This window comes from Millisia brevis NBRC 105863 (assembly GCF_001552615.1).
GTDB classification, from domain to species: Bacteria; Actinomycetota; Actinomycetes; order Mycobacteriales; family Mycobacteriaceae; genus Millisia; species Millisia brevis.
On record NZ_BCRN01000012.1, the window covers coordinates 57,672 to 173,014 of the forward strand.

83 protein-coding genes, 1 tRNA gene and 1 riboswitch (2 of these 85 cut by a window edge) are annotated in these 115,343 nt (G+C 69.4%); of the genes, 47 read left to right on the top strand and 37 right to left on the bottom strand.

All coding sequences use genetic code 11. The features are described 5' to 3' along the window. The 6 genes from MB1_RS16615 to MB1_RS16640 all read left to right on the top strand — a co-directional run. Nucleotides 1-87, top strand: the 3' portion of a protein-coding gene (locus tag MB1_RS16615; RefSeq protein WP_066909711.1) for a (2Fe-2S)-binding protein. The gene continues 228 nt to the left of window position 1, outside the view; only the last 87 of its 315 coding nucleotides appear in the window; its start codon lies off the left edge, out of view; its stop codon occupies nucleotides 85-87. After that, nucleotides 84-1,598 carry an FAD-dependent oxidoreductase gene (locus tag MB1_RS16620; protein ID WP_066909713.1) on the top strand — a complete coding sequence of 505 codons (1,515 nt, stop codon included), beginning with the start codon at nucleotides 84-86 and terminating at the stop codon, nucleotides 1,596-1,598. Before MB1_RS16615 ends, MB1_RS16620 begins: the two co-directional genes overlap by 4 nt. A 153-nt stretch (nucleotides 1,599-1,751) precedes the next feature. Further along, nucleotides 1,752-2,363: a TetR/AcrR family transcriptional regulator gene (locus MB1_RS16625; RefSeq protein ID WP_066909716.1), complete on the top strand. Its 612-nt coding sequence runs from the start codon at nucleotides 1,752-1,754 to the stop codon at nucleotides 2,361-2,363. Nucleotides 2,364-2,568: 205 nt separating this feature from the next. Next, nucleotides 2,569-3,102, top strand: coding sequence for a nuclear transport factor 2 family protein (locus MB1_RS26600; protein WP_066909719.1), 534 nt, complete (start codon nucleotides 2,569-2,571; stop codon nucleotides 3,100-3,102). A gap of 5 nt (nucleotides 3,103-3,107) precedes the next feature. After that, nucleotides 3,108-4,457, top strand: a complete 1,350-nt coding sequence (locus tag MB1_RS16635) for a flavin monoamine oxidase family protein (protein WP_066909967.1) — start codon at nucleotides 3,108-3,110, stop codon at nucleotides 4,455-4,457. Between the two features lie 27 nt (nucleotides 4,458-4,484). Then, on the top strand, nucleotides 4,485-5,798 hold the full coding sequence (locus MB1_RS16640) for a flavin monoamine oxidase family protein (protein ID WP_066909722.1): 1,314 nt from the start codon (nucleotides 4,485-4,487) through the stop codon (nucleotides 5,796-5,798). A 90-nt stretch (nucleotides 5,799-5,888) separates the two neighbouring features. Here the strand turns inward: MB1_RS16640 and MB1_RS16645 are convergent, their stop codons facing one another. Both MB1_RS16645 and MB1_RS16650 read right to left on the bottom strand, forming a co-directional pair. Next, complete coding sequence (locus tag MB1_RS16645) at nucleotides 5,889-6,233, bottom strand: iron chaperone (RefSeq protein WP_066909970.1); 345 nt, start codon at nucleotides 6,231-6,233, stop codon at nucleotides 5,889-5,891. An 87-nt stretch (nucleotides 6,234-6,320) separates the two neighbouring features. Beyond that, nucleotides 6,321-6,392: transfer RNA gene (locus MB1_RS16650), tRNA-Thr, on the bottom strand. A gap of 321 nt (nucleotides 6,393-6,713) precedes the next feature. On the opposite strand from MB1_RS16650, the gene MB1_RS16655 reads away from it, so the two are divergent. Next, complete coding sequence (locus MB1_RS16655) at nucleotides 6,714-8,363, top strand: threonine/serine exporter family protein (protein ID WP_066909725.1); 1,650 nt, start codon at nucleotides 6,714-6,716, stop codon at nucleotides 8,361-8,363. A gap of 90 nt (nucleotides 8,364-8,453) precedes the next feature. On the opposite strand, the gene MB1_RS16660 is transcribed toward MB1_RS16655, so the two are convergent. Beyond that, entirely contained in the window at nucleotides 8,454-8,699 is a 246-nt protein-coding gene (locus MB1_RS16660) for an MbtH family protein (RefSeq protein WP_066909728.1), read from the bottom strand. A gap of 163 nt (nucleotides 8,700-8,862) precedes the next feature. Beyond that, complete coding sequence (locus tag MB1_RS16665; protein WP_066909731.1) at nucleotides 8,863-9,678, bottom strand: alpha/beta fold hydrolase; 816 nt, start codon at nucleotides 9,676-9,678, stop codon at nucleotides 8,863-8,865. A gap of 277 nt (nucleotides 9,679-9,955) precedes the next feature. Here MB1_RS16665 and MB1_RS26095 point away from each other — a divergent pair, with 277 nt between their 5' ends. The 4 genes from MB1_RS26095 to MB1_RS26830 all read left to right on the top strand — a co-directional run bounded on the left by MB1_RS26095 (nucleotide 9,956) and on the right by MB1_RS26830 (nucleotide 16,227). After that, nucleotides 9,956-10,126, top strand: a complete 171-nt coding sequence (locus tag MB1_RS26095) for a hypothetical protein (protein WP_169801682.1) — start codon at nucleotides 9,956-9,958, stop codon at nucleotides 10,124-10,126. Between the two features lie 218 nt (nucleotides 10,127-10,344). Continuing rightward, nucleotides 10,345-11,850: an alpha,alpha-trehalose-phosphate synthase (UDP-forming) gene (locus MB1_RS16670; RefSeq protein ID WP_084351998.1), complete on the top strand. Its 1,506-nt coding sequence runs from the start codon at nucleotides 10,345-10,347 to the stop codon at nucleotides 11,848-11,850. A 19-nt stretch (nucleotides 11,851-11,869) separates the two neighbouring features. Beyond that, complete coding sequence (locus MB1_RS16675; RefSeq protein ID WP_084352000.1) at nucleotides 11,870-12,664, top strand: FAD-binding oxidoreductase; 795 nt, start codon at nucleotides 11,870-11,872, stop codon at nucleotides 12,662-12,664. 278 nt (nucleotides 12,665-12,942) lie between these two features. Beyond that, a complete protein-coding gene (locus tag MB1_RS26830) occupies nucleotides 12,943-16,227 on the top strand; it encodes an Hsp70 family protein (RefSeq protein ID WP_169801683.1) in 3,285 nt (1,094 codons plus the stop codon). A 164-nt stretch (nucleotides 16,228-16,391) separates the two neighbouring features. Here MB1_RS26830 and MB1_RS16685 read toward each other — a convergent pair whose 3' ends face one another. Continuing rightward, complete coding sequence (locus MB1_RS16685) at nucleotides 16,392-17,120, bottom strand: TetR/AcrR family transcriptional regulator (RefSeq protein WP_084352042.1); 729 nt, start codon at nucleotides 17,118-17,120, stop codon at nucleotides 16,392-16,394. 109 nt (nucleotides 17,121-17,229) lie between these two features. Between MB1_RS16685 and MB1_RS16690 the strand changes: the two genes are divergently transcribed. Together MB1_RS16690 and MB1_RS16695 are read left to right on the top strand one after the other, a co-directional pair. Further along, nucleotides 17,230-18,696 carry an APC family permease gene (locus MB1_RS16690; RefSeq protein WP_084352004.1) on the top strand — a complete coding sequence of 489 codons (1,467 nt, stop codon included), beginning with the start codon at nucleotides 17,230-17,232 and terminating at the stop codon, nucleotides 18,694-18,696. Beyond that, the gene (locus MB1_RS16695) at nucleotides 18,689-19,324 is read left to right on the top strand and encodes a cysteine hydrolase family protein (RefSeq protein WP_066909743.1); all 636 of its coding nucleotides are present in this window, start codon (nucleotides 18,689-18,691) and stop codon (nucleotides 19,322-19,324) included. Before MB1_RS16690 ends, MB1_RS16695 begins: the two co-directional genes overlap by 8 nt. 80 nt (nucleotides 19,325-19,404) lie before the next feature. Here the strand turns inward: MB1_RS16695 and MB1_RS16700 are convergent, their stop codons facing one another. The 4 genes from MB1_RS16700 to dnaK all read right to left on the bottom strand — a co-directional run bounded on the left by MB1_RS16700 (nucleotide 19,405) and on the right by dnaK (nucleotide 23,855). Then, a complete protein-coding gene (locus MB1_RS16700) occupies nucleotides 19,405-19,830 on the bottom strand; it encodes a heat shock protein transcriptional repressor HspR (protein WP_066909746.1) in 426 nt (141 codons plus the stop codon). 35 nt (nucleotides 19,831-19,865) lie between these two features. Beyond that, nucleotides 19,866-21,062 (bottom strand): molecular chaperone DnaJ, encoded by a 1,197-nt coding sequence (gene dnaJ, locus MB1_RS16705; RefSeq protein WP_066909749.1) that lies wholly within the window; start codon nucleotides 21,060-21,062, stop codon nucleotides 19,866-19,868. 133 nt (nucleotides 21,063-21,195) lie between these two features. Further along, a complete protein-coding gene (gene grpE / locus MB1_RS16710; RefSeq protein WP_369406874.1) occupies nucleotides 21,196-22,014 on the bottom strand; it encodes a nucleotide exchange factor GrpE in 819 nt (272 codons plus the stop codon). Next, the gene (gene dnaK / locus MB1_RS16715; protein WP_066909752.1) at nucleotides 22,011-23,855 is read right to left on the bottom strand and encodes a molecular chaperone DnaK; all 1,845 of its coding nucleotides are present in this window, start codon (nucleotides 23,853-23,855) and stop codon (nucleotides 22,011-22,013) included. Before dnaK ends, grpE begins: the two co-directional genes overlap by 4 nt. A 555-nt stretch (nucleotides 23,856-24,410) precedes the next feature. Between dnaK and MB1_RS16720 the strand changes: the two genes are divergently transcribed. Next, nucleotides 24,411-25,181: a hypothetical protein gene (locus tag MB1_RS16720; protein WP_157084116.1), complete on the top strand. Its 771-nt coding sequence runs from the start codon at nucleotides 24,411-24,413 to the stop codon at nucleotides 25,179-25,181. Between the two features lie 144 nt (nucleotides 25,182-25,325). After that, nucleotides 25,326-27,080 (top strand): Hsp70 family protein, encoded by a 1,755-nt coding sequence (locus MB1_RS16725; RefSeq protein ID WP_066909758.1) that lies wholly within the window; start codon nucleotides 25,326-25,328, stop codon nucleotides 27,078-27,080. 58 nt (nucleotides 27,081-27,138) lie between these two features. On the opposite strand, the gene MB1_RS16730 is transcribed toward MB1_RS16725, so the two are convergent. Then, nucleotides 27,139-28,845, bottom strand: a complete 1,707-nt coding sequence (locus tag MB1_RS16730) for an FAD-dependent oxidoreductase (protein WP_066909761.1) — start codon at nucleotides 28,843-28,845, stop codon at nucleotides 27,139-27,141. A gap of 33 nt (nucleotides 28,846-28,878) precedes the next feature. After that, on the bottom strand, nucleotides 28,879-29,922 hold the full coding sequence (locus MB1_RS16735) for an AurF N-oxygenase family protein (RefSeq protein ID WP_084352006.1): 1,044 nt from the start codon (nucleotides 29,920-29,922) through the stop codon (nucleotides 28,879-28,881). A 440-nt stretch (nucleotides 29,923-30,362) separates the two neighbouring features. Here MB1_RS16735 and MB1_RS16740 point away from each other — a divergent pair, with 440 nt between their 5' ends. Next, nucleotides 30,363-31,883, top strand: coding sequence for an Hsp70 family protein (locus MB1_RS16740; RefSeq protein WP_066909764.1), 1,521 nt, complete (start codon nucleotides 30,363-30,365; stop codon nucleotides 31,881-31,883). Nucleotides 31,884-32,066: 183 nt separating this feature from the next. Next, nucleotides 32,067-33,356 (top strand): S1 family peptidase, encoded by a 1,290-nt coding sequence (locus MB1_RS16745; RefSeq protein WP_245650229.1) that lies wholly within the window; start codon nucleotides 32,067-32,069, stop codon nucleotides 33,354-33,356. 538 nt (nucleotides 33,357-33,894) lie between these two features. Here the strand turns inward: MB1_RS16745 and MB1_RS16750 are convergent. Then, nucleotides 33,895-34,554 carry a DUF8020 domain-containing protein gene (locus MB1_RS16750; protein ID WP_369406875.1) on the bottom strand — a complete coding sequence of 220 codons (660 nt, stop codon included), beginning with the start codon at nucleotides 34,552-34,554 and terminating at the stop codon, nucleotides 33,895-33,897. Nucleotides 34,555-35,649: 1,095 nt separating this feature from the next. Here MB1_RS16750 and MB1_RS16755 point away from each other — a divergent pair. Further along, nucleotides 35,650-39,243, top strand: coding sequence for a (Fe-S)-binding protein (locus MB1_RS16755; RefSeq protein WP_066909771.1), 3,594 nt, complete (start codon nucleotides 35,650-35,652; stop codon nucleotides 39,241-39,243). A 140-nt stretch (nucleotides 39,244-39,383) separates the two neighbouring features. Then, on the top strand, nucleotides 39,384-40,271 hold the full coding sequence (locus MB1_RS16760) for an endo alpha-1,4 polygalactosaminidase (RefSeq protein ID WP_157084118.1): 888 nt from the start codon (nucleotides 39,384-39,386) through the stop codon (nucleotides 40,269-40,271). A gap of 67 nt (nucleotides 40,272-40,338) precedes the next feature. On the opposite strand, the gene MB1_RS16765 is transcribed toward MB1_RS16760, so the two are convergent. After that, nucleotides 40,339-41,043, bottom strand: coding sequence for an SOS response-associated peptidase (locus tag MB1_RS16765; RefSeq protein ID WP_066909777.1), 705 nt, complete (start codon nucleotides 41,041-41,043; stop codon nucleotides 40,339-40,341). A gap of 146 nt (nucleotides 41,044-41,189) precedes the next feature. On the opposite strand from MB1_RS16765, the gene MB1_RS16770 reads away from it, so the two are divergent. The 5 genes from MB1_RS16770 to MB1_RS16790 all read left to right on the top strand — a co-directional run bounded on the left by MB1_RS16770 (nucleotide 41,190) and on the right by MB1_RS16790 (nucleotide 47,745). Next, nucleotides 41,190-42,443, top strand: coding sequence for a pyridoxal phosphate-dependent aminotransferase (locus MB1_RS16770; protein WP_066909780.1), 1,254 nt, complete (start codon nucleotides 41,190-41,192; stop codon nucleotides 42,441-42,443). 1,333 nt (nucleotides 42,444-43,776) lie between these two features. Continuing rightward, nucleotides 43,777-45,042, top strand: coding sequence for a YibE/F family protein (locus MB1_RS16775; RefSeq protein WP_174531975.1), 1,266 nt, complete (start codon nucleotides 43,777-43,779; stop codon nucleotides 45,040-45,042). Nucleotides 45,043-45,361: 319 nt separating this feature from the next. Continuing rightward, entirely contained in the window at nucleotides 45,362-45,604 is a 243-nt protein-coding gene (locus MB1_RS16780) for an acyl carrier protein (RefSeq protein ID WP_066909985.1), read from the top strand. A gap of 3 nt (nucleotides 45,605-45,607) precedes the next feature. Next, nucleotides 45,608-46,783, top strand: coding sequence for an acyl-CoA dehydrogenase family protein (locus MB1_RS16785; protein WP_066909783.1), 1,176 nt, complete (start codon nucleotides 45,608-45,610; stop codon nucleotides 46,781-46,783). Next, nucleotides 46,780-47,745, top strand: a complete 966-nt coding sequence (locus MB1_RS16790) for an amino acid--[acyl-carrier-protein] ligase (RefSeq protein ID WP_066909786.1) — start codon at nucleotides 46,780-46,782, stop codon at nucleotides 47,743-47,745. Before MB1_RS16785 ends, MB1_RS16790 begins: the two co-directional genes overlap by 4 nt. Before the next feature lie 116 nt (nucleotides 47,746-47,861). Here the strand turns inward: MB1_RS16790 and MB1_RS16795 are convergent, their stop codons facing one another. The 3 genes from MB1_RS16795 to MB1_RS16805 are packed head-to-tail and all read right to left on the bottom strand — an operon-like array spanning nucleotide 47,862 to nucleotide 53,994. Next, nucleotides 47,862-50,336, bottom strand: a complete 2,475-nt coding sequence (locus MB1_RS16795) for a glycosyl hydrolase 2 galactose-binding domain-containing protein (RefSeq protein WP_066909789.1) — start codon at nucleotides 50,334-50,336, stop codon at nucleotides 47,862-47,864. Further along, nucleotides 50,333-51,340, bottom strand: a complete 1,008-nt coding sequence (locus tag MB1_RS16800; RefSeq protein WP_066909792.1) for a DUF1839 family protein — start codon at nucleotides 51,338-51,340, stop codon at nucleotides 50,333-50,335. Before MB1_RS16800 ends, MB1_RS16795 begins: the two co-directional genes overlap by 4 nt. 44 nt (nucleotides 51,341-51,384) lie before the next feature. Continuing rightward, entirely contained in the window at nucleotides 51,385-53,994 is a 2,610-nt protein-coding gene (locus MB1_RS16805; protein WP_169801684.1) for an Hsp70 family protein, read from the bottom strand. Nucleotides 53,995-54,485: 491 nt separating this feature from the next. Here MB1_RS16805 and MB1_RS16810 point away from each other — a divergent pair, with 491 nt between their 5' ends. Both MB1_RS16810 and MB1_RS16815 read left to right on the top strand, forming a co-directional pair. After that, nucleotides 54,486-56,306: an alpha/beta hydrolase family protein gene (locus MB1_RS16810; protein ID WP_066909798.1), complete on the top strand. Its 1,821-nt coding sequence runs from the start codon at nucleotides 54,486-54,488 to the stop codon at nucleotides 56,304-56,306. Beyond that, nucleotides 56,303-57,559, top strand: a complete 1,257-nt coding sequence (locus MB1_RS16815; RefSeq protein WP_066909801.1) for an alpha/beta hydrolase family protein — start codon at nucleotides 56,303-56,305, stop codon at nucleotides 57,557-57,559. The genes MB1_RS16810 and MB1_RS16815 overlap by 4 nt, the downstream gene beginning before the upstream one ends. Before the next feature lie 52 nt (nucleotides 57,560-57,611). On the opposite strand, the gene MB1_RS16820 is transcribed toward MB1_RS16815, so the two are convergent. The 7 genes from MB1_RS16820 to MB1_RS16850 all read right to left on the bottom strand — a co-directional run bounded on the left by MB1_RS16820 (nucleotide 57,612) and on the right by MB1_RS16850 (nucleotide 68,457). Then, nucleotides 57,612-59,210: a glycoside hydrolase family 71 protein gene (locus MB1_RS16820; protein ID WP_084352012.1), complete on the bottom strand. Its 1,599-nt coding sequence runs from the start codon at nucleotides 59,208-59,210 to the stop codon at nucleotides 57,612-57,614. A gap of 8 nt (nucleotides 59,211-59,218) precedes the next feature. Beyond that, nucleotides 59,219-61,630 (bottom strand): tyrosine-protein kinase domain-containing protein, encoded by a 2,412-nt coding sequence (locus MB1_RS16825; protein WP_084352014.1) that lies wholly within the window; start codon nucleotides 61,628-61,630, stop codon nucleotides 59,219-59,221. Beyond that, a complete protein-coding gene (locus tag MB1_RS16830; RefSeq protein ID WP_066909810.1) occupies nucleotides 61,627-62,982 on the bottom strand; it encodes a tyrosine-protein kinase domain-containing protein in 1,356 nt (451 codons plus the stop codon). Before MB1_RS16830 ends, MB1_RS16825 begins: the two co-directional genes overlap by 4 nt. Further along, a complete protein-coding gene (locus MB1_RS16835; RefSeq protein WP_066909813.1) occupies nucleotides 62,979-64,064 on the bottom strand; it encodes an SGNH/GDSL hydrolase family protein in 1,086 nt (361 codons plus the stop codon). Before MB1_RS16835 ends, MB1_RS16830 begins: the two co-directional genes overlap by 4 nt. Then, entirely contained in the window at nucleotides 64,061-65,629 is a 1,569-nt protein-coding gene (locus tag MB1_RS16840; RefSeq protein WP_157084121.1) for an O-antigen polymerase, read from the bottom strand. The genes MB1_RS16835 and MB1_RS16840 overlap by 4 nt, the downstream gene beginning before the upstream one ends. Beyond that, complete coding sequence (locus MB1_RS16845; protein WP_157084122.1) at nucleotides 65,626-66,930, bottom strand: MATE family efflux transporter; 1,305 nt, start codon at nucleotides 66,928-66,930, stop codon at nucleotides 65,626-65,628. The genes MB1_RS16840 and MB1_RS16845 overlap by 4 nt, the downstream gene beginning before the upstream one ends. Before the next feature lie 237 nt (nucleotides 66,931-67,167). Then, nucleotides 67,168-68,457, bottom strand: a complete 1,290-nt coding sequence (locus MB1_RS16850; protein ID WP_066909822.1) for a hypothetical protein — start codon at nucleotides 68,455-68,457, stop codon at nucleotides 67,168-67,170. 277 nt (nucleotides 68,458-68,734) lie between these two features. Between MB1_RS16850 and MB1_RS16855 the strand changes: the two genes are divergently transcribed. Genes MB1_RS16855 through MB1_RS16865 form a run of 3 tightly spaced genes read left to right on the top strand, consistent with a single transcriptional unit; the run spans nucleotide 68,735 to nucleotide 70,988 of the window. Next, nucleotides 68,735-69,256, top strand: a complete 522-nt coding sequence (locus tag MB1_RS16855; protein WP_066909988.1) for an LbetaH domain-containing protein — start codon at nucleotides 68,735-68,737, stop codon at nucleotides 69,254-69,256. Then, nucleotides 69,253-70,419, top strand: coding sequence for a glycosyltransferase (locus MB1_RS16860; protein ID WP_218000259.1), 1,167 nt, complete (start codon nucleotides 69,253-69,255; stop codon nucleotides 70,417-70,419). Before MB1_RS16855 ends, MB1_RS16860 begins: the two co-directional genes overlap by 4 nt. Further along, entirely contained in the window at nucleotides 70,416-70,988 is a 573-nt protein-coding gene (locus MB1_RS16865) for a YdcF family protein (protein ID WP_245650230.1), read from the top strand. Before MB1_RS16860 ends, MB1_RS16865 begins: the two co-directional genes overlap by 4 nt. A gap of 82 nt (nucleotides 70,989-71,070) precedes the next feature. On the opposite strand, the gene MB1_RS26835 is transcribed toward MB1_RS16865, so the two are convergent. Beyond that, on the bottom strand, nucleotides 71,071-73,695 hold the full coding sequence (locus MB1_RS26835) for a DUF7159 family protein (protein WP_084352016.1): 2,625 nt from the start codon (nucleotides 73,693-73,695) through the stop codon (nucleotides 71,071-71,073). Between the two features lie 377 nt (nucleotides 73,696-74,072). Between MB1_RS26835 and MB1_RS16875 the strand changes: the two genes are divergently transcribed. The 4 genes from MB1_RS16875 (at nucleotide 74,073) to MB1_RS16890 (ending at nucleotide 76,164) form a co-directional block, all read left to right on the top strand. Further along, nucleotides 74,073-74,594, top strand: coding sequence for an arsenate reductase/protein-tyrosine-phosphatase family protein (locus MB1_RS16875; RefSeq protein ID WP_066909828.1), 522 nt, complete (start codon nucleotides 74,073-74,075; stop codon nucleotides 74,592-74,594). 7 nt (nucleotides 74,595-74,601) lie between these two features. Beyond that, entirely contained in the window at nucleotides 74,602-75,075 is a 474-nt protein-coding gene (locus tag MB1_RS16880) for a hypothetical protein (RefSeq protein WP_066909831.1), read from the top strand. A gap of 64 nt (nucleotides 75,076-75,139) precedes the next feature. Next, nucleotides 75,140-75,736, top strand: coding sequence for a CrcB family protein (locus MB1_RS16885; RefSeq protein ID WP_066909834.1), 597 nt, complete (start codon nucleotides 75,140-75,142; stop codon nucleotides 75,734-75,736). Next, nucleotides 75,733-76,164, top strand: a complete 432-nt coding sequence (locus MB1_RS16890) for a hypothetical protein (protein ID WP_066909838.1) — start codon at nucleotides 75,733-75,735, stop codon at nucleotides 76,162-76,164. The genes MB1_RS16885 and MB1_RS16890 overlap by 4 nt, the downstream gene beginning before the upstream one ends. A 1-nt stretch (nucleotide 76,165) precedes the next feature. Here MB1_RS16890 and MB1_RS16895 read toward each other — a convergent pair whose 3' ends face one another. Both MB1_RS16895 and MB1_RS16900 read right to left on the bottom strand, forming a co-directional pair. After that, the gene (locus MB1_RS16895; RefSeq protein WP_066909841.1) at nucleotides 76,166-76,768 is read right to left on the bottom strand and encodes a YdcF family protein; all 603 of its coding nucleotides are present in this window, start codon (nucleotides 76,766-76,768) and stop codon (nucleotides 76,166-76,168) included. A 9-nt stretch (nucleotides 76,769-76,777) separates the two neighbouring features. Further along, on the bottom strand, nucleotides 76,778-87,208 hold the full coding sequence (locus MB1_RS16900; protein WP_157084123.1) for a non-ribosomal peptide synthetase: 10,431 nt from the start codon (nucleotides 87,206-87,208) through the stop codon (nucleotides 76,778-76,780). On the opposite strand from MB1_RS16900, the gene MB1_RS16905 reads away from it, so the two are divergent. The 3 genes from MB1_RS16905 to MB1_RS16915 all read left to right on the top strand — a co-directional run bounded on the left by MB1_RS16905 (nucleotide 87,198) and on the right by MB1_RS16915 (nucleotide 90,781). Beyond that, nucleotides 87,198-88,919 (top strand): DUF4012 domain-containing protein, encoded by a 1,722-nt coding sequence (locus tag MB1_RS16905; protein WP_245650232.1) that lies wholly within the window; start codon nucleotides 87,198-87,200, stop codon nucleotides 88,917-88,919. The two genes, MB1_RS16900 and MB1_RS16905, sit on opposite strands and share 11 nt — an antisense overlap. Before the next feature lie 38 nt (nucleotides 88,920-88,957). After that, a complete protein-coding gene (locus tag MB1_RS16910) occupies nucleotides 88,958-89,314 on the top strand; it encodes a hemophore-related protein (protein ID WP_066909850.1) in 357 nt (118 codons plus the stop codon). A gap of 243 nt (nucleotides 89,315-89,557) precedes the next feature. Continuing rightward, a complete protein-coding gene (locus MB1_RS16915; RefSeq protein WP_169801687.1) occupies nucleotides 89,558-90,781 on the top strand; it encodes an O-antigen ligase family protein in 1,224 nt (407 codons plus the stop codon). Between the two features lie 43 nt (nucleotides 90,782-90,824). Here MB1_RS16915 and MB1_RS16920 read toward each other — a convergent pair whose 3' ends face one another. The 5 genes from MB1_RS16920 to MB1_RS16940 all read right to left on the bottom strand — a co-directional run bounded on the left by MB1_RS16920 (nucleotide 90,825) and on the right by MB1_RS16940 (nucleotide 95,679). Continuing rightward, nucleotides 90,825-91,985 carry an MATE family efflux transporter gene (locus tag MB1_RS16920; RefSeq protein WP_157084124.1) on the bottom strand — a complete coding sequence of 387 codons (1,161 nt, stop codon included), beginning with the start codon at nucleotides 91,983-91,985 and terminating at the stop codon, nucleotides 90,825-90,827. A gap of 38 nt (nucleotides 91,986-92,023) precedes the next feature. After that, nucleotides 92,024-92,428, bottom strand: coding sequence for a serine O-acetyltransferase (locus tag MB1_RS16925; protein ID WP_245650233.1), 405 nt, complete (start codon nucleotides 92,426-92,428; stop codon nucleotides 92,024-92,026). A gap of 155 nt (nucleotides 92,429-92,583) precedes the next feature. Then, nucleotides 92,584-93,711: a glycosyltransferase family 4 protein gene (locus MB1_RS16930; RefSeq protein WP_066909862.1), complete on the bottom strand. Its 1,128-nt coding sequence runs from the start codon at nucleotides 93,709-93,711 to the stop codon at nucleotides 92,584-92,586. 87 nt (nucleotides 93,712-93,798) lie between these two features. Then, nucleotides 93,799-94,956: a glycosyltransferase family 4 protein gene (locus MB1_RS25215; RefSeq protein WP_084352022.1), complete on the bottom strand. Its 1,158-nt coding sequence runs from the start codon at nucleotides 94,954-94,956 to the stop codon at nucleotides 93,799-93,801. A 6-nt stretch (nucleotides 94,957-94,962) separates the two neighbouring features. Next, nucleotides 94,963-95,679 (bottom strand): WecB/TagA/CpsF family glycosyltransferase, encoded by a 717-nt coding sequence (locus MB1_RS16940; protein ID WP_245650234.1) that lies wholly within the window; start codon nucleotides 95,677-95,679, stop codon nucleotides 94,963-94,965. Between the two features lie 517 nt (nucleotides 95,680-96,196). Between MB1_RS16940 and gmd the strand changes: the two genes are divergently transcribed. The 4 genes from gmd to MB1_RS16960 all read left to right on the top strand — a co-directional run bounded on the left by gmd (nucleotide 96,197) and on the right by MB1_RS16960 (nucleotide 102,015). Then, entirely contained in the window at nucleotides 96,197-97,231 is a 1,035-nt protein-coding gene (gene gmd / locus MB1_RS16945) for a GDP-mannose 4,6-dehydratase (protein WP_066909868.1), read from the top strand. 5 nt (nucleotides 97,232-97,236) lie between these two features. After that, nucleotides 97,237-98,208, top strand: coding sequence for a GDP-L-fucose synthase family protein (locus MB1_RS16950; protein ID WP_066909871.1), 972 nt, complete (start codon nucleotides 97,237-97,239; stop codon nucleotides 98,206-98,208). Nucleotides 98,209-98,458: 250 nt separating this feature from the next. Further along, complete coding sequence (locus MB1_RS16955; RefSeq protein ID WP_157084125.1) at nucleotides 98,459-100,342, top strand: TPR repeat domain-containing protein; 1,884 nt, start codon at nucleotides 98,459-98,461, stop codon at nucleotides 100,340-100,342. After that, a complete protein-coding gene (locus MB1_RS16960) occupies nucleotides 100,318-102,015 on the top strand; it encodes a TPR repeat domain-containing protein (RefSeq protein ID WP_066909877.1) in 1,698 nt (565 codons plus the stop codon). Before MB1_RS16955 ends, MB1_RS16960 begins: the two co-directional genes overlap by 25 nt. A 43-nt stretch (nucleotides 102,016-102,058) precedes the next feature. On the opposite strand, the gene MB1_RS16965 is transcribed toward MB1_RS16960, so the two are convergent. Then, complete coding sequence (locus MB1_RS16965; RefSeq protein ID WP_281190172.1) at nucleotides 102,059-102,874, bottom strand: alpha/beta fold hydrolase; 816 nt, start codon at nucleotides 102,872-102,874, stop codon at nucleotides 102,059-102,061. Between the two features lie 28 nt (nucleotides 102,875-102,902). On the opposite strand from MB1_RS16965, the gene mhuD reads away from it, so the two are divergent. From mhuD to MB1_RS16995, 6 genes are all read left to right on the top strand, one after another. After that, nucleotides 102,903-103,241 carry a mycobilin-forming heme oxygenase MhuD gene (gene mhuD / locus MB1_RS16970; RefSeq protein WP_066909880.1) on the top strand — a complete coding sequence of 113 codons (339 nt, stop codon included), beginning with the start codon at nucleotides 102,903-102,905 and terminating at the stop codon, nucleotides 103,239-103,241. A gap of 79 nt (nucleotides 103,242-103,320) precedes the next feature. Beyond that, a riboswitch (cobalamin riboswitch) is annotated at nucleotides 103,321-103,432 on the top strand. Between the two features lie 42 nt (nucleotides 103,433-103,474). Further along, entirely contained in the window at nucleotides 103,475-103,669 is a 195-nt protein-coding gene (locus tag MB1_RS16975; RefSeq protein ID WP_066910003.1) for a CbtB domain-containing protein, read from the top strand. Continuing rightward, the gene (locus MB1_RS16980) at nucleotides 103,660-104,505 is read left to right on the top strand and encodes a CbtA family protein (protein ID WP_439646954.1); all 846 of its coding nucleotides are present in this window, start codon (nucleotides 103,660-103,662) and stop codon (nucleotides 104,503-104,505) included. The genes MB1_RS16975 and MB1_RS16980 overlap by 10 nt, the downstream gene beginning before the upstream one ends. 94 nt (nucleotides 104,506-104,599) lie before the next feature. After that, nucleotides 104,600-105,262: an SDR family oxidoreductase gene (locus tag MB1_RS16985; protein WP_066909883.1), complete on the top strand. Its 663-nt coding sequence runs from the start codon at nucleotides 104,600-104,602 to the stop codon at nucleotides 105,260-105,262. 187 nt (nucleotides 105,263-105,449) lie between these two features. After that, nucleotides 105,450-108,086 (top strand): bifunctional diguanylate cyclase/phosphodiesterase, encoded by a 2,637-nt coding sequence (locus MB1_RS16990; protein WP_066909886.1) that lies wholly within the window; start codon nucleotides 105,450-105,452, stop codon nucleotides 108,084-108,086. Nucleotides 108,087-108,239: 153 nt separating this feature from the next. Beyond that, entirely contained in the window at nucleotides 108,240-109,034 is a 795-nt protein-coding gene (locus tag MB1_RS16995; RefSeq protein ID WP_084352024.1) for a class I SAM-dependent methyltransferase, read from the top strand. Nucleotides 109,035-109,067: 33 nt separating this feature from the next. Here the strand turns inward: MB1_RS16995 and trxA are convergent, their stop codons facing one another. Next, nucleotides 109,068-109,499: a thioredoxin gene (trxA, locus tag MB1_RS17000; protein WP_066909889.1), complete on the bottom strand. Its 432-nt coding sequence runs from the start codon at nucleotides 109,497-109,499 to the stop codon at nucleotides 109,068-109,070. A 111-nt stretch (nucleotides 109,500-109,610) separates the two neighbouring features. After that, nucleotides 109,611-110,075: a hypothetical protein gene (locus MB1_RS17005; protein ID WP_066909892.1), complete on the bottom strand. Its 465-nt coding sequence runs from the start codon at nucleotides 110,073-110,075 to the stop codon at nucleotides 109,611-109,613. Between the two features lie 805 nt (nucleotides 110,076-110,880). On the opposite strand from MB1_RS17005, the gene MB1_RS17010 reads away from it, so the two are divergent. Further along, nucleotides 110,881-111,180 carry a DUF1540 domain-containing protein gene (locus MB1_RS17010; protein WP_066909895.1) on the top strand — a complete coding sequence of 100 codons (300 nt, stop codon included), beginning with the start codon at nucleotides 110,881-110,883 and terminating at the stop codon, nucleotides 111,178-111,180. 243 nt (nucleotides 111,181-111,423) lie between these two features. Here MB1_RS17010 and MB1_RS17015 read toward each other — a convergent pair whose 3' ends face one another. The 3 genes from MB1_RS17015 to lysS all read right to left on the bottom strand — a co-directional run. Continuing rightward, complete coding sequence (locus tag MB1_RS17015; protein WP_066909898.1) at nucleotides 111,424-113,940, bottom strand: ATP-dependent Clp protease ATP-binding subunit; 2,517 nt, start codon at nucleotides 113,938-113,940, stop codon at nucleotides 111,424-111,426. 434 nt (nucleotides 113,941-114,374) lie between these two features. After that, nucleotides 114,375-114,719, bottom strand: a complete 345-nt coding sequence (locus tag MB1_RS17020) for a histone-like nucleoid-structuring protein Lsr2 (protein ID WP_066909901.1) — start codon at nucleotides 114,717-114,719, stop codon at nucleotides 114,375-114,377. Nucleotides 114,720-114,857: 138 nt separating this feature from the next. Then, nucleotides 114,858-115,343 carry the 3' portion of a lysine--tRNA ligase gene (gene lysS, locus MB1_RS17025; protein WP_066909904.1) on the bottom strand. 1,029 nt of this gene lie beyond the right edge of the window, so only the last 486 of its 1,515 coding nucleotides appear in the window; its start codon lies off the right edge, out of view; it ends in the stop codon at nucleotides 114,858-114,860.

Consider the following 115,343-nt stretch of genomic DNA (forward strand, 5'->3'; position numbering starts at 1 on the left):
GATCAGCGCGCCTGCCTCGCGCCTGCGCGGCCGGGCACGGCGTTGACCAGCACGTCGCCCTCCGCCGAACCGCGGGAGACCTCATGACATCCCCGACGGAGCCCGCCGCGCCGGTCTGCGCCCCGGCTTCGGTGGATCTGGTGGTGGTAGGTGCGGGACCCGCCGGAATGGCCGGGGCCGTCGCTGCGGCGGAAGCGGGCCTTCACGTCGCGGTGGTCGACGCAGCCGGCCAACCGGGCGGACAGTATTGGCGGCATGCGGACGAGCGGACCGGTGATCCGGAGCACCGCCCGCACGGCTGGTCGACCTACCTCGCGCTGCGGGCGCGATTCGACGCGGTCCGAGCGTCCGGCCGGTTGTCCTATCTGCCGGGCCGGCAGGTGTGGTTCATCGACCGAGCCGATAAACCCGCGGCGGGAGGCACGGCCGGGTTTGCCGTGCACACCACCGCGTCCGTCGCCGGCTCCGGTCCCCTCAGCCCCGACACGGAGGGCGCCGAGACGCGGGTCCTGCGCGCGGGCGCGCTGCTGCTGTGCCCGGGCGGATACGACCGACAGCTGCCGATCCCAGGGTGGGATCTGCCGGGCGTGATGGCGGCCGGCGGAGTGCAGGCTATGGTCAAGGGCTCCGGCACCGTGCCCGGTCGGCGGGCGGTCGTCGCGGGCACGGGTCCGTTCCTGCTGCCGGTGGCCACCGGTCTGGCCGAATACGGCGTCAAGGTCGCGGGGATCTTCGAGGCCGGCGCCCTGCGATCGTGGGTCCGCGAGGTCGGCAACGCCGCGCGGGTTCCCGCCAAGGCCGGCGAGGCGGTCGGGTACGTCGCCAAGCTGGCGCGCCATCGCATCCCGTACCGCACGCGACGGGTGATCACCGCGATCCACGGCGATGACCGGGTCGCCGGGGTGACCGTCGCGGCGGTCGACGGGGACGGCCGGGTGCGCCCCGGCACCGAGCGACAGATCGCCTGCGACCTGGTGGCGCTCGGATGGGGGTTCACCCCGTCGCCCGAACTGGTGATCGCCGCGGGCGCCGATACCCGCGTCGACGTCGACGGCTCCCTGGTCGCCGTGGTCGACGATGCCGGGCGCACCAGCGCGGCCGGGGTGTACGCCGCCGGGGAGATCACCGGAGTAGGCGGCGCGACCGTGGCCGTCGACGAGGGGGAACTGGCCGGGTTGTCGGCCGCCGCCGACGCCGGGCTGCGGGTCGACACGACGCGGTGCGCGCGGCTGCGGTCGTCGATCGCACGCGGGCGGGCCTTCGCCGGGGCGATGCACCGCAGCCATCCGGTGCCGCCGCGGTGGTCGGAGTGGCTGACCGACGACACGGTGATCTGCCGCTGCGAGGAGGTCACCCATGCCGATATCCGCTACGCCCGTGAACATCTGGGGGCTCATGATCCGCGGACGGTCAAGATGCTCGCCCGCCCGGGGATGGGCTGGTGTCAGGGGCGGGTCTGCGGATTCGCGACCACCCACCTGTCCGGCGCACCCGACGGCGCCGCTGCCGAGCCCCACCTGCGGGCGACCGCCAAGCGCCCGCTGGCCGCACCGATCACCCTCGACGAACTCGCCGCCCTCGACGACCCGAATCGCTGACGTTTGTGGAAGCTCACCCGCGGCAGGCGCGGGTGGGACTCCACAGTCGTGGACGGGAACCGTGCGAATCGCCGGGTAGTCTGGCTACCTGAACTCATACGGGTGACCGAGAACGATGACGAGGTCCGCCGGCCACGGGTGAGAGGACAACGGATGGCACGCGTCGAAGCAGCGGTACGCAGCCGCCAGTTGATCGCCGCCGCCCGGGACGTGCTCTCCCGCGAAGGGGTCGCCCGCACGCCGCTGCGCGCGGTGGCCGCCGAAGGTGAGGTACCGCTCGGCACGCTGCAGTACGTCTTCCCATCCAGGGAGTTGCTGCTGCGGGCCGTTATCGAAGACATGGTCAACGAGATCGGTGATGTTTTTCCCGACTCGGCCGAGATCGAGGGCGGCCTGGCCAACGCGATCCGAGAGGGCATTCGAGCGTTCTGGAAGCGCTTGGCATCCAACCGGAAGCTGCAGCTCATGCAGTACGAGCTGACCGTCTACGCCCTGCGGACCGAGGGCCAGGAGGATCTCGCCCGCTGGCAGTACGAGTCGTACGCCGCGGTCGTGGCGGCGTGGTGTGCGCAGGCGGCCGAGGCGGCCGGCGAAGAGTCGGCAGTGCCCCTCCCCCAACTCGCCCGCATCATGGTCGCCTGTGTCGACGGGCTGATCCTCCAATACGTCTGCGACCCCGACGACGAGCGCGCCGATCAGGACCTGGAGCGGATCATCGACATGCTGGTGAACCTCGCCGCACCGCGACCGTTGGGCGCCCGGTAGCACCGACCGGCCCCGATCGCCGACGCCCCCGGTCCCACCCCCGGCCCTTGATAGCCGGCTCCTGGTACCCCTGACTCACCGACTCGAGCCGCCCCTTGCGGATGGTGTGGTGCCGACCTATCCTCGAACTCAGTCAGTTGTATGACTGACTTCTCGGAGGGAGTCGCACCCGATTTCCTCCATTCACAGAAGGAAGCCACTCACGATGGCCCATTCGGACAAGGTCGCCACATTCCCTTCACCCGGAGAATTCCTCGCCGCCGCGGAGCGCATCACCAACGACGGCCGCGTCGATGAATTCCTCGCCCTGTTCTCGGAGGACTGCGTCGCGGAGTGGATCCTGGACGGCGCCGTGGACACCCATCGAGGAATCGATGAAATACGCACCGCAGCAGTCGAATTGTTCACCGTCTGCCATGAACTCGGACTGCACGTCGACAAGACGTTGGAATGCGCGGACGGCGACACTCTCGCCTGCACATGGACCGGCGGCTTCAACGGCGGGACACGGCAGTTCGGCACCGAAATCTGGACATTCCGGGACGGGCTGGTGGTCCGCCACAGGATGTACAGCTACCTCGATGTCCGCCCCAGCAGTTCGCCGTGGGCCACACTGCGGCTCGCCTGCACCGCACCGAAGGTCGTCGGGGCACTCCTGCGCTACCGCATCACACACCGCAGGCGCCACACCGCCGGCTCGTCGGCTCGGCCGGCCACGCACCTGCAGCCGGAGGCATGAGCACGATGGAGCACGTCGATGTTGTCGTCATCGGGGCCGGGCTCGCCGGACTGTCGGCCGCCCGCATGCTCACCCGTGCCGGCAAGACCGTGGCCGTGCTCGAAGCCAGGGATCGAGTCGCCGGACGCAACCACGGCGCCGTCTTCGGCAACGGGGTACCGATCGAGATGGGTGGGCAGTGGGTCGGGCCCGGCCAGGACGCCGTCCTGGCACTGATCGACGAGCTCGGCCTGAAGACCTACCCGTCGTACGACAGCGGCGCCGCCCTCACCTACTACGACGGGGCCGCCCACCGATACGACGACGCGAGCTTCGGCCTGCCCGAGCCGGACGCCGTCGAGGCCGGTCGAGTCTGGGAAGCCATCACGGCGCTCGCGGAGCGTGTCGATCTGGAGACGCCGTGGACCACAAGCGGCGCCGAGGATCTCGACCGACAGACATTCGATCAGTGGTTGCTGGGCGAAACCACCAATGCGCTCGTGATCCGGTTCTTCCGGCTCATCGTTCCCGCGCTGTTCTCCGCCGAAGCACACGAGCTGTCGCTGCTGCATTTCCTCTTCTACATGAAATCCGGCAAGAGTCTGGACGTCCTCGTCGCCACCACCGGCGGCGCCCAGGAGAGTCGGGTGATCGGCGGCACCCACCGGATCTCCGAACGGATGGCCGCCGAACTCGGCGACGCGGTCCGCCTCGACACCGCGGCCAGCGGGATCACCCAGTCCGACGCCGGGGTGGTCGTCGACTTCGACGGCGGCACGATCTGCGCCGACCACGTCGTCGTCGCCATTCCGCAAACCCTGGCCGGGCGGCTGCGCTATTCGCCCCCGTTGCCCGCCGCGCGCGACGCGGTCACCCAACAGTTCCCGGCCGGATCGGTCATCAAGTTCAACATCGCCTATCCGACGCCGTTCTGGCGGGAGGATGGACTGAGCGGGTTCGTCATGAGCCTCGATCACGCCTTCAACGTCGTCCTCGACAATTCGCCGCACGACGAATCCTGCGGTGTGCTCGTCGGCTTCCTCGAGGGCAGGCACGCCCGCGCGTCATCCGAGCTCACCGCGGAGCAGCGGCGCGAGCTCGTGCTGGGCGATCTGGTCGACTACTTCGGCGAACGTGCCGCGAAGCCGATCGACGTCCTCGAAAAGGACTGGAACGCCGAGGAATACACCCGGGGCTGCTACGGCGGCCGGTTGGCGGCAGGTGTGTGGACCAACTACGGCAAGGCCGTCGCCACTCCGGTCGGACGTATCCACTGGGCGGGCGCCGAGACCTCCGACGTCTGGAACGGCTACATGGACGGAGCCGTGCGATCGGGATACCGCGCCGCTGCCGCGATTCTCGACGCCACCGCCTGATCTGAGCCGAAACGAAAGGAATCCACCATGCCTTCTGACCCCGCGCACGCCGACGTGGTTGTGGTCGGCGCCGGCATCTCCGGTCTCACCGCCGCATACGAATTGCACCGCAAAGGAATCGACGTCATCGTCCTCGAGGCTGCGGACCGGGTCGGCGGCCGCGTCCTGGTCGAAACAACCGCCCTCGGCTCGGCGGTGGACCTCGGCGGCCAATGGATCGGGAAGGGCCACCATCGGTTCGAAGCTCTCGCTGCGGAGTTGGGCGCCACCCGGTACCGCATGCGCAGCCCGAAGATGCCGCTGCTGGCCGACGACAACGGCACGATCCGATTCGGCTCGCCCTCGACGCCGGCCGCGATCACCACCCTGCTCGGATTCGAATTGGCCTCCCATCTGCCCGGCCGTGACACGCAGAACTCGGTCACCCTGCGGGAATGGCTGCGACGCGTCCCGACGGGTCGCGCGCGCCGCATGCTCGAGGTGATCATCGAGGTGACCTGCTGCGGGGATATCGACGACTTGTCGGTGACCGCGTTCCTGGAGTTCATCCGATATCAGGGTGGCCTGAATACGATGATGAAAAGCGCGGGAGGCGCGCAGGATTCACTGCTGGTCGAGGGGGCCGGGTCCCTCGCCTGCCGACTCGCCGATCGGCTCGGTGAGCGGGTTCATCTCAACCGCGCGGTGGGCGCCATCGACCGGAACGACACCAACCTCGTCGTCACGACGGGAACCACCACGATCACCGCGGACCGGCTCGTCATGACGGTGCCGCCACCGATCGCCGCGCAGATCGAATTCCGGCCCGCACTTCCGGACAGCTATATCCGCCTGCACCGCAATACGTACATGGGTGCGGTGTACAAGGCGCTGGCCGTCTACGACACCCCCTTCTGGAGGTCGCGCGGCGAGGCGGAAATGATCCTCGGGGGTGAAACGGGCTTCGCCGTCTTCGATTCGTCGCCACCGGATGGCCCCGGCCACCTGACCGTTCTCGTCGGCGGCCCCGACGCCCGCCGCGTCGGCGAGCTGTCGGTCGATGCGCGTCGGGTCCTGCTGCTCGAGCACCTCGAACCGCACCTCGGCGCCGATGTCCGCAACCCCGCGAGTTGGCACGACAAGGTCTGGCACCACGACCCGTTCGTCGGCGGTGGATACTGCGCCCTGCCGGCATTGGGCACCCGCGAGGGGTTCTACCCCGTCGCACACGCGCCGGTGGGCACCATCCACTGGGCGGGCACCGAGACCGCATCGGAACACGCGGGCTATATCGAGGGCGCCATCGAATCCGCGCACCGCGTGGTGGACGAGATCGTCCGGTCGGGTCTCGGAACCCGCTGACGTTTGTGGACGTTCACCCGCGGCAGGCGCGGGTAGAACTCCACGATCGGCACGGTCGGGGGTCCGGGGGTTGGGGGTTGGGGGTGGGGGTTAGGGGTCGATCTGGGCGCGGCGGGTGCGGACCAGGGTGCGGATCGCCTCGTCGGAGGGCGGGGACTGCGGTTGGAAGCGGATGGTGCCCTTCGAGGTATCCGGGTCCTCGAGCAGGTCGACCACGGCGAGCACCGCGTCCCCGCTGAACGGGTACATCCCGATGTGTTTGCGTGTGCGCATCACCGACAGCAGCGGTTTGCCCGCATAGGTCAGCGCCGGCATGCCGTAGCCCTTGCCCTGCTCGGCCTCGGGCACCTCGGCGCGCGCGACGTCGTAGATATGCCCGATCACCACAGCGTCGCTCGGCTCGAGACCGCCGAGGTAGTCATCGATCGTTCCCACGTCTGCCATCATCGTCGCCATCACGGCGCCGGGTGGGTGGGACCGGCCATCCTCGGGCGGAGCCGAGGAAGCGGAGGACGGATGCGGAGCCCCCTGTCAGGATTGAACTGACGACCTTTCGCTTACAAGGCGAGTGCTCTACCACTGAGCTAAGGAGGCACTCTCGATCGACCGCGGTCGATCGAGATCGTCGCAAGTGTACCGACCGTCGACGCCGCCGGACGGGGCCCCGGGCAGGGTGAGGACCATCTCCGTGACAGGAGCGCCGTTGTGAGCGATAAAGGCAAGGTACGGCGCTCATTCGAGCGCGACGCACACGACAATTCGGACGAGCGCGACGGATCACCCGGGGGCGCCGACCGAGAGAAATCATCCGCGCGGGTCGCGCACACATTCGGAAAGCTGAGGGAACGTTCGGTGGTCAGGGTTCGTCGATGGCGACGGGTTCCGGGGAGGATCGTACGGGGGGCCGCCGATCGGGTGACCGCGCGCAGGCCGGCGATCAGCGATACCCATCCGTTCACCCCGAGCCCGGTCCGACCGATCCCGCTGGCGGACGAAACCCGGGTGGCGGAGGTCCTCGATCTGGCGGTCCGCATCGGCCAGGTCAACCTCGGATCCGGGATGGGCGCCTCCGATACCGCGTCGATCGTCCGGTGGGTCGCCGCTGCCTACGGCCTGGCCGATCTGCAGGTCGACGTCACGTACAACTCGATCACCGCGACGGTCGACCGGGGCCCGACGAAGTCTCCGGTCTCCGCGATCCGGGTGATCACCTCGCCGGTGATCGACTTCCATCGTCTCGATCTGGCGGACCGGTTGGTGCGGCGCATCCGCCGCGGCTCGCTGACCCCGCAGCAGGCGCGCACCGAACTCGACCACATCGCCGTCGCCGAACATCCGCACCGGGCCTGGGTGGCCACCCTGGGCTGGGCGGTCATGGCCGCCGCGGCCACGATGCTGCTCGGTGGCAACCTGTTGATCGCGGGGATCAGCTTCGTCACCACGATCGCGATCCACCTGTCCCGCACCCGGTTGGATCAAGCCGGACTGCCGGTCTTCTTCCAGCAGGTGGTCGGTGGGGCGCTCGCCGCGATACCCGCGTTGGTGCTCTACAACTTCGAGGACCGCCTGGGGATATCGGTATCGCCGTCGACGATGATCGCCGCCGGTGTCATCGTGCTGCTGGCCGGTTTGTCGCTGGTCGGCGCGGTCCAGGATGCGATCACCCGATATCCGGTCACCGCCGCCGGGCGCACGGTCGAGCTGGTGATCATGACCGGCGGCATCGTCGCCGGCGTGGCGGCGGCGCTGCGCCTGGCCGAGTTCCTGGGGCTGCGGATGCCGATCCTGGCGCAGGTGGCGCCGCCGGACCTGACCGCTCTGCCGGTCAAGGTGGTCTCTGGCGCGATCCTGTCGGCGGCCTTCGCGGTGGCCTGCTACGCGCACCGGCGCAGCCTCGGGGCCGCGGCTGCCGCGGGCGCGATCGGCACCCTGGTGCAGGCGTTGCTGCTGATCGCCGGCCTCGGCACGGTGGCGGCCGCCTCGATCGCGGCCACGCTGGTCGGCTTCATCGGCGGTCTGCTCGCCCGGCGGGCGCTCACCCCGCCGCTGATCATCGCGATCGCCGGCGTCACTCCGCTGCTGCCGGGTCTGGCGATCTACCGGGGCCTGTTCGCCCTGATGACCGAGCAGCACATCCTGGGCATCAGCTCGACGATCTCGGCGATCGGTATCGCCACCGCCCTCGCGGCCGGAGTGACCCTGGGCGAGTGGCTGGCCCGCAAGACCCGCCGGCCGCGCATCCTGCGGCGCGCCTCCGAGGTCGCCGTGGCCGCGGCCCGCAGCCGACTGCGGGAGGTGCCGGTCCCCTACAAGCAGGAGGCTCCGCTGAGCACGGGCACCCCGGCGCCCACGGTCGCGACGCAGTCGACGCCGACGCCCACTCCGTCGACTCCGTCGACCCTGCTGATGGACGAACCGGAGTTGCCCCCGGACTCGGCGGATTCGTCGGGGTCGAAGCTGCCGCCCGGGGCCACCGCGACCGCCTACTCGGAGCACCCGTACATGCGCGAGTTGCAGGCGGCCGACGATCGGCGGGCACGGTCGGGATCGTCGCGGCGACACTGACCCGGTCCGGGGCGATCACCGGACCCGAACAGCCGAAAACCCGGTGACTCCCGTACGGGGGTCACCGGGTCTCACGGTTTCGGGATCCGGTCAGGCGTCCGCCTGGGCCTTGCGGGCCGCGGCGTCGGCCTCCATGGCCTCGCGCAGGCTGCGCGGACGCATGTCGGTCCAATTCTTCTCGACGTACTCCAGGCAGGCGGCCCGGCTGTCCTCGCCGAACACGACCCGCCAGCCCTCCGGCACGTCCGCAAACGTCGGCCACAGGGAGTGCTGGTCCTCGTCATTGATCAGCACGAAGAAGCGGCCGTCCTCGTCATCGAATGGGTTGGTACTCACGTAGCCTTCTTTCGCGGGCCGACGGCCCTTCGTTACGCCCGGCCCCGACGGCCGGCGAGTCGCACGATCGGTTCTGCAGTCTTCGGGCGTGGTGTCACGGCGCCGAACCCGGATCACCCTACCAATCGGGTTCCGCGCGCCGGAGCGCCACGGTTGGCGGCGATCAGACCCCGGACGCGAGGAACCGCAGGATCTCCTGGTTGACCTTCTGCGGCTGCTCGAGATAGCCCCAGTGACCGACATCCGGAATCTCGACATACCGGGCGCCGGGAACCACCTCGGCGACCTCGCGGCCCAGATAGGCCGGAATCATGCGGTCGTCGGCGAAACCGATCGACAGCAGCGGCACCCGGATGGCGGCGTACGCCGCGCGTCGGTCGAAGGCGTCGTCGAGGTCCATCTGGGCCCGCACCCCCGGCGGGGTGGGTCCGGTGGAGAACTCGAGCAGGTCCAGCCAATCGCGCGCGGTCACCGGGTCGCGCAGCGACGCGGGCGAGAGGTTCAGCACCGCACCGATCGCGGCCGAGTACTCGGGCGGCAGTTTGATGCCCGCGTCGTAGACGGCGCGTTCACCGACACTCAGTGTTTTCTGCAACTCGTCGAGCCGGGCATGACCAGCCAAAAGTATGGCTTTCGACACCACATCCGGTCGACTCAACGCCAATTCCTGGACGACGCGAGCTCCCATGGAGGTGCCGATCAACACCGCCTTTTCGTCCCCCTCGCGCAGCAACTGAATCAATGCGGCGGTATCGGCGACCAGATCGTCGATAACCATTCCGCCGGCGGATTCGTCGCTCGGCGCGATACCCCGGTTATCGAAGGTCAGTACCCGAAAACCGGCTCCCACCAGGGCGGGAACCTGGTGTAGGTGCCATACGCGGCCGGGGCTGCCGGTGCCCATGACCAGCACGACCAGCGGTCCTCGGCCGGAGATTTGGTAGTTGATACGGATTCCATTGACATCGGCCATCGGCATGGGGGCGAGCGCTCCTCAACAATCGTGTTCTCGTCGTCCGGAGCAGCGCCGCGACACACGAGACCGCCCGGCTCCCCGGCTCATACGTCAGCCCCGTCGGACCTGGATCGCACGACGGAATTGGCGTAGCGGGCGGCAACTCCTAGAGTTGAAGAGTTACCCTACGCGACGCGCAGCGGGCGTGTGACCTCCCGAAAGGCCGGTTTCTCGTCCCCGCGACGACACAGGGACCCCCATCGTCGACAATCGATGCTCGCACCGAAGCGAAAGGACTCGAATGAGCCAGGCAACCCACGACAACGACCTCACCGACGACGACCTCGAACCGGTCACCGACGAGACCGCCTACCGGGCACAGCGCGTCGTCGCCGCCTACGCGCAGGATGCCGACGAGTGCCGCGTCCTGCTGTCGATGCTCGGCATCGGCGCACCCACCACGGCGGTCTGACCGACCGCCCGCAATGCCGTCCGCAGGACCGGCCGCGCCCTCGAGCTAACCTCGTTACGTCGGAAACCGGACGTCAGGGGGCACGAAGCGTGGCCGAGTCGGAAGGTTCAGCAATCGTGGGGGGTTCCGGGCGACCGGGAGGGTCGGCGCAGCCGGCGGTTCCCGACGGTGCGGCGGGATCGGATTTTGTCGTCGTCGCCAATCGACTTCCGGTCGATATGCAGAAGACGGCCGACGGAATCGAATGGCGGCGCAGCCCGGGTGGTCTGGTGACCGCCCTCGAACCCATTCTGCGCAGCGGCCAGGGCGCCTGGGTCGGTTGGCCGGGCGTCGCCGATGCGGACGTCGAGCCCTTCGAGGACGACGGTCTTCGTCTCGTTCCGGTACCGCTGAGCGCCGAAGAGGTCGAGAACTACTACGAGGGCTTCTCCAACGCCACCCTGTGGCCGCTCTACCACGACGTGATCGTGCGCCCGATCTATCACCGACACTGGTGGAACGCGTACGTCGAGGTCAATCGGCGGTTCGCCGAGAAGGCGGCGCAGGTCGCCGCCCCGGGCGCCACGGTCTGGATCCAGGACTACCAGCTGCAGTTGGTGCCCAAGATGTTGCGGAAGCTGCGCAAGGACCTGACGATCGGGTTCTTCCTGCATATCCCGCTGCCGCCGGTCGAGCTGTTCATGCAGCTGCCGTGGCGCAGCGAGATCGTCGAGGGCCTGCTCGGCGCCGATCTGGTCGGCTTCCACCTGCCGGGCGGCGCGCAGAACTTCCTGATCCTGGCCAAGCGGCTCGGCGGGTACACCGTGTCCAAGAGCGCGATCACCCGATCCAAGCCGGGCATCGTGCAGGTCGGCTTCCGCTTCGTCCACGTCGGCGCGTTCCCGATCTCGATCGATTCCGGGTCGATGGACGAGGTCTCCCGGTCCCGCTCGATCCGCGAACGCGCGAAGCAGATCCGCAAGGAGCTGGGCAATCCGAGGAAGATCCTGCTCGGAATCGACCGCCTGGACTACACCAAGGGCATCGACGTGCGCCTGGCCGCCTTCCAGGAGTTGCTCGAGGAGGGTGAGCTCGACCCCGCGGATACCGTGATGCTGCAGGTCGCCACGCCCAGCCGCGAGCGGGTGGAGAGCTACCGGGTTCTGCGCGGCGAGATCGAAGGGCGCATCGGCCGGATCAACGGCGACTTCGGGGAGATCGGTCGGCCCGCGGTGCACTACATCCACCGCCCGATTCCGCGGGACGAGCTGATCGCCTTCTTCCTCGCCGCGGACGTCATGGTGGTGACCCCCTTGCGCGACGGCATGAACCTGGTGGCCAAGGAATACGTCGCCTGCCGCAGCGACCTTGGCGGCGCGCTGGTGCTCAGCGAGTTCACCGGGGCGGCGGCCGAACTGCGCCAGGCCTATCTGTGCAATCCGCACGACCTCAACAGCGTCAAGGATGCGCTGGTCCGCGCGGTTCGCCAGGACCGCGAATTCGGCCGGCGCACGATGCGCGCGATGCGCCGACAGGTGCTCACCCACGACGTCGATCTGTGGGCCCGAAGCTTCCTGAGCGCGCTCGCCCGTTCCCGCGGGCAGGGAACCGAGGCCCATCTGACCGCGCAGCCGGCGGACCCGAGCCTGCCCGCCGGGATCGAACACGCCGCGGTGACCGAACTGGTGGAGTACGTCGACGAGCCGGCAACGGTCGGACCGGGCTCGGAAGCCGGTGAACGGTAGGGCTGTGAACGGGGGGCGGGTGAACGCGGGATCAGGGGCGACGTCGCCGGATCCCCGAGTCGACGCGCAGGTGGTGGAGGTCCATCGACTGCGCTGGGATACCACGGTGATCCGATTGATCAGCACCCTGCCGGTACCGTTCTACGCCGGTCAGGCCCTCGAGGTGGAGACGCCGCACTTCCCCGGCGTCGTTCGCCGCTACTACTGCGCATTGCCCCCGTCGCTGGACGGCAAGCTGGAATTCCACGTTCGAACGGTCCCCGGCGGCTTGACCTCGGAGACCATCGTCAACGACGTGCGACCGAACGAGATCTGGCGGATCGGCGCGGCCGGAGGTGCGCTGCACGTCGATTCGTCCGACCGACCGGCGGTGATGGCCGCCGTCGGTATCGGGGTGGCCCCGATGCGGGCGATGCTGGTCGAACTCGCACAGCAGGGCGATCCGCCGGAGGTATTCCTCTTCTACGCCGATACCTTCCATCGTGATCTGTACGCCCTCGATGCGCTCTTTCCCCTGCAACAGACCTTCGATTGGTTGACGGTTATTCCGATCGTCGATCGCGCCGGCGATCCGTCGTTGCCCGATCCGTACCACGATCGGTTGCGGGAGGCCCTGCAGGGCGATCCGGCGGCTGCGGTGGTGCTCGACCCGGCGGCGTCCGGCGTCGTCGTGGGGTCGATCGAGCGGATACTGGCGTCCTACGAGGGCTTCCACGGTGAACAGGTGATGGTCGCCGGACCCCCCGAACGGGTGTCGACGATCGTGCGAGCGCTGATCGATTCGGGCACCCCGCGTACCGCGATCAGAACTTGACCCTCGCCACGTCCGGCGATGGTTGTGGTTTCCGAGCGGGATGAACCACCCCTATGATGCAGGCGATGCATTACCGATAGTCGGATACATCCGAGTCGGGATCAGCATTTAAGGTCGGCATGAGGGGGTGTGGTCGACATATGTCGGAGAATTTCGATACGGATACTCGCGGGGGCGACGGTATTCGGGCGATCGGCTTGAAAGTGGGTTCGCATTCCGCGGTGGCCGTTGCGGTCCACGCCGACGGGACCCGTGACCGTATCGTCCGCCGTTCCGCTTTGGACCTCACTCCCGGACAGCCGCCGCGGCTGGCCGGGGTCGGCGAATCGACCGACGGGCTGACGGCGGTCTCGTCGCTCGCCGAGCGCAACAACACCTATCCGATGGACCACCGCCACTTCGTGACGGCGCTGACCTGTCTGGTCGCCGAGCTGACCCCGGATACGCCGCCGTCGGTCGCCGTCGCGCATCCGAGCACCTGGTCGAACGAGACGATCCGCGAGATCGGGCGACTCGCGGCGCAGCGCGGGCTGATCGACATCGCCTTCATCTCCGAGCCCAGTGCCACGGTGTCCTGGATCGAGCAGAGTGGGGATCTGCCGCACGACCAGGCTCTGCTGGTGGTCGATCTCGGTGCGTCGACGTTGGACGTCTCGGTGATCCGCATCGGCGCGGACGGCCGCTGCCGGTCGGCGGGCCGGCCACTGCACATGGCGTACTTCGGCGGGGACGCGCTCGATCGCGCGCTCGCCGATCACCTGTTGGTCGCCTCGGGTACTCGATTCGGCGACGACGACGCCCTGCTGCGCGAATGCGCACGGGCGCGGGAAACGCTCAGTGCGCGGTCGAGCGTGCAGATCGACGTACCGTTCGGTGAACCGGTCGAGATGAGCCGCCAGGAATTGAACGACATCCTGCGGCCGACGCTCGAATCGGTGGTGGAACAGGCGCGGCTGGCGATGCAGTCGGCGGAACTCGGCGACGGGGATATCGGTCGCGTGGTGCTGATCGGTGGCTGTGCGAGCACGCCGCTGTTGGTCGAGATGATCTCGATGGACGTGCGGGCGATGACCACCATCGAGCAGGACCCGGTGGCCACCTCCGCCGGGGGCGCCGCGCTGATCGCCGCTCAGCGCGCCGATCGGTCCGACCTTCCGCCGGCGCGGGTTCGTCGGGATCGTCGCGCGCGGGCGGCAGTCGGGTCGGCAACGGCCGGATCGGCGGCAGGTGCGGCGGCGGCGGGCTCGGTGGCTGCTGGACCCGCAGCAGCCGGGCCGGCGGCGGCCGAATCGGCTGTAAGTGGGCCGGCGGCGGCCGCATCGGCAGCCGGTCTACCGGCAGCAAGTGGATCGGCAGCGGGTGTAGCGGCGGCCGGATCGGCAGCGCCTCGCGGCGAATCGGACTCTCCGGCGGCCGCATCGGTCGAGGCCGGCGGTTCGGCCCGCGAAGCCGTCGAGGCCGTTCCCGTTGAGGCCGTCGAGCGTCCGGAACCGCCGCGGCCTGCGGAGGTGGCCGAGGCTCCGTCCGCTGCGTCGCCGGTGATCGAACCGCCTCGGGTGATCGACGAACCGATCAGCACCGTATCGACGGTCGATGACGCATCCGCGATCGATGTGCCCGTGCCCGAACGGGACGAGCCCGCCGCAGACCGGCCGGCCGCGCTCGTCGACGAGGTCGCCGCAGGCGTCGGGACCCACCCGGCGGAGGCGGTCGCAGGCAGCACCCGTCCGGTCGAGCCGATCGCCGGTAGCCCCGGCCCGGTCGAACCTGTCACGAGCAGCGCACGCCCGATCGAACCGATCGCGAGCAACCCCCGCCGGATCGACCCGGTCACGGACGCCGAGGCGCCAATCTCCGTGCCCGATATGTCGTCGGCCGCATCCGGCGGGTCGACCGCAGCTTCCGCTTTCGGCGAGACAACAGCCGCCGCCGCACCGAGCGTCGAGACTCCGGCAGCAGTCCGCACGCCGACGGCAGTCGACACTCCGGCAGCAATCAGCAGTCCAGCGATCAGCACTCCGGCGCCGGCGGGCACCTCAGCGGCAGCCGCCACTCCAACGGCGACGGCCACTCCGGCCGCAGCGGCTACTACGGCAGCGGCCACTCCGGCCGCAGCGGCTACTACGGCAGCGGCCACTCCGGCGGCAGCGGCCAAACCAGCGACGGCCACTCCGCCGGCGCCGGCCGCGGAGTCCGGTAGCGGCCATCCATCAGCAGAAGAGCCGGTTCCGGCGCGCAGCATCGGGGCGACGGACGCCGAGGATGCCGCCGCAGACCCCACAGCCCTCGCAGACCGGCCGGCGGATGTGCCGGAGCCGCGTCCGGCGGTCTCCCCGATCGATTTCGGCCCGGCGTCCGAGCCGATCCGCTTCTACCCTGTCGGCGGATCACATCCGATGACAGGTGGGGACGCGACCGGTGCGAGTGCGACGCTCGCCGGTGAGACGGCGGCGGACCCTGCTGCCGGCAGGGAAACGCCGGCGACCCGAGACGCGCCGGACACCCCGGAAACGACGGTCGCCGAAGAGACGACGGCCACCGGGGAGACGACTGCTACCGGGGACCCGGACGAGACGCCCGCCCGTTCCGAGGTGGAGGCTTCGTCGGCCGAGCCCGAGCCCGCCACCGAGCGGCACCTGCTGCCGATCACCGGAGGCAGTACCGAGGCGATCGGCTACGCCGCCGCGATCCGCGAGGAACTCGCCGGGGTCGACGCGGCCGCTTCCCCGTCCGCCGCACCCGGCACCCGACCGACCGGCGGCTCGACCACCGGCGCCCGCTCCACAACCGACGCCCGACCCACAGCCGGCGCTCGCTCCACAACCGGTGCGCGCTCCACAGCCGGCGCCGGCGCGACCGACGACACCGGAACGTCCGACGACAAGGCGACTCCGGCGGCATACAGCGCTGTCAGCTTCGACGAGGTCTTCCCGCTCGATCGGCCGAGCCGTTGGTCGACCGATCGCACCGACCCGAGCGCGGATGCCGGCGCCACCGCCGACCGGAGCGCGGACGGCGACCGGGCGGCCGACACCTCCGCGGCAGCACCGGCGGCAGCGCCCAAGGGAACGCCCAAGGGAGCGAAGCGGGAACGCGGGCGCTCCCGCGCGGGTGTCTGGGTCCTGGCCGGAGCGGCATCGCTGGCGGCGTGCGGTCTGGTGATCGGCTGGTTGCTCGGGACGCGAAGCACCGGTCCGTCCGAGGCGACCGTCCTCGAGGCGGGCCAGACCGCGACCACGGTGATCACAACCGTGATCACGCCGGCGCCGCTGCCGGCCCCGCCGGAGACGCCGGCGCCGGATCCCGACCCGCCGGTCGAGGCGGTCGCCAATCAGGTTCCGGCGCCCGCACCGGTGGTCACCCAGCAGGTCGCGCCCGCCCCGCAGGTGCAGCAGGCCGCGCCGACCGCGGAGACGACGCGACGCCCCGAGGTTGGCAAGCCGCCGCCACAGGCCGAGGTCGCGCCGGTCGAGATCAAGCCCGACGACACCGCCGCACGTAAGGGTCGGACCGATGGCGGAAGCCGACGGCCCCCGAGCCTGATGGACGTCATCTTCGGCTGATCCCGCCGGACCGGGACACGACGAACGCCGGCCGCTCCCTAAACCCGAAGGCAGCTCACAGGCGACGACGCGCTGCCTCAAAGCATTCGAGAACGCAACGGTCATATCCAACCGATATCGAGGGTTTACGCCGGTCGGACACTCTCAACTACCTGCGATTGACCTCAGGTTGATTGCCCACCCGACGTGCGATTGTAAGCGTCGGCTCGAGGGTCGGTGACCGTGACGGCGGAGTCGACTGTGGCCAGTAGCTGCCCCGACCGATCGGCGACGTGGTCCAGACTGGTGGTCCACCCGGCCAGGCGCAGGCATGACCCGGCGAGCTGACGCGGACTATCCGGGGCGAGCTTGCCGTCTGCCCGTATGTTGGCGACGGATTCGACCAGCCGAAATGTGTGATCGCCGACGGGGCCACTACCGGCGTCCTCCGCCACCTCAGCGGCGAAGTCGACGTGAAACTGCCGAAGCGCCTGGCGCATGGTCAAGGCCGAGTCGAAGACCGCCGAGTGGGCTTCGGGTAGGAAGAACAGCACGCCCAGGTTCCACTTCCAGGTGGCCAGCACGGTGGCGTCGTACAGCGACAGCGCATACAGACGTGCGGCGCGGTTCAGGGCGTCATCGGCGGGGTGTGTGGAGAGGATGCCGGCAGCGTCGAGAGCAGGTCGGACAAGCGCCTCCAGCAGGGTGCCGAGGATGTCGTCCTTGGATGCGAAGTGATGGTAGAGCACATTTTGGCGCACCCCGACCGCATCCGCGATCTGTCGTGTGCTCGTCGCTCCGAAGCCCTGAGTTGTTATCAGTTCTGCTGCCGCATCGAGGATTTCGCTGCGCGTACTGCCGCCGCTGCGGGTCGGGGCGCTCGTGCGTGGGCGCCCCCGACCTCGTGTCTCCACGACCTCATGGTGCCACACGAGTCTGGAGCCATCTGTTCTTAACGGCGCTTCATGCGTTCGTAACGCACACGATATTGCTGCGTTTCGACCGCGCCAGAATATAGGTCACATGACCAATAAACGTGCCGGTTCGATCGCTGAACCGTCAGTGCCGCACTCCCGGGGCGCCGAGCCGGACACCGGCAGTGATGACCTCCGCGACTTCAGTGTGAGCTCGGTATTCGGGGTTGCTTTCGCGTTCATCTCTCCGATCATCGCCCTGTACGCAATCTTCGATATTGCGTTCGGGATCGCCGGACCCTCGTTCTGGTGGGCGTTCGTTGTTGTCCTGGCAGGCCAGCTGCTCGTCGCCCTGGTGTTCGGGGAGCTGTCGAGCCGATGGCCCGAGGAAGGTGGCGTGTACGCCTGGTCGAAAAGACTCGTCGGCGAGAGCTACGGGTGGCTGACCGGATGGGTCCACATCTGGACGCTCATCACCCTCAATGCGGCCGCCGCCTTTGCAGCCAGCACTTTCGCCGCCGCGGCGTTCGGCCTGGACGACCCCGGGACCGGTGTCCGCCTGGCTTTCGCGGTGGGATTTATGATCGTCGCCACCTTGGTGAACAGTCTGAACCGGCGCCTGCTCAAGGTGTTCATCGCACTGTCGATCGGGTGCGAGGTAATCGGTAGCCTTCTCGTCGGGACAGTCCTGCTCGCCTTTCATCGGCACAACAGCATCTCGGTCCTGTGGTCTGGATTCGAGGGCGGGGCAATGGCTTTCACAGTTGGCCCGCTTCTCGCCGCGGTGGCGGTCGTCGGATGGGCATTCATCGGCTTCGAAAGCGCCGGCGACCTCGCCGCCGAGGTGAAGAACCCCGGCCGAAGCGTACCGTTGGCGATAATCGGCTCACTGATCTTGGTCGCAGCAACGGTGATGTACGCTGCGGTCGCCCTGATCCTGGCGGTCCCCGATCTTGACGCCGTGACAGCCGGAACGATCGACGCTTCGCTTGTGCAGACGTTGTCATCGACCTTGGGCGGCGCGGTGGTCGTGCCGATGTCGGTGGTCGTGTCGATCGCCTTCGCCTCCGGCATCGCTGCGGTCAGCACCGCGCTCTCACGCAGCGTGCACGCGATGGCCGCCCAGCAGTCATTGCCGGGATCCGCGGCGCTCACCCAGCTATCTACTCGAGATCGCCTGCCACGCAACGCATTAATTGCGACCTCAGCGACAACATGTGCGTTGTTGATCCTCGCTGTCGGATTCAACTTCTACGACGTAATGATCGCCATGTCCACCGGCGGCTTCTACATCGCATTCTTCCTGCCTGTGGTCGCCATGCTGTTCACACGCATCCGCGGACTTTGGACCCCCGGGGTCTTTACCCTCGGAAACCTCGGCGGCCTGGTCGTCAACGCCATCGCGGCCCTGTGGTTGCTCCTGCAGATCATCAACATCTCATGGCCCCGTGATATCGGCGCCGACTGGTACGTCGAGTGGGGATGCCTGCTGATGTACCTGTTCACCGGTGTCCTCGGCGCCGCCGTCCTACTCCGCTACCGCCGCAGCAACCGAAGGATCAGTACCCATGCGTGACCTACCCACCCGAGCATCATCCGACGTCGCCCTCATCTGCATCGATGTGCAGCGCGATTTTGTGCCGACCACCCAGAACGGACTCGATGCGCCGGAGGTCTCCGCGATTCGCCGCCTCGTCGACAGTGCTCGGCGCGCCTCCATCCCGGTCATCTTCATCCGCGAGATACATCACCCCACACTGACCGACCTCGGCCGAGAGGTAGACGGCGTAGAGGACCTGCACTGTATCGAGGGCACACCCGGAGCAGAGTTCATCGACGACTTCGGCCCCCGGCCCGATGAATACGAAGTACGCAAGCGTCGCTACTCGGCCTTCTTCAACACCGACCTGGACATAATCCTGCGTGGGTACAAAGCGAGCACCGTCATACTTACGGGCGGCCTGACCGACGTATGTGTGCACTACACCGCCGTTGACGCCCACCAGAACGACTACCACTTCCGAGTGGTGTCCGACGCGGTCTACGGCTCCTCGGAGTCAGCACATCACGCCGCGCTGAACGCCATGACGTATCTGCAGCGCGACTCGGTGATCACGCTCGGCGCCACAATGGAATTACTCGCTGCCGGACCGGACTGCAGCCGGTCCACGGAAGACAGATACACCGACGAGATCGTCCGCTGAACCGCAACGCCCACGAAGGTCGATCGGTGGATCGAGGCCAAAGGGGGCGGCCGGCGTTCGGGGTATGCAGACGGTTGTCGTCAGCGGTCGGTACGGCGGTTGCGGGGCTGCCAGACGACCAGGGCGCCGCCGGGGCGCACATCGAGCGCTCCGGAGCGGCGGGCCGCCTGCGCCTGCAGGTCCGCGACCTGGGCGGTCAACTCCGCCACGCGCTGCTGGAGCGCATCGACCTGATTGGTCAGGTCGATGATGCGCTTGATCCCCGCCAGGTTGACACCCTCGTCCTGCGACAGGCGCTGCACCTCGCGCAGCAGCACGACATCGCGCGGCGAGTACCGCCGCCCCCCACCGCTGGTGCGATGGGGTGTCACCAATCCCAGTCGGTCATACGTGCGCAGCGTCTGCGCGTGCATACCGGCCAGCTGCGCGGCAACCGAGATCACGAAGAGTCGTGCGTCCGGATCGGGGGTGCCGTCCGACGACAACTGTCCGTCCTGTTCGGCCATCGCGTCTCACCTCACTCGTCAAAAATTGTCTGTCACTACGCGCCGCCGGGCCACTCGGCCCGCGGGTTGAATCCGGATGCCTGCTCGACCTCGGCGTAGGCGCGCAGCGCTTGGGTGGCCTCGTCGCTCAGCGAACGGGGCACCGCCACCCGAACGGTGACCAGCAGATCGCCGCTTCCGGACTTGGTCTGAATGCCCTTGTCCTTGAGCCGCAGGGTGCGGCCGTCGACCGTGCCCGCCGGGATCTTCACCCCGACCCGACCGGCCAGGGTCGGGACCGACACCGTTGTGCCGAGCACCAATTCGCTGTAGGACACCGGCAGGGTCAGCGTCAGATCGTCGCCGTTGCGGCCGAAGACCCGATCCGGGCGCACGTGCACGGTGACGAAGAGGTCACCCGCCGCCGCGCCGCGCAGGCCGGCCTCCCCGCGTCCGGCGACCCGGATGCGCTGGCCGTCGGCGACACCGGGCGGAACCCGCACGGTGACCGTTCGCGACCGTTCCTGTACCCCGGTGCCCATGCAGGTGGCGCAGGGGTCGTCGATCACCGAACCGGTGCCGCGGCAGACGTCGCAGGGTTCGCTGAACCCGAACGCGCCCTGGTTGCGGCTGACCACTCCGGATCCATTGCACTTGGCGCAGACGCGCGGGCTGGTGCCCGGCTTGGCGCCGCTGCCGTGGCAGGTCGTACAGGCCGCGGGGCTGGTGATGCTCAGCGGCACGGTGGTGCCCAGCGCCGCTTCGCGGAACTCCAGCGATACCTCGGCGGACAGGTCCCGACCGCGCGAGGGAGCGTTCGGTGTCCCGGTGCGCCGACCGGTGCCGGTATTGCCGAACAGTCCGCCGAACAGATCCGAGAAGGAGCCGTCGGCCGCGCCGCCGCGGCCACCGGGGGCGCCGCCCGGTGTGAACAGGTCCGAGAAGTCGAACCCGCCACCGGAGCCGGTGGAGAAGCCGCCGCGATCGCCGAAGCCTCCGCGGTAGCCGCCTCCGCCGGTGAACAGCGCGCGGGTCTCGTCGTACTCCTTGCGCTTGTCGACATCGGACAACACGGCATGCGCCTCGCTGACCGCCTTGAAGCGCTCCTCGGCGGCCGGGTCGTCCGGGTTGGCGTCGGGGTGCAGGTCGCGAGCGAGCTTGCGATAAGCCCGCTTGATCTCGTCCTGCGATGCGTCGGAGGAGACGCCGAGTTCCTTGTAGAAGTCCTTTTCCAGCCACTCCCGCTGCGTCATCGGCCTCCTCCCCTCCTCATCGTGTGCTTACCCAACGCTGTGTTCACCTTCACCCGCACGTCTTCGTCCCTGTTCACCGAACCGGGTACGGCCGGCGCGGCGCTCTCGCCGGTCGCCGACCGTACCCGGGTTCCTATGCGTTCTTCGCCGCCGACTCGGCCGGTGCGTCGACCACACCGACCATCGCCGTGCGAACCAACCGGTCGCCCAAGCGATAGCCGTGGCGCATCACCATGCCGAGCACCGGGTTCGAGCCGTCGCCCTCATGTTGCACAGCCTCGTGCAATTCGGGGTCGAACGGATCGCCCTCCGCGCCGAACGCAACCAATCCGAGTCCTTCGAAGACCGCATTGAGCTTGTCGGACAGCGCCCGCATCGGCCCGGTCTCGAGATCGCCGTGCCGACGGGCCCGATCGAGGTCGTCGAGAACCGGCAGGAACTGTCGGACGACGGCCACCTTGGCACCGTCGGCCGCGGCCGCGCGCTCGCGTTCGGCACGCCGCCGGTAGTTCGCGTACTCGGCGGTCATCCGCTTCAGGTCGGCCATCAGCTCGCCGACCTTGGCGGAATCCTCGCCCTCCGCCTCCGGCGTCGCCGCGGGTGCGTCCTCGACGGGGGTGTCCCCATCTTCGACGGTCACCTCATCGACGATCACCTCGGCATCCACCGCTTCCGCGGTGGAAGCGGACGGCTTCTCGGCCGCCCCCGCGGTCTCGGCCGAACCCGCAGCCGCCCGATCGGACGCCGGCGCCCCGGCCGACGCCTGCTCGGGTCGAGCCGAACCGGCGCCTCGGGCTCCGGGCGTCGCCGCGCCGCTCACGCCGCCACTCGCCGCACCCGACACCCGGGCGGGTGAACTGCGCACCCACCCGGTGTCGGGATCGATCCGACGCTTGTCGACATAGCGAATCGGCTCCGGTTCACCCGAATCGGCGTCCCGCGTTCCGGTCACTTCTGATCCGAGGGGTTCGACGGATCGTCGACAACCTCGGCGTCGACGACGTCATCGTCGGAGTCGGTCGCGGTGGCGCCACCGGCGGCACCCTCCTTGGCCTGCGCCTCGTAGATCGCCTGGCCGAGGGCCTGCGACTCGGTGCTGACCTTCTCCACCGCGGCCTTGATCGCCGCGATGTCGGTACCGGCGAGAGCGGTCTTGGCCTCGGCGATCGCCGCCTCGACCTTGGTCTTGATCTCGTCGGAGACCTTGTCGGAGTTGTCCGCGATGAACTTCTCCGTCTGGTAGACCAGCGACTCCGCCTGGTTGCGGACCTCGGCCTCCTCGCGACGCGTCTTGTCCTCCTGCGCGTGCGCCTCGGCGTCCTTGATCATCCGGTCGATCTCCTCCTGGGACAGGCCGGAGCCGTCCTGGATCTTGATCGTGTTCTCCTTGCCGGTGCCCTTGTCCTTCGCGGTGACGTGCACGATGCCGTTGGCATCGATGTCGAAGGTCACCTCGATCTGCGGGACACCGCGCGGGGCCGGCGGGATACCGGTCAGCTCGAAGGATCCGAGCAGCTTGTTGTGCGAGGCGATCTCGCGCTCACCCTGGAAGACCTGGATCTGCACCGACGGCTGGTTGTCGTCGGCGGTGGTGAAGGTCTCGCTGCGCTTGGTCGGGATCGTGGTGTTGCGCTCGATCAGCTTGGTCATCACGCCACCCTTGGTTTCGATACCGAGGGACAGCGGGGTGACGTCGAGCAGCAGGACGTCCTTGACCTCACCCTTGAGCACACCGGCCTGCAGGGCGGCGCCGACGGCGACGACCTCGTCCGGGTTGACGCCCTTGTTCGGCTCACGTCCGCCGGTCAGTTCCTTGACCAGCTCGGTGACCGCGGGCATACGGGTGGAGCCACCGACGAGGACCACATGGTCGATGTCGTTGACCGAGATGCCGGCGTCCTTGATGACCGACTGGAACGGCACGCGGGTGCGATCCAGCAGGTAGGCGGTGATCTTCTGGAACTCGCTGCGGGAGAGCTGCTCGTCGAGGAAGAGCGGGTTCTTGTCCGCGTCCACCGTGATGTACGGCAGGTTGATCGACGTCGACTGCGAGCTCGACAGCTCGATCTTCGCCTTCTCCGCCGCCTCGCGCAGGCGCTGCAGGGCCATCTTGTCCTTGGTCAGGTCGATGCCGTTCTGCGCCTTGAACTTCTCGACGAGCCAGTCGACGACGCGCTGATCCCAGTCGTCGCCACCGAGCTGGTTGTCACCGGAGGTCGCGCGGACCTCGACGACGCCGTCGCCGATCTCGAGCAGCGACACGTCGAAGGTGCCACCACCGAGGTCGAAGACCAGGATGGTCTGTTCCTTCTCACCCTTGTCCAGGCCGTAGGCCAGGGCAGCCGCGGTCGGCTCGTTGACGATCCGCATGACGTTGAGGCCGGCGATCTGGCCGGCTTCCTTGGTCGCCTGGCGCTGCGCGTCCTCGAAGTAGGCCGGGACGGTGATCACCGCGTCGGTGACCTCCTCGCCCAGGTATGCCTCGGCGTCGCGCTTGAGCTTCATCAGCGTGCGGGCGCTGATCTCCTGCGGGGTGTACTTCTTGCCATCGATGTCGACGTTCCAGTCGGTGCCGATATGGCGCTTGACCGATCGGATCGTCCGGTCGACGTTGGTGACCGCCTGGTTCTTCGCGGGCTGGCCGACCAGCACCTCTCCGTTCTTGGCGAAGGCCACCACCGACGGTGTGGTCCGGGAGCCCTCCGCGTTCGCGATGACCGTGGGCTCACCACCCTCGAGCACGGATACCACCGAGTTGGTGGTGCCCAGGTCGATTCCCACCGCTCGACTCATTACCTGCCTCCTGTTTGATGTCCGCCGTCGCTGCGGGGGACTGTGATCCCATCCGCCGCGACGATCGATTCCTGCGCCCGTGGGCGCGTGAGTGTCGGCAACTCGGCCGACAGAGCACGTCTCGTCGTCCCTCCGCCCGCCCTCCCCATCGGGAAGGGCCACGGAGCGGCGACGAAACTGCGCCCGCCGCGCTCGAGTCTGCACCTCTGCACGACCCGAGTCAACTAAGTTGAGTGAACCAAGCTCAAGTTGCTTGATGGTGACAACGCAACTTCGGTGCGGACTGTTCCCGGATTCGAAAATCTTCGGCGTCGTTTCTGTGATCTGCGCCACATACAGCAGGTTCACAGCCCGCCTACCAGGGGATATACAGGCAACCCGCCGATGGTCCGATCTACCACGAGATCTCGCCCGGAAAAGTGAAATATTCCTGAGAGTCCGACCGATACACAGCGCGTGGTGCAAAACGGATCGGTCATCCGATCGGTGGTCACCGCCACACGAGGGTCCGCCCGCGGGGGTGTGGGCCCGCACGAGCAAGACGAGGGAGCGAATATGGCGCAGGCCAACCAGCTGCGGATTGTGGAGCTCGGTCGTACGCGGACCGAGGTCAGTGTCGCCGGCTTGATCCAGGAGGACTACAGCTCCTCCCCGGGTCTCCATCGCGACGGCATCTGGAGCGGCCTGGTGCGTGACTTCCGTGAGACGGTCCTGCTGCAGGTCGAGTTCCCCACCGAGGCCGGCGAGGAGTCCGCCTCGATCGGTTGGATCGTCGACGGCTGCCCGCTCGATCGCGCGTCGGCCACCGGCCTGCCGCGTCGGGTACCCGGCACCGTCGCCGTCGACTACCGCTGGCCGGGCGCCGACGACCGGATGCACACGATCGCGCTGTCGATCGCCCCCGGCACCGCCGAGGCCACCATCCGCGTGCAGGTCGTCCACGCTCCCGCCGAGGGCCAGGCCCTGCGGTACGGCCCGGAGCTGGAGATCACCCTGCGCGGCAGCGTCGTCGACTGGCCCGCCGAGAAGCTGGCCAAGGAGCGCATCGCGCTCGGCGCGCTGGCCGACCGCATCACCCGCGTGCTCGCGCTCGCCGGCGATACCTCCGGCACGTCGCCCGAGCGGCTCATGGACGCTCGCGGTGAGCAGGCCGACCGCATCGTCGCCGCGCTCGAAGCCGCCGAGGTCGCCCCGCTCGCCGACTCCGCCACCGCCGCGGAACTGGCCGCCGCGGTCACCGCGCTGCGTCCGGTGTCGATTGTCGCCCGCCCGCAGCCCTTTGTCGGCCGGCGTCCCCAGCGCGCCGGCGTCGTCGCCGGACACTGACCGAAGGACTCCGGTCGACCACCGAACCGGAGTCGACCATCGCGGGTCGGTATGGTACGAGGTGGCGATCGGCAGATCGTCGCCGACAGGTACCGGGGCCGTCGCGATGAGCTACCGCCCCACCGAGGACCGGAACGGAGCGAGATGACCACGACCGTCGGGTTGAAGGTCGGATCCGTCACCGCGTGCGCCGTCGTCGAGGCTTCGGGGGGTCGAACGGTCACCTGCCGCAGCAGCGCTCTGCGGCTGTCCGCCGCCGGCGGGGTCGACGTCACCGATGCCCCGGACGGACTGCGGATCGACTTCCCCGAGCTGGTCCCCAACCCCACCCCCTTCGGTCTGCCCGCGGGCGGTACCGCCACGGTCGCCGAGTTGTACGCCGGCGCCGTCCGCGCCCTGCTCGACCGCGCCCGCCGCACCGGCCCGGCCGGTCCCGCACATATCGTGCTGGCCGTTCCCGCCCACTGGGACACCACGGTCATCGACAGGGTGACCGCCCGCTGCGCCGAACGCGGTGTCGAGGATCTGCACACCGTCTCCGAGCCGGTCGCGGCCGCGACGTGGCTGCGCCATTTCCACGGCGCCGACGAACCGGTCCTCGTCTTCGACATGGGCGGTCACAGCCTCGATGTCGCCGTGGTCGGTTTCGACGGACGCCCGCGAGTCCTCGGAACCCCACTGCGGTCCCGTTCGTGCACGGGCGACGTCCTCGACGACATCGTGTTGCGCCACGTACTGGCCGAACTGGGCGCCGACCCGGACCTCTTCGACTCGACCGATCCGCAGGACATCGAGCGGATCACCCGACTGCGCGGCGCCTGCCGCTCCGCCCGCGAGGCATTGTCCACCGACGACCACGTGGTGATCACCGACAGCGCCGCCATCGCCGCGGCCACGGGCGCGACGGCCGCGGTCACCGATTCGGCCACCGAGGCCTCCGAGGCCTCCGGCCCCGCCCCTGCGATCACGCTGACCCGCGACGAGTTGAACGCATTGATCACCGACTCGGTGCGGGCCGCCGCCGAGGAAGCCGCCGCGGTGATCGACACCGCCGACGTCACGGTCGGGACGGTCCTGCTGACCGGCGGATGCGCCGATACCCCGGTGGTCACCGACATCGTGTCGACGCAGTTGGGACTCCCGGTGGTCTGCCATCCCTACCCGGCGACCACCTCCGCCGCGGGTGCGGCGCTGCCGAGCGCCGAAGCCGCCCGCCGGGCCGCGGTACCCGCTCCCCGCCCGGCCCCGGGCGCACGCGCCGAGGCCGTCCCCGGGCCCGCCGACTCCGGCAGCTTCGATCCCGACCGCGAGGCGATCACCGAGACCCTCCAGGCCGTGGTCGTCGAGGCGACACCGAAGTACACCGCCTACGCCGAGGTCGACGAGTCCGCGATCACCGAACCGACCGAGCCCGCCGATCCGACCGTGTCCGAGGTGCCCGTCCGCCGGGAACGCAGCCGCACCCTGCCGCTCTTCGGCGCGGCAGCCGCAGCCGCCGCGGTCGTGGTCGCGGTGGTGGGCGCGGTGCTGGTGCTCGACCCATCCAGCGACACCGGCCGGGTCGAGGCCGATCCCCCGGCGGTGACCGAACCGGTCCTGCCCCCCGCGGCGCCCGAACCCGAACCGGTGGTGGATGTGCCGATCGCGATCGCCACCGAGACCCCGCCGGCGCCCGCCCCCGCGCCCGTCGCGCCCGTGCCCGCTCCGGCCTCGGTCGAGCCGCCGCCCGCCGCACCCGCGGAGCCGACCAGCGAGGCACCGGCCGCAACCACGACCGCCGCCGTTCCCACCACGACGGCCGGAACGGTCGCGGATCAGTCGAACCGGCTGGTCGACGGGGTCCTGGATTCGACCAACGGCATCGTCAACGACGTGCTCGAGGCCGTCCCCGGCTTCTGAACGAACAGGCCCCCGACCAGCGATGCTGTTCGGGGGCCTGGCTCGTTTGTGTGCCGGTCTAGCGACCGGCGGTCATCAGGCGATCGACCAGGCCGGAACGTCCCTTGCCGCGCGGGCGGTCGCGCTCCGCGGCCGCGACCAGTTCGGCCGCCGTCAGATACTTCACCCGCCCCCGGACCCCGAGTCCGCGGGCGCGTTCGCTCCGGTCGATCCGTTGCCACCCGTGCCGGTCGATCCGGTCGCCGACTCGACCCGCGATCAGGGCCCCGAGATGGGAGTCGCCGACGCGGGGTGCGGCCAAGACGCCGCGGTTGAAGTCGTCGACCAGGGCGCCGACGGTCTCCTGCGAGCAGGACTTGTTGGTACCGATGAACCCCGAGGGTCCCCGCTTGATCCACCCGACCGCGTAGACGCCGGTCTCCGGTACCCCGCCGACCCGATCGAGGGCACGGCCGCCGACATTGGGGACCACGGCCCGATCGGGATCGAAGGGCACGCCCGGCAATGCGCGTCCGCGGTAGCCGATACTGCGCAGCACCAGGCCCGCGTCGAGATCGACCAGCCGATCGGTCGCGCTGATCGTGCCGGTCGCCGGATCGATCGCGTTCTCGACGAAGCGGACACCGGTGACCGATGAGGAGCCGAGCACCTCGGTCGGCGACAACAGATAGCGCAGGTTGATCGCCCGCCGGCCCGGCTCGGCCGCTGCGGCCATCGTCGAGAGGACCTCGAGCTTGGCGGCGAGATCACCGTCGGCCCCGGACACCGCGGCGGCGACCAACTCGCGATCGCCGCCGGACAGGGTGACCGTCGCGTCCGGATAGGTGCTCAGTCCGATCAGCTCCGGCAGGGTGAACGCGGACTGCGCCGGACCGCGGCGCCCGACGATGACCACCTCCTCGACGCGGCTGTTCCGCAACGCGGCGAGAGCGACGTCGGAGATGTCGGTCGTCGCCAGGCTGTCGGGGTCGGCGGTCAGGATGCGGGCGACGTCGAGCGCGACGTTGCCGTTGCCGATGATCACCGCCCGTCGATGGCTCAGATCGACCGACCAGTCCCGGTAGTCCGGGTGGCCGTTGACCCAGGCGACAAACTCGGTGGCCGACGACGATCCCGGCAGGTCGGCGCCGGGGATGTTCAGCGGCCGATCGGTCGCCGCACCGTACGCGTAGATGACCGCGTGGTGATGATCGAGCAGTTCCCGATGCGAGATGTCCCGGCCGACCTCGACGTTCAGATAGAACTCGAGGCCCTCCTGTCCGGCGATCGTGTCGAACAGTTCGGTGACCCGTTTGGTCTTCGGGTGGTCGGGAGCAACGCCCGAGCGCACCAGCCCGTACGGCACCGGCAACCGATCGAAGATATTGACCCGCACACCCGGCTGGGTCAGAAGCTCGTCCGCCGCGTACATCGCCGCCGGGCCCGAGCCGACGATCGCCACGCGAAGGCCGCGGTCGGTGACCACCGGAGCCGGGGTGACCGGCGCCAGCCAGGGCCGCATCGTCGCATCGTCGTCGGCGTAGTAGGCGGCGTTGATCGGCACGAAGATCTGCTGATCGGGCCGCAACCGGGACTGCGGGGCGATCGCGTCCACCGGACATGCGGACACGCAGGCACCGCAGTCGACGCAGGCCGCCGGGTCGATGTGCAACATCTCCGCGGTGAGGAAGTCCGGTTCATCCGGCGTCGGATGGATGCAGTTGACCGGACAGGCGAAGACACACGACCCGTCGCTGCAGCACGACTGGGTCACCACGTGGGGCATCGGGAATTCCGCTTCTCTCGATCCGGATCGGGCTCAGGCCGCGATGTGCTGACCGGGGCCGCGCTGGGGTTCGCTGCGGAAGCGCGAGGAACGCCCGTCGATCAGGAGCGCTCGCCAGACGAGCTTGGCGAGCGGGGTGCGCAGGCCGGCCCGATCCGCGAGCATGCGGACGTCGGCGAAGACCTCGGTGAGCAGGCCGCGCCCACGGCTGCCGGTCCAGAACAGGTCCTTGCGCACCTGCTCCGGGATGTCGAAACGCTCCCAGAAGCTCTTCGGCGGGATCATGATCGCGTCGGCGAGGACGCGCATGATGATCGGCAACGCCAGGGAGACCAGGAAGCGTTGCGCACGGCCCAGACGGGGTACGCGCCGTTCGATCCACTGGTGGGCGAAGGAGATGTGGCGGGCCTCCTCGGCGACGTGGATCTGCATCACGCGACGCATGATCGGGTGCAGGTTGCCACCCTCGCGCAGGACCGCCTTCTGGGTGTGGTCGATCGGCTCCTCACCGGCGAGGACGCCGATGAAGAAGAGCGTCGGGAAGCCCTTGGCCGCCAGCGGGATGAACGGAGCCAGGAAGCGCAGCACCCGGTTCATCCCCGCCGCGCGGCGGTCGACCCGATTGACCATCTCCTGGAACATCATCATGTGGTTGCACTCTTCGGCGCTCTCGTGGAGGCAGTACCGATACTCCGGATCGCCGTTGGTCAGCGACGTCGCGTAGTTCATGAACCCGCCGACCAGGATGCCCTCGAATTGCAGACCGACCTTGGCGACATTGGCCTGGCGGTAGCGACCGATCTCGATCTGCAGGTCCCGCGGGGCGGCCAGGTACCACGGGTGTCCACCGAGCGGATCGGTCGCCGGCAGGATCCAGCGCTCGTCGTCCTCGATCACCGCGAACTCGGGCGACTGCCAGTCGATATCGGTGTAGGCGTCGAAGTGGCGATTGACCGAGCCCTCCGAGAGCAACCGCAGATTGTCGTAATACTCACCGACGAATGCGTCACCCTCGTCGTTCGACGAGGGTCCCTCGCGGGTCGGGCCCTGCGCGTGATCGGGACTGACTGCAACCATCTCTTCCAACCTCCTGGCGGATTGACAGTGCGGTGCGCTACACGTCTGACATACGTGTCGGTGGCCGAATCACCGGTTGGGCGACCGGTGCACGCCCCGCTCCTGAGCCACTCGAATAAGAGTAACACCAAGTAACAGTAATGAGGTCGGTCTTCGTCAACCTCGCCCGATAGCCACGGTCGAACACGCGGCCCGGCGGTATCGCTCACAGCAACTTCACATACTTGGCAAGGGTGAGCGATTGCCAGTACGTTCATATCGTCCGCGGCGACCGCCGACGGTCTCGGCTGCTCGACACGAGGTGGTCGACGGCCTCGGTACCGTAGTCGGAGCGCCGCCAAACGTGCGTGGCGCGGACGGACGGTGTGGCGCCGAGACGACGAGCTATCCGGTCGAGGGCACCAGGCCGATGATCGAGTGATGGGGAGACTCGGACCGGAATGACCGTACGCATCGGTATCACGATCGGTGACGCCACCTCGGTGGCCGTTTGCCGGACCGATGGCGAGGACGATCCCACCATCTTCACCAGCGCGACCGTTCTGGCGGTCGACATCGACGGCACCGTGCTGTTCGCGGATGATGTCGACGTTCCGGCGATGCGCGCTCCCCGCTTCGCAACCGACTTCGTCGGTGCGATTCCCCGATCCGACGGGTTCCCCCTGGCGGACGGACAGTCCGTTCGTCCCGAGGACCTGATGGCCCGCGCCGCCTGGTGCATGGTCGAGTCGGTCCACGCGATGGCCGACGACGACGACCGCGTCCTGGTGATCACCCACCCGGCCCGCTGGAGTCGCAACTCTCGCAATCGGCTGCGCGATGGTCTCGACCACGTCGGGCTGCCGGAGGCCCGGCTGGTGTCCGAGGCGGATGCCGCGGTCAACCAGCTGCGGATGGACAACGCCCGGCAGCTGACCACCGCGGTGGTCACCGCCGACCTCGACGTCGTCGACATCGCGGTGATCGGGCCGCGGGCGGAGGCCTCGCTCGGGCCGTCCCCCACGATCGGTATCGCCGCCTCGACCCGCCCGGCGCGCGGCGTCACGCTGCGGTCCGCCTACTTCCGCGGCCCCGACGTGGTCGCCGACCTGTGGCGCGACGTGGTCGACCGGGCCGGTGTCACCCCGCGCCGCCTGATCCTCACCGGCGTCCGCGCGGACGACCCGGTGTTGGCGCAGGTCTGCGCGCGCGTCTCCGGGCTGACCCCGCAGATCCAGCCGCATCTGGCCGCAGGCGGCGCCTATGTGATCGCCAATCGGCTGGTCGCAGCGTCCGATGCCGCGATGTCGGCGCCCGTCGAGCCGGAACCCGCACCGGAGCCGCCGGCCCCGAAGACCGCACGTGCACCCAAGAAGCGACGCCTCGTCGACCGCACCCCGGTGGTATCCGGCGTGACGATGCTCGGCCTGGCGGCGTTGGCCGTCGGCGCGATGAGCACCTCGCCCTCCTGGTCGGGGCAGGACCGCACCGGACGCGAATCCGACTTCCCGACGGCCAGCAGTTCGGTGATCTACATGCCCACCCAGGATGCGGTCGAGGTCGAGCCGCCCGCGGGCTCCGACACGCCCGCCCCGGCCGCGCCCGCTCCGGCGGGGGCCGTCGCCACGGTGGTCGTTCCGCCCTCGTCGGCCGAGCTGTACGTCCCTCCGGTGGTCACCACCACCGCCGGTTCTCCCGCCGCGGTCACCCCGCCGACCGTCGATTCGTCGCGCGGCGATACCGCGCCCGACCGGACGACGACCACGGCGCCATCGGTCACCTGGACCGGGTTCCCCTCGCTGCCGTCCCTGCCGAGCATCGTTGTACCGACGGCCACCTCGTCGTCACAGCCGACCACGGCGGGATTCGGTACGACCACGCAGAGTTCGACGCCACAGACCGGTTCGTCGACCGCCACGACGAGCGAAGAGGATACCGACGAGTCGGGAACCGCAGGTACCGGGCGGAATTCGACCGATTGAGACCTTTCGGAAGACACGGTCACCAGCGATAAGAGTCACTGCGCGCCGATACGCCGACCAGCACGACGATGCCATAGGGTGTTATCCGCCCGCCCGAGTACGGGTGGTGCGGGAAAGGATCACATGCGGACCACGGGCCCGAAGAGCAATCGCCTCGCGAGACGGCGTCTTCGACGACGCGCGGTGCGGTTCTCCGCCCTCGCTTCGGTGGCCGTCCTGGCGACCCTCGTGGCACCGATTCCGGCAGCGTACGCCCAACCCGCCACCACCACACAGGAATTGCCCGCGGAACTGACCGCGGCGATCTCGCGTGATCTCGGCTATTCGGCGCAGGAATATCTCGAGCGGGCCGAACGCGCCCAGCAGCTGCACGCGTTCGTGGACAGCTACCGCACGCGCAATCCCGACAGCTACGCCGGCGCCTGGCTCGATGCCGACGGCCAGCCGGTCGTCGCGGTGACGAACGCGGCAGCGGTCAGCGAGGTGTCCGCCTACGGCTACCGCGCCCAGCGAGCGGCCGTGTCGGCCAACGTGATGCAGGAAGCTCTGGCCCAGTTGGTCGACTGGATGCAGAAACTCCCGCAGGACGTCGCCAAGTCGATCAACGGCATCGCCGTGGACGCGATGAACAACCAGATCGTCGTGCAGGTGGTCAATTCCCCGCTCGGACAGGTCCTGAACCTGCCGACGCTGCTCGCCAATGTGCGCATCACCCCGGTGCCGGCGGCCCCGCAGACCGCGGCGGCGATCGGCGGCGACTCCTTCATCACCAGCGCCGAACCGATCGACAGCCCGAATACCTACGAGATCACCGTGTGCTCGCTCGGGTTCTCGGCGACCACGGCGGGCGGCGGTGACGCCTACATCAGCGCCGGACACTGCGACCCGCTGCTGGACTCCGGCCGGTCGGGCGCCCCGGTATACCTGCCGAATCCGGCCGGACCCGCCGCCGGTGCCGGTCCGCAGGTCGGATCGATCGTCGCCTCGCAGGTCGGCGGGGCGAGCGGTGTCGAGTACTCGATCATCTCGGTCAACGAGGCGGGCATCGCGGCCGGTCTCGATGAGCCCGCCGTGCGCGGCAGCGCCGGGTCGAGCGTCCCGGTGACCGGCGTCGGCGCCGCGGTGGTCGGTGCGCCGATCTGCAAGTCGGGCAAGACGTCGTCGTATACCTGCGGTGTGGTCACCGCCGATCGGGTCGAGGTACCGCTCTACCTGGACAACGGCACCACCCGGACCATCAGCGGATTTGCCGGCTCCACCTGCTCGCTCGCCGGCGACAGCGGCGGCGCGATCATCAGCGGCACGCTCGCCCTCGGCATCACCAGCGGATCCAACAGCGGCGACAGCGCAAACTGCGGCGAGGCGGCCCTGGCCCTGGCGGCCACCGGCGGCACCTCGACGGTCGGCATTCCGGTCGGCGATATCACCGCCGCGACCGGGGTGCGGATTCGCACCGCGCAGTCCGCCGACTGACGTCGTCGGCCGACTTATCGCCCGAATAGGGCGCGGGTCCTCCGGATCGTCAGGCCGCACACCGTTCCTCGACGGCCCGGCCGCAAGGGCATCAACGGCGCAGCAGCAGGGGCATCCACGGCGCCGACGCAAGGGCATCAACGGTGTCACCGCAGGGCGTCGCCGGCGCAGCCGGACCGACCTTCCGCGACATTGCCACCCATAACCTCGGCACGTCCACGAGGTGCCGCCGCTACCGACAGTCGGCGTACCGATCACATCCCCACTCGACGGTCCCCAGCGCGACGGGGCGACGTCTGGGTCCTCGCCGCCTCGCTCCGGACCGCGCCGCGACCATCCGCCGAGGCCACGTTCCGAGAGCATCCCGTCGCGTCCCACGAGAGTGACGGTTTGTTCGGTTGCACCGCAGAATTCGTCACTCCGGCGGACGGCCGCCGGGCTGGGGGTAGGGCAGCGAGATATCCGGGCATGACAATGGCCTGCCCATCCGGTCGGATGGGCAGGCCATTGTGGAGGTCCTGCTGGCGACGCGTGAACGTCAGGCCCAGCGGGTGCTTCCGGGCGGAGCGTTGAGGGTATTGACCAGGTCATAACCCGCCGCGATCAGGGTCGGTCCGCCGGCGAGGATCGTTCCGGCGATACCACCGACGGCAGCGCCTGTCAGAAGACCGGGGATGCATCCAAGCGGGATGGTCGCGACGCAGCCGATGACCGCACCGGCGATGGTGCCGACGAGGCTGCCGATGCCGGTGGCCAGGCCGAGCTGGGTCGAGAACTCGTTGGTCGCGCGCTGGTTCTCCAGCGGCGAGGCCACGGAGTTGAAGAGGCCGGCCGGCTTGTCCACCGCGGGCTCGAGCTCACCCGGGATCAGCTTGAGGACCTTGCCGTCCTCGGTGATCTCGGACTGCAGCGGCAACTGCTGGTCGCCCAAGTAGAAGGTAAGCGGAAGAACGAGCACGTCCGCGCCCTGCGAATCCTGGACGGTGACCGTCTTGCCATCGTCGGCCAGGCGGAAGGCGCCGGCATCGAGCGTGGTGACGACGGTCTCGTCCTCGATGTGCGCCTCGTAGCCGATCTCCTCGGCGCCCTGCTCCGCCGCCGGCGGATCCGCCGGAAGGGTCGGGTCGGCCAAGGCGGTTCCGGTCCACACCGCGAGCGAGCCGATGGCCAGCGCGGCGGTCGCCGTCAGTCTCCGCATGTTCATAGTTTCCGTTTCCTCATCTACTGCGCTCCTCCGGTTTCAACCGATCCTCGGAGACAACTACCGAACTTCGGTCACCTAACCCGGTATCGATTCGGACCGACTCACCTTAGCGTCCGAACTTTCGCCTACCGGGCATGCCCACACTTTCGGGGAGAATCCGACACCGTCGAGATGTTGGATACCCGCGTCCAACCGGCGACATCGGTCGCTCGGCGCACGGCCCCTCCTCCACCTCGTCCGAACCCTCCCCCGCGGCCGGGCGAACCCGGACCGATCGACCGCTCTACCACCTGCAATCGAAGCGACGAACCGCTACGGCCGCTGCGGATCCCCGACCCGCACGCGATAACCATACGTGCCCGCCCGACCATGTCCGGATCACCCGATCGATGGGGAGCGATGAGCGTGTCGACCGTCGCGAACAGGTCCACCCCATCACCTCCACTCCACCGATCGACACCGGGTTCAATTCAACCGAATGACAATATGTGCTAATTCGAATTGATAGATACTTGGACTACCGACAATCGGCGATAGTCGCCCACATTTACCGGAATGCAATCACCGAGAATAGTGACAGCATCCGCGATGCGGCTTTCGAAATATTGGCGGGTGAACCGCCCGGTACGCCTCGCGGACGTGCTTACGAGTAGGCGTCGAACCCACCCGAACCGGCGCGATTACCTCCCCATGCCACCCCATGTACCGGTCGCCGGCGGCCCATCGACCCTTTCGGATCGCCACCCAACAGACCGGTCGTTGGTCTGAAATCTAGCCCAATCGCCGACTGAGAACAAGCTGTGAGAACCCTGAAGTTCGGATGGGGAATCGGCCCCGTAAACCCGCACAAAGAACGGAAGTTAGGAAACCCTGGCTGTGATCTACCCCCACCTTCCCGTTACGGTCGCACGAGGTACGGCGGCCGAACAGCACCCTCAGCCCGAGAAGCGCCCGGTCACCGGCCCGAATCTTTAGCTACCGGCCAGTAACTTACAACTTGTTACCCTCGGGTAACTTCACTAAGTTACCTGCGAGTAGCTGAGCCGGACGGGCGGCAGGAATGCCGCCTCGAGCGAAAGGGCGTCGATCGTGTCCGCACTGACGATCACGTTGGGGACCATCGGATGGTTGTTCTGCCTCGTGGCATGGGCGTCCTTCCTCAGTGGTGTATGGAACCAGTACCGGACGATCCGACTCGGCCAGCCCGCGCCCGACCGCTGGCGCCCGATCGTCCCCCGCATGCGGCAGATGCTCATCGAGTTCATCGCCCACACGCGAATGGTCAAGTTCCGGACGGTCGGCTGGGCGCACTGGCTGGTGATGATCGGCTTCCTCGGCGGCTTCCTGCTCTACTTCGAGGCCTACGGGCAGACCCTCTACCCCGAGTTCCACTGGCCGTTCTTCGGTGACACCTTCGCCTGGCACCTCTGGGACGAGCTGCTGGGCATCGGCACGGTGGTCGGCATCCTGACGCTGATCGTCATCCGCCAGCTCAACCATCCGCGGGTCCCCGCCCGGCTGTCCCGCTTCTCGGGTTCCCGCTTCGGTCCGGCCTACCTCATCGAGATGATCGTGCTGGTCGAGGGCCTGGGCATGATCTTCGTGAAGGCCGGCAAGATCGCGACCTTCGGGCACGCCAACCCGTACTCGGACTTCTTCACCATGCAGGTGGCCCGGCTGCTGCCGGAGAGCCCGGAACTCGTCTCGGTGTTCGCGCTGATCAAGATGCTCTCGGGCGGCCTGTTCCTCTACCTGGTCGGCCGCAACCTGACCTGGGGCGTCGCCTGGCACCGGTTCAGCGCCTTCCCGAATATCTACTTCAAGCGCCAGGACGACGGCTCGGTCGCCCTCGGTGCCGCCAAGCCGATGATGTCCGGCGGCAAGCCGATCGATATGGAGACCGCCGACCCCGATACCGACACCTTCGGCGTCGGCCGAATCGAGGACTTCTCCTGGAAGGGCTGGCTGGACTTCACCACCTGCACCGAATGCGGCCGTTGCCAGTCGCAGTGTCCGGCGTGGAATACCGGCAAGCCGCTGTCGCCGAAGCTGCTGATCATGTCGCTGCGCGATCACGCCTACGCCGAGGCCCCCTATCTGCTGGCCGGCGGCCGCAAGGATATGGCCGGCGAGGAGGTCGGGCTGGTCGACGCCGACGGCAAGCCCGACGAGGCCAAGCTGGCCGCGATCCCGGAGGCCGCGCGTCTGGAATCCGACCGCCCGCTGGTCGGCCCCACCGAGGGGCAGATCGCCGGCGGCATCATCGATCCGGACGTGCTGTGGAGTTGCACCACCTGCGGTGCCTGCGTCGAGCAGTGCCCGGTGGACATCGAACACGTCGACCACATCATCGATATGCGCCGCTACCAGGTGCTGATCGAGTCGGAGTTCCCCTCCGAGCTGGCCGGACTGTTCAAGAACCTCGAGAACAAGGGCAATCCGTGGGGTCAGAACTCCAAGGATCGGCTCAACTGGATCTCGGAGATGGACTTCCCGATCACCGTCTTCGGTGACGACACCGATTCGTTCGAGGGCTACGAGTACCTCTTCTGGGTCGGCTGCGCCGGCGCCTACGAGGACCGCGCCAAGAAGACCACCAAGGCGGTCGCCGAGCTGCTGGCCACCGCGGGCGTCAAGTTCCTGGTGCTCGGCCAGGGCGAGACCTGCACCGGTGACTCCGCCCGCCGCGCGGGCAACGAGTTCCTGTTCCAGCAGTTGGCGCAGCAGAACATCGAGATGATCGATTCGGTCTTCGAGGGGCTCGACGAACCGAAGCGCAAGGTCATCGTCACCTGCGCGCACTGCCTCAACGCGCTGAAGAACGAGTACGCGCAGCTCGGCGCGAACTACGAGGTCGTCCACCACACCCAGCTGCTCAACCGGCTCGTGCGGCAGAAGCGGCTGATCCCGGTGGCCAAGGTCGACGACACGGTCACCTACCACGACCCGTGCTACCTGGGTCGGCACAACAAGATCTACAACGCTCCCCGCGAGGTGATCGCCGAGTCCGGTTCGGTCCTGACCGAGATGCCCCGGCACGGCGAACGGTCGATGTGCTGCGGCGCCGGTGGCGCGCGGATGTGGATGGAAGAGCACATCGGCAAGCGGATCAACGTCGACCGGGTCGACGAGGCGATCGGCACGCTCGACGACGCCCCGCCGCGCGAGGGTCGACGCATCGCGACCGGTTGCCCGTTCTGCCGGGTGATGCTCACCGACGGCCTGACTGCCCGTCAGGAGTTGGGTCGCGGCGAGAACGTCGAGGTCATCGACGTCGCCCAGCTGATGCTCGAGTCGATCACCCGCCTGGACGCCGAGCAGCTGGGCAAGAACATCGAGGTGATCCAGACCGAGAAGGTCGAGGAGATCGAAGCGGCTCCGGAGCCGGCGCCGGTGGCCGAGCAGGCCGTCGCGGCTGCTCCGACCGCTGCTGCCGGCGGTGTTGCCGCTGGTGCGCCGAAGGCCGGCGGTCTGGGGATGAAGGGCGGCGCCAAGACTCCCGGCGCACCTGCCGCGGGCGCACCGAAGGCCGGTGGCCTGGGCATGAAGGGCGGCGCGAAGGCTCCTGGCGCCCCGACTCCCGGTGCGGCGGCGGGTGCTCCGGCGGCCGGCGCGCCCAAGGCGGGCGGGCTCGGTATGCAGGGCGGTATCAAGGCGCCCGGCGCCAAGGCTCCCGGCGCTCCGGCAGCGGGCGCACCCAAGGCCGGCGGCCTCGGCATGAAGGGCGGCGCCAAGGCTCCCGGCGCTCCGGCGGCCGGTGCACCGAAGGCCGGCGGTCTGGGCATGAAGGGCGGCATCAAGGCGCCCGGTGCGCAGGCTCCCGGTGCTCCGGCAGCAGCTCCGGCGCCGACCGCCGATACCCCGAGCGCTCCCCCGGCGGCCCCGCCGAAGGCTCCTGCCAAGGGAGGCCTGGGCATGAAGGGCATCGCCCGCACACCGGGTGCCGGCGCTCCGAAGGCTCCGGGCGGCGGTGCTCCCAAGGCACCGGGCGCGGCGAAGCCCCCGACACCGGCGGCCGAGGCACCGGCCGGCGCGGAAACGCCCGCACCTGCGGCTCCCGCAGTTCCGGCTCCCGCGACGCCGGCGATCCCGACCGCCAAGGGCGGGCTCGGTATGAAGGGCATCGCGCGCACGCCCGGGGCCGGTGCCCCGAAGCCGCCCGGTGGCGCAGCGAAGGCCGCACCGACGCCCCCTCCGGCGGACGTCGCCGAGGTCGTGGCCGATACGACCGAGGTGGTCACCGCGGATCCGGTCGCGGAACAGCCGGCGGCCCCCGAGCCTGCCGCACCGAAGGCCGCTCCCGGCGGACTCGGTATGAAGGGCATCACGCGGGCTCCCGGTCGCCGTGGCGCTCCGCCGGCTCCGGGTAGGCCGGCCACCCCGGCGACGAGCCCCGTTTCCGAGGACGTCGCCGTCGTGGAAACTCCCGACGTCGCAGATCCCGCCGGCGACCAGCCGACCGCGGAGCAGGCGGTCACGGTGGAGTCGGTCACGGTGGAGTCGGTCACGGAGGAGTCGGTCGCCCCCGCGGAGACCAACGGCGCGGCCGGCAACGGGGCCGCGCCGGCGACCAATGGCTCGGCGAATGGGCAGGACGCGCCGGCCGATGTCCCCGCACCCCCGGTCGCCAAGCCGGGTGGCCTGGGGATGAAGGGCATCGCCAAGCCTCCGGGCCGACGCTGAATCGACCGCGCATGTGGGGAGTGCCGCCGCCAGTTCACCGGCGTCGGCGCTCCTCCACCCGGCCGGTCGAGGTTGGGGAGTCTGGCATCCACCCGATGGACGCAGAACTCCCCAATCCGCCGGTTCGCGGGGCGGGTCGGATGCGTGCGTGGCTTGCGATCGCGGGGCTCGCGCTGCTCGTGCCGGTCGCGACCGCGTGCGGACCGGCGGCCGAGGAATCTCCCGGCGACGGGGCGACCCCGACGGTTGCCGCCACCGGGGCCGGCCCGACAGCCGCCGCTACCGGGGCCACCCCGCCGGCCTCCGCCGGGGATACCGTGACCGGCCCACCGACGGGGGTGGGCTTCGACTACCAATTGGGCGGCGACTATCCGGTACCCGCCGATGTCGGCGTGGTGGTCCGCCAGTGGGACAGCGCACCGGCCCCCGGCGTCTACTCGGTCTGCTACGTCAACGCCTTCCAGACCGAAGCGCAGGCCGACGGTCCCGGCGGCGCCGAACGGTGGCCGGACGGGCTGGTCCTCGACATCACCGACCCCGAGTGGCCCGGCGAACATCCGATCGACATCGGCACCCCCGCGCATCGGGACGCCGCCGCGGCGTTCGTATCGGACATGCTCGCAGCCTGCGCCGAGCGCGGCTTCGACGCCGTCGAGTTCGACAACCTGGACAGCTACCAGAGGTATCCCGATCTGCCCTCCGATCGGGATGACACGATCGCCTACGCCCGCCTGCTGGTGGACGCCGCCACGCGGTCCGGGCTGGCGGCCGGTCAGAAGAACACCCCGGATCTGCTCGACGCGGCCCCGGACATCGGCTTCTCCTTCGCGATCGCCGAGGAGTGCGGTCAGTTCGACGAATGCGAGTCCTACGTCGACCGATACGGCGACGCGGTCTTCGACGTCGAGTACACCCGGGACGGTTTGGACGCCGCCTGCGCGGCGATCGGTGAGCGGGCGGCGGTCATCCAGCGCGATCTCGACCTCGTCCCCGGCGATTCCCCGGGCTACCTGCGCCGGGTGTGCTGAGCGACATCGCGGGAACCCGGCCCGCGGGGGCGGCGGATCGGCGTGCGGCCCGACCTCGGGGCCCCGGTCAGACCGCGACCGGTTCGAGCAGTTCCGGGGAGTTGTTGGCGACATTGCCGACCGCCGGGCCCACCTCGTAGGGGATCAGCGTCGGCTCGACGACGTGGTCGACCAGCCCGGTGATCGCTCCCGGCGCGGTGATCGACGGATCGAGCCACTCGTCGAGGTCCGCCCCGGCGAGCACCAGCGGCGCACGGTCGTGGATCTCGCCGATCGCGTCGGTCGCGGGCCGGGTGATGATCGTCGTCGAGAGCACCCAGCGGTCCGGATCGTCGTCGGCGGCGTCGGGCCGGCGCCACCACTCGTAGAGGCCGGCCATCGCCAGCACCCCATCGGCATGCAGGAAGTAGGGGACCTTGCGGCCGTCGCGCCGCATCCACTCGTAGTATCCGTCCGCCGGCACGATGCAGCGCCGGGAGGCGGCCGCCTTGCGGAAGGCGGGCTTCTCGGTGATCGTCTCCGATCGCGCGTTGATCATCCGCGCGCCGATCGACAGATCCTTCGCCCACGACGGCACCAACCCCCATCGGGCGGTGTGCAACTCGCGCCGACGATCCCCGGTCTCGCGGTCGGTACGGGTCAGCGCGATCCGCACCGGCTGGGTGGGCGCGATGTTGTAGGAGGGCGCCAAGCCCTCGCCGACCGCTTCGACGATGTCGAAGACATCCTTCAGATCGGCATCGGAACGCGTATTCGCGTAGCGGCCACACATGGAAACGATTGTCCTCACCGATCGCACCGTTGACCACCGTCGGCCCACCGGCCGGTCCGGCGCCTACCACACCGGACCGCCCCACTCGGGCCATTCCCGGGATATTGGCTTGCGGCGACTCCCGGGGGCGGTGGCACGATTGCCTGATGAGTTCCACGGAGCAGTTTCACCCGGCATCGTCCCTTCGCCCGCTCGAGCAGTCGTCCAAGCTGCAGAACGTGCTGTACGAGATCCGTGGACCGGTACACGCCCACGCCGCCCGGCTCGAGGCCGAGGGGCACCGCATCCTGAAGCTGAACATCGGCAACCCGGCGCCGTTCGGGTTCGAGGCGCCCGACGTGATCGTGCGCGACATGATCGCCGCACTGCCGCACGCGCAGGGCTACTCGGAGTCCAAGGGCATCCTGTCCGCACGCCGCGCGATCGTCACCCGCTACGAGCTCGTCCCCGACTTTCCGGAATTCGACGTCGACAGTGTCTATCTGGGCAACGGCGTCTCCGAACTGATCACCATGACCATGCAGGCGCTGCTCGACGACGGCGACGAGGTGCTGATCCCGGCACCGGACTACCCGCTGTGGACGGCGATGACCACCCTGGCCGGCGGCAAGGCCGTGCACTACCTCTGCGACGAGACCAACGGCTGGCAGCCGGACCTCGCCGACATCGAAGCGAAGATCACCCCCCGCACCAAGGCGCTGCTGGTAATCAATCCGAACAATCCCACCGGTGCGGTCTATTCGCGCGAAACCCTCACCGCCATCGCGGAACTGGCCCGCAAGCATCAGCTGCTGCTGCTGGCCGACGAGATCTACGACAAGATCCTCTACGACGACGCCGAGCACGTGAACCTCGCCTCGGTCGCGCCCGACCTGCTCTGCCTGACCTTCAACGGGCTGTCGAAGACCTACCGCGTCGCGGGTTACCGCTCCGGGTGGCTGGTGATCACCGGCCCGCGGGCGCATGCCGCGGGGTTCCTGGAGGGCATCGAACTGCTGGCCTCGACCCGGCTGTGTCCGAATGTTCCGGCCCAGCACGCGATCCAGGTGGCCCTGGGCGGGTACCAGAGCATCGAGGATCTCATCCTGCCCGGCGGGCGCCTGCACGAGCAGCGCGACGTCGCCGTGCGCGCCCTCAACGAGATCCCCGGCGTCTCGTGTGTCGCTCCGCGCGGCGCGCTGTACGCCTTCCCGCGCCTCGATCCGGAGGTGCACGAGATCCACAGCGACGAGCAACTGGTCCAGGATCTGTTGCTGCAGGAGAAGATCCTGGTGGTGCAGGGCACCGGATTCAACTGGCCGCATCACGATCATCTGCGGATCGTGACGTTGCCGTGGGCGCGCGATCTGGCGATCGCGATCGAGCGCCTCGGCAATTTCCTTGCCTCCTACCGCCAGTAGTACTACTGCCGCCGACGTTCGGGCGGCCGATCGGACAATGGATAGCCTCCATATCCGATCGGCCGCCCGCGCCGGTCGCGCACGGTCCGAAGGTACGACGTTCGTACCGATTGCCGGAATCTCTGGCTGTATCGGGCGATTCATCGAAACCCGAGGCGCGTTACATCACGCTGAGCTAGACCATTCATAACAAGCCGGTCTCACATGCCGCACCGGCTTTTCTACGCACAAAGTCCTGGTAGCTTCGTGACTGCGCACCCAAGCGAGTGCGCCCCGAAGGCGCCAGCCGCCCATCCCCCCAGGGTTGGCTGGAAGGTGGCGGGGGACGAACCCCCCCTGCTTCCCCGCCACCGCCTTCGCGAAACCTACTCTGGAACCCGTGACCTCTTCCGGGCCATCAGAACCCCGCCACCGCCGACCGGACGGTCCGGAGTCGAGCGCCACACATCGCCAGGACGATCAACCCGCGCCGCCGGCTTCCGAGCGCGGTGCGCCGCGCCGACCCACACCACCCTCCGACCGATCGACCGGGCCGGATCACCGGCCCCCGGATGGGTCGTACGCGCCACGACAGACGCCCTACGGCACCCGCGCACCATCGAGCGGCCCCGGTGGTTCCCGGAGCGCCCCCGAGCCGTACGGCGCCGGGCCATACAACTCCGACCCGTACCGCCCCGATCCGTACGACGCCGGGCCATACAACTCCGACCCGTACCGCCCCGATCCGTACGACCCCGACCCGTACGACGGGGGTGTCCGATACGGCGCCGAGGACTCGTACCGCGGCCGCGATGCCGCCGGCGCCGACAGCGGGTGGAGCCTCTCCGAACCTCACCCCGCAGGCGTTCCGTATCCGCCGCGGCGCGCGCGGGCCCACGACACACCATCCGAGCAACCGCAGGATCCCGACCGCCGGGATCGCTTCGATCCGATTCCAGGTGGCCCTCCCACGGGGCCGTTTCGAGACCCGTACGGCGCCGCTCCGGCCGATCCGTACCGAACCGGCTACGGCGACCCGGGCGATACTCCCGGTCCCGCCGCAGGTCCCGTGGCCCGCGGCGCCGCCTCCGGTCCCGCCCCCACCGCCGGCCCGGCTCCCACTGCCGGTCGCGCTGCCGCTGCGGGTCGCGCTGCCGCCACTCCCGCTGCCACTGCCGGTCGCGCTGCCACTGCCGGTCGCGCTGCCACTGCCGGTCGCGCTGCCGCTCCCGATTCCACCGCCGCTCCCGCTGTCGGAGCCTCCCCCGATCCTGCGGCGAACGCCACGAGCGCGGCGCCGACGGGCACCCCGACGGGGCGCGCCGGCCGACGGGCCCGACGCACGGGGCCGGAGTTGGTGACCCACCACGGCCACGGGCACAGCCACAGTCACGGGCACGGCCCGATCCCGATCGGACCGGTCGCCGCGCGCGTGGTGATCGGCCTGCTGACCGTGATCGGCATCGCCTCGCTGATCGGCCTGTTCGTGCTCTGGCCGGACCGCGTGAGCGTCGACGTGCCCACACCCTTCCAGTCGGCCGACGGCAGTGCCGTGCAGTCGGTGAACGGCACCGTCCTCGAACAGAACCCGGGTCTGTGCCCCAGCCCCTCCGCCGGTCGCGTCTTCAGCGATGCCCCGCTGGCCGCGCCCGCCGGCGGATACGAATGCCCGAGCTTCGTGGTGTCGATCGACTCCGGCCCCAACGCCGGCAACCGGACCCTCCTCGAGGTCTCACCGGGCCCCGGTCAGCCGGATCTCCAGCCCGGCGACAAGATTCGCCTCATCCGCGGCATCGACACCTCCGGCTCGGCGATCTACGGGTTCGACGACTTCCAACGCACCGGATCGCTGCTGCTGGTGGTCGCGATCTTCGTGATCGTCATCGTCGTGGTCGCCGGACTGCGCGGCCTGCGCGCGCTGATCGGCCTGACCCTGGCGTTCGGGGTGATCGTCGTATTCATCCTGCCCGCGTTGCTGGACGACAAACCGCCGGTACCCGTTGCGCTGGTGGGCGGTTCACTCATCCTGTACGCGGTGTTGTACCTGGCGCACGGCGTCAATCTGCGGACCAGTGCTGCGCTGCTGGGGACGCTGACGTCGATGGTGGTCGCCGCGATCGGCTCGGTGATGGTGATCGACGGGACCGGTGTCACCGGCCTGTCCGAGGAGCAGAACACCAATATCCAGACCTACCTCGAGCACGTGTCGATCATCGGATTGTTGCTCGCAGGCTTCATCATCGGCTCGCTCGGCGTGCTCAACGACGTGACGATCACCCAAGCCTCGGCGACGTTCGAACTGGCGGCGGCCAATCCCGACGCGAGCCGTCTCGACCTCTTCCGGGGGGCGATGCGGGTCGGGCGCGACCACATCGCGTCGACGGTCTACACCCTGATGCTCGCCTACGCCGGTGGCGCGCTGCCGCTGCTGCTGTTGTTGAGCGTCGCGGGACGGCCGCTGGGTGACCTGTTGACCGGTGACGCGATCGCGACCGAAATCGCCCGTTCGGCGGTCGGTGGCATCGCCCTGACCCTGTCGGTCCCGCTCACCACGGGAATTGCCGCGATGCTCGCGCGCCCGCCGGGCCGTGCCGCCGGCCGACATGCCGCACGACACTGAAACAGACCCCACCGATACACGCGTTTGTGACTTTACCGTCGCGCATTGGCGATCCTTTTGTTATGCGTTCGCGATCTAACGTCTGTCCAGGTCATCCCCGGTCGGCCGCTCTCTCGTTACCATTCTCGGTACGGTAACGTGACGGATGCTCGTCCAGCGAGCTGAAACATTTTTTACTTCGGTTTCGATGTACTTGGCATACCGCTCGGTTGTGTAAACGACCGTTTGCGAACCAAAGCGAAGACGCCGATCGCGTCGAGTTTCGAGCGTCGGACTCGACAGCGAGTGAGCGTGGATGGAGGAAGACGTGAGCGTGCAGATGACCACCGACCTGGACCGGATCCGAGACATCATCGGGCGTTACGGGAAGCTCCCCATCACCGTCGACTCGATCGGTGAGGACGATGACCTGTACGACAAGGGTCTGACCTCCCATGCGAGCGTCAACGTCATGATCGGTCTCGAGGACGAGTTCGACATCGAGTTCCCCGACCGACTGCTGCAGAAGTCCACCTTCTCCTCGATCGCCGCCATCTCCGCGGCGATCACCGAGTTGGTCTGAGCGATGCCGACCGTCCAGTCGCCGACACAGGATCTGACCGGGGGCCCACCGGTACCCGACGCCGTCCTCGATGTGGTGCGTACGCACGCGTCCGATGTGGACCGCGCCGCACGCTTTCCCGCCGAAGCGATAGCCGCACTACGGGAACTCGGCCTGCTCGCCGCGCCGATCCCCACCGATCTGGGCGGCTCCGGCGCCTCGCTGACCCGACTGGCCGCCATCACCCGCGCCCTGGGCGCCGAATGTGCGTCCACCGCGATGATCTACGCGATGCACCAGACCCAGCTGCTGTCGTTGACGCGGCACGGCCTGTCGTCGCCCGCGATCGCCGCGTTCGTCGAGCGGGTGGCGACCGAGGGCCTGCTGCTGGCCTCGGCGACCACCGAGATCGGCATCGGTGGCGACGTGCGATCGAGCTCCTGCGCGGTGACGTACGAGGGCTCGCAGTTCACCCTCTCCAAGAATGCGCCGGTGATCTCCTACGGCGCCTACGCGGACGCGATCCTGGTGACCGCCCGCCGCTCCCCGGAAAGCAATCAGGGCGACCAGGTATTGGTGCTGTGCCCGAGCGATCGGCTCGAGCTCGAGCAGACCGGCGCCTGGGATACCCTCGGTTTCCGCGGCACCTGCAGCCCGGGGTTCCTGCTGAAGGCGCAGGGCTCGGCGGACTGGGTGCTGCCGGTCCCCTACTCGACGATCTCGGCGCGCAGCATGCTGCCGACCGCGCACGTGCTCTGGGCGGCGGCCTGGTCGGGTATCGCCGACGCCGCGGTTGCCAAGGCGCGCAAGGCGGTTCGTCAGCAGGCCCGCCGCAATCCGGGGACGACTCCGCCGGCGGCACTGCGGTTGGCGGAGCTGTCGGTGATCCACGACCGTCTGGTCGACACCGTTCGTTCCGCAGCGGCGGATTTCGACGACAATGCCGACAACCCGGCGCGCCTGGACTCGATCGGCTTCGCGATCCACGCGAACAACGTCAAGGTCACCGCATCGGAATTGGTGGTCGAGATCGTCGGGCGGGCCATGGTGATCTGCGGGATCGCCGGCTATCGCGACGACAGCGACCTGAGCATCGGGCGACACCTGCGCGACGCGCACGGCTCGCAGATCATGGTGAGCAATGAGCGCATCCTCGCCCACAACGCCCAGCTCGGTCTGATCTACAAGGGCGACCGATGACCGCGGTCGACGCGTCCTCGGTCGGCGCCGAGTCGGCCGCCCACGCGGTGGCGGATCTGCAGACCGAACGCGCCCGGTTCCGGGACGAACTGGTCGCCGCCGAACTGCTGATCCCGACCTCGGTCGACGGATTGTACGGTCGCTCCGGCGATTTCGAGTCCATCATCGATCTGATCGATGCGAAGGTGGAAGCGGCCGGCGCGGCCGCCCACGGCACCTCGGCGCAGGTGCTGCGGTTCCCACCGGTGTTCCCGGTCGACGCCTTCGAGCGGACCGACTACCTCGCCTCCTTCCCGAACCTGACCGGTGCGATCACCACCTTCACCGGCGACAACAAGGCCCACGCCCAGTTGCTGGCCGAGCGCTCCGCCGGACGCGATTGGAACCACTTCCTGTCGCCCGCGGGCACGATGCTGGTCTCCGCGGCGTGCCACCCGAGCTACGCCCGGCTGACCGGAACGCTGCCCGCCGACGGCGTGCTGATGGACATCTTCGGCTACTGCTTCCGGCACGAGCCGGCGGTGGATCCGGCACGCATGCAGGCCTTCCGAATGCACGAATATGTGCGGGTCGGCACCGAGCAGGCGGCGATCGACCATCGCAGCGCCTGGGAGGAGCGCGGCCTGTCGGTCCTGGCCGACCTCGGCCTCGAGGCGGAGGCGGTGATCGCCAACGATCCGTTCTTCGGTCGGGCGGGCCGCATGCTCGCCGCCAACCAGCGCAACGAGAACCTCAAGACCGAGCTGGTCGTGCGCCTCTACGGTGACCTGGACGACGGCACCGCGGTCGTCTCGGCGAACAACCATCGCGATCATTTCGGGGACACCTTCGATATCCGCACGGTCGACGGCTCCACCGCGCACAGCGCCTGTGTCGGATTCGGCATGGAGCGCATCGCACTGGGCATGATCCGCCGCTACGGCACCCGGCCGCGTACCTGGCCGGCGCACCTGCGGGCGTAGCCGACCACCCTCGGGCGCTGGTCGTATACCGAACCGGGCGCAGGGGCATCGGCGGGCGCGACCTCGGGCCCGGCAGCGGTCGTTATCCAACGCTCGATCGAGGTGGTAGACCCCGGTTACTCCGGTGCGTCCACCACCTCTATCGTCGCGGAGGCCACCGCGTTCAACGCCCGCACCCGTCCGCTCGGCTTCCGCCCGGCCGCCGCCGACCGCAGCGGGACATCCCGATGGGTGCCCGGCGCCAGGTGGAACCAGTTGTCCGCGGGTTGCGCTCCGGCACAGTCGATCACGACGTACTGGGCGACATCTGCGGTCGCGATCCGCAGATTCCAGCCGTCGCCGTCCGGTGTGCACCGCGCCGACAGTCCGATCGAATTCTGCAGAGGTAGTCGCGGGCCGGCCACCAGGTGCACCGCCCGAGCCACCTCGACGTCGGCGGCCGAGTCGAGCACCCGCACCACGATCGCCTCGTAGCCGCGCCGACCGAAGCGGTGCGCGTGCGTGGCATCGGTGAACCGGCCGAGGACCCCGTCGACGCCGCCGGTCCAGCGGCCGTGCGCGGGTACGACGATGTCGACCGCGCCCTCGACCGGTACGAGCCCTGCCGCGGTGTGCAGTTCGACCGTCAGGCGCCCGGACAGCGGTATCGGCCGATCGTTCGGGACGGTGATCCGCAGCCCGTCGAGGCCGCGGTCGTCGAGCAGGATCGCCACCGGCGCCGCCGCGCGCGCCCACGGATACCACGGCGCCTTCGGCACCCCGAGGGCGTCCACCAGGCCCCAGCCGGCGCCGGGCGCGGTATCGCGCAGGCTGAGCACCAACGCGCCGTCGCATCCGGAATCGGCTCCCCGCCAATAGGAGTAGGTGGCGGTAACCGCCTCGCAGATCGCTGCACGACCCAGGTCGAGGTAGTACTCGGGGTCGTCGCGACGCACCAGCGACGGTTCGACACCGAAGAGGGTGCGCACATAGTGATCGCGCACGTCCTCGAAATCCCAGGAGGAGCCGCGGTCGCGGGGGACGCCGCGCTTCCATGCCGGGTCGTGTCCGGCCGGGTTCGCCGAGCCGAACAGCGCGTCGACCGAACGGCGTTCGGGCGGGATCGCGAAGGCCAGACATTCGGCGGCGAACCGCACCCCGGCGGCGCGCACGTCGTCGAGGGGTCGCAGATAGCCGCCCACTCCGAAGTAGTGCGCGACACCGGAACCCTCGTGGGTGGCGAGGTCTCCCCCGGACGGGCTGGACGGCACGCAGCCGACCGACAGTCCCTCGCGGTCGAGGATCCGCGGAAGCTCGCTGTCGGAGAAGGGCATCCGGTACTCGTCGGCGGACAGGCCGAGCATGGTGGGCTGCTGGTCGGTCTCGCTGCCCCCACTGATCACCGCGAGCGATGCCTGATGGCCGTTGTCGCCGAGGAAGGCGTCGAGTTCGGCGCGCAGCAGCGCGGTGAAGGCCTCGTCGGTCGGTGGGTCGATCGTGCCGATCATGAGGTCCTGCCAGACGAGCAGGCCCAATTCGCTGCAGATGTCGTAGAACTCGGGGGTCTCGTAGACCATGGTGCCGACGACGCGGACCATGTTCGCGCCGGCGGCGGCCACCTGTTCGAGCAGGTCGCGCACACCGGCGTCGCCGAATCCGATCGGGTCGACCGGCACCCAGCAGGCGCCGCGGCAGAAGGTGGGTATCCCGTTGACGGCGAGGGTGAATCCGCCGGTGGACCGGTCGACGGTGATGTCGCGGAAGCCGACGAGATGGTCGCTGCTGCCGTCGGTATCGGTGATCCGCACCGGATAGCGCACCGGGTCACCGTGGGTATGCGGCCACCACGGGCGCACGCCCGGTACGGCGATGGTGGTGTCGAGCTGCCCCTCGGGATCGGCGCGGGCGGTGACGGTCGTTCCGGCGACCTCGACGGTGATCTCCGCTCCGGCATCGGTATTCAGGCGTACCCCCAGGGTCGCGGCCCCGTCCTGCCATCCGCCGCGCAGGCTCGGTTGCGGGCGGGCGCCGGCCGCCGTCAGGGTGATCGGTCGCCAGGGGCCGACCGGGGCCGGCACCCCGTTGTAGACGGGCGCGCGGCCGAGCATCGTGGTGCGCACCCAGCGCAGTCCCTGCGCGGCGATCATCGATGAGCGCCACCGGCCGCGCGGGCGGCGGCGCGCCAGATGGGCGGTGAGGGAACGGAATCGCAGCGCGAGGGTGATGCGCCCGGTCTCGGAGCGCAGCGTCGCTCGCAGCGGGACGAACATCGACTCGCTCTCGGCGATCACCGTCCCGCCCGCCCAGACCTCGCAGATCGTCGCCAGGCCGGCGCATTCCAGCACCAGATCGGTATCGGTGGGCACCTCGACGGTGGTGCGAAACCACCAGGTGTCGGCGTCGTAGTCGCGCGAGCGGGCAGCCTCGTCGCCGTCGATATCGCGCATCACGGCGGCGACGGTGGTCGGCAGAGAGACCGCGGCGGCGACGGATGAACCGGGATCGGCGATCGTTCCGGGCCGGTTGTCGTTCTCCCGGAAGACCGCCCAGCCGGCGCCGGCGAGGTGGTCGACGATGCCGGTGGACGATCGGGCTTCGCCGGTTGTGGTCACAGAGCCGCGTCGAGGGCGTCGACGGCCGCGGCCCAGCCGCCGCTCATCGCGTCGACCGTTTCGGTCAGGTCGACCGCCCGGCCGCGCGCGGCGCGCGCCATGCGGAATTGGCCGGACTTGGCGGCGGTCGCCACGGCGAGGAACGGCTCGACCGCGGCGGCGGCGTCACCGATCCCGCGGTCGACGAGGTATCCGGCGACATCGGCGGCGATCTCGGCGGTGGCGCCGAGCTGTCGGAAGGTGCCGAAGGACCACAGATGGAAGGCGTCCGGCCCGGCGGACTGCACCCATTCGATGTCGGCGACGACTCGGCGGCCGAGATCGGCTGCCGGGTTGCCCGCGGGCCGGCGGGCGAAATGCTCGGCGATGCTGCGGATATCGCGGTCGTCGACCGCGGGACCGGCGTCGAGGCGGTCGACGTCGACCGCGATCTGCTCGAGGTAGGGCGGCAGCAGCGGGGCCCGCTCGCCGATACCGAGGCTGCCGTCGAAGTCCTCACCGGACACCTCGTAGCACCCGGCGTTGTGCAGGTAGGTCATCGTGCGCAGCGACGGGTCGATCGTCAGCGGAACGATCGTCGTCTTGCCGTGGCCGGACCGGTAGGTGGTGCCCGCGGTATCGGGCAGCCAATGCGAGTCGACCTCGACAGTCGACAGCCGGCCGTGGGTCAGATTCTCGATCAGGTGCTCGTGGAACGGCTTCCACACGTTCATCTCGTCGACCCGGATGCCGTAGAGATTCCGCAGGTCCTCCGATTGCGGCTTGACGAACGACCACTGGAGTCCGTCGAAACCGGCGTCGAGCACCGATGCCATGGCCGGCCGGGGATCGGCGCCGAGGACGTGGATCAGTTCGACCCACAGGTCGACGTAGCAGTTGGTCTCCGACCAGATGCGTTCCGTCGCGTGAATCGGGTGGGGGCGGAACGTCTCCGGGTGGACGTCGACCGTCCGGGGTCCGATCGGTCCGGCACCGGTGATCGCTGTGGCCTGTGCGAATACCATCGACTACTTCCGATTGTGTTCTACGAGAATCGAACCCCACCCTCTTAGAGGGTCGCGAATTCCGGTTCGAGCGTTACTGCCGCCACCCCGTAGGCCCCGCCGTCCACCAGGGTGACGCCGATTTCGGTGTCGGTGGCGAAACGGTCGCCACTGGCCCCGAAGTCCGGGTCGGACAGCCCCCACAACACGACGGACCCGACGGCCAGCGCGCTGGCGACCAGTCCGGCGATCATGGGCAACCGCGCCTTGATGCGGGCGGCGCGGGACTGTGCGCCGGCGATCGGCTTGCCCGCCTCGGCGTCCGATGCGACCGGGTCGGTGTCCGATGCGGTCGCGGTCTGCGGATCGGCGAGCAGCTGCCCGTTGCCGGAACGACCCGTCACCGGGTCCGCCAGCGGCGCGTAGTAATCCGAGACACCGGCGGCGTCGACGGCCCCGCGATCATCGATCTGCCGGACCGCGGCGGCAACCGCGCTGAGGTTCGGGCGAACGTCCGGTCCGATCGGCTCGGTCGGGCCGTCGATACCCCGTCCCACCGCGCGCGTCATCGCCGCGGGCACCTCGATGGTCGGCTCGTCGCCGGGAGGGCCCGCCACCCGGGTGGCCGCGGACTCCGGCCCCACCCCGGCGCCGTCGACCGATCGCGCCGAGGCGTCCCCGGAGGTCTCCGCCGCCAAGTCGGCTGCGGTGTCGACCCGGGCGGAGGTGAGCGGGTGGATGCCGGTCAGGTCGGTATCGGGACGCTGTTCGGCGGCGGCGACCCCGGCCGCGGTGGCCACTCCGACCGCCGCGGGGGTCACATAGCCCGCCGCTCCGGAGTCTTCCTCGCCGGCGTCGGTGCTCGCCGTTTCCGCGTCGGGCAGCTCGCCGGTGGTGGCTGCCGTGTCATCGGTCGGATCTGCGTCGACAGTCGGATCGACGTCGACAGTCGCCTCCGCGCCGTCGGGCGCGTCCGGATCGGCGGGAGTGGTCTCGGCGGCGGCGCCGGCCGGCGTCACCTCGGCGGTCTCGGCCGGGGTGGCGGCCTCGGCAACGGTCTCGGCGGCTTCCGCGGCCCCGGTGGCATCGGTCTGCTCATCGACGGCGGCCTCGGCGCCGGAATCCTCGCCGGGGATCTCCGACGTCCCGTCGCCCTCGGTCGCCGCGTCGGCATCCGCGGCCCGATCGACTACCGACTGCTCGGCTACCGACTCCTCGACGTCCTGCACGGCCTCGTCCACCGTGCCATCGGCAGCGCCGTCCTCGGCAACTTCCTCGACCAGGTCAGCAGCATCGGCGGCGTCCCGCTCGGCGCCGTCGACACCGTCGGCGCCCGGCGCCGGCTCGTCCTCGATCACGGCCGTGTCTTCGGTCTCGACTTCCACGGCTTCGGCGGCGCCGTCGAACTCGGCGGTCGGCTCGACCGTCGGGGCGGTCTCGTCGGCGAGCTCGGCCGGCACCTGGACGACATCGCCCAAACTGGTGGGCTCGGCGGACTCCGACTCCGCCTCGACGCCGGCCTCCTCGGCCACGGTCGACCACGCAGCGTCGGGCGAGTCCGCGACGGTCTCGTCGGATGCGGAATCCTCGACGTCGGAAACCTCCGCCGGGCCATCCTCGGCGGAATCCGCCGCCGGGGTCGACTCGTCGGAACCGATACCTCCCGCTACCGCCGCAGCGGCAACCGCCGCCGCACCGGCGACATGTTCGGGGGTATCGGCAAGATCTTCAGCGGCAGCCTTCTCAGCCGCTGACTTTTCGGCGCGGTCTTTTTCCTCCGCGCCCACCATGTCGAAGACCGGCTCGTCCTCATCCGGTGGTTCCGGTGGCGACTCCGGCGCCACCACATCCTCGGCCTCCGTATGCCCGAAGCCACCGGCGATCAACGCAGCGCCCTTTGCGACCACCATCTCCGGCTCGTCCGGGACGACCACCGGCAGGCTCAGGCGGCCGGCCAGAACGGTCTGCACGCTCGGGACGTACGCACCGCCGCCGATCAATACGATCCGGTCGATCGTGCGCTCGTTCGCCGCACCAAGTTCACCGACCAGATCCGCCGCCCGCTCGAGCACCGGATCCATCGCTGCGACCAGCTGATCCCTGGTCATCAACAGGATCCCGCCGCCGGGGGTCTGCGCCTTGGTCGACGTCGACAGCGACTCCTTGACCCCACGGCAGAACCGGGCCACCTCGGCCGCGGCCTCGGGGGTCTCGGGTCGCTGCAGGATGCCCTCGGCCACCAGATGGTCGAGCACCAGGCCGTCGAAAGCGTTGCCGCTGATCTCGGTGGTGCGACTCGACCCCAGCACATTCGCCGAGGGAATCTCCACCAGGCTCAGGGTCAGGCCGGAGGCCCCCAGGTCGAAGACGACCACCGCGCCGGGCATATCGGAGGTCAGATTGGATGCGCGGACGAACTCCGCGGACGCGACCGTATCGAGGACCGGGATCACCGAGGGCAGCACCTTCGGGTCGACCTCGGACAACACCGTGCCGACATCGTCCGCCACCGCGTGGGTGACCGCGACCCGCGGCGCGGGAACCTGCCCCTCGGTGACGCTCGACACCGCGCGGCCGATCAACGTGGCCGGGACCTGGCCCACCGCGTCGATTTCGCGCTTGTCGAACGTCAACGCCCCGCCTGCGCCGACCCGCGACACAGAGGTCCGTGCCATGCGCAATACGGTCGTTCCGATCGAGACGCCGAATACAGCAGTCATCGCTCGAATTCCTCCGCCTGTCGCCTGGAAGCCGTTGTCGGGCGCTCCGCTCGAATCGTGACCACTATACCCCACATACGGTACGATATTTGATCAAAACCCTACCGTATGCCGGTATTCACACGTCGGCCGCCCCGATCCCGAGACCCGGTGCGGTCCGATGGCCTGGATGCAGAGTACATGCAGGTCTGTGGTGAAGTAGAAGCAACCACAGCAGGGCGATGACCGAAACCCGAACGGGTGACCACCGTCGGTGCCGGATAGTGGAAACACCGACCGGCCCGCGGCGATAAACCGAACGGGTACCTCCCGGGCGACACCATCCACAGGACGTCGCCCCGGTGACCCGGTGGGCGCAGTACGACCACGGCGCGGGAAACCGCCGCCCGAAGGGTATGGACAGCATGTCAGGGCAGGACACGGGCGCAGGGCGACATACGAGCCCCGTGAGCACCGAAATCGTCGACAACAATCGGACCGAGACCGCCACGGTCGCGGCCGCGAGCGTCGAAACCTGGATCGGGCCCGCCGACCGCCCGATCTTCGCGTCGATCCATCGCCCCGCCGACGGGACCGCCCGCGGCGCGGTGGTGATCTGTGGTCCGCTCGGCCGCGAGCACGTCACCACCTACCGCGGGGTTCGTCAGCTCGCCGAGCGGGTCGCGGACGCCGGCCTGCTGGCCGTGCGCTTCGACTACCCGGGCCTCGGCGACTCCGCCGGCCCGCAGGACGATCCCGCGGCCCTGTCCGGCTGGCTCGACGGCATCCGGTCGGCGGTCGACTACGCCCGCTCCACCGGCGCCGGTGAGGTCACGCTGGTCGGACTGCGCGCGGGCGCGCTGTTGGCCTCCGCGGCCCTGACGCATCTGGGGCCGCTGCGGTCGGTCGTGTTGTGGGATCCGGTGGCGGCAGGCCGGCGCTATGTGCGCGAGCAGACGGCGCTGTACCGGATGACGGTCGGCGAGGACGACCCGGTCGACCCGCGGGTCTCGATCACCGGCGCCGTCTGGCATCCCGATGCGGTCACCGGACTGTCGGCGCTGTCGATCGATCCGTCCTGGGTCCGCAAGGCCGTCGAGCCGATCGATCCCGGGCAGCCGCCGCGGGTCCTCTGCGCGGTACGGATCGGCGATGCCGGCGGCCGGTGGGTGCGGGAGCTGACCGATGAGGTCCCCACCGACACGATCGAGTTGGACCGCCAGGAAGCCTTCGTCAACCCGCCGAGCTTCATCGGCAGCGTGCCGACCGCCTCGATCGACACCCTCGCGACCTGGATCGTCGACCGCCACCGCGACCTACCCGCCGCGGCGGTACGCCTCGACGTGGCGACGACCCGCCGCGTCGGTGTCACCCCCGGAGGGCAGGACATCCTCGAGACGATCAGCCGGCGCGGCCCGCACGATCTGGTGACGATCACCACCCGCGTCGACGGCCCGCCGCCGGCCGATCGCCGGCCCGAGACGATCGTGCTGCATGCGACCGGTTCGGAGCATCGCATCGGACCGTCGCGCCTCTGGGTAGACGCCGCTCGCGCCCTGGCCGGAGACGGTGTCGAGGTGGTGCGCTACGACCGACGCGGCACCGGGGACACCGGGACGGTCGCCCCGGACGAGGACTCGCCCTTCGCGTCGGCGACCTCCCGCGCCGACCTGCTCGACTTCGCCGAGACGCTGCCGAGCGCTCCGCGCGACACGATGTTGATCGGGATGTGCTCGGGTTCGTGGAACTCGGCCTTCGTCGGGGCGGCCCGCGGCGCACGCGAGGTCGTCATGATCAATACGGCGATCTGGTCGTTGCGCAAGCGGCGGGTACCGCTGCGGCGGGCGCACTTCGACGCGATGGAATCGTCGACCGCCGATCGGCTCTTCGTCGTGCTGCGGACCGTGCGCAACGCGGGCCGGGACCTGATCGACGCGCTGCCCTATCGCGCCTTCGCCGCGCTCGGCACGCTCGGGGTGACCAACAACCCCGAGAGGCTGCTGCGCACCCTGGGCAACCGGTCCGAGCACGTCACGGTGCTGTTGTCGCCGGAGGATTCCGGCGTCTTCCGCGCCGGCCGCGGGCTGCAGGCATTGCGCCGGGCGCGGGCGGGGGCCGACCGCTTCACCGTCGTGGAGTTCGACAACGGCGACCACACGTTGATCCACCGCGACCTGCGCGAGGAGACCCTGCACCATCTGACCCGGGCCGTCGATCGCGCCTTCCGCCGGCGCCCCGCCCTCAGCGACGGTGGCGCGCCGCCGCGCGTGTCCTCCACCGAGCTATGAGCCGCCGGTCTCGGGAACGTCGGACCGCGAATCGACGCCGGGCGATCGCGCTGGCCGCCGCGGTCGCCGTGCTGGCCGGCTGCGGCACCACCTCGGGGTCGACCGATGCGACCGGGACGGCCGCGCCTGAGACGGCGGCGTTGCCGCAGCTGTCGGCGGACGCGGTCGCCGGGCGCGGCACGCTGATCTCGAGCGAGCCGGTCTGGGATATCGACCCGTCGATCACCGCCGCCGGCGCGAGTGCCTACCGGGTGGTCTATCGGTCGACGTCCGGCGTCGACGGCAGCGCAACCGAGACCTCCGCGATGGTGCTCGTCCCGGACGCCCCGGCCGCCGACGGCTCCCGCCCGGTGGTCTCCTTCGCGCACGGCACCACCGGCGTCACCCCCAACTGTGGGCCGTCGTTGTACCCCGATCTGCTCGGCTACGCCGGGGCGGTCGCCCCGCTGCTGACCCTGAACTACGTGATCGTGATGCCCGACTACCAAGGGTTGGGCTTCACCGCGCCGGGGGACTCCGCGCAGCATCCCTACCTCGAACCGATCACCTCCGGCTACAACGTGATCGATGCCGTCCGCGCCGCCCGCGCGGTCGCCCCCTCGGCCGGCGAACGCTGGGCCGCCTACGGGGTCTCGCAGGGCGGCCAGGCGGCCTGGTCGGCGGGCGAACTCGCCGACAGTTACGGCGAGGGCCTCGACTACGTGGGGGCGGTCGCCCTCGCCCCGCCGGCGGCGATGTCCGAGATCCTGCCGTTGGCACAGGCGGGCTTCCTCTCGCGCGAGCAGATGGTCCTGTGGCGCATGATCATCGAGGGGATGCACGTCGCGCAGCCGCAGATCGATCCCGACGACTATCTCGGCGGGGTGCTCGCCGAGGATCGGGACGCCTGGTTTGCCTGTACCCCCGGACCGGACCTGACGCGCCGCGGCGAACTGGTCAACCGGGTCAACCCGGCCGACGCGCGGCCGGTCGACGACGCGGCGGCGGAAGCCCTGCGCGAGTGGCTCGCCCGCATCTCGCTGCCCCAACGACCCGCAGGCGGCCCGATGCTGGTGATCAACGGCGGACAGGACCGGACGGTCCGACCGCAGTGGGTCCAGCGGGCGATCGACGAGGCCTGCGCCCTCGGCGACACCGTCGCCCATATCGTGCGCCCGGACCAGGGACATGCGGACCTCGACCCGGGCGGCGAGACCGCCACCTGGCTGGAGGCTCGTTTCCGCGGCGATCCGGCACCGAATACCTGTCAATAGAGCCGGGGCCGGGGCACCCGGGGCACTGGTCGGCTCCGGGGACCCCGGTCGCTCAGGACGAGCGACTGCTGCGGAAGACGTACTGCAGGTCCTGTACGGCGGGGACCTCCTGCACCGGGTACGGCGAGGTCACCTCCGCGACCACCCGATCGTCGCGGGTCATCGTCGCCGCGATCGACCCGACCTGCAGCGGGAACGTACACGTGCCCACCCCGGCGGTGACGGCACATTCGTACTGTCGGCCGCCGGCGTCGACCCGCACCACCGCGGGCGCGGTCGCGAAGACCAGCACCTCGATCGTGTCGCGGGACGGGGTACCGCCGGCGCGCGGCAGCATCGGGTCGGCGCTGGTGAACGCCGGCCGGGCGTCGTGGAACTGGGTGCGATGCGAGAGGTAGATGGTGTCGCGCAGGATCTCCGGGGCCCGCCCGGTCTTGTAGACCGACAGGAAGTACGAGCTCAGATCGAGCAGCGCGTAGCCGTTGTGCACCGAGGGGGCGATCTGGGTGCCCTCGCTGTAGTCGTTCCAGGTGACGATCTGCACCCAGTCCGCATCCTGCTGTACCGCGGCCTGCCAGTTCTGCCGCAGTGTCGTCGAATTGGCGGCCTCGTCGTAGATCGACATGCGGGGGCGCGCGTCCTGGACCGCGATCGGCTGCATCCACCGGACGCCGAGGTCGTGGGCCCGGCGGATCAGCGCGGCCGCGCTGGTCGGCCCGGTGTCGGTGACCGGGACGAACGCCGGGTTACGTCCACCCCAGTCGCCCATGGCGTAGCTGATCGGCGCGAACGCGTCCATATGCGCGACCGGGTCGAGGAAGGTGGGTACCAGGGCGACGGTCTCGCCGCGCTCGGCGAAGATCGCGATCACCTGCGACCACCAGTCGACATCGCGTTCCTCGGCGGCGAACGCCGAGATGACCAGGCGACCGTCGGCGAGGCGGAAGACGGCGGGCGAACCGGTGTACCGGCTCAACTCGTCGACGAAGCGGGTCGGGTCGACGTCACCGAGTTCCCCGGTCATATCGGCCATCAACATGATCGGGAAGCCGCCGACGTTCTGCGCGGCGGTCATCATGTTGCCGGCGACCGGAGACTGGGAGTTCGGGGTCTCGCGCAGGGTGATGATGTTGAGGCTGAAGCCGTCGATCCCGGCGTCCTTGGCCGTGCGGATCTCGGTTTCGAGGTCGGCGACCTCCCACTGCGGGTCGGCCAGCGGGTCGCGCGGCAACGGGCGGTCGCGTTGCAGTCCCCCGACGCGCACGTGCTTGTCCTCCTCGCCGTGCGGGTTGAGGTAGTTGCGCGCGTAGTAGTCGGAATCCGGTGGTTCGTTGTCCAACGAGATCGGGTTCGGCGGAAAGTAGTGCGCGAAGACGAGCCGGTCGTCGACGGCCCGGCCCGCCACGGCCGGGTCCGGCAGATCGATCGGCAGCCGCGGCGTCGACGTGCCGCCGGCGATCGTCGGCAGGGCGTTGACGAAGTCGACGGGAAGGTCCCCCGCGTCGACCGGATCGACCGCGGCCGGGCTCGGCGGCGGGCTTGCAGCCAAGGCATTCGAGGTGGTGACCAGGGCGAGTGCGACCACCCCGGCCACGGCCACCAGGGCCACCACCTGCACGAGCACCAGGGCCCGCGACAGTCCTTTCCTCACGAGACGAACTAGCTCCCGCTCCGTCGGCTGCCCATCGCGACCGTGTCGTCATCGCCGCCGGTCGATCCGCGGTCCGCTCCGCCGCGACCCGGTCCCACCCGATCGGGGCCGGCGGGTTCACGACCGGCGGCGGCCGGGGTGGTGTCGCCGGCCGCGGGGCGAGCGCCACTCTGGTAACCGGCCGGGTCGAGACCCGGGTAGCCGGCCGAGCGCGCCGCCTCCGACGGGTTGGGGGTGCCCGACGATCCGCCGGTCCCCTCCGTCACGGTCGCGAACTCCCCGGACGGGGCGCGGTGGGCGCCATTCCCCTCCCGCGGGGCCACATAGGTGGTGCGCCAGCCGGTTGGACCCTCCTCCTCGACGTCGACCACCTCGGCGTCGATGACGTCGTGATGATCCGAGTAGGCGTGGCCATTGGTCGACCGCATCGAAGCGGCCCGCGCACCGCCGACCGACGGCGACCAGCGCATCCCGGAATCGCCCGCACCGTCGCGGGCGATCGGACCCCATCCGTCGCGTCCGGCCATATCGTCCGGTCGTTTCTGGATCGAGATCGGCTCGGTCATCGCGGAGTCGTCGACGGGGGTCGGCGGGACCTGCCGGGCCGCGGTGTCATCGGGCGACCAGCGCATCGGGTCGAGGCGCGCGAGTTCCCGCGACGGCGGTTCGGACGACGCCGCGCCGACCGGCTGCCCGTTCGCGTAGCCGACGTCGCGGGCGCCGCCGTCGCGCTGGGTCTCGGCCTGCGGCCACCAGGTGCCGTCGCCGTGCCCGCCCGCGCCGGCGGCCGCACCGACACCGTTGATGCCCGGTCCGGCGGGCGTTCCGTTGGCGCCGTTGACACCACCATGGACCGGGTCGCCGGGACCGTTGCCACCCACACCGTTCACGCCGACGCCGTTGACGCCGATCCGGCCGTCGCCGGCGGCGTAGGCCTGGCGGACCCGGTGCAGGTTCTCCAGGCCCGCGCGGCGGGCGTCCGCCTCGGGGCGGCGGTCGAGCTCGGTTCCGGCCGTGGACCGCGACCGGGAATTCTGGACCGCGGGCAGCGGGGTGCGCTGCACGACGCGGGGCTGCTTGGCGACCTTTGCGCGCAGTCCGGAGGTCAGCAGGACACCGAGCAATCGGGCACCGGCGGATCGGACCGCGACGCCGGCCTCGGTCAACGCCGCGTCGTCGGTGCTGCCGGCGCGGGCCACCAGGATCACGCCGTCGGTATTGACCGCGAGGACCGCCGCGTCGGTGTACTCGGCGGCGGCCGCCCCGAGCAGGATCACGTAGGCGTACCGGGCGTGCAGGTCGGCGATCAGCCGGCTCATCGCCGGGGACGCGATGTCCTCGGCGGGACCGGACGTCGCCGAGCCCGCGGGCAACAGTTCGAAGCGTCCGTCGGCCAGCGGGACCACGACGTCCTCGATGCTCGCGGTGCCGTGCAGCACGTCGCTGAGCCCCCGGGTGGCGTCGGCGTCGTTGGCGGTGCGCGCATCCGCGGGCAGGTAGATGTTCAGCGGCGCGGTCCGCATGTCCGCGTCGACGAGCACCACACGCCGACCCACCTCACCGAACATCAGCGCCAGATGGGCGGCGACCGCGTGGGCCCCGTCCCCCTCGTCGGCGCCGACGACCACCATCCGACGCAGCGGATGCTGAGGGTCGGTGAACTGGATCGTGGTGCGCAGTTTCCGCAGCGCCTCCGCGTATGGGGTCGACGCCTGCTGCGGCAACCGCAGCAGCGACACCTCGCGGTCGGGGTCGGCGGGCAGCAGGCCCAGGCCGGCGGCGTCGACCAGATCGGCGGCATTGTCGACGTCGTGGACGGTGGTGTCGAAGCGCCGCCGCATCCAGACGACGACCCCGCCGATCACGAGGCCGAGCACCGCGCCGCCGGCGACGTTGAGGCCGACGGACGGGCTGGACGGCGCCTCGGGGGCCTCCGCCCGGCGCACCACCGAGACCTGGGTATTCGGCGCGCTGCCGCCCTCCGGGTTCTCGAGCTGGCCGACGTAGCGGGCGAAGTTGGCCGCGTAGGCGTTGGCGATATCGGCCGCGCCCTGCGCCGAATCGGCGGTGACCGTCACGTCGAGCAGGACCGTCCGATCGACGGCGCTGGCCGAGACCTGCTCGGCCAGTTCCACGGGCGTCGTATCGAGCGAGAGATCGTCGATGACCTTGGTCGCCAGATCGTCACCGCCGAAGAGTTGCGCATAGGTCGCGGCGCGCTGCTGGGAGAACAGGTCACCCTGGTACAGGCCGGCGGAATCGCCGGCGGCCGGTGAGCCGATGAACAGCTGGGTGGTCGAGGTATAGGTCGCCGGGGTGGCCTTGGCCAACGCCCAGCCGCCCGCGCCGCCGAGCAGCAGGCAACCGACCAGGATCCAGATCGACTGGTGCCTGAAGACGAGATTGATCAAATTCCTCATGTGCTCACCGTTTCCGTGGCCTGCGCTCCCGTGCCTGCGCGTGGGCCGCGATATCCGAAATGCGCCTGCGATCCGTCGCGGCCGCGATCCGCCTTCGTGACTACGGCACCGACCAACGGTGCGCGGACACTGTCGAGCGCAGCCTTGGCTCCGACCAGTTCGTCGCGTCCGAGAATACCGGTTGAAACCGCCAACAGGACCGCATCACTGTGGGCGGCGAGGACGCGAGCATCGTCGAACCGGGCCAAATCGGGGGAATCGACGATGACGACGTCGAAGACCGTGCGCAATTGTTGGAACATCCGGCCGAACTCCGCGGACTCGAGCACGGTCGCCGGTTCGGCGGGCGCCGGTCCGCTCGGCAGCACCGCCAGCCCGATATCGGGGTCGATGACCAGGGCTTGGCCGACCGGCAGGTCCCCGGCGATCACGTTGGTCAGGCCGATCACCTCGCCGCCCGCCTGGTTGCGCAAGTCGCCATTGACGGTGACCACCAACTTTCCGGTCTGTGCGAATGCCCGGGAGAGCCCGGTGACCACCGACGTCTTGCCCTCCTCGGCGCGGGTGCTGGTGACCAGCAACACACCGGAGGTGAAGTGGGGGTCGAGGTATTCGAGGTTGTAGCGCAGCTCGTCGTACGGGGCGGTCGAGGTCACTCCGGTATGCGGGATCGACCCGAGCACCGGCCGGCCGAGCACCTCGACGACGTCCTCCGGTCGATCGATCGTGCGTCGCAGTCGCGCGGCGAAGACCGCGGCGGTCACCCCGGCGGCGAGTCCGACCGAGCCGCCGAGGGCGGTCAGATAACCGGTGCGCGGCCCATTGGTCTCGGTCGGCACGTAGGCCGACGAGACGGTGGTCGGGTCGACGGTCGGCACCCGCATCCCGGTCGGCGTCTCCAGCGCTCGGATCTCGTCGGATAGCTGGTCGGTGGCGGCCGCGGCGACATCGCGCGCCTCGGTCGGATCGGTGGTCACCGCCGCGACCTCGATCAACACGGTGTCGGGGATGACCCGGGCGGAGACCGCGTCGGACACCGTGCCCGCCAGGTCGGGGCGGCCGAGTCGGTCGGCCACCCGCGCGGCGAAGTCGTCGCCGGCCACCAACCGCACATAGGTCTGGGCTCGCTGCCGGGAGAACTGGTCGCCCTCGTAGGGGCTGGTACCGGCGGTGCTCAGCGTCGTCGGCGCGCCGCGGCCGCCGGGGGTGGTCAGGAAGATCCGCGCCGACGACCGGTACTCCGGTTCGGTGGACAGCGACCAGCCGATCGGGAGCAACAACCCGATCAGGGTCAGGACCAGCGCCAGGCGCCAATGGGCGCCGATCGTGTCGACGAACTGCCGTGGGTTCACGGGCCCTCCGTTTCGATCGAGTTCTGTCCCGCTGCGTCGGCGGAGCCCGAGGTATCGGCGGAGCCCGAGATGTCGGCAGCGCCCGAGGTGTCGGCGGGGCCCGAGGTGGAGCCCGAGACCCCGTCCGCGGTGATCTGCCCCGTCCCGTCGGCAGCCGCCGGCGGCGCGGCCGGATCGGTGGTCTGTCCCGCCCCGAACTGGACGGGGGTGCCGGAGTCGATGTCGACGGTCTGGGGCCGGTCGGTGCCGGGCGGGGCCAGACCGAGAGCGACAAATTCGGATTCGAACCGGCCGGCGAGGTAGGCGTTGCCCAGCGCGCTGGGCGACCGACCGTCGGCGGACACCAGGGTGGAGCGATCGGCGATATCCCCGAACCAGCCGAGCGCGATCGGGTCGATCACCGTGGCGCCGACGTCGGCCGCCGAGGCGTCGATCGCCGCGGACAGTTGGTAGTAGCCGGGATCGGGGCCGTAGCCGATCGCCTCGGGCACGACGACGAGGACCGTCGCCGCCGGCCAGGCCGCGCGCACCGATCGCAGGTAGCTGTCGATCGCCGCGCCGAGCTGATCGGTCGGATAGGACAGGTCCTCGTGGCCGCCGTCGACGACGATGATGTCGCCGTAGAAGTTGTCGACCGTGGCGGGCAGTCGGTCGCCGAAGGTCGCGGTCGGCAATCCCCCGACGGCGCCTGGATTACCCGGGTTGAGGAAGCCGGTGGTGTCCTGGGCGTCGACATTGCACGACCAACCGAGCCGGCGACAGACCAGGCTCGGGTAGGCGGTGGCCGGGCCGATCTCGGCGGAGCCGGTGACGTATCCGTCGCCGATCCACAGGACCGCCGGCAAGGGATCCCGATCGACCGGCTCGGCGGAGATCGGTTCCTGCGCGGCGGCGGCAGCGGCGGCCGCACGCTCCTGCTCGCTATCGGAGCGCCGTATCAGCGCGACCGTGCCGGCGACCAGAGCGGCGATCAGCACCAGGATGAGCAGGTCGAGAACGCGGGGGCGGACGGTCACCAGCCGGCGCAGCAGCCGGCCGGCGCGGCTCGGTCGCCGGGTCGGCGCCGGGTTCGGGGCGGTCATCGACCCACCCCCGGCTTTCGATCGGCCGGTGGCGCGGTCAGCATCCGTCGGGCGCGCACCGGCGTCGCCCGGCGAGCCGCCGGGATGCGCAGCCACCGCCATTGGGAGACGAAAATCGCGCTGCCGACGATGATCACCAGGAAGGACATCGCCTGCAGCAGGGAACCGCGCAGCAGGATGATCAGATAGAACGGCAGGATGCAGGCGAGGATCGTCGGGGCGCGCGCGTGCAGCAGGGAGCGTTCGATGCGGCGGTCCTGCACCCCGGCGATCAGTCCGACCACCATCATGCCGAGGATCAGAATCGGCCACCCGCCGTTGATGTAGAGCTCGCTCCACAGCGGCGCGGAGAGGTTCTCCATCTGGTACTGCCGATCCTTGGCCAGCAGCACCCCGGTGTCGGTGGCCTTGTCTTCCCAGTACTGGCGCGGCACCCAGAACAGGATCACCCCGAGCGCCTGCTTACCCGAGGTGGTGCCGTGCGAGTCGACGTAGTGGATCGTGTTGTTGACCTGTTGGAAGGCGTCGTAGTCCGGAGAGGCCAGCGACTGCAGCGGGTCGGTCGATTTGAACTGACCGGACGAGCTGTAGCGGAAGGCGTCGGCGAACGGGAAGATCAGCGCCAGCCCGACGACCGCCAGGATCGCGACGGTCCGGAACCGGCCCTTGGTGGCATAGAGCCCGAACAGTGCGGTCACCGCCAGCGCCGCGGTGCCGAAGAGGTAGCGGGCGCTCGAGATCGGATTGACGGTGATCAGCAGGGTCAATCCGAGCACCACGATCAGGGCCAGCAGCAGACGATCCTTGCGCTCGGCAGCGACGTAGTACTTGACCGTGGCGATGAACGAGACCAGCAGCGACATCATCGCCGTGGCCGAGATGATCGCGGTCACGAAGCCCTCGCCCAGCGCGGACTGCGCCTGCGCGATCGCCTCGAATCGGCTGGCGAACAGCGACCCGACGCCGACCGAGCTGACCCAGTAGGCGTTGACGGCCAGGGCGAACAGCGACAGGAAAACCGCACGGGGCAGGTTGATCGCCTGCTCGCGTTGATCGACCTCGACCAGCGCCCGCGGCAGCCGGGGCCAGACGAGCCGGGCGATCTGCAGGCCGACCAGGAAGGCGATCAGGCCGACGGTGATCAGCAGCACGGTGCGGCCGTCGAGCGAATGGTCGATGCGCGGGGTGGTGGGCGTATCGGCCTGCATCCGCAACTGCGCGATCGGCGCCAACCCCATGAACACGTAGGTGAACACCCAGAAGGACATCTCGACCAGGCGCCGGTAGCCCTCGCCGATGATCCACGCGTAGCGGGCGCCGGCGATCGTGGTGATGATCAACGGCAGATACCAGGGCCCGTGGTCGGGGTCGGGGCTGGCCAGGATGACGATCGTCGGCGCGATGACCACCAGGACGGCCGCCACCCAGATCGCGACCACCGCACCCCAGAGCTCCGGCACATTCGACGAGGGCGGGGCCGGTCGTTTCGGCGGTCGGCCTCCGGGCCGAAGCGGGGCGGTGCGCGCTACGGCCCGCCGGTCGACAACCGCGGGCAACAGGGTCATCTCGCCTGCCCGGCCAGTTCCGGCGCGCTTCCCACCGGGGGAACCGCGTGTTCGGTGGCGGCGGCGGCCAGCTGCTCCTCGGAGATGACCGGCTCCGCGTCGCCGCCGCGGCGCGCGATGCGCAGTTGACGTTCGACCATCCAGCAGGCGACCAGCGCGACCAGCGCCGAGGAGCCCGCCAGTCCGAACGCCACGGCGATCACGCTGTGGGTCAGCGCGGCGGCCGCGGTGCAGCCGATGATCACCAGCGCGGTCTGGGAGACGCGCAGGCGCAGCAGGGTGACCGAGTCGTTGCGGGCGAGGTAGAAGTTCAGGGCGGCGGCGAGCCAACAGATCGCGGCGTACTCGACGCCGAGCATCGGCAGGACGACGATCGCGTGCTGCCAGGACTCGCCGAGCAGCAGGCGGCCGATCTGTTCGGGGAGCAATGGCCCGAGGAAGCCGACGGTGATCGCCAGACAGGAGGAGATCCACGCCGCGTACCGCAGGCTCGACCACATCTGCCGTTCGTCGTGGCCCGCGCGGCGCGCCTCCGGGATGAAGACCAGCGGCAGGGCGGTGATCACCACCGCGAGGGGGCCGAGCAGCACGCCGGCGCCGCGCAGGGCCGCGGCGGCGACCGTCCCGATGAAGGCGGTGGCCACCGTGACGACGGCGATGGCGCCGACCTGGTCGAAGCCGTGTTCGATGCCGTAGCGGATGCGGTGCGAGAGGGTGGCGCGCACCCAGTCGAGCATCCCGCGCACCCTGATGCGGGCCCGCAGCCGCACGACCAGGTACAGCAGGGCGACGCCGGCGGCGACACCCCAGATGCCCACCATGTCCGGGATCGTCAGCAGGTTTCGGTTGATGATGACGGCGCCGTACACACCCAACGAGGCGACCGCCCAGATCAGGTCGCTGACGAAGGCCTCCTCGGGGCGCCCGTCGGCGATCGCGGTGAACCGCAGGATGTCCTGGGTCAGCAGCATCGGAACGGCGAAGGCATAGGCCAGGCCGACCAACGGCTCGGCCAGGATCCAGGAGATGACGAAGGCGACCGCGCCGACCACCAGGCCGATCAGCAGCGCCATCCACAGCGCATAGTCGGACTCCTCGGCGATCTCCTCGCGGGGTCTGCCCGACATCAGCAGAAGCGGTGAGCCGAGGAAGCCGCGCACGCAGCTGAGCGCGGCGATGATGATCGACATGACCAGCACCGCGGCACCGAAGGCCTCCGCAGACGAGGCCGCGGCCATCGCGAGCAGGATCACCGCGTTGCTGACCGAGGACAGCACCTGATCACCCGTGCTCGCGATCATTCGCCAGCCACGAGCCGCCACGCCGCTCACCGCCCTTCGATGCTCTCGTCTTCACGCGCGCGTACGCGTGGAGTCGGCACCCCCGACGATGCGTCCCCGATAGCTGTTACGGTCCGTAACGGCCTGCATCACTGAACCCGGAACAGTCTAGCGGACCGGTTTTGTGGGCGCGGTACGTCATGCGACCCGAAAGGAGGGTGCGATCCGAACCGGGATCGTCCCGATCACCGGTTTTTGTTACGCAACGTCCTCCGTCGGCAATCCGACCTGCCGATACGGGAACGAGTCGATGGACACGATGCGTGTGTCGAGGCTCACCTCGACCGCCTTCAGCGCGTCGTGGACCCGGTCGACGGTGATCTCCGAACCGAGATAGCCGAAGGTCATATCGGAGACCCCGGCGGTCTCGCGGGTGTTGATCGTCAGCCGGTGCGGGACCGGCGCCATCATCCCCGCCATTCGGGGGATACCGCCGGTGTCGTCGGTGGTGTCCTGTCCCTCCGGCAGCCGCACATGGGAGCAACTGGTGGTCAGCCGATCCCCGGCCGACGGGTCGCCCACCGGCCGACCCCGCAGCTTCGCTCGGGCCGCGATCACCGACCCCGCGACGATGCCGGCGGCGACCCGCACCAGGCTCTCGCCGCTGCGCACCCGCCGCGCCAGATCGGCGGCCAACTCGTTCGGATCGTCGACCCGCGGATCGGTGGTGAACGAGATCGGCCCGATCGCGTTGCCGGCGCGGCCGGCGAGCAGTGGCGAGTAGGGGCGCAGGTCGGTCAGGATGCTGTGCTGCACCTCGGGCGGCAGGTCGAGGGCGGTCAACAGGTGCGCGAAGAACGGGATCGACGGCAGTCGCCCGCTGCGACTGCTCGGCGGGGCCAGCACCCGCGCGAAGAGCACCCAACCCCCGGTGACCGCGGGTTCGTCGGCCGCGGTATGCCCGTCGTCGCGGCCCAGACGTCCGCCGGCGGTTCGCGCGCCGAGTCGGCGCACCGCGGCGAGGGTCTCGCGGGGATGGCCGGCGGCCAATCGCGTCGCGGCCGCCACGATCCGCGCGGATCCGACCCGCTCGTCGTCCGGCAGCAGAGCGGGCGCCAACTCCGGGTCCCGCCCGGACAACTCCAGCCAGAGTCGGCGGGTGATCGGGTAGATCGTCGCCTCGTCCCCGAACTTGTGCGAGTAATTCACCGCCAACGAGTTCTCCGCGACCACCAACAGGATCTCGTCGGAGTCGCGTCGACCCAGGGAGCCGAACCAGTTGTAGATGCGCGCGGCGTGCGCGGCGTCGTCGTCGATGCGGATCAGCGGCCAGTCCGCGGCGGGCTGGTGCGGATCGGGTTCGATCGGCGTGCCCGCGCGGGTGGCAAGCAGAATCCGCACGCGCGGTCGGTAACGTCCGGTGAAGCAGTGGTCCACCCACCGCGTGACCACCTCCGGGACCCGCGAGGCGGCTACCGCTCCGAACGTTGCCTGGATATGCCAGCAGTAGGCGTCTTCCCAGCGGTCCCGGCCCATATCGATCACCATTCCCCCGAGTTGGCGTTGAAAATTATCCTATCGTTCCGGATCTCCATCGCTGTCACGGGCTCCACCGCTACTTCCGGCGCGGTACCGTGCAACTGGACGGTTTTTGTTCGACCCGCTCGCCGCTCTCGACCCGCTTCCCTCGATACGGAGGAACGTCATCATCGCCTCGCAGGATCAGCCCCGGTCTTCCCTCGGCTCGGCGGCGCCGCCGGCAACCCCCGCGACGTCGGGCGCCGGGTCCGGTCGCTCATCGACGGTACGCCCGGCCCGCAGGTCGCTGGCCGGATTCACCGGCGCGGGATACGACAAGGGCCGCCCGGTTCACATCCAGGCGCTGTGGCTGGCGGTATCGGGACTGGTCCTGACCCGCTGGTGGTGCCCCGGCCGCGTGCGGGTGGCCATCCTGCGGGCCTTCGGCGCCACGATCGCCGACAACGTGCTGATCCGGCACCGGGTACGGATCCACTGGCCCTGGAAGCTGACCGTCGGCGCCGACACCTGGATCGGTGAGGACACCTGGATCCTCAACCTCGAACCGGTGACGATCGGCTCGGATGTGTGCATCTCGCAGGCGGTGCTGCTGTGCACCGGCAGCCACGATCGCCGCTCACCCACCTTCGAATTCGACAACGCGCCGATCGTCATCGAGGACGGCGCCTGGGTCGCCGCGCGCGCGACCGTGCTGCGCGGCGTCACCGTCGGGACGGACGCGGTCGTCGGTGCGACCGCGCTGGTCACCGCCGACGTTCCGGCCGGTACCACCGTGCTCGCGCCGCGCGCGGGCGAGGTCGGCCGGTGACCGCGAACCCCGACCGCCTGCGCATCCTGCAGATCGTCACCCTGATCAGCCCGGACGCTGCCTACGGCGGCCCGGAGCGGGTCGCGTTCAACCAGACCGCCGCCCTGACCCGGCTGGGGCATGCGGCCACCGTCGCCGCGGCGGTCCGCGGCTACGACGCCGCCCATCCCGCGCCCACCGAACGCGACGGGGTACCGATCGCCGGCTTCCGCGCGGTGACCGCGCTACCCGGTATCGGCTTCGCGGGCCTGTCGGCTCCCGGCATGGTCGCCTGGTTCCTGCGCCGGCGCCGGGACTTCGACGTCGTCCACGTGCACGTAGCGCGCGACCTCGTCACGCTGCCGATCGGGACGGCAGCCGCCGCGGCGGGGCTTCCGGTCGTCCTGCAATCCCACGGGATGATCGACCCGTCCGACAAGCTTGCCGCCAAGCCGCTCGACCGGATGTTGACCCTGCCGCTGCTGCGGCGGGCGCATCGGATCCTGTACCTCAACGACACCGAGCACGCGAACCTGATCGCGGTCGCCGGTCCCGATCTGCCCTATACCCATCTGATCAACGGGGTGACCCCGGACCAGCCCGCCGACCCCGGCCGCGCGGATGTCGTGCCCGAGGTGGTCATGCTCTGCCGCATGCACGCGCGCAAGCGGCCGACGGCCTTCGTCGAGGCGGCGGTGGCGCTGCTGCGCTCCGGAGCCAGGGCACGGTTCACCCTGATCGGCCCGGACGAAGGCGAGATGGACGCCGTCCAGCGGATGATCGACGCCTCGGGATTCGGCGACGCGATCACCTGGATCGGCGCGCTCGAGCAGACCGCGACCGCCGCTCGGATGCGCGAGGCCGCCGTATACGTGCTGCCGTCGGTGGACGAGCCGTATCCGATGTCGGTGCTCGAGGCGATGTCGGTCGGGCTGCCGGTGGTGGTCCTCGACGACAACGGCCTGGCCCCCACGGTGGCGCGGTACGGCGGCGGCCTGGTGGTCGATCGGTCGATCGAGGCCCTGACCGATGCGATCGGCACCCTGCTGGCCGACGCACCGATGCGGGCCCGGATGGGAGCGGCCGCCCGAGAGGCGATCGTGGAGACCCATTCGATCGACGCGGTGGCGGCACGGCTCGCCGACGTCTACCGATCCGCGGTCGTGGAGCCCGTTCGACGGTGATCAACGGGGTCTACAACCGGTCGGACGCGCTCCGATCGTTGCGCCTGCTGCGGCGCCTGATGGCCGGCATCGTGATTCTCGCGCTGATCGCGGCGGCCGGCTGGCCGGTCTACGTCGATCCGCCCCGCGACCAGTTGCACCCGGTCGACGCGATCGTCGTGCTCGGCGGCGCGCACGACGGCCGGGAGCAGTACGGCCTGCAGTTGGCGGAACAGGGCCTGGCGCCCCAGGTGGTGTTCACCGACGCCTATCCGCCGAGTGACCAGTTCATGCGCGGAATCTGCGACGGCGAGTACAGCTTTCGCGTCAGCTGCTTCCGGCCGGTGCCGTACCAAACCCGGGGCGAGGGCCGCGAGATCGCCCGACGCGCCGCGGCGGAGGGATGGACGTCGATCATCGCGATCACCTTCCTCCCGCACACGGAGCGCGCCCGTCACATCCTCGAGAAGTGCTGGGACGGCGAGATTCTGATGGCGCCGAGCCCCACCGACATTCCGCCGGGGATCTGGGCGGTCAACTACGTGTACCAGACCGCCGGGTATCTGCGGTCGGCGCTGGAGGGCTGCTGAGCCGATCCCAGCGGGGTGCCCCACGGTGGGATCACCCGGCGGTGTGGGATCGCCCGGCGGTCCCACCGTGCGGTCCGCCCGATCAGCCGGGCAGCTGCGGCAGCTGGATGGGCGGCAGGGTCGGCACCACGATCGGCGGCAGGCCGGGGATCTCGATGACCGGTGCCGGCGGCGGAGCCGGAGCGGGCGGGACGTAGACCGGCGGCGGCGTATAGGCCGGTGCCTGGGTGTAGACCGGCGCGGGCTCGGGCTCGGGAGCGGGCGGAGGCGGAGGCGCCTCGGTCGTCGTGGTGACCACGAGCGTGGTGGTCTCCCCGGTGGTCGATGCGCTGCCGACGGTCGTCTCCTGCTCGGTCACCGCGGTTGCGGTCTGCTCCGGCGACCGATTGCCGGTGTCGCCGAAGGCCAAACCGATCGCGGTCGCCGCGGCCAGAGCACCGACGACGACGGTCGCCGCGTGGATTTTGCGGCGTCCGGTGCGCTTGCGGACGCCGAGGTCCGGAGTCGACAACCAGTCGGGATGCTCGGCGCCGGCAGCGCGGCGCGGGCCCCCTTCCGGTTCGCCGCCCGTCTCGGCAGTCGGGTCCCACGCCGACGCGGGCGGCTCGCCGCCCGACCCCGGATCGGCCGGGCCCATCGACGGCTCGCCGGCCGGTCCGAAGTCGATCGGATGTGCGGCCGCCATCGCCTCGACGCCCACCGGATCCCAGGAGCCGCGGCCGCCCGGTTCCCCGACGTCGGATCGGCTCGGATCGGAGGGCACCGGCAGGTAGGCGGTCGGGTCGGCATCGGTCGCCGCCGCGCCGCGCACATCGGGCACCTCGGCATCCGGGTCGCGATAGGGACCGTCATAGCCGTAATCGGGGGCGACGACGAGGGCGGTCGTGCCGGGCTGCTCGGTCGGCGTCGCGTCGCCGTCGGCGGGCGCATCGGCCGAACGCGGCGGTCCGAGCCGCACCGGTGGCGGCGGCAGAACGACCGGCGGTACCGGCACCGGGCCGAGGCCGTGCAATCCGTTGGTCTGCCCGGCCTGCCCGGTCGACCGGGATTGCGTGGACGGGCCCGCGTCGGGCGGCCGGATCGCTTCGGTCTGTCGGCTCGCGGCCTGGCTGTACGAGTCGGGCCGGCTGTGCGGGTCGGGCTGGGCGTACGGGCCCGATGGGGCGTTGCGGTCCGAGTGGGCATACGGATCGGACGCGGCGTTGCGGTCCGAGCGGACGTACGGGTCCGATTGGGCGTACGGATCGGGCTGCCGGTAGGCGTCTGCGGGGCGATAGGCCTCGGGGCGGCTGTACGTGCGGGGATTGCCGTACGTCTCGGGACGAGCGGAGGCGTCGGAGCGGGCGTAAGTCTCGTCCCGACGGACGTCGGCGTCGTCGGTCGCCTCGGCCCGCGACGGCGGCGGGAAGGTCCCGGCGGCAAAGGCCGCGGCGCCCCGGCCGAGATCGTCGACCGGCAGCGGTTGGCCGCCGCGCGCGTCGGGCTCCCGCATCGTCCGGTCGCCATCGGTCGACCGGCCGGCCGCGTCGTCGGCCACACGGGAGCGAGCATCGTCAGCCGCACGGGCACGAGGGTCGTCGGCCACACGGGCACGGGCGTCGTCGGGCGCACCATTGCGCGCGGGCAGGCCGGAGTCGTCCGCCGGGTGGGCGTGGTGATCGGCCGGGGGGCCGACCGGCGCCGATCCGTTGGGGGCGCCCATCGCGCTGACCGGACGCGCCTCGCCGAGACCGGTCGCGCGGGGTCCCTCGTGCACTCCGGCGCCGGAGGCGGCGGTGCCCGCACCCGGCGAGACGATCGGCGGGGGCGGGAACGGGGCGGGCGAACGCTGAGCCGCGGCGGGGGCGCCGACCCGATAGGGGTTGGTCACCGGAGCCGCCAACAACGACGCGCCGCGGGCGACGACCAGTTCGGGTTCGGCCGGCATCACGATCGGGATGCCGAGCCAGTTCGACAGGGTCGCGTGAACGAGCGGGATACGACCGCCGCCGCCGATGACCGCGACGTTGTCGACGTCGCGCGGCACGCTTTCGATCAGTCGCTTGGTCAGGCGGGCGGTGCGCTCGATCGGAACGGCGAGGATCGCCTCGAGCGTCTCGCGCGAGAGCAGCACCAGGCCGGCCGGGCCCGGCACGCAGACCGCGCCGCTCGACGAGAGCTGTTCCTTGGCCTGGCGGCACCGCACCTCGAGCTCGTGCAGCGCGGCGGCGTCGAGGGGGCCGGTCTGCTTCGCGAGCTGTTCGTCACGGATCAGCCGGTCGAAGCGGTCGCCGTGGACCTCGGTGCTGCGCTCGGCGGCCAGCACACGCCCATCGGCGCTGTCGACGATGCGCACCGAGGTGCCGGAGGCGCCCAGGTCGTAGAGGGCGATCAGGCCGGCCGGCTCGATGCGTCCGGAGGTATGCAGATGGTGGAGCGCAGCGGCGGATTCCGGGATCAGTCGGTAGTTGGTGATCCGGCGCCGAGCGAGAGCACGCTGCAGTCCGGCGGCCTGACGGTCGTCCCGATAGGCCACACCGATCGAGTGCGGGGAATCCCCCTCGACCACGGCGACGATCGCGTCCGCCGCGACCTCCTCGGGCGCGGCGTTGCCCACCGGCACGGACCGGAACTGAAAGGGACCGTCCGCGTGAACCGCACTGTCGAACGCCGGCCGGGCCATGCGAACAGCACTGGCCCCCACCGACACACCGAGTATCGAGTTCATGCCTCGTCCACCATTACTTCCCGCCCCCTACCGAGTGCCGTGCAGCTCAGCCGGTCCGAGTATCGGCACCGCGCCCGCCGACGACATTCGGCAGATCCCTCCCGACTACCGTCCCCGCACGGGACCGAGCAGTTCGGACCGTTCCGTCCCGGACGGGAGTACAACGGGATAGTAACGACAGCCGGCCGGATCCGTCACCGTCCGGCGCGTTCCGATGCCCGGGTGTGGCTGACGGCGGCCCCGTCGCGACGGCTCTGCCAGGCACGACGCCCGACGATGTGACATCTTCGCGCACCGGAAAACCCCCGTACCGGTCGGTGTGCCGTAGGTCGCACCGGACCGGGCGGCGGCGACCCGACCGGCCTAGACTCCCGCCCATGTACGACGCCCCCAAACATCTCGTGTTCGTGTGCACGGGAAATATCTGTCGCTCGCCGCTGGCCGAGCGATTGGCGCTGGCCTGGGCCGCGCAGGAGGGGCTTCCCTTGACCGCCGAGAGCGCCGGGACCCGCGCGGTGGTCGGTCACGCCATGGAATCGCAGGCCGCGCGCGTCCTGCTGGACCTGGGCGGCGACCCGAACGGGTTCGTCGCCCGCCGGTTGACGCCGCCGATCGCGTCGGCCGGCGATTTGGTTCTGACGATGACGCGCAGCCATCGGGACAAGATCCTCGAGATGGCGCCGCGCCAATTGCATCGCACGTTCACGCTCGTCGAGGCCGCTCGACTCCTGGAGGTCACCGGCGAGTCCGATCCGGCCCAGTGGAGCCGCGTACGTAATACCGTCGCCCGCGAAGACCTCGACGTTCCCGATCCGATCGGAATGCCCATGGACGTTTTTGTGGATGTCGGCACGCTGATCGCCGAGACGCTGATCCCGGTGCTCTCGGCGTGGCGGTGACGGCGTCATGACGCGCGACCGCACTGTCGCCGGTGGCGTGATCGCCGGCGCGAGCCTGTTGATCGGCGCGGCGGTCCTGGCGGGGGTCACCGGATTGTTCGACACCACGCCCAAGCACATCTCACCCCCGGCGCTGGTATCGGATCCGACCGCGGTCTCGCAGGCGATCACCGCCACACCGACCGCCGCCCCGATCACGGTGCCGCCGTCGCCGACCTGGCAGATGGCCGACCTCGCGCCGCCGCCGCGCAGCATCGATCCGAATGTCGTGCCCAGCGGTCAGGAGGCCACCACCACCGCCGACGCGTCGACCACCGAGGACGGCCCCACCACCACCCGGGCCGGCCGCACCGCGGAGGCCGAGCCGACCACCGCGGCGACCCTCGAACCGAGTACGACGCGCTACCGGCCGGGTCGCCCCAGCGACGACGCGTCCGACGAAACCACAACAACCCGGACACAGCCGGGCCACAATCCCTGACGTTCGGGGTGACCTGCGCCTCGCGGCGGGCCCGTTGCCGGCCGGGCTCGCTACGCTCGGACCGGTGCCCGCCGCGTCGGCGCTAGCCCGCCTCCTGCCCACCGCCGTCGGCGGAGCCCTCGGCAGCAGCGGTACCTATCTCCTCACCCTCGCCTGGCCGCAGGCCTGGGGTGGACCGCTCCGTTCGGCGTTGGCGGCCGGGGTGATCGGCGCTCTGGTGGCCGGTATCGCGGTCGGCCTGCCCGCCGGGCGGACCGGCCACTCCGCGCGGTCGATGCTGCGGGCGTTGTTGCTCGGCGCGGGGGCCGCCGCCACCGGGCTGGGACTGTTGGTGACGCCGGGGGTCATGGAGACCACCGCCTGGCGCGGGGTCACCTATCTGGCGGTGACAGCGATCGCGACCGCCACCGTCTTCGTTGTCGGCCTGTGGATCGGCTCGCGGATCACCGATTCCGACCGGAGGGGGTCCGACGAACTGCATTCCGCACCGACAGGTCCGGTGCGGATCACCGGTCCGGGACGGAACGGTTCGCCGACGGATTCCCTCCGGTCGGAGTGGACCGATCCCGCGGGTCCGGACGCGGCTACCGGTCCCGTCCGCCGTGTCGCGCGCCCGGTGCCACTGCGCCCCGACCGATCTCCCCGACCGGACACTCGATGATCGGCCAGGTGGCGATCGAGCAGCTGGCATTGATCGCCCTCGGCGGTGCGGTCGGTGCGGTGATCCAGGCGATGGTGGTCGGACGGTTCGGCGCCCTCTGGGGCGGCGCCGGGCTGGCGGTGATCGGCGGCGCGCTCTTCGGCGCGGTATGGGCGCTGAGCGACCCGAATCCACGGGCGTATTGGGCGATGACCGACCGTGACACCGTCGCGCCCTTGCTGTTCGGGCTGCTCGCGGCGGCCGCCCCGCTCTCGGCGATCCTCGGCGACCGTCCACCGGATCGGCCTGTCACCGATCCGCTGCGGCGCCTCGTGCGCACCGCGCTGCTTGCGGCGATGGTGCTGATCGCTGCGGCCGCCACGATGATGCTCGGATACCTCGCGGTTCGCGGTGGCTACACCCTGCGCTTCCAGCTGACGATGCGGTAGCTCAGCAGCCGGTCCCGGTGAAGGCCCGGACAAACCCGCCGTACTGGTACAGATAGGTAAATTCCCAGTCCAGCAACGAGAACGGGTACGACCGCGGCACGGCGCGCATCACCGTCGTACCGTCGAAGCACTGCCCGAAGATGTACTTCGCCCGCGGCAGGTGATACCGCCAGCTGATCACCAGCACCGACGTCCACCCGCGTTGGGCGGCGAGGTCGCGTACCTCCATCGCCTCGCCGGCGGTGGTCGACGGTGACGGACGGAAGCAGATCACCGTGATGCGGTCGGTGCCGGAATCGCAGAAGCGCGTCATCGTCTTGTCGTTGGGGCTGTAAGGATTCGACATGACGACGGTGTCCGCGATGCCTTGTTCGGCGAGGTCGAGTCCGTATTGTTCGCGGCCGTCGTGCTCGCCCCCGAGGACGACGATCGCGTCGACCGGCCGAACCGGATCCTGGTGGGAGCGGGTGAACAGGAAGTAGCCCGAGACTCCGAGCACCACCATCAGCACCGGCGGCACGACCAGCAGTGTCAGAACCAACGCCCGAAACGGGCCGAATCGTCGGCGCGCCCGGGGGCGCGTGGCACCCACCGGTCCGCTCATTCCCCCAGCCTAACCGCGCGGCAGCGAGGGGTCTCGGGTCGCCGGACCGATCGTCGCGTGCACCACCGTGGGCGGTAGGACCGCAGCCGCAACGGAGGGGGCCACCGCGGCGGGTTCCGGACGGTCGTCGGCCAGGTGCCGATCGATGATCCCGGCCACCTCCGCCCGGGTGGCGGGGCCGAGCAGGTCGTTGTGCGCGGCCGCGATTCGGTGGTGGTGGGTGTCGGCCGGGAGGATCTCTCCCCAGGCGCGATCGGCGGCCGAATTCTCCGCCAGCACCAGCACGGTCGGCACAGCGATCGGCACTGCCTCGTAGGCAGCCACCAGCTCCGCCGCGGACCGCATCGGTCCGAAGGCCCGTGCCAGGTGGTCACCGGTCAGTCCCGCCAGGGCGGGATGCTGCTGCCCGATCCGCTGCGCGATCCACCCGAATTCGTTGCGCGCGAATGTTTCCGACTGGGTCGCCGGATCGGTCCGTCCGTTGTCGCCGATGTCCGACGCAGGTTGGACGGCGCCGTCCTCGGTGATCCCGAGGTGTCTCGCCAGGTCGGCCGGTCGAAACTCGGGCACATCGCCCTCGACCGCCAGCCAACTGTCGAGCAGGACGAGCAGGTCGACCGACTGCCCTAGTTCGGTCAGTCGACGGACCACCGCATGCGCGATCACCCCGCCGAGCGACCAACCCAGCACCCGGTAGGGCCCCTCGGGCTGGACGCTGCGGATCCGTTCGACATAGATCTGCGCGTACTGCTCGATGGTCGTCGGCGACGGCCCACCCGCGATCTGGGGGGCCTGCAGGCCGTAGATGGGCACCGCCGGATCGATCCCGTCGGCGAGCGCGAAGTAGCTCCACGCCAACCCGACCGCCGGATGGATACAGAACAGCGCCGACCCCGTTCCCGCCCGAATCGGCAGCAGCACATCGAGTCCGGCGGCGAGGTCGAGCGACTGCTGCCCCGCCGGGTCGGCGGTGTCGATGCGCTGCGCCAGCGCCGCCACCGTGGGATGGGTGAACAACCACGCCACCGGTACGGCGACCTCGAGTCGTCCGCGCAGCAGGTCGGTCACGCGCACCGCGGCCAGGGAATGCCCACCGCGGTCGAAGAAGTCGTCGTCGCGTCCGACCGGGGCCGACGAGTCGAGGACCTCGGCGAAAGCCTCTGCGACCGCGAGTTCGGTCGCTGAGGTCGGCGGCCGGTAGGCGGTGGTGCGCGCCTGCGGCGACGGCAGCGCCCGGTGGTCGAGTTTGCCGGATACCGTCAGGGGTACCCGGTCGATGACCTGGATCGTCGCGGGGACGAGGTAGCGCGGCAGTCGGCGCGCCAGCCGCTCCCGCAGGTCCGCGACCACGGGATCGTCGCCGCCGGGCCGCGGGGTCACATAGGCCGCCAGCGCGGTGGTGCCGTCCGGTTGGGGGATCCCGATCACGGCGGCCGCGGCGATATCCCCGTCCGCGACGAGGGCGGCCTCGATTTCCCCCGGTTCGATGCGGTGACCGCGCACCTTGATCTGGCCGTCGGCCCGACCGAGGAATTCCGGTTCGACGTCGGAAGGCGTTGTCCCCCGGCCCCCGGGAATCGGCGATGACGCGCGCAGGCGGACCAGATCGCCGGTGCGATACCGGCGCGCACCGGGCGGCCCGAACGGGTCGGCCACGAAGCGGGTGGCGGTCAACGCCGGGTTGCCGTGGTAGCCCTCGGCGAGAGTGGGCCCGGACAGGTACATCTCACCGATCGTCCCGATGCCGACCGGCCGCAACCACCCGTCGAGCACGTCCATCCGCACCCCGTCGATCGGGCGGCCGATCGACGGCGGCGCGGTCGACGGCGAAGCGATCGACGGCGGCGCGGTCGGCGACAGCGACCCGGCGGCATCGATCGGGGCGCTGCAGGTGGCCATGATCGTCGCCTCGGTGGGCCCGTAGGCGTTGAGAACGCGGCGCTGCCGACCGACGCTCGCCCAGGTGCGCAGTAGCTCCGCGTTGACCGCCTCGCCCGCGGAGATCACGGTGGTGACCGTGACCGCCGGGGTGGGATCGGTGGCCGCGAGCACCGACGGCGTCAGGCAGACGTGGGTGACCCCGGCGGCGGTGAGGACCGCGGTCAGCTCCTCGCCGGCGGTGACGTCCACGGGCGGAACCACCAGCGCCGCACCGCTGCCGAAGGCGAGCAGGATTTCGAAGATCGACGCGTCGAAACTCGGTGAGGCACCGAGCAGCACCCGCGAATGGACGCCGGCACCGAACAACTCCCGCTGACTGCACACCAGATAGGCGAGGCCGCGGTGGGTCACCCGCACCGCCTTGGGCGTGCCGGTCGATCCGGAGGTGTAGATCAGATAGGCGGGGTCGTCCGGGCACACCGGACGGTCGACATCCGCCTCCGTGCCATCGGTCGGTCCCGCTCGCACGCCGTCGCGATCGATGATCGCGACCGGACCGGTGCCGGCGATCATCTCGGCGATCCGGCCCTCCGGGATGCGCGGATCGATCGGGAGGAAGGCAGCGCCGGTCCGGGCTGTCGCCCAGAGCGCGACAACATATTCGGCGGATCGGGGGGCGATGATCGCGACCACCGTGCCCGGCCCGGCGCCGAGGGCGCGCAACGCCTCGACCATCGGGGTCGCCGCGTCGTCGAGAAGCCGGTAGGTCCAGCCCTGTTCGGGTTCGAGCAGCGCGACGGTATCCGGTGCCGCTTCGACGGCCGCCCGCAGAATGCCGCCCAGGGTCACCGGGGGCTCGATCACCGGCGCCGGGGTCGGCGGGGCGGGCGGGCCGATCGGCAGGGCGGCCATGGGTACTCGCGGATCGGCCAGCACGGCGGCCAGCACCCGATCGAAGGTGTCGACCATGCGGATGATCGCGTCGCGTCCGTAGCGCCCGGCATCGAAACGCACCTCGCCGGTGAAGCCGCCGGCAGCCTGTTCGGTGAGCACCCAGTCGATGTCGAATTGCGCGGTCGTGATCGTCACCGGGTGCACCCCCGCGTGGTGTGCTCGCTCCGGGCTCGGTGGATGCACCACGAACATCACCCCGAAGGGCACCTCGGTGCCGATCCCGGTTGCGACGGTGACCCATTCGAGGGGCACGTCCTGGTGGGCGAAGGCGTCGAGGTCCGCGTCGCGCACCCGGGTGAGGAAGGCGCCGAAGTCGACGTGGCGCGGGAGTCGGGTACGCAGCGCGACCGTGCCGGCGAACATCCCCACCACGTCGTCGAATTCCGGTTCGGTCCGCCCCGAGACGGGGGTGCCGACGATCACGTCGTCGGTACCCGCGAGCCCGGCCAGGGTCGCGGCCAGCACGGCGTGCAGCACGGTGAAGACCGTGGCGTTGGCCTGCCGGGCGATCGTGGTGACCGCGGCGCCGACCCCGGCGGGAATCCGGAAGACGACGGGTTGGTCGGCCGCCGGGTCGATGTGGCCGACCGGCAGCGCCCGGCGCTCGGGGGGATCGTGCAGGACGGTGCGCCACTGGTCGATCTGTTCGACGGCGATGGCGGTGGGACGGTTCGGGGTGCCGATCATCTCGGCGATCCAGGCGCGGTACTGGTCGTATCCGGTGGTGATCGCCGGGAAATCCGGTGCCGCACCGACCGATCGGGCGGTCAGGGCGGTGCGGAAGTCGCGGCCGAGGATCTCGATACTCGCGCCGTCGACGGCGATGTGGTGGGCGACGATCAGCAGTCGGCGTCGATCATCCGGCCCGGCCAGAACCGCCGCGCGCAGTGGGGTTCGGGTGGAGGGATCGATCGGCTCGAGCGCCAGGGAGCGCGCGGTCGCGTCGAGATCGTCGGTGTGCACATCGGGGATCGGGACGCCGGCGGATTCCACAACGGTGCGTACGGGGCCGCCGTCGCTCGGGTAGCGGGTGCGCAGGGTGGCATGTCGGTCGACGACGTCGCCGACGGCGGCGATCACGGCTGCGGCCGGCAGGTCGTTCGGCAGGTCGATCGCGACGGCGAGATTGCGGGCGGCGGAACTCGGTTCGAGTCGCTGTGCGGCCCACATGCGCATTTCGCCGGGCGACGGTGCGGGCTGCTCACCGGCCGGCAGGGGGCGGACCGGCGGGCGCGCGGCGCCGGTTGCGTTGGTACCGTCCGTGATCCGTTGGGCGAGATCCCGGGGGCGCCGGGTGTCGAGCACCTCACGGATCGGGACCCGCTGTCCGGTCGCGACGGCCAGGAGTCCGGCGATGCGGGCGGCACGCAACGAATCGCCGCCGAGCTCGAAGAAGTCGGCCTCCGGGTCGACCCGCTCGACACCGAGAACCTCGGCGTAGATCCCGCACACCACTGCCTCGTTCGCGCTTCGGGGTGCCCCGTTGATCGGCGTCTCGTCGGGTTCGAGGCCGTCGAGCAGGGCCTGCCGATCAACCTTGCCGTTGGTGGTCAACGGCAGTGCGCCGACGCGGTGTACCCGGCTGGGGATCATCCACGGCGGGAGCCGGGTGGCCACCCACTTCGAATCCGGCAACGAGCCGACCACCCAGGCGTGCAGGCGTTTACCGTCGTGTGCGACCACCGCGTCGTCGACGCCCGGGTGCCGGCGCAGGACGGCCGCCGGCTCGTCGAGTTCCACCCGTCGCCCGGATACCTGGATCTGACTGTCGACCCGACCTCGGAAGTCCAGTTCGCCGTCGGGCCGGATCCGGACGAGGTCGCCGGTGCGGTACCTCCGCGATCCCCCGGCGGCCGCGACGAAGCGGGTGGCGGTCGGTCCCGGCGATCCGAGGTAGCCGCGCGCGAGATGTGGCCCGCCCACGTACAGTTCGCCGACACCGGCGGTCGGCACGGGGCGCAGATCGTTCCCGAGGACGTCGTGCGAGACGGATGGCAATGCGGTGCCGATCGTGACGTCGGCGCCGGGGCGCAGCGGCCCGGTCAGGGTGGCCACGACGGCCGCCTCGGTCGGCCCGTACGCGTTGAGCAGCGGCCGATTCACCCCCCACCGATCGACCAGACCCGGCGGGCAGATGTCACCGCCGACCGCGGCCACCCGGACGGAGTCCACCGGTGGGACGGTCGCCAGCGCCGCCGGCGTCGACAGGAAGTGGGTGACCCGCGCCTCGACCAGCCAGTCGGCCAATTCCCGGCCGCCGAACAGGCCGTCCGGCACGATCGCCAGCCGCGCTCCGGTACTCGCCGCGAGCACCAGTTCGAGGACCGCCGCATCGAAGGCGGTCGAATAGCCCTGGGTCACGGTGGAATCCGCGGTGACGCCGTACCGGTCGACCACGTCGTCGGCCAGGGCGGCGACCGCGCGGCGGGTGACGGCCACCGGCTTGGGTTCCCCGGTCGTTCCGGAGGTGTGGATGACGTACGCGAGGGCGTCCGGGTGCGCGGCGACGGGCCGGTGGTGCCGGCGGATCGGTGCGGATGCCTCGTCCCGGCAGATCCACGAGGTGCCGGGGATTCCCGGTTCCGCATCGCCGGCGATCCCCAGCCGTGCGATGCGGGCCATCGCGATGCGGCGGGCCGCCGGGGCGTCGGGGTCGATCGGCACGAAGGCGGCGCCGGCCGCCCAGATCGCGAGGACCGCGACCACATAGTCGGCGCCGCGACGCAGGTGGATCGCGATCGGCACGTCGGGTCCGGCGCCGCGGGCGATCAGATGTGCGGCCAGGCGGTCGACGCGAGCGGCGAGATGGTCGGCGTCGAGCACCGTGCCATCGGTATCGCGGACGGACAGCCGGATCGGTCCGACCAGGGCGGCGCCGTGCCCGCCAGGTGCCGCATCGGACGGACCATCCGCGGCAGGCCGAGGCCGGGCCGCCGGCGATTCGCCGATCTCCCCCTGCGCCGCGGGCAGCGCGATCGCGCCCACCGGCTGCGTCGGGTCGGACGCCATCCGGTCGAGCGCCGCGCCGATCGCCTCGGCGAAGCTGTCGACGGTCGATCGCTCGAACCGTGCGGTCGCGTAGCGGATGCGGCCGGTCAACCGGTCGCCGATCTCACGCAGGTCGAGCACGACGTCGAATTCGACGGCGCCGGTATCGATCTCGACCATCTCGATCGGCAGGTCCGGCAGGCTCCGGTCGGAGGTGTCGAGGGTCAGCAGCAGCCGGGCGGCCGCCGCGGGGATCGCGTCGACGAGCCGCTGATAGGGCAGGTCGGCGGTGGCGATCGAGGCACGGTCGGCGTCGCGGACCGCCGTGAGGTGATCGAGGACCCGCGCCTGCGGGTCGACGCGGACCGGCAGCGCGATCGTCTCGACCAATAGGCCCACGGTGCGAGCGAATTCCGGCCGGTCGCGCCCGGATACCGGGGAGGCGACGACGGTGGCGCCGGTGCCCGACAGGGCGGCCAGCACGAGGGCGACGGCGGCGTGCAGCACCGCGAAAGGGGTTGCGCCGACGCCTGCCGCGAGGTCACGCACCCGGCGAAAGGCGTCCGCGTCGAGCGCAAACGGCAGGCTCTCGGCGGCGCCGGATTCGGCCGGCTGGGGCCGATCGGCGGGCAGTTCGGCGACTCTGTCGTTGCCGATCAGCCGGGCGAAGGTATGCCGCCGCTCGTCGAGGATCTCGGGGCCCACCGCTTCGGCCCGTTGCCGGCGCCGGGCGACGAATCGGGCCGGTCCGACCGGCGCCGCGCCCGCATCGGTCCCGTCCGTAAACAGCGCCGTCAGCAGGTCCTCGGTGAGGATGTCCGCCGACCAGCCGTCGAGATTGATGTGGTGGACGGCGACGGTCAGCAGCCACCGGTCCCCCGCGGTCCACGCGGTGATCCGCACCGGCGGGGCGGCGGTCAGATCGAAAGTGGTGCGGCCGGTTTCGGTGATCGCCCGTTCGAAGTCCTCGGCGTCCACCTCCCGCACCTCGGGCCGCGGCATCCGGTCGGCGGGGACGATGCGGCGGACCGGTTCCCCGTTGGCGACGGGATAGTAGGTCCGCAGGGCCTCGTGCCGTTCGACGACGGCGGCGACAGCGGCGAGCACAGCCTCGAGGGGCGGGGCGCCGGGGGCGGACCGAACGGCCATCGGCATGGTGAAGACGGTCGAAGCGGTGTCGAGCTGGTTGAGCACCCACAGTCTCAGTTCGGCCGGTCCCAGCGCATCGGTCACCTCGAGGGTGTCGCCGTCGGTCCGGTCGCGGGCCGCCGCGACGGCGGATGCGATGCCGGCGACCGTCGGATCGGCGAAGACCTCCGCGAGCGACGGGGCGGCGCCGAACCGGCCGTGCAGTCGTTCGATCAGCCGGGTGGCTCCGAGCGAGTCGCCGCCGAGTTCGAAGAAGGAGTGTTCGCGACCGATCGGCGGGGCGTCGGCGGGACGCGGCGGCAGCACCTCGGCCATCGCGTCGGCGACGCCGATCTCCCGCGGCCCGCGCGGTACGCCGACGTCGGTGCGCACGATCGGTTCCGGCAGGGCGGACCGATCGACCTTGCCGGCGGCGGTCAGCGGCAGCGCATCGAGGCGCACCACCCGGGTCGGCACCAACCACGTGGGCAGCACCGTGCGCAGGCCGGCGGTGGTGGCTCCGATGTCGAGGTCGGCGTCGGCGACGACGTAACCCACCAGGTGTCCGTCGCGCACCACCGTCACCGCGTCGCGCACACCCGGTCGGGTACGCAGGGCGGCGTCGACCTCGCCGGGTTCGACCCGGCGGCCGTGGATCTGCACCTGCGCATCGCTGCGTCCCAGCACCTCGGGACGGCCGTCGGCGATCCGCAGCCGCACGAGATCCCCGGTGCGGTAGCGCCTCTCACCACCGGGAGCGGCGACGAACCGCGCCGCGGTGGGCCCCGGCCGCCCGACATAGCCGTGAGCCAGCGACGGCCCTGCGATGTACAGCTCGCCGATCCCGCCGCGCGGCACCGGCCGCAGGCGACCGTCGAGGACGGCGGCCGTCACCCCCGGTAGCGGCACCCCGACGTCGGTGCCCGGGGAGTCCTGCCCATCGGGCAGTGGAGTCGACAGCACCTCGACGGTGGTTTCGGTGAGCCCGTAGGCGTTGAACACTCGCCGGCCGGCCGCGAACCGCTCGAGCAACGCGGGGTCGAGCCGGTCGCCGCCGACCTGGATTACCCGCACGGTCTCCAGATCGGCCGGGTCCAGGGAGCCGAGCACGGCGGGCACGGTCGACAGGTGGGTGATCGCACCGCGGCGTACCCACCGGCCGACCGGGCCGCCGGCGACGACGTCCCGGTCCGGGATCACCAGCGTTCCGCCGAGGTGAGCGGTCACCAGGATCTCGAGGATCGAGACGTCGAAGGTCGGCGCGGCCAGATGCAGAACGCGAATGGCGTCGTCGGTGGCCCAGCGCCGTCCGACCGCCAGGACCAGGGATGCCAGACCGGTGTGGCCGACCGAGACGGCCTTGGGCTCCCCGGTCGATCCGGAGGTGTGTAGGACGTAGGCCTCGTGGCGGTCGTGCAGCGGCGCCGGCCGTTCGGCCGCGTCGATCGGCGCGGCCGCCGGGTCGGTCGGATCGACGGAGCCGTCCGGGACCGCCAGCCACCGCACCGTCCCCGTTCGGGTGGTCGTGTCCGCCAGGCCGAGGTGCACCCCGAGCGCGGCGAGACGCTGCGCGGTCCGCTCGGTGGGGTCGGTCGGATCGATGGGAACGACCGTCGCCCCGGTGCGGGCCACGGCCCAGAAGGCCCGCACGTATCGACGTCCGCGCGGCAGCGCGATCGCGACGCGCTCCCCCGGCCCGACGCCGACGGCCAGCAGCGTGCGCGCCAGATCGTTCGCGTCGGCGTCGAGTTGGCGATAGGACAACTCGCCCTCGGCATCGAGCAGGGCGGCGCCGAGCGTCGCGGCGACGTTGTCGGTCGGCAGCAGCGCGGGCAGCAGCACGGTCGGTTCGGCCGGGGTGGCGACCGGTTCATCGGCCGGCACCAACAGGCCGAGCGCGGTGTCCGGCGCGACGGAGCCGACCACCGTCAACAGGTCGAGGAAGGCGCGGTGATGTCCGGTCAGGTCGGCATCGTCGTAGGCGCTCGGGTTGGCCAGGAAGTCGACCCGCGTCCCACCGCCGCGCACGCTGGGATAGACGTTGACCATCAGATCGTCGACCGGGCCGGACGACAGCACGTGATACTCGCCGACCGCGTCACCGAAGCGCAGGGAGTCGCCGAACATCATGATGTTGACCGTCGGTCCGAAGGCTCCGCGCCCACCCGCGCCGAGGGGTTGCCCGGTTGCTCCGGAGATCTCCTCGAGGTCGCGGAGCATGTCCTCGAAGCGGTAGCGCTGGTGGCGCAACGCGCCGGCGAGTTCGATGGTGATAGCACCGACCAATTCACCGATCGTGCCCTCGTCCGGGACCTCCACCACCAGAGGGACCACGTTGGCGAGCATCCCCGCCGAGTTGCGGAGCTTGGCGGTGACGCGACCGGATACCGGCAAACTCAGAACCACCCTGCGCCGACCCGTCATTCGCGCGATGTACACGGCGAAAGCGGCAAGGACGATCGTCACGTCGTTGTATCCGTTGATATCCCGGTTCGTCGGCGCCACCACGCTCGCGACAGTGGCGCCGACCACGGCGGTATGCGGTGCCGGCGGATGAGACCGGTCGCTCAACCGGGCCGGCGGCGGCAGATCCCGAAGCCGCTCGACCCAATGCGCGCGATCCACGGAATACCGCGTGGTCTCCACGTAATCACGTTGATAATCGACGAGTTCTCGGACCGACATACGCGGTCGAATCGCGGGAGTCTCGCCGGATATCAACGCAGAATACGTCTCGGCGATAGCCCCTAGCACCCCGATAGCACCTACACCGTCCAACACAACATGGTGAGCGATACCGAATAGGAAGAACCTGCCGTCGCCGAGATGAAGTAGTTCTTGCGAAACGAGCTGCTCGGAAAACATATCGACCAGTCGGCCTACGCGGCGAGCCATATACTCTCGCGCCGCACCATCCGCATCGGATCGATCACGAAGATCGACATATCCAACCCGCCACGGCCCATCATGGTCGATCATCTGCCACACATCGTTGCCCCGCTGCGCAATACGAGTCCCCGGCACCTCCGTCTGATGACCCACCACAGTCGATGCCGTCAAGATCGCGTCGATATCTATTTCGCCGGCGATCTCCACATATTGCGCAACTGTATACGGAACGGTCGGTTGTTCCATCTGCGCCAACCAAATACTGAGTTGCGCAGCGGACAACCGAAACTCTTCTCCGCCCTTCACGCGGTCCCCAACTTCATCTCCCCCAAAACGATGAACCCGCAGAGCACCTTTAGTATCAGTCGGCGACCCCCAAGACCGCAGCGCCGCGGATTGGGTCACGTTATCGGTAGAACCCTTCTCGCAACCAGTCGAGGGATCGCCGATGACAGTATGTCGAAGCACCGGGGGAGTTGAGTAGTCGAATATGGGGCGGGATTCGAACGGCGGCGAACGCCGTCGTAGACGCGTGCGGCGAACCGAGGCACCGGAGCCGGACAACGCGTCCGGACGCAGGCGGATCATCGTGGGCGGCATCGTCGCGTTCACGCTGGTCGCAGGCCTGGGAACGGCCTGGTTGGCGGCAAATGTCGTCAGCGCGCGTAGCGATCTGGAAACCACCCGGGATGCGGCCGTCCGCGCCCGAACGGCGCTGCTCGAAGGCGACACCACCAGCGCGCGCAGCGCCGCATCCGAGGCCGTCGATGCTGCGACCGACGCCAGGAATTCCACGAATTCGCCTATCTGGCGAATTACTGGAGCAGTTCCGTATCTCGGTAGCCCACTGAGAACTGTGAGTGACATCACCGATGTGATCTACGGCCTGGCGGCGGACGTTCTCGAACCCGCCGTGAACGCTGGTGCGAGTCTGGCGCCCAATCAACTTATTCAGGGTGGTCGGATTGATATGCAGCCGCTGATCGACGCCCGCCCAGTTCTGGCGACCACCTCCGTGGCAGCACGAAACCTCAATAGCAAGGCGCACGCGATCGAAGAACCTGCGTTGGGCGGTGCGGTCGTCAACGAGCCTCTCGCGCAACTCCGCGACCAAACCCACGAGTTGGCCGGCCTGCTTACCAATACCGAGATAGCGGCACGCCTACTACCACCGATGATCGGCGCCGAGGGACCACGCTCCTACTTCCTGGCGTTCCAAACCAACGCCGAAGCCCGCGGAACCGGCGGCCTCCTGGGCGGTTTCGGCATCGTCGATGCTGACAATGGACAGGTCACCGTACCGACTCTCGATAGCAACCAAGACCTCCCCTTCGACGCGGCGCCCATCGGTATCGACCCGCAATACGACGCGCTGTGGGCTCCCCGCAATACGACCAGCGACTTCCGCAATGCGAATGCCAGCCCCGACTTCCCGACCGCCGCCCGGATCTGGACGTCGATGTGGCAGGGCGTTTCCGGTCAACAGGTCGACGGCGCCATCGCCACCGATCCGGTGGCGCTCAGCTACATCCTCGGCGCCACAGGCCCCATCACCCTGCCGGATGGTCAGGTGATCTCCGCGGAAAACGTCGTCGAGACCACGCTCGCGACCTCCTACGCACGTTTCGGGGAGGACACCAACGGCCGCAAGCAATATCTGGTGGGTATCGCCGCGGCGGTCGTCACGGCGATGAGCTCACCGGGGAATTCGCCACAGGAACTCGCCGAAGCCGTCGGCCGAGCGGCGGCGGAAGGGCGCCTGTCGGTGTGGAGCGCGCACCCCGCCGAGCAGGAGATTCTTGCAACCACCAAGATCGGTCACGTCCTGCCGTCGGACCCGGCCCCGTATGCGGGCGTTGTCGTCAATAATGCGGGTGGAAACAAGCTCGACTACTATCTCGACCGTTCGATTACTTACAGCGGGGGGGATTGCACGGGGGCGAGCCGTACCACCACCATCACGGTAAGCCTCACGAATAACGCACCGGCCGAAGGATTGCCGCCCTATGTGGCGAATACCTTCCGGCGCGACGTGCCGTACGCGACCAACGAATCGATCGTGTATCTGTATGCCACCGTGGGCAGTACGTTCCGAGGGGTCACGGTGAACGGCTTGTCCGCATTCGGCATACAGAACGGTCTGGAAAAGGGCCATCCGGTTCAAGGTGTGTACGTCACCACCCGACCGGGCGAAACACAAACGGTGGTATGGGAAGTCGAAGAACCGACCAGTTCGGGAATTCCATCGCTGCCGGTCCAACCACTGGTCGACGATGCGCTGTCGCGAATCGAATTGCCGACCTGCGGCTGATGCTGTAACCGAACATGAACAAAACACCAGGGGGAAATATGGGAACGACGCGACGAATCGCCGCTCGACTGGCAGTCACTGCGCTCGCCGGCGCCGCAGTGGTCGGCATCTCCACCGGCACCGCCTCCGCTGCTCCGGTCGACATGGTGGTCAACACCGGCTGCTCCTGGCCGCAGGTCGTCTCCGCCACCTACGCGGTCTCTCCCGAAGAAGGTGATGCGCTGGCCAATTCGGCGATGGCCGGCCAGTTCGCACAATTCCTTGCGCTCCCGACCACGCAGCGCCGGATCGCACTGGGATACATGCCGGGTGCCGGTGACCGGATCAACCAGGTCTTCGGCGGCCCCGGCGGAGGAATCGCCTACGAGGTCTTCCGGACCTGTAGCAGCTTCTAGCGCGAGCCTCGAAGGGGCCCGGAAGCCTCACCGGTGAGCGAAGAGGTGGGTCCTTGACCGCCTGATCGACTCTTATGGGAGGCGGTTCGAAGGCGGATTCCCGGCCTTCTCACGAGCAACTCGACAGACCGATGGAGCGACGAGGTGCCGACCATGTACGGGGCTCAACCAACAAGTACTGCAACAGCGGTCGAGGATCGAAAGATCCGCAGAGCCCGCGCCGCACTGTGGTTGGGTGCGTTCATGCCGATCATCTACACGGTCGGAAAGGACGTCAGCGACGTCGGCGGGGTCGGACCGTTGGAGTTACTGCGTGGTGGCGGAGGAATCGCGTTGCTCGCCTTGGCCCACCTGACCTACCCGAGATCCGTCCGAACGCTTCGCAAGGGCTGGCCGGAAATCGGGCTCGGCCTATTCGTCCTGGTGGCCGCACTGAGTACGTTCTGGTCGGTCGACGCCAAGGTCACCATCCTGAAGTTGGTTCCCGTGGTGACGGCATATCTGTGCTTAGCGAGACTGTCCGGGTTGTACCGCAGCTTCGACGACGCACTAGCCGGCGTTGCGACCGTTGCGCACGTCATTTTGATCGGCACTATTCTCCAATTCGCCCTGTGGCCTTCCAGTGTCTACTCCAGCGACACCTTCGGCGAGGCGGCCCGTATTCACAGCTTGGTCCCGGCGATCGCGTCCAATCTGTTCGGTCTGGTCGCGGCGATAGGCATTGCCGGCATCTGCCTGAAGATCGGGCCACAATGGACCACGAGGGCTCCCTGGAACGTCGTTCTGGTGTCCGTGTATCTGTTGCTGCTGGTTGGCACGCGGTCGCGGGCGGTAACGGCCGTGGCCATCGTCATCGTCCTGATCGCGCTCATTCGCGCGGCACACAGAAGCCCAACCTCAACCGTGGTGGGTTGGGCGGGGCTTCTGGTGACGACAACGGGAGCTACCTGGGCATTCCTGAACGACAGTTCCCGCACTCTCATCACCGACTTCTTCCTGCGGGGCCAGGACGCGCGGGGGCTGTCCACTCTTACCGGGCGGACCGTTATCTGGGAGCGAGCCCTGATACACATCGAAGGCAACGAGTGGCTCGGGCTCGGGTATTACAGCGGCCACAGAATTGGCCTACCCAGGATCGATAGCCTCTTCAGCGGATACAGCAACCTCGACAACACCTGGCTGGAGAATCTGGTTGGAGTGGGGGTTTTCGGTACACTCGGAATGGCAATGTTTGTGGCGCTCGGAACCCTCCGCTGCGTCAGGTACCCCAGCGCTCTCCCTCAGGTCAAGCTCTTGGCAATCCTGATAACGACTGGAGTTGTGGCACTGTCCTTCATCAATCCGACCGTTCAGACCAATACGTCGACGCTTGTCTTCTTCTGCGTCATTGTTTTCGCCTCTCGACCCGAGCGCACACCACCGGGGGCCATCGGGACGGGCTCCGGATCGGCGATCGGAACGACCTAGGTACTCGGCTGGGCGGCCAATACTCGATGGCCTACCGGAGAGGTTAGGACGCTCGCCGCGAGCGATGCCTCCCGGCCGCTCCTGTCCGTCCGCCCCTCAGATCGTGAGTCAGCAGGCCGATGGCAGACGTTCCGTTCGCGGCAAGACTGCCCGCGGCCAGGCCCGCGGTACCGACTGCCAGCCCAGCCGCGATAGATGCGGTCGGCTCCAAGAAGGCCGCTCCCAAACGCCATCTGAGCCAGACAGCCTTGGTCAGCACGATTCGAATCCTCACCATATACAGCATCAGATAGAGGCTGAGCACTGCTCCGAGCACCAGAAGGCCCGTCGTGACATAGAAGCTCCGCGTATCGCCGAAACCCAGACTGTCGAAAACATTCCACGGATCCACCCACCGGACCGCGACCACAATTGCGCCTGCACTCCCTGCAAGGAGTCCACACAGGATCGCCCATCGCTGTACCGAGGAGAAATCCTCCGGGCGCAGACGCGGGAAGATGATGGCCTGCGCTTGAGTCGCCAGCATCGTCACCGGCACCATCAGTAGCTGCGCCGAACGAAACTCGCCGACTACGGCGATCCCGATAATGAACGCGATGCAGTATTGGCTCACGTACGGCAGCACTGAAATGACCACCGCCTCCACAAACAGGGGCTTTACGGGCGCGACCCCACTGGGATACCTTGCTCGAATCTCCCTGCGTGCCGCAAACAACATGGCCGTGGAGACGACCGCGCCGAATGTCTGAGACAGCAGAACGGCTTGGAGAGCACCGGTCTGATGGACAGCTGCGATACCGAGCCCAGCGATACCCAGGACGAACCAGGTGAGGTCCGCAACGAAAGCATGGAAAGAACGGTTGGCACCCAAGAACATATAGCGCAGGAAGTCCTGCAGCAGCGTAAACAGGCACAGCACCGGAATCAGAGCAAAGACGGTGGGCCCCGGGATCAACACAACGACACCGATCGACGCGCCCACCGACAGCACCCAGAGCGAAACGACGGCAATCGGCAGGAATTCGACCGATGCGACGTGGGCGCCACGCATGAGGTTCTGACTGAGGAGGAGCCGCTGCGCGGTCAAGCCCATCATTGTGGGTGCATAGGCCAGGGCGAAAGCCCCGAGAGTTGACAGGCCCGCAAAAGCCTGGACTCCCAGGGTCATGCCGATGTTTGTTAAACCCGTGAGCGCAACGCTCATTGCAGGTAGGAGCGCAGCGTTGACGAGCCGGTTCCTCGTCAAGTCGGGTTTCTGCCCGTACCGACGGCTACTGCCGGATGGGCATCCGTCTCCTCCTGGGCCGGGATGCGAATCCGAGCCGGGTTACCCACCGCCACAGCACCCGGCGGGACGTCCTTTGTCACGACCGCCCCGGCCCCGATGACTGCGCCCTCCCCGACCTCGATGTCCCCGAGAATGGTTGCACCGCATCCGAAAGTGACGTTGTCACCGATACGGGGAGCCGGTCCGTCGTTGACCTTGGTCCCGATGGTGACGTTGTGTCGAAGCGTCACCCCCGAGCCGATGACGGCGGAATCGTTGATAACGAGTCCGATCCCGTGGTACAGCACGAGACCGCTACCGATTCGGGTCTTCCACGGGATCTCGATGCCCAGTATCCACTCGACGACAACCCGGTACACAACGCCGTATCCGATGACCAGCGGGTTGCGACGCCAATGTTTGGTGGCCCGGAGTCGTTGGGCCAGACGAAAGCTCAACAGTACGAGCTGCGCCTTGATGTTCCCCTTGTTGGATGACCAATCCTGGAAGAGATCGTTCGCCGATGATCGAGTCGTCATACCCGAGACCTCCGTGATGAGTCGAGCGCGGCCATGATTCCCTCCGCGTACCGTCGGGCCGTGTTGTCGATGGAGAACTCGTCCGCCGAGGTCTCGCACTGCGCCTGGAGTCCTGCCAGCCTGTCGGGGTCGCGCATCAGGCGAAGGACGCCTTCGACGTAGGCATCGAGCCCGTTCTCGGTAACCACGGAGTTTTCCACCGACAGGTACTCGAATTCCGGTGCATGCCAGTCCCATTCGGTCGTAACGAGAGGAGTGCGCAAGGCGAAGGAGTCCACGGCGGCAAGCCCGACACGGCCGGGCATGAGAATCACCCGGCAGTCGCGAACCAGTTCGAACCGATCAGCCAGTGGGAAGCTCCCCAGATAGTCGCACCACGGCTCTGCTGCGAGCTCCTCGATCTTGTGCCGTTCCCGGCCATCTCCGACGACCTTCAGCACGAAGCGGGGGTCCTCGGCGTGGACCTTCTGCGCCGCTTCAATGAGGAAGTCGATGCGCTTCGTGCCGTCCAACCCTCCGACGTACAGCGCCTCCCACGTGGAGGTCTCGCGCCGCGGGTGGGAGGTACGCACCTGCCGAAGCCGCGCTGTGTCCACGGTGTTCTGCACGTTGGTACAGCGATCGGCAGGCATCCCCATCACCTGAGCGCGTTGCACGCTGCCCGCCGTGTATCCGAAGTACCAGTCGGCCCGCAGAGCCATCGTTCGCTGAAGCACGCGGGCACCCGATCCCAACGGCTTGGTAATCGTGTGCCCGTGACCCCAGATCGCCACCTTTCGCGAGGGTCGCGGCCGGTACAGCAGTCCATGGCTCTCGAGGTTCTTCACCGCATGTTCGACGATGATCAGATCCGAATCGAGGACATCGGAACCCAACCGCCGAATCTGCAGTCGCCCCTTCGGCGTGGGGATTCGCAGGGTGCCGAGAGTGCTTGTCGGATAGCCATCGGCGCGATCGTTGCGCGCTACGTCCGCCCCCTCGGGCGACCCGGTTGCGACGACCAGTTCGACGCCACCGGTAGTGAGCCGGTCATCGAGCGCGGTGAGCAGCGGGACCCGGTAATCATTGAGGTACGGCAGCACAATGCCGACGCGTCGCGCAGGAAGGCGCGCTCCAGCGACCATGTCATTCGCCCTTTCGATCCATCAGTCGAGGTTCGCGAGATAGGTCCGCCCCGGCGACCGATGTCGTCGGTTCCGGTACCTGTGGTGTCACGTTCGGACCGGGGCCGTCGTCATCAGACGCTCATAGATGGACGACACCCGCCCCAGCCAGGCCGATTCGGAGAAGTTTTCGCGATACAAGTCCCGAGCACGATCGCGATAGTCGGGGTCGGTGCCGATGTCTTCGAGGACCCGCGTCAGATCCTCGCCGCCGTCATCGACACGGAAGACCCGGCCCGCTCGCCCCGCCGTCAGGTCGGCCGCGGACGCACATCGATCGGACACCACCAGCGGCGTACCCGATGCGAGCGCTTCCAGGGCCACGGTGGGTATGCCCTCCGACCAGAGACTGGGAAGTACCAGGCCGTGCGCCTCGCCGATCGCCCGGAGCGTCTGTTCCGGCGACAATCGGCCGAGGAACTCGACGTTGGTCCGGTGCCGCACTCGATCCTCGATGCGTTCCGACATCGGACCGGAGCCGACGATGCGGAGCTTGCGGCGATCGGGCCAGTGGTCGAGCAGCCAGTCCACGCCCTTCTCCGGCACCAGCCGACCGACGTAGATCCAGGGCGAGTCCCCGTCGCGCGTCACCGGTACCTCCGGCGCTGCCGCCGCGAAGTTCGGTACGACGTCGATGGTCGCCCCGGGAGCATATTGCCGGTATCGCGCCTGCGCCTGACTGTTGAGGGCGATCAGCGACGACGCGTGCGTGAGGACCGGGGATTTCGAGCCGCGATCGCGAGCGGCCCACGCCAGCGGGAGGGTCGCGACCATTGAGCCTCGATAGCATTTGTGGGCCAAAGCGCGCGTTACGCCCCGGTCCAAGCATTCCGTGCAGTCACTACCGTCACGCCAGAGGGTGGAGCCGGCGCAAAGCGGCCGGTAATTGTGCAGAGTCGCCACGGTCCGTTTTCCCCAGGACCGCAGCCAGCCGGTTCCCCAATTCGGGAAAAGATTGTGCACGTGCACCACGTCGGGGCGAAATGCGCTCAGCGCGCCGTCCGGACTCGGACCGGCGATATTCGCCGCGGCCAGCATGGCCTGTGCCCGATAGAGCCTCCGCTGCGACTCCTGATCGGTTTCACGCGAGATCAGCTGCACATCGTGCCCCGCTCGCGCCAATGCCTCGGTCTGCGCCAGCACAACCGTATTCTCGCCGGACGGCTGAGCATTCGAATAGAAGCTGTGAACCACCGCGATCCGCACGACGCCCTACCGAGAATCCCGCAGTGCCGACCGGAGGAAACGAATGTTCCCGAATAGGTAGCGTCGCCATAGGCGGCCGGGTTCCGACGCGAGCCGATGCAGCCACTCGAGGCCCGAGTTCTGAATCCACACGGGAGCCTCGGGGGTCACGCCGGCGGTGAAGTCGAACGCCGCGCCGACCCCGGCGCACGGCATACCCGTACGGTCCGCCAACTCCTTCGCGAGGAAGTCCTGCTTGGGGGTTCCCAAAGCGACCCAGATGATTTGAGCGCGCGTACCGGAGACTGCCGCAACGCAACCCGCGTGGAACTCCTCGTCGACGGGAGCGAACGGCGGCGCGTAGCTGCCGACGATCTCGACTCCGGGATACTTCTCCCCGGCCGCCCGAACGAGTTTTTCGAGCGTGTCCTCCGTCGTGCCGAGAAGGAAGTGCCTCAATCCGACGGAACGGCCCTCATCAAGGGTCTTCTCGAAGAATGACGGACCGCGTACTCTGCCCGGAACCACATCCTCCGCGACGCGTCGCTTCATGAACCACACCACCGGCATTCCATCCGGAAAATTCAGGCCGGGACCACGGAGTAACTCCATGTAATCCGAATCTTGATCGGCGAGAGCGACACAGTAGGCATTAGACAGCCGAATGGGAACCGACCTCTCGGATTCCGCTGCCTCGATCGTCAATTGAACAGCGGAGGACAGGTTCGTGACTTCGAAGGGCACCCGACCGACCTCGACTCGAGAATTGCCAACTTCTCTGGGAAGCATTTTCTCCACTCTCCGGAAAGGTGAACCGCAGTTGGCGCCCCGACCGCTCGATGGAGACAACGCTGCTCCTGAAAGACCACACGGGACGACGCGGAATTACCCGCGCACCTGCGTAGACCCCGAATTCAACCGCGAACACCCCCGAGCGTGGAGGGCGAACCGTCACACGACGAGGCGATGCTATCGCACAGGAGCACCTATGGCGCCAGTCAAGAATTGAAACCGCCCATTCGGTCTCCTGGCGAAATGGGCACATTCGGACGCACACCATCGGTTCGGTTGCGAGGACCCGCGCCGACGGAAGGCACCCCACGTCGAACGCGCGCATCCTCGGCCAACCGGTCTCAACACCCGATATGACCCACCGAATCGGACCCGCGCCACTCTCACAAAGTTCCCCTCGGGCTCGCGGTACGAAAACGGACCCAGTATCGTCCAACGAAACATCAGATCTATCACCGGAGGGTCGTTCGTGCCTCGGGCTCTAATCACCGGAATCACCGGCCAGGACGGCTCCTACCTGGCCGAGTTGCTGCTCGCGAAGGGGTACGAGGTCCACGGGTTGATCCGCCGTTCCTCGACGTTCAACACCTCGCGGATCGACCACCTCTACCAGGATCCGCACGACCCGACGGCTCGGCTGTTCCTGCACTACGGCGACCTGTCCGATGGGGCTCGCCTCATCACACTGCTGACCAAGATCGATCCGGACGAGGTTTACAACCTCGCCGCGCAGTCGCACGTACGGGTGAGCTTCGACGAGCCGGAGCACACCGGCGATACCACCGGAATCGGGTCGATCCGCCTGCTCGAGGCGGTCCGGGTCGCAGGGGTGAAGTGCCGGTACTACCAGGCATCCAGCTCGGAGATGTTCGGCGCCACTCCTCCGCCGCAGAACGAGGACACACCGTTCTATCCGCGGTCGCCCTACGGCGCGGCAAAGGTGTACTCGTACTGGGTCACCCGCAACTACCGCGAGGCCTACGGACTCTTCGCGGTCAACGGCATCCTGTTCAACCACGAGTCCCCGCGCCGCGGAGAGACGTTCGTCACCCGCAAGGTGACGCGGGCCGTCGCCCGCATCAAGGCGGGCCTGGAACATGACCTCTACATGGGCAACCTGGACGCGGTCCGAGACTGGGGATACGCACCCGAGTACGTCGAAGGCATGTGGCGGATGCTGCAAGCCGACGAGCCGACCGACTACGTGTTGGCCACCGGCGGAAACTTCACCGTTCGCGACTTCGTGGCGGCCTCATTCGAACACGCCGGCTTGGATTGGGAGAAGTACGTCCGCTTCGACGAGCGCTACCTGCGTCCGACCGAGGTCGACGCGCTGGTCGGCGACGCTTCGAAGGCCGAGGAGAAGCTGGGGTGGACACCGCGCGTCCATACCCCGGAGCTGGCACGAATCATGGTCGACGCCGATCTCGAAGCCCTCGAACACGAAGGGCGCCCCTGGATCGACCGCCCGAACCTCCCCGACTGGAAAATACCGGTAGCCTGATCTCCATGAGCAGTTTGGGGGATTTGTCGGTTTCGCGAGACCTCGATGCGCCGATCTACGTGGCGGGGCATCGGGGCCTGGTCGGTGGTGCGGTGTGGCGCCATCTGGGCGAGAAGGGCTTCACCAACCTGATCGGGAGGTCCAGTTCCGAGCTGGACCTCCGCGACCGGGACTCCGTATTCGACTTCTTCGCCGAGGCGCGGCCCCGGCACGTCGTGCTCGCCGCGGCGAAGGTGGGCGGCATCCTCGCCAACAGCACCTACCCGGTCGAGTTTCTGTCGGACAACATCCGCATCCAGACCAATGTCATCGATGCGGCGCTGAAGTTCGACGTCGACCGGTTGCTGTTCCTGGGATCGTCGTGCATCTACCCGAAGTTCGCCGATCAGCCGATCACCGAGGACTCGCTGCTCACCGGCACCCTCGAGCCGACCAACGACGCCTACGCGATCGCCAAGATCACCGGCATCCTGCACATCCAGGCGGCCCGCCGCGAATACGGGAAGTCCTGGATCTCGGCGATGCCGACGAACCTCTACGGCCCCGGTGACAACTTCTCACCGACCGGTTCACACCTGCTGCCGGCGATGTTGCGACGCTACGACGAGGCGGTGGCCTCCGGCGCTACCAGCGTCACCAACTGGGGCACCGGCACCCCGCGCCGCGAGTTGCTGCACGTCGACGACATGGCCGCCGCGTGCCTGCATCTGCTCGACCATTTCGACGGGCCGACGCAGGTGAACGTGGGGACCGGCCGGGACCACACCATCGCGGAGATCGCCGAGATGGTGGCGACGGCCACCGGGTACACGGGCACCACGGAGTGGGACACCACGCGCCCGGACGGCACCCCGCGCAAGCTGCTCGACGTCACCACGCTGCGCGGCAGCGGTTGGGAGCCGACGATCGACCTCGCCGACGGGATCGCCGACACCCTCACCTGGTACCGCAGCCACACCCCGGCTCTGCGGAACTGACGGCGCACGCAGCAGATCGACACAGCCACCCGCAGCCGCGGCCCGTTTCCGTTCGGGCCGCGGCTGCGTCGTGTCCGGGATCACCCCGTAGGAGAAAACCGACCGACGCTTCAAAGCGGATGTACGAGACGCCTCGTCCCGCAATCGTCACGGTAACCGCTCCTATCACATGACATTCGGCGACAAAACATCGAAGCATCCGGTGACGGCAGGGTTAGTGAAGTCGCGGTCGGTTGGTTACGGTGTCCGCGTGGTCTCCCGTATCGACGCCCCGGCTGCCGACCGTAGCCGGAACTCGGACGTGCACGTGGCGCCGGTGTCGGACGAAACGGACGTCGCGCGGCACCTCTCCGCGCCCGCCCTCGAGGCCGGCCCACCGGTCCCCTCGGCCGACCCCGGCACGACCGAACCCCCGGTCGGTACGGCGGCCGGCCCAACGACGACGAGCGGTGCCGCGCCCGGTCCTCTGCGCACACCGCGACTGCCCCGGCCTGCGGCTCCCCGGATCTTGCGGCGGCTGCGGCGCGAACCCACCGACGCCTACAACCCGCTCGACTACGACCCGCGGATCGACAGCCGCGAACGCGAGCGTGTCCGCATCCGCCGGATCGCCATCGTCACGGTCTCGGCGCTGGTGCTGATGGGCCTGGCGATCGTTGGTGCCCGCTCGACGAGCCCGCTGGACCGGCTCGACCTGTCCGACCTGCGCGCCGCCACCACGTTGACCACCGAACAGGGTCGCGACCTGCGAGCCGGTCTCCCGATCACCCTCGCCGCCGACCAGACCGAACACATCGCCCTGGCCTTCCAGGACATGGCGGCGTTGAGCGTCGAACAGATCGCCGCGGTCGGCGACCGTACCGGCACCACCCCGGCGATCGCCGACGCGATCCAGTTGGTCGGCCACCCGATGGTCGACACCGGCGACACCCGCCTTCCCGCGACCATCGACGACCTGCTGACCGCGTCGGCGACGGTTCCCGCGGTGCCCGCTCCGGGACTGCCGTCGATCGACATCCCGCGCTTCGACGACTACGGCGCGCTCGCCGCGATCCTGGCCCGCGGTACCACCGGTCTGCGCACCGGCACCGATGTCGACCGGGGGCTGATCGCCGGCGCCGCGAGCATCGCCCTGGCCGCCGCGGCGACGACCGAACTCGGCAGCGACACCCCGTACCGCCGGCTGCTGCCGGCCGAGGTCACCGGCACGATCGGCGCGATGCTCGACGTCACCTCGGACGATCTGACCGCCGTCCACGACGCCGTCGTCGGCACGAATATGCCCGCCTTCTACGAGCGGGACGCGTCGATGCTCGCGCTGCTGAGCCACGACTGGGCGGACCGTCACGACTCGATGCGCAACCTGATCGGCTGGGTCGGCGGCGACTACCGCACCCCGCTGGCCGGGCAGACCGCCAACGCGCTCGCCCACCTGATCGCCGACCGCCACGACGCGTTCGTACGCTTCCGGCCGGACGCTGGCCCGACGGCGGCCCTCGACCCCCGGGTGGCGCGGTCGGTCGCGGAGACGCTGCGCCCCTACCTGTCGGCCCTGGCCGGCGACCGGCGGACACCCACCTCGGACATCGTGATGTTCACCGGCAGCGAGCAGTACGCGAACTTCCTGGCGGTCCTCGGCGCCCAGCCGGACGCCCGTCGGGTGCTCAACAACGCCCTGATCGATGCCACGGAGTCCCTGGCCGGCGATTTCGGTACCAACCCGTACACCCCGGTCACCGCCAACGGCACGATCATCGGGCGCCTGACCACCGCGATGTACCGGGGCACCCAGTTGGCCGCCGAACGGTACGACGGCCGCGACGAACCGGTCTCCTTCGACGACGTGGCCGCGCTGGTCGAGTCGGATATCGGCCAACGGGCCTCCGGACGGACGGCCGACCTGTTCATCGCCCAGGGCCTGCTGTATTCGCGGCCGGAGCTCGCGCTCGAACCGACTCTGGCCGCGCATCTGCGGCCGGGTCAGCGCAATCAGCTCAGCTGGGAACAGGTCGACGTGATCGGCTTCGCGATGCAACGCTGGGCGCGCGCCAACGGGGTCCCGTTCGACCAATTCACCGCGGGGATCGTCGACGGCCGACAGCCCGGCTTGTGGTCGTCGACGGGCGGCCGATGATCGGCGCCCGTTCGGCCCGGGTGGCCGCCGGCGTATTGATCACCCTGCTGGCCACCGGCTGCGGGGTCTCCTGGCCCCCGGACGATCCACCGCGCTATACGGCCGCCGGGGGTGCGCGCACCGTCGTTCCCGATCTGCGCGTCGCCACGACCCTGACCGACGACCAGCACGCGACCCTGGCGGCCGGCGGGACGGTGACCCTCGACGGTCAGCAGAGCGCCGCCCTGGACGCGGCCCTGCGGGCTCTAGACGACCGCACGATCGATCAGATCGCCACCCTGACGGCCACCGACGCCGCCGCCTTCGCCGATGCGATCCAGTTGGCGGGCAACCCGCGGGTCGAGCCGCTCGACGGTGGCGACATCGCGCTGCCCACCGCGGTCGCGAGCCTGCTCACCGCACCGCCGACCCAGCCGTTGGGGATCGGCCTGCACCAGCAGGCCCGCTACAGCTGGCAGCAGGTTCGGCACGCCTCCGGGCCGATCGCGGTGCCGCGGCTGGGCGAGCTGGGCACGCTGGCCGATCTGCTCGCCGACGGCACCGCGGACCTGCAGGTGGGCACCGCGGTCGACCGGGATCTGATCGCCGTCGCCGGACAGTTGGCCGCCGCGACCGCCGATCAGCGGCTCGACCTGGTCGCCGACGCCGGGCAGCCGCCGATCGACGACCTCGCGGTGCATACGGTGCTGGTCGACCTGCTGGGCGTCGCGGGCCGGGACGCCGACGCGGCCCGCGACGCGATCACCGGGACCGACATGCCCGACGGCTACCGATCGGACGCGGTGCTCGTCGCGCTGCTCGGCCACCCCTGGGGCGCCGACCAGCAACCGCTGGTCGATCTGCTCGCGTCGGCGACCGCGGGCCCGTCCGACCGAGACTCCGAGAACCCCGAGAACTACGAGGCAGCCCGACGCGCGGACGCCACCACCAGCGCGATCGCCCACACCTTGGCCGCGAACCGTGCGACCCTCACCGACGTCCCCGCCGCCGGGTACCGCCCGATCGGCGCGCTCAACCCGGAGGTGACCCGCACGGTCACCGAGGCGATCAGCGGCCGCCTCACCGGGCTCGCCGGCACCCCACGAGCGCCCATCGACGGGGTGGAACCGCTCACCGACACCGACAGCCTCGGCGAGACGTTCCGGGTACTGCTAACCGACGGTCCGTCCGGACTGCGGCTGGCCGATGCCGTCGACGCCACGACCCGCGGGTTGGCCGTCGACTTCGGTGCGCATCCCGAAACCCCGGTCAACGGGGCGGTGATCGGCCGACTGACCGCCGGGCTGCGCGTCGCGATCGATCGCCAGTTCGCCGACGACGGGCGGGATGCGGCGGACGCGGTCTATCGCGACGATGCCCCCGACGCCGCCGCGTGGATCGACCGGGCCGAATCCGGTACGCCGCCGCTGCTGCGCGCCGAGGTGACCCGATCGTCGACCACCGACCGGTATGCGGCGGTCCTGCAGGGCCTGCTGTCGACCCGGCCCGATGTCGCCGCCGATCCCGCGCTCGCCCCCTTCATCGCCGACGGCGCGGTCCGACCGATCGACGACGGGGATTCGGCGATCTTCGAAGCCGAGGTCCGGGCCTGGTTCGCCCGCGCGAACCTGCCGCTCGACATCTTCCAACGCGACCTCTACGCCGAGATCGGCGACCGGGGCTGGCATATCTGACGGCGCCCGCCGCGCCCGGCCCCGGCTTCGGGGAGGCTTCCGATCAGGGGGTATCCGAGGGCGGTGTCCGCAGGATCGCGGAGGTGACGAAGGGCTCGACCGCGCTGCGATAGGCGGCGGGCTGCTCGTCGTGCACCAGGTGCCCGCTGTTGGAGATCAGCGTGTATCGCGACCCGGGCCGCAGCTGGTTCATGCGGATCATCTGTCCGGCCGGCGCCACCCCGCGCTCCGCCTCCAGCAGCAGCGCCGGGCAGCTCACCCGCAGCCATTCGTCCCAGAAGGCGCGCCGCCCCCACTCCTCGGCGATATCCCGGAACATGCCGAGCTCGCCGTGCAGGTGGTACCCGTCTTCGTCGCGGCGGAACGATTCGAGGAAGTACTGGCCGGCGATCGGACCGAAGTAGTCGAGCACCGCCGCGCGGGTGGGGAACGGGGTCGGCCACCGGTCGATCACCGATACCCATTCGACGGCGGTCCGGCCGCGGTAGTCGACGCCGATGTCCTCGACGACCAGCGCCCGCACCAGGTCGGGCCGCCGCGCCGCCAGACAGATGCCGTGGATCCCGCCCATCGAGTGGCCGATGACGACCAGGTCGCGAATATCGCCGCCCGCGGTCAGGTGGGCGATCAGATCGTCGACGAAGAGGTCGGTATCGGGGCGTGCCGGGGCGACCCGACCGTGGCCGAGGGCGTCGAAGGTATAAACGCGCCCCAGCTCGCGCAGCCAGGGCAGCTGCCGGCGCCAGGTGCGTGCACTGCCCATCAGACCGTGCAACAACAGAATCGATCCACCGCCGAGGACGCCGCCCTCGTCGTGCAACGGCGAGTCGCGGCGCAACGCGATCACCGAGCCGTCCACGTCCGTAGACAGTAGTAGCCTCGGCGACGTGGCAGTCGTGAAGATCAACGCAATCGACGTTCCCGAGGGCGCCGGCCCCGAGCTGGAGAAGCGGTTCGCCGCTCGCGCGCACTCGGTCGACAATTCCCCCGGATTCCTCGGATTCCAGCTCCTGCGCCCGATCAAGGGCGACACCCGCTACTTCGTGGTGACCCAGTGGGAGTCCGACGAGGCCTTCCAGGCGTGGGCGCAGGGCCCCGCGGTCGCCGCCCACTCGGGCGAGCGCGCCAAGCCGGTCGCCACCGGTGCGAGCCTGCTCGAATTCGAGGTGGTCCTCGACGTGCCGGCACCGGCCGCCGCGTCCGCCGAAGAGGCGCCCGCCTCCTGATACCCGCCGGACGACAGGTCCGGCATTTCGGTCGACGGCGCCGCCGTTGACTTTTGTCTTCCCCGGTGCGAAAGTGCGCTGAGCAGGACCGACGACGGGACGCGGTAACCCGGTGAGAATCCGGGACGGTCGCGCCACTGTGAGCACCCTCGGGTGCGAGTCAGAAAACGCCCCCGTCGTCGATACATCTCTCCGCACGCTGGGACGCGCACATCCCGGGAAGGCTTCCACCCATGGCATTGGTCCACACCGGCGAGGCACCGGCATCAGCCGCGGCCGTCGTCGCCGCCACCGCGATAACGGTGGCCATCGCATTTCTCGTGCTCTACCTCGTCGGCTTCGACCAGGGCACGATCTCCCGTAGTGGGATGTTCCTGCACGAGCTGATGCACGATGGGCGGCATCTGCTCGGGGTTCCGTGTCACTGAGCGCGGCCCCGACCAACGATCACCCCACCCCCACCCGCCACGAGCCGTTTCTGACGCTCGTGCTGCGCGGGTTGCTGGCCGGCGTCCTGGCCGGTCTTCTGGCGGGTGCGGTGGCGTTCGTGGTCGGAGAGCCGAATGTCGATTCCGCGATCGCCTACGAGGAAGCGCAGGCCGCAGCGGCCGAAAGCGCAGATCACAGCCATGACGGGGTAGCCGAGGAAGCCGCGGGCGGCCATTCCCATGGTGACGACTCCGCAGTGGAAGTCACCCGGGGGATGCAGAAGTTCGGGTTGTTCCTGGCCACCACGCTCAGTGGAGCCGCGCTCGGCGCCCTGCTCGGCGCGGTGATCTACCTGGTTCGTCGGGCCGGTTTGCTCGCTCGACACAACGAATCGGTGCGGGTGCTGCTGGTGACGGGGGCCTGCTACCTCGCAGTCGTGCTGGTGCCGTTCCTGCTCTACCCGGCGAACCCACCGGCCGTCGGCGACCCGGACACGATCAACGCGCGCACTCTGCAGTGGGTGGCCGCGGTGGTCCTGGGCGCTGTGGCCGTCATCGCCGCCGGGTACGCCGCGCGGGCGGTAGCCGGGGCGCAGCCGGCTCTGAAGCTGGCGGCCCCGGTGCTCGCCGGGGTGGTCGTTGTGGCCATCGGGTGGCTGCTGCTGCCGAACGCCGAGGCGGCTCCCGAAGGCTTCTCCGCGAGCCTGATGTGGTCGTTCCGATTGTCGTCACTGGCCACCACGGCCACGCTCTGGTTTGCGCTCGCCGTGATTTTTGCGGCGCTGACCGAGCGGACACTGTCCGCCGGCCGACGGTCCGCCGTCACACAGGACTGACCTGTGCGGGTGGGCGGGTACGCCCGTCCACCCGCGCGGGCGTCTCACCGGTGGATGAAGGACGGCCGCACGGGGGCGCGATAGAGTCGACCGCATGTCGGTTATCGCCATCGCGGGCGGCCACGGACAGATCGCCCGGCAGTTGATCAGGGATCTGCACGCCGCCGGACAACAGGTCGTCGCCATCGTTCGCAATCCGGATCACGTTCCCGACGTGGAATCCGACGGTGCCCGCGCGGTGGTGATCGATCTCGAATCCGCGAGCGTCGCCGACCTGGCCGCGGTGCTGACCGGGGCGGACGCGGTTGTCTTCGCCGCCGGCGCCGGCCCGGGCAGCGGTTCGGGTCGCAAGGACACGATGGACCGCGGCGGCTCGGTGCTGCTGGCCGATGCCGCTCTCGCCGCGGGTGTCCCCCGCTTCGTACAGATCTCCTCGATCGGCACCGACACCGCCGACGATCCGGCCGTCGATCCGGTCTTCGCCGCCTACCTGCGCGCCAAGAGGGCCGCCGAGGACGACCTGCGCACCCGCGACGGACTCGATTGGACGATCGTGCGCCCCGGGGTTCTTGTCAACGAGCCGGCCACCGGCCTGGTCACCATCTCGACCACCGACACCCGCGACGAGGTCACCCGCGCCGATGTGGCCGCTGTCCTCGCCCGCATCCTGCTGCGCGGCGGATTTGCCGGCCGCACGGTCACCGTCGTCGGCGGGGACACCCCGATCGACGCAGCTCTCGACCCGTTCGCCGGCTGACCCGGAGCGTCCCGCACGGCCCCGACACCGCGGTTCATATACCACCCATTTAACGGTCACCAATCTTGTTTGGCGCGTTTAATTGGTCATACTCCGCTGCGATGGACCATAATAAGCGGACCCTGGAGGTCGCGCGGCGAGCTCCCGTGACCGGACCGTCGGGGAAGTCCGCGGGAAAGGTTGGGTAATGGCGTCTCCGCGCACCGAGACATCCGGAGACCCCGCCACGCCCTCGTCCACCGATCAGCCACCCGCCGATCGCCCGGGTATCCGGGCGAACGCGCTCCCGTGGCGCCATCCCACCTTCGCCGTGCTCTTCGTCGCCATGATCTGGGTCGGCCACCTGACCACCGTCCCCGGCGGGTCGATCTCGACGGTGTGGCCCGCCGCCGGGGTCGCGGTGATCTGGATCTGCACCCTCGGCACCACCCTGCGCGCCCGGATCGGCATCATCGCAACGATCACGATCGTCGCCGTCCCGATGTGTGCGGCGATGGGCATCTCCCCCGAACTGATCGGACCCTTCGCCGTCGGCTTCGGCGCGCAGACCCTGGTGGCCGACGTCATCCTGCGCCGCGGCGGCCGCGACCCCCTGCGCTTCCGCGAGTCGCGCGACCTCTACCTGCTCGCGACCGCCGCGATCGTCGCCTCCGCGGTCAGCGCGACGATCCGCAGCGCCGCGTTCATCGCGCTGGGCCGCGCCGACGCCGTCGAACTGGCATGGGCCACCTGGACGCTGCGCGACTCGCTGAGCATCCTGCTGCTCGCCTCCGCCTATATGTGTCTGCGGGCGTCGCCACTGCCGCGGCCGAACGCCGGCAATCTGCGTCGCCACCTGTTGCTACTGCCGATCATCGGCCTGTTCGGCATCGTCCTGTTCGTCACCACCGAACGCACCCTCGCCGCCCCTCTGCTGGCGGCCGCGATGTGTATCTGGGTCGCCGAACGCTTCTCCACCACGGTGACCGCGGTGATCAACGTGCTGGCGTCGTCGCTGGTGATCCTGGCGTCGCTCGGCGGCGACGGCCTGTTCGGATCGTTCTCGATCGAGACCTCGATCATCGAGGCGCAGGCGCTCAGCATGATCTTCACCGTGATGACCTACGTCGTCGCCCTGCGCCGCGACGATCAGGATAGGCTCCGACTCGATCTGCGCCACCGGGAGGCGGAATTCCGGGCCGCATTCGATTCCGCGCCGGTGGGAATGGCTTCCCTGGCCGTCACCAATGGTTCGGCCCATATCGTCCGCATCAATGAACATCTCGGGTCGATGATCGCCGGACTGCCGCGGGATCCGGCCGGTGCGCCATTGGAGACCATCGTCGTCGAGGACGATCGGCCGGCGCTGCAGCATGCTATCGAATCGATCCTGTTGCTGCACCGGGAGCACAGCCGCTGCGAGGTACGGCTCGCCGGCGACGACCGGCGCGAGAGGTGGGCGTCGATCTCCCTCGCCGGACTGCCCACCGACAGCACCGAGTTGCCCGGCGGTTTGGCGGTCGTCGAGGACATCACCGCCCGCCGCGAGCAGGTCCAGACACTGGCACGCCAGGCCCGCTTCGACCCGCTGACCGGCCTGCACAACCGGCGGGAACTGCTCGATCGTCTCGCCCTCGTCGAGAAGGGCACCGAGCCCGCCGCCGTCTTCCTGCTCGATCTGGACGGCTTCAAGACGATCAACGACCGCAGCGGCCACGAGGTCGGCGATCAACTCCTGCGTACGGTGTCGGCGCGGTTGGCCGCGACCGTCCGGCCGACCGATCTGGTGGTGCGGCTCGGCGGAGACGAATTCGTGGTGGTCACCAGCGGCCGGGACGCGCCCTTCGAGGTGCGCACCATCGCCGAACGGTTGCGCTCGTCGATCTGCAGGCCCGCGAATCTCTCCGGCCGCACCATCACGATGGCGGTGTCGATCGGCGCGACGATGGCCCGCCCCGGCCGCGCACCCGAGGATGTCATCCGCGACGCCGACCGGGCGATGTATGCCGCCAAGCGGGCCGGACGCAGCCGCATCGTCGTCGACTGGTCCGCCGCCGGTCAGGCGGGCGATGTCCTGGACGTCGGCGATATCGAGCGGGCGCTGGCCTGCGACGAGTTCGAGATGTTCGGGCAGCCGATCATCGATCTGTCCACCGGGCGGCCGGCGGCGATCGAATGCCTCCTGCGATGGCGCCATCCCACGCGCGGACTGCTCGGGCCGGGCGCCTTCCTGGAGCTGGTCGAGTCGACACCGCTGGTGCACGACGTCGGCAAGCGGGTGATCGACCGATCCCTGGCGTTGGCCGCCCATACGATCGGCGACCTCGACTGCGCCGTGCACATCAACGTCTCCGGGCACCTGCTCGAGACCGGCGACCTGGCACGCATGGTCCGCTCCGCCGCCGAACGGCACTCCGTTCCGCTGGACCGCATCGTGCTGGAGCTGACCGAGTCGTACGCGCCGATGCTCGAGCTGATATCCCTCGACGACCTCGAGGCGCTGCGCCGCGACGGGGTGCGCATCGCGATCGACGACGTCGGCACTGGCTACTCGAGCCTCGCGCGCATCACCGAGCTGTCGGTGGACATGCTGAAGATCGACGGCCGGTTCACCGCCGGGATCGGCAGCGATTCGCGGTGTGACGCCGTGATCCGCGCGGTGATCAGCATCGGCCGGGCGCTGAACCTGACGGTTGTCGGCGAGGGGGTCGAGACGCACGGCCAGCACGAACTGCTCGTCGCGTCCGGCTGCGACCAGGCCCAGGGCTACACCTACTCGCGGCCGCTGAACGCCGAGGCTCTCCACGAGTGCCTGCACAGCGACTCCCGCTCCGCCGTCGGCTGACCCTCCCTCCCCCTCCCCTCGCGCCGCTCCGCCTCGCCTCGCCGCGCCTCGCGCCGCGCCGCGCCGCGAGAGTGTCACTTTCCTCGGTTCAACCGCAGAAACCGTCACTCTCGAGGCGGCCGGGGCGCCGGGCGGGAGGGTTAGCGTGGCGGTATGAGCACACGAGCACACCACCCCCGCCGTGACGCCGAGGCCCCGCACCCATCCCTGACCACCCATCCGAAGACGGCTGCGGAGCGCAGCGCGCACGCGACGTCGTTCGGGTCCGTGAGCGCCGACTACGACGCGGCCCGGCCCGAGTACCCGACCGATGCGGTCGCCTGGCTGCTGTCCTCGCAGCCGGCCCGGGTGATCGACGTCGGCGCGGGTACCGGCAAGCTGACCCGCGCTGTCGCGGCGACCGGCGCCGAGGTGATCGCGGTCGACCCGGACGCCCGGATGCTCGAACAGCTATCGGCGCGCAGCCCGCAGATCCGCACCCTGGTGGGCAGCGGCGAATCGCTGCCGGTGCCGGACGACAGCGCCGAGGCGATCGTCTACGGGCAGGCCTGGCACTGGGTCGATCCGATCGTCGCCGCCGCCGAGGCCGCCCGCGTTCTGGTTCCGGGCGGGGTGCTCGGGCTGATCTGGAATATCCGCGACGTCACCGATCCGTTCACGCGGCGGCTCTCGCTGATCATGGGCGACTCCGCCGCGGAGCGGCTCGACGCGGACGGTGGCCCGACGATCCCGGAGCCGTTCGGCCCGGCGGACGTCGAGACCTTCCATTGGGTGCGCACCATGAATGCGGACACCCTGGTGCAGTTGGTCGCCAGCCGCAGTCTCTACATCGCGGCCGGGCCGCAGGAGCGCCGGGACGTCGACGCCGCGGTACGCGATCTCGCCGGGGACGGCGACGTCGAACTGCGGTACGCCACCCGGGTCTACAAGGCGGTCCCGCTCACCTGATCGGGCTCGGCCGCACCGTGGGCCGGCGCGGGCTCAAGCGTCGATCTCGCGCCCCACCCAGTCGAGCAGTTGTCCCTGCGGCACCGCGCCGACCTGCCGGGAGACGACCTTGCCGTCGCGCAGCATCAGCAGGGTGGGGATGCTCCAGGCGTCGTAGCGCGAGGCGATCTGCGGCGCCTGATCGACATTGACCTTGATCGCCTTGAGCTTGCCGGCGTAGTCGGTCGCCGCCTTCTCCACCGCCGGCGCGATCATTCGGCAGGGGCCGCACCACGGCGCCCACAGATCGACCAGGACCGGCATCGAGGTATCGATCGCGGCGGAGAAGTCACCATCGCCGGCCGCGACCAACCAGGGCAACGGTGCCTTGCACGACGCGCACCTCGGATGCCCGGAAGCGGACACCGGCAACCGATTTCGGGTCCCACACGACGGACAGCGCACGATGTTGGCATCGGCACTCATCTCGACCTCCCGCTCTCTCCCGGATCGTTGTGCGGCCGATGGCCACGCGCGGCGCAGGGTCCGCGTCGTCGGACGCTCACCCCAGTGTGGCACCGCCGGTCACCGGGAGGTTCACGAATGTCCGGGTCCACCCCAGTAGAGCGCTTCGCGACGCCGACCGTGTCGCACCACCGCCAGGAGAACCAGCCAGATGAAACCGAAGATGCCGGTGAAGATCGCGCCGACCATCAGCAGCACACCCTGGCCGAGGGAGCCGGCCGGTGCGATGCGCACATCGACCGGCGTGGGCGACGGTGACGCACAAAGGATCTCGAACTGCGAGGGCGGGGAAACGATTCGGTCGAAGGCGTACCAACTGTTGACGGTGAGTTCGCCGCCGAGCGGCGCGGTCTGCGCGCCGGTCACGGTGCACTCGGGTCGGAAGCCGCCGTCGCGCATGAACAGCAACCGGTCACCCGGACTGTCGATCCGGACCGTGTGGGAGTTGCCGTCGGCGGGGACGATGGCGTCCTCGTCGAAGATCTGCGTGAACGTCGACACCGCCGGCGCGAGCAGCAGCAGGGGGATCACCACCATCGTGACCAGGGCGGCGATCCACCAGATCGAACGCGGCGGAGGTTTGGCGGGCGCGTACGGCGTACCGACGCTCGGTTGCGGAGCGTTCGGAGGGTGCGATCCACCCGGCGGGTACCACTGCGGTGGAAACGGCTGCCCGGGCCCCGCCCGGGGTGGTAGCGGCTGCCCCGCTCCGGACTGCGGCGCTCCGGACTGCGGCGCTCCCGACTGCGGCGTGGGCGACTGCGATGGTCCCGGCGGAAGCGGTCCCGGCTGCGGCGGAGAGAACCGGGGCGGGTACGACGGCGGATATGGGGCTCCGCCGCCGGAGCCCGGGCCGTACGGCTGATCCCCCGGATTCGCCCGGTCCGGAGGGGATCCGGACGGCGAATGCGGGGACGGTGGGTACTGCGATGGCGGGTACGGCGAAGGTGGGTATGGGGATGCGGGGTAAGCAGAGTCCGCACCGGAATCCGAGTCGGGCGCCTGCCGATACGGCCGCCCACCGGGAGGCGGCTGCCGAGAGTGATTCCACGGGTCGTCGGTCGCCATCGAGCAAGTATCGCCGATACCCGCTCCACCCGAATCCGCTCCGCACGGGCAGGCGAAATGCGGGCGCAACCGGTTTGTGCAGAATCACATTCACAGAATGAACACAGCCGCTCACCGACATCTCGAGATTCGACGAAATCAATTGAGCTCGAGGGAATTCGGGATCTCACCGGGATGACATCCGCGCAGGCCAGGGCAGCCTGACCTGGCTATCGGACACCGCCGCACCGGCCTATCGTTGGACCTGTCGGGAGCATTCAACGAAGGAGGAATTATGGCTACGCTCGCCGAGTTGCCCCAGGTTGCCGAATGTACGGTCGCCGGCTGCTCCAATAACGAACATTCCTCGTGTCACGCCGCCGCCGTGACGATCGGTGGCGCGGGCTCGGATGCCCAGTGCGCCACGTTCATTCCGCTGAGCATCAAGGGCGGCCTCGATACCGCGATGTCCAGCGTCGGTGCCTGCCAGCGCGCCGACTGCAACCACAACGAACACCTCGAGTGCACCGCTTCCTCGGTGCGCATCGGCGGCGGCTCCGATCTGGCCGACTGCCTCACCTTCGCCCGGCGCTGACGCTCCGCGACGGCTGACAGCCCTTCAGCAGCCCACCGTCTTTCCCCGGTCCCCGCACCCGATCGACGCACCGTCCGATCGGCGCATCACATACAGCGGCACCGACCGGCCCACAGATCCGCGGCGGCCGACCAGCCCCGGCCGCCGCACCACCAAACGCCGAGAGGGCGTCACCGACCAGCGGTGACGCCCTCTCGAGCGGTGTGGGGCCGGCCCTCCCGAGGAAGGGCCGGCCAACCGTTGCTACTCCTTGGCCAGGTCGACCAGATCCTTGTCGGACACGTCGGACTTGGTCTCACCCCGGAAGGTGAACTTCGCGTTCTCGCCCACTCCGGTGCCGTCCCAGCCCTCGACGTCGACCAGAACGATCTGACCCGGTCCGATCTCGTTGAAGAGGATCTTCTCGGACAGCTGGTCCTCGATCTCGCGCTGGATGGTCCGACGCAGCGGCCGAGCACCGAGCACCGGATCGAAGCCGCGCTTGGCCAGCAACGCCTTGGCGTTGTCGGTCAGCTCGAGCGCCATGTCCTTGTTCTTCAGCTGCTTCTCCACGCGGCCGATCATCAGGTCGACCATCTGGATGATCTCGTCCTGCGTCAGCTGGTGGAAGACGATGATGTCGTCGATGCGGTTGAGGAACTCCGGCCGGAAGTGCTTCTTGAGCTCGTCGTGCACCTTGAGCTTCATCCGCTCGTAGTTCGAGCCCTGGTTGTCGCTCGACGAGAAGCCGAGGCCGACAGCCTTCGAGATGTCGGAGGTGCCCAGGTTCGAGGTGAAGATCAGCACCGTGTTCTTGAAGTCGACGGTACGACCCTGACCGTCGGTGAGACGGCCGTCCTCGAGCACCTGCAGGAGGGTGTTGTAGATCTCCTGGTGCGCCTTTTCGATCTCGTCGAACAGCACCACCGAGAACGGCTTGCGGCGCACCTTCTCGGTGAGCTGGCCGCCCTCCTCGTAGCCGACGTACCCCGGAGGGGCACCGAAGAGCCGCGAGGCGGTGAAGCGGTCGTGGAACTCGCCCATGTCGATCTGGATCAGCGCGTCGTCCTCGCCGAAGAGGAAGTTCGCGAGCGCCTTCGACAGCTCGGTCTTACCGACACCGGACGGGCCGGCGAAGATGAACGAGCCCGACGGGCGCTTCGGATCCTTCAGGCCGGCGCGGGTACGACGGATCGCCTTGGCGACCGCCTTCACCGCGTCCTCCTGCCCGATGATGCGCTTGTGGAGTTCGTCCTCCATGCGCAGCAGGCGGGTGGTCTCCTCCTCGGTCAGCTTGAACACCGGGATGCCGGTCCAGTTGCCCAGGACCTCGGCGATCTGCTCGTCGTCGACCTCCGCGACGACGTCGAGGTCACCGGAACGCCACTGCTTCTCCCGCTCGGCCCGCTGGGCGACCAGCTGCTTCTCGGTGTCCCGCAGGCGGGCGGCCTTCTCGAAGTCCTGCGCGTCGATCGCGGATTCCTTCTCGCGACGAGCGTCGGCGATCTTGTCGTCGAACTCGCGCAGGTCCGGCGGCGCGGTCATCCGACGGATGCGCATCCGGGCACCGGCCTCGTCGATCAGGTCGATCGCCTTGTCCGGCAGGAAGCGGTCGTTGATGTAGCGGTCCGCGAGGGTGGCCGCCGCGACCAGGGCGCCGTCGGTGATCGAGACGCGGTGATGCGCCTCGTACCGGTCGCGCAGCCCCTTGAGGATCTCGATGGTGTGCTCGACGGTCGGCTCGCCGACCTGCACCGGCTGGAAGCGGCGCTCGAGGGCGGCGTCCTTCTCGATGTACTTGCGGTACTCGTCGAGGGTGGTCGCACCGATGGTCTGCAGCTCACCACGAGCCAGCTTCGGCTTGAGGATGCTCGCGGCGTCGATCGCGCCCTCGGCGGCGCCGGCACCCACCAGGGTGTGCAGCTCGTCGATGAACAGGATGATGTCGCCGCGGGTGTTGATCTCCTTGAGGACCTTGCGCAGCCGCTCCTCGAAGTCGCCGCGGTACCGGGAACCGGCGACCAGCGAGCCGAGATCGAGGGTGTAGAGCTGCTTGTCCTTGAGGGTCTCGGGCACCTCGCCGTTGACGATCGCCTGGGCGAGGCCTTCGACGACGGCGGTCTTGCCGACGCCGGGCTCACCGATCAGGACGGGGTTGTTCTTGGTGCGCCGGGAGAGCACCTGCATGACGCGCTCGATCTCCTTGGCGCGACCGATCACCGGGTCGAGCTTGCCCTCGCGGGCGGCCTCGGTGAGGTTGCGGCCGAACTGATCGAGCACGAGCGAGGTCGACGGGGTGCCGGACTCGCCGCGGCCGCTGCCGGACTCCGTCGGCTCCTTGCCCTGGTAGCCGGACAGCAGCTGGATGACCTGCTGGCGCACCCGCGCCAGGTCGGCGCCGAGCTTGACGAGCACCTGAGCGGCGACGCCCTCGCCCTCACGAATCAGGCCGAGCAGAATGTGCTCGGTGCCGATGTAGTTGTGTCCGAGCTGCAGCGCCTCGCGCAGGGACAGCTCCAGGACCTTCTTGGCGCGCGGGGTGAACGGGATATGCCCGGACGGCGCCTGCTGCCCCTGGCCGATGATCTCCTCGACCTGGCTGCGCACACCTTCCAACGAGATGCCCAACGACTCGAGAGACTTGGCGGCAACGCCCTCACCCTCGTGAATCAGCCCGAGCAGGATGTGCTCGGTGCCGATGTAGTTGTGATTGAGCATCCTGGCCTCTTCCTGGGCCAGCACCACAACACGACGCGCGCGATCGGTGAATCTCTCGAACATTGCGCTACTCCCTCGCACTCGTGGGAATCCGTAGGCACGGTCTCCCGGGCCGAGTCTAGTTCTCGGGGCCCCATGGTGCCGGTCTCGGACCGGCGATTTGCCACCGCCGGCAGACCGGCGGCTTGCTCTGCCGGCAACGATGCCGGCGACCTACGACAACCATCGTGCGACGGTGCCTACGAGGTTCGGCCGAGGCGGCCGAACCGATCTTCCCACCGGGTGGCGAGAACTGGTTCTCGTCGGTCCACCGCGGTTACTCCAGTCAAACGTACGTCCCCACCCCGGTGATTCCGGGCCGGCTACGCCAACAGCGAACGAATCGGCGCAGACGAAAGGACCGGGAGTCGTTCGAATGAACGACACCCGGTCCTTTTCGACCTGTGTGGCGGACGGGCCGCCTACCCGGTTGGTCGCGACGTCAGTTTGCCGCGACTTCAGTTGGCCGCATCGTAGGCCTGGACGACCTCCGTCGAGATACGACCACGATCGGAGATCTCGTAGCCGTGATCCTTCGCCCACCGCCGAACCGCGGCGCTGTGCGCCCGATCCGCCGCGCCCCGACGCTTCGGAGACGAATCGGCGTGGCCCCGGCCGGAACCGAGGAACCCCGCGGGGCGACTGTGCTCGATCCAACCCGACAGCTGGCGGCGCAGCTTGTTGGCATTGGCATCGGAAAGGTCGATCTCGTACGTCCGGCCGTCCAGCCCGAAGCGCACCGTCTCCGAGGCCGGAACCTCGTCGACATCATCGATCAGCGTTACCGTTACTTGTTTGGCCATGATGGCTCCCCCCGTTCGACCTCATGCCTATCGGCATGCTCTCAAACCGTTATGCGCCCCTCCCTGAGCGCATAGATAGAGAATACCTCACGAATGGTCGAATGTGGGTACAAATGTCGGAGGTGTCCGACACGTGCCCTATCGGCGGGGCTTCGTCAGCGGGAAGAGAATGGTTTCCCGAATGCCCAATCCGGTCAATGCCATCAGCAGCCGATCGACGCCCATGCCCGTTCCGGTCGTCGGCGGCATGCCGTACTCCATCGTGGTCAGGAAGTCCTCGTCGAGGACCATCGCCTCCTCGTCGCCCGCCGCGGCCAGCCGCGCCTGGTCGACGAAACGTTCCCGCTGGACAACCGGGTCGATCAGCTCGGAGTACCCGGTCGCCAACTCGAAGCCGCGCACGTAGAGATCCCACTTCTCGACGACTCCGGGAATGCTGCGATGCTCGCGCACCAGCGGCGACGTCTCGACCGGGAAGTTGCGTACGAACGTCGGCCGATGAAGCCGATCGCCGCAGACGTGCTCCCAGAGTTCCTCGACGAGCTTGCCGTGGCCGGCCCCGGGCGGAATGTCGATATCCGCCTTTTCCGCCAACTCCCGAAGCTGCTCGACCGGCGTCTCGGG

Coding starts and splice junctions, on each gene's coding strand:
- MB1_RS16695 (WP_066909743.1), top strand. CDS start 18,689: ATGCGTGACCTACCCACCCGAGCATCATCCGACGTCGCCCTCATCTGC.
- MB1_RS16780 (WP_066909985.1), top strand. CDS start 45,362: ATGACCACCGACCTGGACCGGATCCGAGACATCATCGGGCGTTACGGG.
- MB1_RS16850 (WP_066909822.1), bottom strand. CDS start 68,457: ATGGTGATCGATATGGGCCGGGACCGCTGGGAAGACGCCTACTGCTGG.
- MB1_RS16785 (WP_066909783.1), top strand. CDS start 45,608: ATGCCGACCGTCCAGTCGCCGACACAGGATCTGACCGGGGGCCCACCG.
- MB1_RS16990 (WP_066909886.1), top strand. CDS start 105,450: ATGGCGTCTCCGCGCACCGAGACATCCGGAGACCCCGCCACGCCCTCG.
- MB1_RS17015 (WP_066909898.1), bottom strand. CDS start 113,940: ATGTTCGAGAGATTCACCGATCGCGCGCGTCGTGTTGTGGTGCTGGCC.
- trxA (WP_066909889.1), bottom strand. CDS start 109,499: ATGAGTGCCGATGCCAACATCGTGCGCTGTCCGTCGTGTGGGACCCGA.
- MB1_RS16995 (WP_084352024.1), top strand. CDS start 108,240: ATGAGCACACGAGCACACCACCCCCGCCGTGACGCCGAGGCCCCGCAC.
- MB1_RS16950 (WP_066909871.1), top strand. CDS start 97,237: ATGAGCAGTTTGGGGGATTTGTCGGTTTCGCGAGACCTCGATGCGCCG.
- MB1_RS16665 (WP_066909731.1), bottom strand. CDS start 9,678: ATGCCGATGGCCGATGTCAATGGAATCCGTATCAACTACCAAATCTCC.
- MB1_RS16840 (WP_157084121.1), bottom strand. CDS start 65,629: ATGACCCTGTTGCCCGCGGTTGTCGACCGGCGGGCCGTAGCGCGCACC.
- MB1_RS16765 (WP_066909777.1), bottom strand. CDS start 41,043: ATGTGTGGCCGCTACGCGAATACGCGTTCCGATGCCGATCTGAAGGAT.
- MB1_RS16720 (WP_157084116.1), top strand. CDS start 24,411: ATGGCGCAGGCCAACCAGCTGCGGATTGTGGAGCTCGGTCGTACGCGG.
- MB1_RS16770 (WP_066909780.1), top strand. CDS start 41,190: ATGAGTTCCACGGAGCAGTTTCACCCGGCATCGTCCCTTCGCCCGCTC.
- MB1_RS16760 (WP_157084118.1), top strand. CDS start 39,384: ATGCGTGCGTGGCTTGCGATCGCGGGGCTCGCGCTGCTCGTGCCGGTC.
- MB1_RS16930 (WP_066909862.1), bottom strand. CDS start 93,711: ATGGTCGCTGGAGCGCGCCTTCCTGCGCGACGCGTCGGCATTGTGCTG.
- MB1_RS16845 (WP_157084122.1), bottom strand. CDS start 66,930: ATGATCGCGAGCACGGGTGATCAGGTGCTGTCCTCGGTCAGCAACGCG.
- MB1_RS16620 (WP_066909713.1), top strand. CDS start 84: ATGACATCCCCGACGGAGCCCGCCGCGCCGGTCTGCGCCCCGGCTTCG.
- MB1_RS16975 (WP_066910003.1), top strand. CDS start 103,475: ATGGCATTGGTCCACACCGGCGAGGCACCGGCATCAGCCGCGGCCGTC.
- MB1_RS16625 (WP_066909716.1), top strand. CDS start 1,752: ATGGCACGCGTCGAAGCAGCGGTACGCAGCCGCCAGTTGATCGCCGCC.
- MB1_RS16730 (WP_066909761.1), bottom strand. CDS start 28,845: ATGCCCCACGTGGTGACCCAGTCGTGCTGCAGCGACGGGTCGTGTGTC.
- MB1_RS16875 (WP_066909828.1), top strand. CDS start 74,073: ATGTACGACGCCCCCAAACATCTCGTGTTCGTGTGCACGGGAAATATC.
- MB1_RS16790 (WP_066909786.1), top strand. CDS start 46,780: ATGACCGCGGTCGACGCGTCCTCGGTCGGCGCCGAGTCGGCCGCCCAC.
- MB1_RS26600 (WP_066909719.1), top strand. CDS start 2,569: ATGGCCCATTCGGACAAGGTCGCCACATTCCCTTCACCCGGAGAATTC.
- MB1_RS17020 (WP_066909901.1), bottom strand. CDS start 114,719: ATGGCCAAACAAGTAACGGTAACGCTGATCGATGATGTCGACGAGGTT.
- MB1_RS17010 (WP_066909895.1), top strand. CDS start 110,881: ATGGCTACGCTCGCCGAGTTGCCCCAGGTTGCCGAATGTACGGTCGCC.
- MB1_RS16800 (WP_066909792.1), bottom strand. CDS start 51,340: ATGGTATTCGCACAGGCCACAGCGATCACCGGTGCCGGACCGATCGGA.
- MB1_RS16880 (WP_066909831.1), top strand. CDS start 74,602: ATGACGCGCGACCGCACTGTCGCCGGTGGCGTGATCGCCGGCGCGAGC.
- MB1_RS16890 (WP_066909838.1), top strand. CDS start 75,733: ATGATCGGCCAGGTGGCGATCGAGCAGCTGGCATTGATCGCCCTCGGC.
- MB1_RS16670 (WP_084351998.1), top strand. CDS start 10,345: ATGCAGAAGACGGCCGACGGAATCGAATGGCGGCGCAGCCCGGGTGGT.
- MB1_RS16920 (WP_157084124.1), bottom strand. CDS start 91,985: ATGAGCGTTGCGCTCACGGGTTTAACAAACATCGGCATGACCCTGGGA.
- dnaJ (WP_066909749.1), bottom strand. CDS start 21,062: ATGACGCAGCGGGAGTGGCTGGAAAAGGACTTCTACAAGGAACTCGGC.
- MB1_RS26095 (WP_169801682.1), top strand. CDS start 9,956: ATGAGCCAGGCAACCCACGACAACGACCTCACCGACGACGACCTCGAA.
- MB1_RS16825 (WP_084352014.1), bottom strand. CDS start 61,630: ATGAGGAATTTGATCAATCTCGTCTTCAGGCACCAGTCGATCTGGATC.
- MB1_RS16985 (WP_066909883.1), top strand. CDS start 104,600: ATGTCGGTTATCGCCATCGCGGGCGGCCACGGACAGATCGCCCGGCAG.
- MB1_RS16725 (WP_066909758.1), top strand. CDS start 25,326: ATGACCACGACCGTCGGGTTGAAGGTCGGATCCGTCACCGCGTGCGCC.
- MB1_RS16690 (WP_084352004.1), top strand. CDS start 17,230: ATGACCAATAAACGTGCCGGTTCGATCGCTGAACCGTCAGTGCCGCAC.
- MB1_RS16700 (WP_066909746.1), bottom strand. CDS start 19,830: ATGGCCGAACAGGACGGACAGTTGTCGTCGGACGGCACCCCCGATCCG.
- MB1_RS16915 (WP_169801687.1), top strand. CDS start 89,558: ATGCCGATCATCTACACGGTCGGAAAGGACGTCAGCGACGTCGGCGGG.
- MB1_RS16735 (WP_084352006.1), bottom strand. CDS start 29,922: ATGGTTGCAGTCAGTCCCGATCACGCGCAGGGCCCGACCCGCGAGGGA.
- MB1_RS26835 (WP_084352016.1), bottom strand. CDS start 73,695: ATGAACTCGATACTCGGTGTGTCGGTGGGGGCCAGTGCTGTTCGCATG.
- MB1_RS16640 (WP_066909722.1), top strand. CDS start 4,485: ATGCCTTCTGACCCCGCGCACGCCGACGTGGTTGTGGTCGGCGCCGGC.
- MB1_RS16815 (WP_066909801.1), top strand. CDS start 56,303: ATGAGCCGCCGGTCTCGGGAACGTCGGACCGCGAATCGACGCCGGGCG.
- MB1_RS16740 (WP_066909764.1), top strand. CDS start 30,363: ATGACCGTACGCATCGGTATCACGATCGGTGACGCCACCTCGGTGGCC.
- MB1_RS16895 (WP_066909841.1), bottom strand. CDS start 76,768: ATGAGCGGACCGGTGGGTGCCACGCGCCCCCGGGCGCGCCGACGATTC.
- MB1_RS16900 (WP_157084123.1), bottom strand. CDS start 87,208: ATGCCGCCCACGATGATCCGCCTGCGTCCGGACGCGTTGTCCGGCTCC.
- MB1_RS16635 (WP_066909967.1), top strand. CDS start 3,108: ATGGAGCACGTCGATGTTGTCGTCATCGGGGCCGGGCTCGCCGGACTG.
- dnaK (WP_066909752.1), bottom strand. CDS start 23,855: ATGAGTCGAGCGGTGGGAATCGACCTGGGCACCACCAACTCGGTGGTA.
- MB1_RS17005 (WP_066909892.1), bottom strand. CDS start 110,075: ATGGTGGTGATCCCCCTGCTGCTGCTCGCGCCGGCGGTGTCGACGTTC.
- MB1_RS16805 (WP_169801684.1), bottom strand. CDS start 53,994: ATGGCACGGACCTCTGTGTCGCGGGTCGGCGCAGGCGGGGCGTTGACG.
- MB1_RS16835 (WP_066909813.1), bottom strand. CDS start 64,064: ATGACCGCCCCGAACCCGGCGCCGACCCGGCGACCGAGCCGCGCCGGC.
- MB1_RS16910 (WP_066909850.1), top strand. CDS start 88,958: ATGGGAACGACGCGACGAATCGCCGCTCGACTGGCAGTCACTGCGCTC.
- MB1_RS16750 (WP_369406875.1), bottom strand. CDS start 34,554: ATGCGGAGACTGACGGCGACCGCCGCGCTGGCCATCGGCTCGCTCGCG.